The organism is Brevibacillus nigriterrae (assembly GCF_049846925.1).
GTDB lineage: Bacteria > Bacillota > Bacilli > Brevibacillales > Brevibacillaceae > Brevibacillus_H.
The window spans coordinates 99,283-214,625 of sequence record NZ_JBNCMT010000003.1 but is presented as its reverse complement, the minus strand read 5'-3'; the positions used below and the strand labels follow the sequence as shown (position 1 = coordinate 214,625).

General features: G+C 44.3%; 121 protein-coding genes, 1 tRNA gene, 1 pseudogene and 1 other annotated feature (2 of these 124 only partly in view). Of the genes and pseudogenes, 12 read left to right on the top strand and 111 right to left on the bottom strand.

The features are described 5' to 3' along the window. From ACPW7N_RS03950 to ACPW7N_RS03860, 19 genes are all read right to left on the bottom strand, one after another. A protein-coding gene (locus ACPW7N_RS03950; protein ID WP_425649713.1) for an AAA family ATPase crosses the window boundary here: on the bottom strand, positions 1-897 show its 5' portion. The gene continues 609 nt to the left of window position 1, outside the view; the window shows 897 of its 1,506 coding nt (coding positions 1-897); its start codon is at positions 895-897; its stop codon lies beyond the left edge, outside the window. Continuing rightward, positions 890-1,420: a hypothetical protein gene (locus tag ACPW7N_RS03945; RefSeq protein WP_425649711.1), complete on the bottom strand. Its 531-nt coding sequence runs from the start codon at positions 1,418-1,420 to the stop codon at positions 890-892. Before ACPW7N_RS03945 ends, ACPW7N_RS03950 begins: the two co-directional genes overlap by 8 nt. A gap of 186 nt (positions 1,421-1,606) precedes the next feature. After that, positions 1,607-2,107: a cell wall elongation regulator TseB-like domain-containing protein gene (locus ACPW7N_RS03940; RefSeq protein WP_425649709.1), complete on the bottom strand. Its 501-nt coding sequence runs from the start codon at positions 2,105-2,107 to the stop codon at positions 1,607-1,609. Positions 2,108-2,147: 40 nt separating this feature from the next. Further along, a complete protein-coding gene (locus tag ACPW7N_RS03935) occupies positions 2,148-2,852 on the bottom strand; it encodes a hypothetical protein (protein ID WP_425649708.1) in 705 nt (234 codons plus the stop codon). Positions 2,853-3,270: 418 nt separating this feature from the next. Continuing rightward, the gene (locus tag ACPW7N_RS03930) at positions 3,271-4,569 is read right to left on the bottom strand and encodes an amidohydrolase (RefSeq protein ID WP_425649707.1); all 1,299 of its coding nucleotides are present in this window, start codon (positions 4,567-4,569) and stop codon (positions 3,271-3,273) included. A gap of 17 nt (positions 4,570-4,586) precedes the next feature. After that, entirely contained in the window at positions 4,587-5,210 is a 624-nt protein-coding gene (locus ACPW7N_RS03925; protein WP_425649705.1) for a redox-sensing transcriptional repressor Rex, read from the bottom strand. Positions 5,211-5,224: 14 nt separating this feature from the next. Next, a complete protein-coding gene (locus tag ACPW7N_RS03920; protein ID WP_425649704.1) occupies positions 5,225-6,112 on the bottom strand; it encodes a ComEC/Rec2 family competence protein in 888 nt (295 codons plus the stop codon). Between the two features lie 35 nt (positions 6,113-6,147). Then, the gene (dinG, locus tag ACPW7N_RS03915; protein ID WP_425649703.1) at positions 6,148-9,045 is read right to left on the bottom strand and encodes an ATP-dependent DNA helicase DinG; all 2,898 of its coding nucleotides are present in this window, start codon (positions 9,043-9,045) and stop codon (positions 6,148-6,150) included. 81 nt (positions 9,046-9,126) lie between these two features. Continuing rightward, on the bottom strand, positions 9,127-10,593 hold the full coding sequence (locus ACPW7N_RS03910) for a tetratricopeptide repeat protein (protein ID WP_425649702.1): 1,467 nt from the start codon (positions 10,591-10,593) through the stop codon (positions 9,127-9,129). 76 nt (positions 10,594-10,669) lie between these two features. Continuing rightward, a complete protein-coding gene (gene panD / locus ACPW7N_RS03905) occupies positions 10,670-11,053 on the bottom strand; it encodes an aspartate 1-decarboxylase (protein ID WP_425649701.1) in 384 nt (127 codons plus the stop codon). 21 nt (positions 11,054-11,074) lie between these two features. Further along, complete coding sequence (gene panC, locus ACPW7N_RS03900; RefSeq protein WP_425649700.1) at positions 11,075-11,926, bottom strand: pantoate--beta-alanine ligase; 852 nt, start codon at positions 11,924-11,926, stop codon at positions 11,075-11,077. After that, positions 11,923-12,783 (bottom strand): 3-methyl-2-oxobutanoate hydroxymethyltransferase, encoded by an 861-nt coding sequence (gene panB, locus ACPW7N_RS03895; RefSeq protein ID WP_425649699.1) that lies wholly within the window; start codon positions 12,781-12,783, stop codon positions 11,923-11,925. Before panB ends, panC begins: the two co-directional genes overlap by 4 nt. Before the next feature lie 286 nt (positions 12,784-13,069). Then, positions 13,070-14,053, bottom strand: a complete 984-nt coding sequence (locus ACPW7N_RS03890) for a biotin--[acetyl-CoA-carboxylase] ligase (RefSeq protein ID WP_425649698.1) — start codon at positions 14,051-14,053, stop codon at positions 13,070-13,072. Next, positions 14,016-15,266 (bottom strand): CCA tRNA nucleotidyltransferase, encoded by a 1,251-nt coding sequence (locus ACPW7N_RS03885; RefSeq protein WP_425649697.1) that lies wholly within the window; start codon positions 15,264-15,266, stop codon positions 14,016-14,018. Before ACPW7N_RS03885 ends, ACPW7N_RS03890 begins: the two co-directional genes overlap by 38 nt. 156 nt (positions 15,267-15,422) lie before the next feature. Next, complete coding sequence (bshA, locus tag ACPW7N_RS03880; RefSeq protein ID WP_425649695.1) at positions 15,423-16,580, bottom strand: N-acetyl-alpha-D-glucosaminyl L-malate synthase BshA; 1,158 nt, start codon at positions 16,578-16,580, stop codon at positions 15,423-15,425. Positions 16,581-16,610: 30 nt separating this feature from the next. After that, positions 16,611-17,309, bottom strand: a complete 699-nt coding sequence (gene bshB1, locus ACPW7N_RS03875; protein WP_425649694.1) for a bacillithiol biosynthesis deacetylase BshB1 — start codon at positions 17,307-17,309, stop codon at positions 16,611-16,613. 27 nt (positions 17,310-17,336) lie between these two features. Further along, a complete protein-coding gene (locus ACPW7N_RS03870) occupies positions 17,337-17,741 on the bottom strand; it encodes a methylglyoxal synthase (RefSeq protein ID WP_425649693.1) in 405 nt (134 codons plus the stop codon). Between the two features lie 47 nt (positions 17,742-17,788). Then, positions 17,789-18,595 carry a 4-hydroxy-tetrahydrodipicolinate reductase gene (gene dapB / locus ACPW7N_RS03865; RefSeq protein ID WP_425649692.1) on the bottom strand — a complete coding sequence of 269 codons (807 nt, stop codon included), beginning with the start codon at positions 18,593-18,595 and terminating at the stop codon, positions 17,789-17,791. 6 nt (positions 18,596-18,601) lie between these two features. Then, positions 18,602-18,934: a nucleotide pyrophosphohydrolase gene (locus ACPW7N_RS03860; RefSeq protein WP_425649691.1), complete on the bottom strand. Its 333-nt coding sequence runs from the start codon at positions 18,932-18,934 to the stop codon at positions 18,602-18,604. Between the two features lie 207 nt (positions 18,935-19,141). Between ACPW7N_RS03860 and ACPW7N_RS03855 the strand changes: the two genes are divergently transcribed. After that, the gene (locus tag ACPW7N_RS03855; RefSeq protein WP_425649690.1) at positions 19,142-20,002 is read left to right on the top strand and encodes a YitT family protein; all 861 of its coding nucleotides are present in this window, start codon (positions 19,142-19,144) and stop codon (positions 20,000-20,002) included. 83 nt (positions 20,003-20,085) lie between these two features. Here the strand turns inward: ACPW7N_RS03855 and ACPW7N_RS03850 are convergent, their stop codons facing one another. From ACPW7N_RS03850 to ACPW7N_RS03620, 47 genes are all read right to left on the bottom strand, one after another. Then, positions 20,086-20,901, bottom strand: a complete 816-nt coding sequence (locus ACPW7N_RS03850) for a sporulation protein YpjB (protein WP_425649689.1) — start codon at positions 20,899-20,901, stop codon at positions 20,086-20,088. A 48-nt stretch (positions 20,902-20,949) separates the two neighbouring features. Further along, positions 20,950-21,549 (bottom strand): DUF1405 domain-containing protein, encoded by a 600-nt coding sequence (locus ACPW7N_RS03845; RefSeq protein ID WP_425649688.1) that lies wholly within the window; start codon positions 21,547-21,549, stop codon positions 20,950-20,952. A gap of 154 nt (positions 21,550-21,703) precedes the next feature. After that, entirely contained in the window at positions 21,704-22,480 is a 777-nt protein-coding gene (locus tag ACPW7N_RS03840) for a c-type cytochrome (protein ID WP_425649687.1), read from the bottom strand. A 31-nt stretch (positions 22,481-22,511) separates the two neighbouring features. Next, positions 22,512-23,183: a menaquinol-cytochrome c reductase cytochrome b subunit gene (qcrB, locus tag ACPW7N_RS03835; protein WP_425649686.1), complete on the bottom strand. Its 672-nt coding sequence runs from the start codon at positions 23,181-23,183 to the stop codon at positions 22,512-22,514. Further along, positions 23,184-23,699, bottom strand: a complete 516-nt coding sequence (locus ACPW7N_RS03830) for a QcrA and Rieske domain-containing protein (RefSeq protein WP_425649685.1) — start codon at positions 23,697-23,699, stop codon at positions 23,184-23,186. A gap of 213 nt (positions 23,700-23,912) precedes the next feature. After that, positions 23,913-24,371, bottom strand: a complete 459-nt coding sequence (locus ACPW7N_RS03825) for a DUF2487 family protein (protein ID WP_425649684.1) — start codon at positions 24,369-24,371, stop codon at positions 23,913-23,915. A gap of 68 nt (positions 24,372-24,439) precedes the next feature. Further along, positions 24,440-24,643: an IDEAL domain-containing protein gene (locus ACPW7N_RS03820; RefSeq protein ID WP_425649683.1), complete on the bottom strand. Its 204-nt coding sequence runs from the start codon at positions 24,641-24,643 to the stop codon at positions 24,440-24,442. A 10-nt stretch (positions 24,644-24,653) separates the two neighbouring features. Continuing rightward, positions 24,654-25,781 (bottom strand): hypothetical protein, encoded by a 1,128-nt coding sequence (locus ACPW7N_RS03815; protein WP_425649682.1) that lies wholly within the window; start codon positions 25,779-25,781, stop codon positions 24,654-24,656. A 135-nt stretch (positions 25,782-25,916) separates the two neighbouring features. After that, on the bottom strand, positions 25,917-26,858 hold the full coding sequence (locus tag ACPW7N_RS03810) for a tetratricopeptide repeat protein (RefSeq protein ID WP_425649681.1): 942 nt from the start codon (positions 26,856-26,858) through the stop codon (positions 25,917-25,919). Positions 26,859-26,978: 120 nt separating this feature from the next. Further along, complete coding sequence (locus ACPW7N_RS03805) at positions 26,979-27,605, bottom strand: zf-HC2 domain-containing protein (protein WP_425649680.1); 627 nt, start codon at positions 27,603-27,605, stop codon at positions 26,979-26,981. Beyond that, positions 27,602-28,195 carry an RNA polymerase sigma factor gene (locus ACPW7N_RS03800; RefSeq protein WP_425649679.1) on the bottom strand — a complete coding sequence of 198 codons (594 nt, stop codon included), beginning with the start codon at positions 28,193-28,195 and terminating at the stop codon, positions 27,602-27,604. The genes ACPW7N_RS03805 and ACPW7N_RS03800 overlap by 4 nt, the downstream gene beginning before the upstream one ends. 152 nt (positions 28,196-28,347) lie before the next feature. Then, positions 28,348-29,469, bottom strand: coding sequence for a hypothetical protein (locus tag ACPW7N_RS03795; protein WP_425649678.1), 1,122 nt, complete (start codon positions 29,467-29,469; stop codon positions 28,348-28,350). Positions 29,470-29,815: 346 nt separating this feature from the next. After that, the gene (gene aroA, locus ACPW7N_RS03790) at positions 29,816-31,108 is read right to left on the bottom strand and encodes a 3-phosphoshikimate 1-carboxyvinyltransferase (protein WP_425649677.1); all 1,293 of its coding nucleotides are present in this window, start codon (positions 31,106-31,108) and stop codon (positions 29,816-29,818) included. 21 nt (positions 31,109-31,129) lie between these two features. Continuing rightward, entirely contained in the window at positions 31,130-32,230 is a 1,101-nt protein-coding gene (locus ACPW7N_RS03785; protein WP_425649676.1) for a prephenate dehydrogenase, read from the bottom strand. A 125-nt stretch (positions 32,231-32,355) separates the two neighbouring features. Continuing rightward, entirely contained in the window at positions 32,356-33,453 is a 1,098-nt protein-coding gene (gene hisC / locus ACPW7N_RS03780) for a histidinol-phosphate transaminase (protein ID WP_425649675.1), read from the bottom strand. A gap of 31 nt (positions 33,454-33,484) precedes the next feature. Then, complete coding sequence (gene trpA / locus ACPW7N_RS03775; protein ID WP_425649674.1) at positions 33,485-34,303, bottom strand: tryptophan synthase subunit alpha; 819 nt, start codon at positions 34,301-34,303, stop codon at positions 33,485-33,487. Continuing rightward, positions 34,293-35,534: a tryptophan synthase subunit beta gene (gene trpB, locus ACPW7N_RS03770; protein WP_425649673.1), complete on the bottom strand. Its 1,242-nt coding sequence runs from the start codon at positions 35,532-35,534 to the stop codon at positions 34,293-34,295. The genes trpA and trpB overlap by 11 nt, the downstream gene beginning before the upstream one ends. Further along, complete coding sequence (locus ACPW7N_RS03765; RefSeq protein ID WP_425649672.1) at positions 35,515-36,165, bottom strand: phosphoribosylanthranilate isomerase; 651 nt, start codon at positions 36,163-36,165, stop codon at positions 35,515-35,517. Before ACPW7N_RS03765 ends, trpB begins: the two co-directional genes overlap by 20 nt. Beyond that, positions 36,162-36,956: an indole-3-glycerol phosphate synthase TrpC gene (gene trpC, locus ACPW7N_RS03760; protein ID WP_425649671.1), complete on the bottom strand. Its 795-nt coding sequence runs from the start codon at positions 36,954-36,956 to the stop codon at positions 36,162-36,164. The genes ACPW7N_RS03765 and trpC overlap by 4 nt, the downstream gene beginning before the upstream one ends. Continuing rightward, complete coding sequence (trpD, locus tag ACPW7N_RS03755; protein WP_425649670.1) at positions 36,946-37,971, bottom strand: anthranilate phosphoribosyltransferase; 1,026 nt, start codon at positions 37,969-37,971, stop codon at positions 36,946-36,948. Before trpD ends, trpC begins: the two co-directional genes overlap by 11 nt. Next, positions 37,953-39,488, bottom strand: coding sequence for an anthranilate synthase component I (gene trpE / locus ACPW7N_RS03750; RefSeq protein ID WP_425649669.1), 1,536 nt, complete (start codon positions 39,486-39,488; stop codon positions 37,953-37,955). Before trpE ends, trpD begins: the two co-directional genes overlap by 19 nt. 312 nt (positions 39,489-39,800) lie before the next feature. Further along, a complete protein-coding gene (gene aroH, locus ACPW7N_RS03745) occupies positions 39,801-40,172 on the bottom strand; it encodes a chorismate mutase (RefSeq protein ID WP_425649724.1) in 372 nt (123 codons plus the stop codon). A gap of 3 nt (positions 40,173-40,175) precedes the next feature. Continuing rightward, positions 40,176-41,279, bottom strand: a complete 1,104-nt coding sequence (gene aroB, locus ACPW7N_RS03740) for a 3-dehydroquinate synthase (RefSeq protein ID WP_425649723.1) — start codon at positions 41,277-41,279, stop codon at positions 40,176-40,178. Beyond that, entirely contained in the window at positions 41,279-42,439 is a 1,161-nt protein-coding gene (gene aroC, locus ACPW7N_RS03735) for a chorismate synthase (protein ID WP_425649668.1), read from the bottom strand. Before aroC ends, aroB begins: the two co-directional genes overlap by 1 nt. 158 nt (positions 42,440-42,597) lie before the next feature. Next, on the bottom strand, positions 42,598-42,765 hold the full coding sequence (locus ACPW7N_RS03730; RefSeq protein ID WP_425649667.1) for a hypothetical protein: 168 nt from the start codon (positions 42,763-42,765) through the stop codon (positions 42,598-42,600). A 74-nt stretch (positions 42,766-42,839) separates the two neighbouring features. Continuing rightward, positions 42,840-43,619, bottom strand: coding sequence for a CheR family methyltransferase (locus ACPW7N_RS03725; RefSeq protein ID WP_425649666.1), 780 nt, complete (start codon positions 43,617-43,619; stop codon positions 42,840-42,842). 127 nt (positions 43,620-43,746) lie between these two features. Beyond that, entirely contained in the window at positions 43,747-44,190 is a 444-nt protein-coding gene (gene ndk / locus ACPW7N_RS03720) for a nucleoside-diphosphate kinase (protein WP_425649665.1), read from the bottom strand. A gap of 97 nt (positions 44,191-44,287) precedes the next feature. Further along, the gene (locus ACPW7N_RS03715; protein ID WP_425649664.1) at positions 44,288-45,253 is read right to left on the bottom strand and encodes a polyprenyl synthetase family protein; all 966 of its coding nucleotides are present in this window, start codon (positions 45,251-45,253) and stop codon (positions 44,288-44,290) included. Positions 45,254-45,271: 18 nt separating this feature from the next. Next, entirely contained in the window at positions 45,272-46,126 is an 855-nt protein-coding gene (locus tag ACPW7N_RS03710; RefSeq protein WP_425649663.1) for a menaquinone biosynthesis protein, read from the bottom strand. Positions 46,127-46,130: 4 nt separating this feature from the next. After that, the gene (locus ACPW7N_RS03705; RefSeq protein ID WP_425649662.1) at positions 46,131-46,730 is read right to left on the bottom strand and encodes a UbiX family flavin prenyltransferase; all 600 of its coding nucleotides are present in this window, start codon (positions 46,728-46,730) and stop codon (positions 46,131-46,133) included. Continuing rightward, positions 46,721-47,596: a UbiA-like polyprenyltransferase gene (locus ACPW7N_RS03700; protein ID WP_425649661.1), complete on the bottom strand. Its 876-nt coding sequence runs from the start codon at positions 47,594-47,596 to the stop codon at positions 46,721-46,723. The genes ACPW7N_RS03705 and ACPW7N_RS03700 overlap by 10 nt, the downstream gene beginning before the upstream one ends. 43 nt (positions 47,597-47,639) lie before the next feature. Then, positions 47,640-48,344, bottom strand: coding sequence for a demethylmenaquinone methyltransferase (locus ACPW7N_RS03695; RefSeq protein WP_425649722.1), 705 nt, complete (start codon positions 48,342-48,344; stop codon positions 47,640-47,642). Between the two features lie 21 nt (positions 48,345-48,365). Further along, the gene (locus ACPW7N_RS03690) at positions 48,366-49,199 is read right to left on the bottom strand and encodes a heptaprenyl diphosphate synthase component 1 (protein WP_425649660.1); all 834 of its coding nucleotides are present in this window, start codon (positions 49,197-49,199) and stop codon (positions 48,366-48,368) included. Positions 49,200-49,270: 71 nt separating this feature from the next. Further along, complete coding sequence (locus tag ACPW7N_RS03685; protein WP_425649659.1) at positions 49,271-49,792, bottom strand: hypothetical protein; 522 nt, start codon at positions 49,790-49,792, stop codon at positions 49,271-49,273. Between the two features lie 66 nt (positions 49,793-49,858). Beyond that, complete coding sequence (gene mtrB, locus ACPW7N_RS03680; protein ID WP_425649658.1) at positions 49,859-50,104, bottom strand: trp RNA-binding attenuation protein MtrB; 246 nt, start codon at positions 50,102-50,104, stop codon at positions 49,859-49,861. A 252-nt stretch (positions 50,105-50,356) separates the two neighbouring features. Then, a complete protein-coding gene (locus ACPW7N_RS03675) occupies positions 50,357-51,040 on the bottom strand; it encodes a lytic transglycosylase domain-containing protein (protein WP_425649657.1) in 684 nt (227 codons plus the stop codon). Positions 51,041-51,138: 98 nt separating this feature from the next. Further along, positions 51,139-51,960: a DUF1835 domain-containing protein gene (locus ACPW7N_RS03670; protein WP_425649656.1), complete on the bottom strand. Its 822-nt coding sequence runs from the start codon at positions 51,958-51,960 to the stop codon at positions 51,139-51,141. A gap of 47 nt (positions 51,961-52,007) precedes the next feature. Beyond that, positions 52,008-53,867, bottom strand: a complete 1,860-nt coding sequence (locus tag ACPW7N_RS03665; protein WP_425649655.1) for a flagellin N-terminal helical domain-containing protein — start codon at positions 53,865-53,867, stop codon at positions 52,008-52,010. A gap of 246 nt (positions 53,868-54,113) precedes the next feature. Then, positions 54,114-54,190: transfer RNA gene (locus ACPW7N_RS03660), tRNA-Pro, on the bottom strand. Between the two features lie 65 nt (positions 54,191-54,255). Further along, a complete protein-coding gene (locus ACPW7N_RS03655) occupies positions 54,256-54,909 on the bottom strand; it encodes a CBS and ACT domain-containing protein (protein WP_425649654.1) in 654 nt (217 codons plus the stop codon). A gap of 114 nt (positions 54,910-55,023) precedes the next feature. Beyond that, a complete protein-coding gene (folE, locus tag ACPW7N_RS03650; RefSeq protein ID WP_425649653.1) occupies positions 55,024-55,587 on the bottom strand; it encodes a GTP cyclohydrolase I FolE in 564 nt (187 codons plus the stop codon). Positions 55,588-55,791: 204 nt separating this feature from the next. Beyond that, positions 55,792-56,064: an HU family DNA-binding protein gene (locus ACPW7N_RS03645; protein WP_425649652.1), complete on the bottom strand. Its 273-nt coding sequence runs from the start codon at positions 56,062-56,064 to the stop codon at positions 55,792-55,794. 247 nt (positions 56,065-56,311) lie between these two features. Further along, positions 56,312-57,790, bottom strand: a complete 1,479-nt coding sequence (gene spoIVA, locus ACPW7N_RS03640; RefSeq protein ID WP_425649651.1) for a stage IV sporulation protein A — start codon at positions 57,788-57,790, stop codon at positions 56,312-56,314. A gap of 198 nt (positions 57,791-57,988) precedes the next feature. Next, complete coding sequence (locus ACPW7N_RS03635) at positions 57,989-58,708, bottom strand: hypothetical protein (RefSeq protein ID WP_425649650.1); 720 nt, start codon at positions 58,706-58,708, stop codon at positions 57,989-57,991. 4 nt (positions 58,709-58,712) lie between these two features. Beyond that, positions 58,713-59,057, bottom strand: coding sequence for a 2Fe-2S iron-sulfur cluster-binding protein (locus tag ACPW7N_RS03630; protein ID WP_425649649.1), 345 nt, complete (start codon positions 59,055-59,057; stop codon positions 58,713-58,715). Between the two features lie 75 nt (positions 59,058-59,132). Then, positions 59,133-59,429 (bottom strand): 2Fe-2S iron-sulfur cluster-binding protein, encoded by a 297-nt coding sequence (locus ACPW7N_RS03625; protein ID WP_425649648.1) that lies wholly within the window; start codon positions 59,427-59,429, stop codon positions 59,133-59,135. Between the two features lie 12 nt (positions 59,430-59,441). Continuing rightward, on the bottom strand, positions 59,442-59,624 hold the full coding sequence (locus tag ACPW7N_RS03620) for a DUF2768 family protein (protein ID WP_425649647.1): 183 nt from the start codon (positions 59,622-59,624) through the stop codon (positions 59,442-59,444). A 143-nt stretch (positions 59,625-59,767) separates the two neighbouring features. Here ACPW7N_RS03620 and ACPW7N_RS03615 point away from each other — a divergent pair, with 143 nt between their 5' ends. Beyond that, positions 59,768-60,259 (top strand): hypothetical protein, encoded by a 492-nt coding sequence (locus ACPW7N_RS03615; protein WP_425649646.1) that lies wholly within the window; start codon positions 59,768-59,770, stop codon positions 60,257-60,259. Positions 60,260-60,395: 136 nt separating this feature from the next. On the opposite strand, the gene ACPW7N_RS03610 is transcribed toward ACPW7N_RS03615, so the two are convergent. The 17 genes and pseudogenes from ACPW7N_RS03610 to prsW form a co-directional block, all read right to left on the bottom strand. Further along, positions 60,396-60,665 carry a stage VI sporulation protein F gene (locus ACPW7N_RS03610; protein WP_425649645.1) on the bottom strand — a complete coding sequence of 90 codons (270 nt, stop codon included), beginning with the start codon at positions 60,663-60,665 and terminating at the stop codon, positions 60,396-60,398. Between the two features lie 80 nt (positions 60,666-60,745). Continuing rightward, a complete protein-coding gene (locus tag ACPW7N_RS03605) occupies positions 60,746-61,771 on the bottom strand; it encodes an NAD(P)H-dependent glycerol-3-phosphate dehydrogenase (protein WP_425649644.1) in 1,026 nt (341 codons plus the stop codon). 26 nt (positions 61,772-61,797) lie between these two features. Beyond that, positions 61,798-62,406 carry a glycerol-3-phosphate 1-O-acyltransferase PlsY gene (gene plsY, locus ACPW7N_RS03600; protein ID WP_425649643.1) on the bottom strand — a complete coding sequence of 203 codons (609 nt, stop codon included), beginning with the start codon at positions 62,404-62,406 and terminating at the stop codon, positions 61,798-61,800. Positions 62,407-62,421: 15 nt separating this feature from the next. After that, the gene (gene der, locus ACPW7N_RS03595) at positions 62,422-63,735 is read right to left on the bottom strand and encodes a ribosome biogenesis GTPase Der (protein WP_425649721.1); all 1,314 of its coding nucleotides are present in this window, start codon (positions 63,733-63,735) and stop codon (positions 62,422-62,424) included. A 51-nt stretch (positions 63,736-63,786) separates the two neighbouring features. Continuing rightward, on the bottom strand, positions 63,787-63,969 hold the full coding sequence (locus ACPW7N_RS03590) for a capping complex subunit for YIEGIA (RefSeq protein WP_425649642.1): 183 nt from the start codon (positions 63,967-63,969) through the stop codon (positions 63,787-63,789). Then, on the bottom strand, positions 63,966-64,886 hold the full coding sequence (locus ACPW7N_RS03585; RefSeq protein ID WP_425649641.1) for a YIEGIA family protein: 921 nt from the start codon (positions 64,884-64,886) through the stop codon (positions 63,966-63,968). Before ACPW7N_RS03585 ends, ACPW7N_RS03590 begins: the two co-directional genes overlap by 4 nt. 14 nt (positions 64,887-64,900) lie before the next feature. Further along, positions 64,901-65,560, bottom strand: a complete 660-nt coding sequence (locus tag ACPW7N_RS03580; protein WP_425649640.1) for a YphA family membrane protein — start codon at positions 65,558-65,560, stop codon at positions 64,901-64,903. An 88-nt stretch (positions 65,561-65,648) separates the two neighbouring features. Then, positions 65,649-66,680, bottom strand: coding sequence for a type 2 isopentenyl-diphosphate Delta-isomerase (gene fni, locus ACPW7N_RS03575; protein WP_425649639.1), 1,032 nt, complete (start codon positions 66,678-66,680; stop codon positions 65,649-65,651). An 83-nt stretch (positions 66,681-66,763) separates the two neighbouring features. Next, complete coding sequence (rpsA, locus tag ACPW7N_RS03570) at positions 66,764-67,936, bottom strand: 30S ribosomal protein S1 (protein WP_425649638.1); 1,173 nt, start codon at positions 67,934-67,936, stop codon at positions 66,764-66,766. A 169-nt stretch (positions 67,937-68,105) separates the two neighbouring features. Then, complete coding sequence (locus ACPW7N_RS03565; RefSeq protein WP_425649637.1) at positions 68,106-68,705, bottom strand: lysophospholipid acyltransferase family protein; 600 nt, start codon at positions 68,703-68,705, stop codon at positions 68,106-68,108. Between the two features lie 6 nt (positions 68,706-68,711). Next, positions 68,712-69,377, bottom strand: a complete 666-nt coding sequence (gene cmk, locus ACPW7N_RS03560) for a (d)CMP kinase (RefSeq protein ID WP_425649636.1) — start codon at positions 69,375-69,377, stop codon at positions 68,712-68,714. Positions 69,378-69,536: 159 nt separating this feature from the next. After that, positions 69,537-69,728 carry a hypothetical protein gene (locus tag ACPW7N_RS03555; protein WP_425649635.1) on the bottom strand — a complete coding sequence of 64 codons (192 nt, stop codon included), beginning with the start codon at positions 69,726-69,728 and terminating at the stop codon, positions 69,537-69,539. Between the two features lie 23 nt (positions 69,729-69,751). Next, positions 69,752-70,444, bottom strand: a complete 693-nt coding sequence (locus tag ACPW7N_RS03550) for a flagellar brake protein (RefSeq protein WP_425649634.1) — start codon at positions 70,442-70,444, stop codon at positions 69,752-69,754. A 109-nt stretch (positions 70,445-70,553) separates the two neighbouring features. Next, positions 70,554-71,918, bottom strand: a complete 1,365-nt coding sequence (gene ypeB, locus ACPW7N_RS03545; RefSeq protein WP_425649633.1) for a germination protein YpeB — start codon at positions 71,916-71,918, stop codon at positions 70,554-70,556. Positions 71,919-71,942: 24 nt separating this feature from the next. Further along, positions 71,943-72,299: pseudogene (locus ACPW7N_RS03540) on the bottom strand (cell wall hydrolase); the annotation flags it as partial. A 325-nt stretch (positions 72,300-72,624) separates the two neighbouring features. Further along, positions 72,625-72,789, bottom strand: coding sequence for a hypothetical protein (locus ACPW7N_RS03535; RefSeq protein WP_425649632.1), 165 nt, complete (start codon positions 72,787-72,789; stop codon positions 72,625-72,627). Positions 72,790-72,824: 35 nt separating this feature from the next. Then, entirely contained in the window at positions 72,825-73,484 is a 660-nt protein-coding gene (gene prsW / locus ACPW7N_RS03530; RefSeq protein WP_425649720.1) for a glutamic-type intramembrane protease PrsW, read from the bottom strand. 87 nt (positions 73,485-73,571) lie between these two features. Between prsW and ACPW7N_RS03525 the strand changes: the two genes are divergently transcribed. From ACPW7N_RS03525 to ACPW7N_RS03515, 3 genes are all read left to right on the top strand, one after another. Beyond that, a complete protein-coding gene (locus tag ACPW7N_RS03525; protein ID WP_425649631.1) occupies positions 73,572-74,543 on the top strand; it encodes an asparaginase in 972 nt (323 codons plus the stop codon). Positions 74,544-74,753: 210 nt separating this feature from the next. Beyond that, entirely contained in the window at positions 74,754-76,178 is a 1,425-nt protein-coding gene (locus ACPW7N_RS03520; protein WP_425649630.1) for a tyrosine phenol-lyase, read from the top strand. Between the two features lie 112 nt (positions 76,179-76,290). Next, positions 76,291-76,896: a hypothetical protein gene (locus ACPW7N_RS03515; RefSeq protein WP_425649629.1), complete on the top strand. Its 606-nt coding sequence runs from the start codon at positions 76,291-76,293 to the stop codon at positions 76,894-76,896. On the opposite strand, the gene ACPW7N_RS03510 is transcribed toward ACPW7N_RS03515, so the two are convergent. The 4 genes from ACPW7N_RS03510 to ACPW7N_RS03495 form a co-directional block, all read right to left on the bottom strand. Continuing rightward, positions 76,856-78,016 carry an MFS transporter gene (locus tag ACPW7N_RS03510; protein ID WP_425649628.1) on the bottom strand — a complete coding sequence of 387 codons (1,161 nt, stop codon included), beginning with the start codon at positions 78,014-78,016 and terminating at the stop codon, positions 76,856-76,858. The genes ACPW7N_RS03515 and ACPW7N_RS03510 overlap by 41 nt on opposite strands. A 43-nt stretch (positions 78,017-78,059) precedes the next feature. Next, positions 78,060-78,494 (bottom strand): Lrp/AsnC family transcriptional regulator, encoded by a 435-nt coding sequence (locus ACPW7N_RS03505; RefSeq protein ID WP_425649627.1) that lies wholly within the window; start codon positions 78,492-78,494, stop codon positions 78,060-78,062. A 200-nt stretch (positions 78,495-78,694) separates the two neighbouring features. Further along, positions 78,695-79,987, bottom strand: a complete 1,293-nt coding sequence (locus tag ACPW7N_RS03500) for a Glu/Leu/Phe/Val family dehydrogenase (RefSeq protein ID WP_425649626.1) — start codon at positions 79,985-79,987, stop codon at positions 78,695-78,697. A 56-nt stretch (positions 79,988-80,043) separates the two neighbouring features. Further along, entirely contained in the window at positions 80,044-81,573 is a 1,530-nt protein-coding gene (locus ACPW7N_RS03495; protein WP_425649625.1) for a DnaB-like helicase C-terminal domain-containing protein, read from the bottom strand. A 148-nt stretch (positions 81,574-81,721) separates the two neighbouring features. Between ACPW7N_RS03495 and ACPW7N_RS03490 the strand changes: the two genes are divergently transcribed. Further along, entirely contained in the window at positions 81,722-82,462 is a 741-nt protein-coding gene (locus ACPW7N_RS03490; protein WP_425649624.1) for a PIG-L deacetylase family protein, read from the top strand. A 106-nt stretch (positions 82,463-82,568) separates the two neighbouring features. On the opposite strand, the gene ACPW7N_RS03485 is transcribed toward ACPW7N_RS03490, so the two are convergent. From ACPW7N_RS03485 to ACPW7N_RS03460, 6 genes are all read right to left on the bottom strand, one after another. Continuing rightward, positions 82,569-83,165 carry a genetic competence negative regulator gene (locus ACPW7N_RS03485; RefSeq protein ID WP_425649623.1) on the bottom strand — a complete coding sequence of 199 codons (597 nt, stop codon included), beginning with the start codon at positions 83,163-83,165 and terminating at the stop codon, positions 82,569-82,571. A 249-nt stretch (positions 83,166-83,414) separates the two neighbouring features. After that, positions 83,415-83,834 (bottom strand): hypothetical protein, encoded by a 420-nt coding sequence (locus ACPW7N_RS03480; protein ID WP_425649622.1) that lies wholly within the window; start codon positions 83,832-83,834, stop codon positions 83,415-83,417. A gap of 110 nt (positions 83,835-83,944) precedes the next feature. Further along, positions 83,945-84,643, bottom strand: coding sequence for a LysM peptidoglycan-binding domain-containing protein (locus tag ACPW7N_RS03475; RefSeq protein WP_425649621.1), 699 nt, complete (start codon positions 84,641-84,643; stop codon positions 83,945-83,947). A gap of 2 nt (positions 84,644-84,645) precedes the next feature. Then, a complete protein-coding gene (locus tag ACPW7N_RS03470; protein ID WP_425649620.1) occupies positions 84,646-85,203 on the bottom strand; it encodes a CPBP family intramembrane glutamic endopeptidase in 558 nt (185 codons plus the stop codon). Beyond that, positions 85,196-86,791 (bottom strand): RecQ family ATP-dependent DNA helicase, encoded by a 1,596-nt coding sequence (locus ACPW7N_RS03465; protein WP_425649619.1) that lies wholly within the window; start codon positions 86,789-86,791, stop codon positions 85,196-85,198. Before ACPW7N_RS03465 ends, ACPW7N_RS03470 begins: the two co-directional genes overlap by 8 nt. Next, positions 86,788-87,900: a YpbB family protein gene (locus ACPW7N_RS03460; protein ID WP_425649618.1), complete on the bottom strand. Its 1,113-nt coding sequence runs from the start codon at positions 87,898-87,900 to the stop codon at positions 86,788-86,790. The genes ACPW7N_RS03465 and ACPW7N_RS03460 overlap by 4 nt, the downstream gene beginning before the upstream one ends. Positions 87,901-88,112: 212 nt before the next feature. On the opposite strand from ACPW7N_RS03460, the gene ACPW7N_RS03455 reads away from it, so the two are divergent. Next, positions 88,113-88,940, top strand: a complete 828-nt coding sequence (locus ACPW7N_RS03455; RefSeq protein ID WP_425649617.1) for a hypothetical protein — start codon at positions 88,113-88,115, stop codon at positions 88,938-88,940. A 101-nt stretch (positions 88,941-89,041) separates the two neighbouring features. After that, entirely contained in the window at positions 89,042-89,251 is a 210-nt protein-coding gene (locus ACPW7N_RS03450) for a ferredoxin (protein ID WP_425649616.1), read from the top strand. Positions 89,252-89,308: 57 nt separating this feature from the next. Here ACPW7N_RS03450 and ACPW7N_RS03445 read toward each other — a convergent pair whose 3' ends face one another. After that, the gene (locus ACPW7N_RS03445; protein ID WP_425649614.1) at positions 89,309-91,801 is read right to left on the bottom strand and encodes a putative bifunctional diguanylate cyclase/phosphodiesterase; all 2,493 of its coding nucleotides are present in this window, start codon (positions 91,799-91,801) and stop codon (positions 89,309-89,311) included. A gap of 292 nt (positions 91,802-92,093) precedes the next feature. Next, positions 92,094-92,327 (top strand) — a binding site (T-box leader). A gap of 143 nt (positions 92,328-92,470) precedes the next feature. On the opposite strand from ACPW7N_RS03445, the gene ACPW7N_RS03440 reads away from it, so the two are divergent. The 4 genes from ACPW7N_RS03440 (at position 92,471) to ACPW7N_RS03425 (ending at position 96,948) form a co-directional block, all read left to right on the top strand. Beyond that, positions 92,471-93,625 carry a pyridoxal-phosphate-dependent aminotransferase family protein gene (locus ACPW7N_RS03440; RefSeq protein WP_425649613.1) on the top strand — a complete coding sequence of 385 codons (1,155 nt, stop codon included), beginning with the start codon at positions 92,471-92,473 and terminating at the stop codon, positions 93,623-93,625. Then, positions 93,618-95,201, top strand: a complete 1,584-nt coding sequence (serA, locus tag ACPW7N_RS03435; protein ID WP_425649612.1) for a phosphoglycerate dehydrogenase — start codon at positions 93,618-93,620, stop codon at positions 95,199-95,201. The genes ACPW7N_RS03440 and serA overlap by 8 nt, the downstream gene beginning before the upstream one ends. A gap of 179 nt (positions 95,202-95,380) precedes the next feature. Next, entirely contained in the window at positions 95,381-96,661 is a 1,281-nt protein-coding gene (locus tag ACPW7N_RS03430; protein WP_425649611.1) for an ArsB/NhaD family transporter, read from the top strand. Positions 96,662-96,672: 11 nt separating this feature from the next. Then, positions 96,673-96,948: a hypothetical protein gene (locus ACPW7N_RS03425; RefSeq protein ID WP_425649610.1), complete on the top strand. Its 276-nt coding sequence runs from the start codon at positions 96,673-96,675 to the stop codon at positions 96,946-96,948. A 61-nt stretch (positions 96,949-97,009) separates the two neighbouring features. On the opposite strand, the gene ACPW7N_RS03420 is transcribed toward ACPW7N_RS03425, so the two are convergent. From ACPW7N_RS03420 to lysA, 17 genes are all read right to left on the bottom strand, one after another. Then, positions 97,010-98,143, bottom strand: coding sequence for an HAD family hydrolase (locus tag ACPW7N_RS03420; RefSeq protein WP_425649609.1), 1,134 nt, complete (start codon positions 98,141-98,143; stop codon positions 97,010-97,012). Between the two features lie 125 nt (positions 98,144-98,268). Beyond that, positions 98,269-100,038 carry an ATP-binding protein gene (locus ACPW7N_RS03415; protein WP_425649607.1) on the bottom strand — a complete coding sequence of 590 codons (1,770 nt, stop codon included), beginning with the start codon at positions 100,036-100,038 and terminating at the stop codon, positions 98,269-98,271. Position 100,039: 1 nt separating this feature from the next. Next, a complete protein-coding gene (locus ACPW7N_RS03410; RefSeq protein WP_425649606.1) occupies positions 100,040-100,756 on the bottom strand; it encodes a response regulator in 717 nt (238 codons plus the stop codon). 64 nt (positions 100,757-100,820) lie between these two features. Beyond that, positions 100,821-102,062: a c-type cytochrome biogenesis protein CcsB gene (gene ccsB / locus ACPW7N_RS03405; RefSeq protein WP_425649719.1), complete on the bottom strand. Its 1,242-nt coding sequence runs from the start codon at positions 102,060-102,062 to the stop codon at positions 100,821-100,823. Positions 102,063-102,099: 37 nt separating this feature from the next. Then, positions 102,100-103,737 (bottom strand): cytochrome c biogenesis protein ResB, encoded by a 1,638-nt coding sequence (gene resB, locus ACPW7N_RS03400; protein WP_425649605.1) that lies wholly within the window; start codon positions 103,735-103,737, stop codon positions 102,100-102,102. A 13-nt stretch (positions 103,738-103,750) separates the two neighbouring features. After that, complete coding sequence (resA, locus tag ACPW7N_RS03395) at positions 103,751-104,275, bottom strand: thiol-disulfide oxidoreductase ResA (protein WP_425649604.1); 525 nt, start codon at positions 104,273-104,275, stop codon at positions 103,751-103,753. Between the two features lie 125 nt (positions 104,276-104,400). Then, positions 104,401-105,123 carry a pseudouridine synthase gene (locus ACPW7N_RS03390; RefSeq protein WP_425649718.1) on the bottom strand — a complete coding sequence of 241 codons (723 nt, stop codon included), beginning with the start codon at positions 105,121-105,123 and terminating at the stop codon, positions 104,401-104,403. Between the two features lie 114 nt (positions 105,124-105,237). After that, positions 105,238-105,771 carry a spore maturation protein gene (locus tag ACPW7N_RS03385; protein WP_425649603.1) on the bottom strand — a complete coding sequence of 178 codons (534 nt, stop codon included), beginning with the start codon at positions 105,769-105,771 and terminating at the stop codon, positions 105,238-105,240. An 11-nt stretch (positions 105,772-105,782) separates the two neighbouring features. After that, positions 105,783-106,373 carry a nucleoside recognition domain-containing protein gene (locus ACPW7N_RS03380; RefSeq protein WP_425649602.1) on the bottom strand — a complete coding sequence of 197 codons (591 nt, stop codon included), beginning with the start codon at positions 106,371-106,373 and terminating at the stop codon, positions 105,783-105,785. Next, on the bottom strand, positions 106,366-107,553 hold the full coding sequence (locus ACPW7N_RS03375; protein WP_425649601.1) for a D-alanyl-D-alanine carboxypeptidase family protein: 1,188 nt from the start codon (positions 107,551-107,553) through the stop codon (positions 106,366-106,368). The genes ACPW7N_RS03380 and ACPW7N_RS03375 overlap by 8 nt, the downstream gene beginning before the upstream one ends. 76 nt (positions 107,554-107,629) lie before the next feature. Beyond that, the gene (gene scpB, locus ACPW7N_RS03370; RefSeq protein ID WP_425649600.1) at positions 107,630-108,226 is read right to left on the bottom strand and encodes an SMC-Scp complex subunit ScpB; all 597 of its coding nucleotides are present in this window, start codon (positions 108,224-108,226) and stop codon (positions 107,630-107,632) included. A gap of 22 nt (positions 108,227-108,248) precedes the next feature. Continuing rightward, positions 108,249-109,007 carry a segregation/condensation protein A gene (locus tag ACPW7N_RS03365; protein WP_425649599.1) on the bottom strand — a complete coding sequence of 253 codons (759 nt, stop codon included), beginning with the start codon at positions 109,005-109,007 and terminating at the stop codon, positions 108,249-108,251. Between the two features lie 51 nt (positions 109,008-109,058). After that, on the bottom strand, positions 109,059-109,721 hold the full coding sequence (locus tag ACPW7N_RS03360; protein ID WP_425649598.1) for a site-2 protease family protein: 663 nt from the start codon (positions 109,719-109,721) through the stop codon (positions 109,059-109,061). A gap of 149 nt (positions 109,722-109,870) precedes the next feature. Continuing rightward, a complete protein-coding gene (locus tag ACPW7N_RS03355; RefSeq protein WP_425649597.1) occupies positions 109,871-111,232 on the bottom strand; it encodes a choice-of-anchor I domain-containing protein in 1,362 nt (453 codons plus the stop codon). A 159-nt stretch (positions 111,233-111,391) separates the two neighbouring features. Beyond that, positions 111,392-111,820 (bottom strand): peptidylprolyl isomerase, encoded by a 429-nt coding sequence (locus ACPW7N_RS03350; RefSeq protein ID WP_425649596.1) that lies wholly within the window; start codon positions 111,818-111,820, stop codon positions 111,392-111,394. A gap of 52 nt (positions 111,821-111,872) precedes the next feature. Continuing rightward, positions 111,873-114,140, bottom strand: coding sequence for a GGDEF domain-containing protein (locus ACPW7N_RS03345; RefSeq protein WP_425649595.1), 2,268 nt, complete (start codon positions 114,138-114,140; stop codon positions 111,873-111,875). A 175-nt stretch (positions 114,141-114,315) separates the two neighbouring features. Continuing rightward, positions 114,316-115,343: the 3' portion of a diaminopimelate decarboxylase gene (gene lysA / locus ACPW7N_RS03340; protein ID WP_425649594.1), read on the bottom strand. 298 nt of this gene lie beyond the right edge of the window; the window shows 1,028 of its 1,326 coding nt (coding positions 299-1,326); the start codon falls outside the window, past its right edge — the gene reads right to left on this strand; the stop codon is at positions 114,316-114,318.

Here is a 115,343-nt window from a genome sequence, read left to right as displayed (position 1 = left end):
TGCTTTCTCACGCATTGCATAGATGGCTGCTTCATTCGTCAAGCTCTCCAACTGAGCACCTGAGAAGCCAAACGTTTCTTGGGCGATTTGTGAGATGGATACTTCGGAAGCTAATGGTTTATTGTTCGCATGGATGTGCAAAATCTGCTCCCTAGCTTTCTTATCAGGCAAATCAACGGTGATATGACGGTCAAAACGGCCTGGACGCAACAAAGCTGAGTCCAGCATATCCTTGCGGTTGGTTGCAGCCATAATGAGAATGCGTGGTTTATCTTCTGTTTGAATCCCATCCATCTCGGTCAACAACTGGTTCAACGTCTGGTCATATTCACGTTGTTGGCTGCCTTCCCGCTTTCCACCGATGACGTCAATCTCGTCAATAAAGATAATGCCTGAATCTTGTCCGTTTTTCTCAGCAAGAGTTTTCACTTCGCGAAACAAATCACGAACACGCTGTGCACCTACACCTACATACATCTCTACAAACTGAGAACCGGAAGCTGCCACAAATGCAGAGTTGGTGTAGTTAGCTGCTGCTTTCGCCATCAAGGTTTTTCCTGTTCCCGGAGGTCCTGTCAAGAGAACCCCTTTTAACGGTCGAATCCCATAATGTTTGATCTTGTCTTTATGATTCAAAAAATCCAACGCTTCTTTTAGCTCTTGTTTTGCACGTTCTTGTCCCCCGATATCCGCAAACGAGATATCTGTCTTGGGAACGGAGTGCTTGTTACCTCGCCCGTTCTTTGCAGCAACACCAATACCACCCTGGCGGCTCACTATGAAAAACAAACCGGCTAATACAGCCGCAAACAACAAGAATGGCCCGATGTTAATTCCGAGGAATAACAAGAAGATTAGGACAGCAGGTACCACTCCAAACAATATTTCCTTACCCACGAGCATTCACCTCACTCTCTTGCTGCTCACGAGGGACGATGGTGTAGAATTCATCTGACCCACGCTTCAGAAAGATGTAAATGTTGCTCTTATCCATACTGGTAAGTGCCAAATCCAATTGATTCTTCACTTTCCACTCATTAACCAATGCCGGAAGTTTGCTGTACTGATGAAGTTCCAACGCTTCTGTCAGCGCAAAAGTTCCGTTGTTCCACACTTTTTTCAACTCTTCATTTTGATTCGTCAATTCAACGATGACTTCTTTATTTTTCACGATTCCGCTGATGTCATTCTCAAGAGACTTATACTCTTCTGGAAAATCTTCCGGCTTCGTAACTGTTAGCTTTATCAGCATTTGCTCCTTTGTAATCTGCAGGTCAGCCAATGTAGCTGACTCCATTTGAGCGATCTTCGTACGAACTGGTTCTTCTATTTCTACTTTTTGAAACAGAAACCAACCGCCAAACAGGAGAGCCAACGCGATAAGTAGCGATGAGATGATCGGTACTTTACGTACTTGCATGAGATTACTCCCCTCCTCTATTATCTACACGATTTGTATATATCGTAATCTATCAACTGGAGAACGATTTAAAGTATAGCATATTAACAAAATGAATTCCTATGTAGATGTTGGGTATTGAGGAAAAAGAAAAAGACCCCATATTAAGGGGTCTTCAAACATGTAGCATCGGTGCTTAACAGCCGTTCAACTAACCGGGTTAAGGCGATACGATTTAAGTACTTTACCCGTCTTAAAATCGTAGTACACGTAATTGTAACGTTGTTCCTGGTCAATATAGACGGCTTCCCAGAATTTTTGATTGTCATCTTTTCCAGGAACGATGTGCAGAATTCTAGCATTCTTGTCACCTTTTAACACTGCTTCCTGTACACTATTTCTCGTTACAACGCCATCCATTATTTCAAAATCAACCGAATCTGGTGTGAGCCAGGCGATTACAGGTGTGCCGAAGTGATTCTTTCCAATCACAACCGCATAGACCTTTGTCCCGCGAAATTCGCTGATTTCATCAATTTGTGCAATTCCCGTCCGATCCTTAACCCATTGCCGTACCTGATCCTCGGAAGCGTATTTCTCGCCAACTGCACTTGAAGTAAGGTGATACAAAAATCCACCCAACAAAAGCAACAAGATTCCTACAGCAATACCTACACGTACATACACAAACACTAACTCCTTTTTCATCCTCCTGACTCTTGCTTACGCTGTTGTCAGGCGGTGTCCCTTAAAAACGGAACACGAGTTGATCTCTTTGCTGATTCTGAAAGCTGGGTACTAGCAAATCAACAGTTAATTGCTTTACCTCGAATTTATCGGTATCATACCATAGCTCATAGCGAATAACCACATCTTTCAGCGTTTGTCGCATGATTTCATCTGCCTGAAATTGTGGCCCCAACCAGAGCGAAATCATGGACTCCACCTGATTGGACGGAAGAGCAAACTGAAGCCCTTTGAGCCCATCCCGATCACGCTTATGCAACTCTGTCGGTACGAGTGAATGAAGTTGTCCTTGTATGATCATGGCGTGTTCATAAGGGGTAAACAACGCATAAGGAAGAAATTCTAATGGCTGCTCTTTCCCATCCACTTGCAGTTCAACTTTGTCTGTACTGCGTTTCATCTGGATGATATGACCTGATACGTTGCCCTTGACATCGAATGATTCTCCACGATATACGCCTTGATACGTCTGGTCCCTGGTCTTTACCTGGTAGGTAACAGGTGTATCACCAGCCAGTTTTTTGACGAGACTGGCAAGCTGATCATGATGCAAGGTATCCGGGTCTCCCTGATTTTTTTCTTCCATGGATGAAGATGCAGGTGTCGTTTGAGGTGGTTTGGTTATAACAGCAAGGAGCATACCGAGCAGGAAGAGACCAAGAAAAATGGGGATCAGCCACCATAGTTGGTTCCTTCTGATGTACATAACGCTCCCCCTCCCTCGTCCCAGTTCCTAAAATTTATGAAGGACTAGAAGGTTTTAGAACGATACCGAAAACTTTCTAAACATAGCGGTAGTGTTAACGGTCATACTACAGGTACACCCCAAGGAGGTGAGCGTGTGAAGCTGCCAACGACAACCTCCGTCGAACCGAGCTGGTCGTTGCTACAGGAATACCGAGTTTCCTGGGCAGGTTTATCATCACCGCTTAGAGCCTTTTCACAACATTCACCAAATGAATACCGCCACACCTCTTTAAAAAACATTTGGCGTTACAGCCAAGATTCTAGCTAACCAAAATATTCCTACCTACACCTTTCGCTTTTCCTTTTGCTCCCATCATTCACCAGGTGTGTTGACAAGGCTGTTTGTCAAAATGCCTTTGATGGGAGACTTTTTCCATTTATCGTTTTAAAGAATCAAACATGCGGTTTGCTTCATAGATTACTTTTTCTTCATCCACCGTGAGCAATTCACGATTTCTCATAATCCATTCCCCTGCAACAATCGTATCTGTTACGTCACGGCCATTTGCCGCATACACCACATGTGAAATTGGGTTATGAGCCGGATGGAAATGCGCTTGAGCACTGTCCAGCATGATGATATCAGCTTGTTTGCCAACCTCCAGTGAACCCAGCGTCTCTTTTTGGAATACCCCGTCAGCGCCCAAAATGGTTGCCATACGCAATGCATCTTCGGCTGGTACAGCGACTGGATCATTACGTACGCCTTTGTGGAGGATCGCCGCCAATTTTAATTCCTCAAACAGATTCAGGTTGTTGTTGCTCGCAGAGCTGTCTGTACCTAAAGAGACACTAACACCCTTGGACAACATCTCAGGTACACGGGCAACTCCGCTTGCCAGCTTCAGGTTACTCACGACATTGTGCGAAACCCTTACATTATATTTTGCCAGTACATCGATTTCTTCATCCGTCAAATGTACCGCATGGGCAACAAGGGTTGGACGGGAGAATACGCCAAGGTTCTCCAAGTGAGCGACTGGTCGAACACCGTAATCCTTCACATTTTGCTCTACTTCCCACGCTGTTTCTGACATATGGATGTGCATCGGCAAATCAAGCTCATGGGCACGTTCCAAAATTTGATTGATAAAGTCTGGAGTGCAAGTGTAAGGAGCATGAGGGGACATCATCACGGTAATACGCCCGTCAGCCTGATTGTGCCAATTACGAGCAAATTGGGTAGCTTCCCGCAGTTTCGCCTGTCTTTCTTCTTCTGAACAAAAGCCAATCATCCCACGGCACAAACGAGCACGCATGCCTGAGTCTTGAACCGCTTGGGCTACTTGATCCATATGATCATACATATCAACAAACGTCGTCGTTCCAGTTCGAATCATTTCAACAATGGAAAGATAGGCGCCCCACTTCACGTGATCAGCCGTGAATTGAGCTTCAAGCGGCCACATTTTATCTTCCAGCCATTGTTGCAGCGGCAAGTCATCCGCATACCCCCGCAGAAGCGACATCCCTACGTGACCATGCGTATTGATGAGACCAGGGAGAACGAATTTGTTTTTGCCGTCGATCACTTGATCATAGCCAGTCAGGTCCTCTGGAGTTACTCCCACATAAGTTATTTTATTTCCCTCAAAGGCAATCGCACCATTTTCGATAACTTCATTTGCAGCGTTTACTGTGATCACAGTTGCATTGGTGATGATGGTTTTCTTCAATGTTGACACTCCAATCATTATGTAAGGTAATAAGCCAAGCTTTGCAAGCTCGAAGTAACATCGGCATGATGTATGCGAACATCTTTTTCTGTTCGCAGGTTCACAGGGGCAAAATTGAGGATCCCTTCAATTCCGGCTTCTACGAGCTGGTCAGCCACATCCTGCGCGGCAAATGCTGGCACAGTAATTATCGCCAAGCGAATTTGCATATCAATAATCACTTGCTTCATTTCGGACATTGGTCGAATCATCAGACCTGCTATGATTTTTCCGTGTTTGGTCTCATCAGTATCAAAAATAGCTACAATTCTCATATTATCTTTCAAATAGATATTGTAATTACTGATGGCATGTCCAAGATGACCTGCTCCGACCAAAGCAACATGGATTTCCTGGTCCAGTTTTAGTATCTGTCTGATTTTTTCGATCAGGTAATCAACGTCATAACCGATTCCCTTTTTGCCAAAATCTCCGAAAGCAGCAAGATCTTTTCTGATTTGCGCAGGATTCACATCAAGTGTTTTTCCCATCTGTTGAGAAGAGACGGTTTTCACATCCATTTGATTGAGACTGATCAAATACCTTAGGTAAATTGGTAAACGACGAACAACAGCTTCAGATATTTTCGGTGCTTTTACCATGATCTTCCTCCTCTCTATTCTCTTTTTTTCTTAATAACCTTGTAATCTTTTCCATTCGATAGGATAGAAATCGTTCCATGAATTCCGGTTATATACGTTTCCGCCCATGATTCACTCAGGCGCTCGACAATTTCCTCCTGATTCGCTTTCATTTCTTTCTCAGACAATCCTGTTTCAATAACAGCTATCTGAGCATCAACCTTGGTCAAAAACACCTGTGATGACGCCTGGTTGCTTCCTTGACTCGCTACTTTCAAGATCTCTGATCGGAGAATCTTGGTGTATCGCTGCAGCAGTCGGTCTTCTGCTTTTTCGCTGATTGCACTGGTGAAAAGAAAACGCAACTGATCCTGCTTAAGTTGAAACACCAACGAATTATCCTGCGGTGATAAAAGCAGCGGTTCGCTCGGATTCAAAACTTTCAACACAATCTTTTCGTCAAAAGTCAGTTCATCACCTTCTCCAAGCAGGATAAGTTTTTTGTTTGCAGGCAAGGGTATTACCTGTTGAATGGATCTGTGGATCGCTTCTGGCATCAGGATGGTATCGATTTGAAAATGGTTGGAAAGCTCAGGGTAGCCACCCGCATGAGTAGGCAAATCGTTGGTGATCATCACGTAGTCGATTTTGGTCACTTTGCGCTCTTCCAGCAGTTCCAAAAGCGTGGAAACATCCTTTTCACTTCCTGTATCGATCAACAACTTCTTCCCGTTTGGAAAAGTAATCAATGTACTCTCCCCGTTTTGTAGAGGGAAAAACACCGTAATCATGCCAAGAAAGTCATTTTCATTCTCGCTTAATATTGGGTCATCTACTTTTACTACGTTTTTCAAATGATCGTCAATTGAACACGCAGTCAGTAGAAAGGTGAGTACGATAACCAGCAAGCAGTTGAATCTCATAAAATGATCACCCTTCAGGAACAGCATGTTTCATTTTATGATTCTTCTTCTGCAACCATTCTTTTTTGGGGGTCGAGAAAAGGCGTGATCATTTCACGCAACGAAACCCATGGCCCTGTCTTTGTCTGGAAAGGTGGCAAGGAAGCAAGGAACGAACGTCCGTATCGTGATTCTACAATCCGGGAATCAAAGACGACAATCACCCCTTGATCCATATGATGGCGAATCAGTCGTCCCACACCTTGCTTGAATCGAATGATGGCCTGTGGCAGGGAAAGCGACATAAACGGATTTTTCTTTTCTTCCTTCAGTCTTTCCGAACGCCCCTCAAGCAACGGATGATTCGGCGGTGTAAACGGGAGACGGACGATGACAAGACAGCTTAAGTCTTTGCCAGGGATGTCTACTCCCTCCCAAAAACTGCTGGTGCCAAGCAACACGGCTTTGGATTCACGCTGGAAGTTGCGGACAAGCTTGCTGCGATTACTGCTGTCAATGCCATGTCCTAACAGTGTATACCCCTCTTCTTCTGACAACAACTGCTTCATCCCTTCATAGACTTGACGAAGCATGGAGTAAGAGGTAAAGAGGATCATGGTCCGCCCTTCTGCGGCTCGGACAACATCGACACAACCTTGTGTGACGGCATCCAGATACATTCTCTCATTCTCTGAAATAGAAGGTAAATCCGATGGCAGCAACAAGAGTCCCTGTTGTTCATAGTCAAAAGGTGAAGGCAGCGTAACCGTACGATAGTTTTGTTCCTGATTTGCGTCAAAACCCAATCGCTCCAACAAATAGTCATAGCTGTTTTTCACCGTCAATGTTGCTGATGTCAGAATCACACTCCGCTTTTCTGCAAAAAACTGTTCACGCATGGTTTGTCCAATATGCAGTGGCAAGGCGTACAGAAATAAATGCTTGCGAGAGGTGCGTGATTCAATTTCCATCCATTTCACCAGGTCGGCATCGTCTTGTATAAGCAAGGTATGAATGGTCTCGATTGTCCGCTTCACATCTTGCACGATTCCTTCCAGATCTGTCTTGCATCTTTTTACACCGAAGGAAAGTGGCTTTTCGGGCTTTTGAATCGGTGCAAGCAGTTCCTCAAGATTCGCTCCCAGTTCAGCGAGTTCTTTCTTGCATTTTTCAGACGAGGTAATGATACGAGCGTTGCGATCGCTAAAATCTCCCACCCGATAACGTACAGTCGCTCTTCCGATATCGATTGTCTCTTTGGCTCGCTTCAAAGCCCAATGATACAGAAGCTGTGACCATTGCAAGTAGGTTTCTCTTGCCTTGATGTGTGTCCGTCTGATTGTCTCCATCTGTTCTTGGACAAAGGTGGAGAGCGAGCTGTCCCACTCGTTCAATTCATTGCTGTACACGTTCAAAATGGCTTGCTCCTGATCGGTTTCCAGCCTTTCGAGCAAATACATAAGCTGAGCAGTTGAATACTCAATGCCTAAGTGTTGACTGGCTACTTCCTCTAACTGATGGGCCTCGTCGATGATCACTACCGGTGTTTTGGGAATAATCCCACCATCTGCATCCATATCCGAAACCAAAAGAGCGTGATTCACGATAATGAGATCGGCTTCACGTGCTCGTTCTTTTGCTTGATAGTAGAAACAACGAGAGAACCACGGACAGTGTCGGTGCAAGCACGAATGCGTATCACTTTTGACTTGCTGCCATAGATTGGATGCTGCGGGTGGAAGACTGATTTCCTCATAGTCTCCTGTTTCTGTCTGCGTCAGCCAGGTGACGATCTGAGCTTTAGCTAGCATGACCTCATGGGATGAATCACTTGAATCGTTCAAGGTTTGCTCAAATTTTCGCAAGCACAAATAGTTTCCTCTTCCCTTCAACTGAGCGGCTCTCATGTCAAAAGGAAGGACTTTCTGGAGAAGCGGAATGTCTTTTGCAAAAAGCTGTTCCTGCAGTTGAATCGTATGAGTGCTGATCACCACTTGTTCCTGATTCAGCTTTGCCCAGAGGATGCTCGGGATCAAATAAGCGAGCGACTTGCCGGTTCCAGTCCCCGCTTCGGCAAACAGGTGTACCTCGTCGTCCATTGCAGCATAAATAGCTCGGATCATGGCTTCCTGCTCGTCTCTTCGCTGAAATGAAGGGTTCTCCCGATGCAAAGCACCTCCCTCTCCCATCAGACTTTCGAGAAGGACATCAATTTCCATATGAGCAAATGTTTGTTTGGTTTCAATCCAATGCTTTTTTTGCTTACGTAACGCAATCTGACGATATGTATCCCAGTTTTCATCTTCGCTCTGTTCCGTTGGTGCCTCTGGATCAAACGAACAGGTCATCATTTTTTCCATCTCGACATGACGTAGCAGAGCGCCGATGTCTGAACGAAAAGTGTTCACTAGCATCTGCAAGCGTTGAATCGTGATGAGCGGCATCTCTTTTAGTATCAATAGCAAGTGCAACAATAATTCAGACGTTGCCAAAGCATCGCTATCAGCCTGATGAGGGTTTTCATGCTGAATGTCAAAGGAATCCGCTAGTTCTACCAAGCGGTAACTCTCTTGCATGGGCAAAAGAAAACGTGCCAACTCGACTGTATCCAGCACATAGCCATCAAACGGATAATAGCCCTGACCAAGCAGGGCTTCTTGAAGAAAGTTCAAATCAAACGATGCGTTGTGCGCAACAAACGTACGTCCGTCCAAATAACGCAAGAAATCTGGCAAAACCTCTTCCATGGACGGTGCATCAGCAACCATCTCATCGGTAATTCCGGTTAAGGAAGTAATAAAGGGTGGTATCGGCTGATTCGGGTTTACCAGTGTTGTATATTGATCAAGTATTTGTCCATCCTCAATGACTACCGCACCAATCTGGATGATGGTATCACCATTTTTTGGATGGGTTCCTGTTGTTTCGAAATCTACGACGATGAAACGATCCAACTATCGTCACCTCTATATGTAAGCTGCCAAACTTGATAGTCCCTTCGTAGCATTCGGCAGTCAATGACAAAATCCTGCTTTTCAGATATGGATTCTGTCTGTTTTTTCTTCCAAAACAGGGGAAGACAGGCCAAGTTTCGCATTACATAGCTTGAGATATTGGGGTACCTCACCGTAGTGCCCTGTATCATAAAGCACTTTTTTGAAGTAATGCTTGGCTACCTTCCAGCTTTCTTCCTTCACGGCAATTTTCCCAAGATGATAATACCCGAGTGATTGCACATACGGGTCTTGTTCGTCTAGAAAGGAACTAGCCAGCCGTTTTGCCTCTGTGTATTCTCCCTCGCAACAGTAGATGGTCACAAGTCCCGACAATGAAAGAATATGTCTACGATTGCGCAGGATCACAAAGCGAAAAATTTCTCTTGCCCGCTCGATGTGACCGCCACAAAGATGCATCCACCCGTAACTAAAAAGAAAGTCGTTATTTTGGGGAGCAAGCGCAATTGCCTTTTTCACTAACGGGATTGCTTTATGCTCTCCTTCAATCAACCAGGTGTTCCAGCCATGCCCATGCCATGCCCAGGCTTGACGGGGATTTTGATCAACAAGGTAACGATAACAGAGCATGGCTAGATGTATTTGTCCATTGGCTTCATACATGGTTGCCATTTCTCGTAGCAACTGCTGGTCCGTATTGCGGTCTGGCACCTGGATTTGAATTGGTGGATTCAACTGAAGACTGCTGTCTTGCTGACGGAGCAAGGATGCGATCCTGATCCACAAAACGAATGCTTCCCAATCAGTTTCGTTTTCTTCCAGATATTCATCCAACTTTTCAATGGCTTCGTGTGCCTCTCCTTGTTGGAAATGACAAAGCGCCAGATTAAACAGACTCTCCGCATGCGATGGCATTACTTCTCTTGCCGATTCAAATGACTGGGCAGCTTCCAGGTAGTGTTTTTCCTCAGCCAGAATACAGCCAATCGCATTATAACTGATAGCCGAAACCTTTGGTGAACTGGCGGTTTTGCTTAATAGACGAAACTCCCGCAAAGCAGCTTCTTTCTCATCATTAAAATACATACTGTATGCGTAATACAAGCGACCGTGTTCCCAATCGGGATTCTCTGTCAGAAGCTTGCTAAAATAATTTCGGGAATCTTCGAAAAGCCGCAGATGGTAGAAACCTTCACCCTTGCGAAAAAGATGTTCATGTATTTCGAGTTCGTCGGATGAATCTTTTCCTTTGGCGAAAATAGGTGCAGATCCCGTATTCGTTATCGATTTCTCATCCTGTGTAGGGTTTGTCGCTTTATTTGACGGATCAAACGTATGATTGTTACCACTGAGTTTTACTTTTTTTATTAAAGTAGAAAGCTTCTCTTCATATTGAATCCACTGATCTACGATTTGATCGCTTATCTCCCGGTGTTCTTTTAATTCTCCCGCCAATAACAGTCTTCGCTGGGTATCAGCTGTTTTCCACTCTGAATCAATCCGCTCCAACCCATTACACAGTGAAGTAAAATATTCATCAAGCTTCAAAAAAACACCCCCCCAATCGGACGCTGATTACTCTCATTGTCTCACTGGAAGGGTGGCTCTATTCAATTAGAACCTCTTACAAAATCGTTGCGTGAATTTCTTCGCCAATGATTTCCTTGATCTTGTTATTTTCACCCATAATCGCAACTTTTGGTTTGTATGTTTTGATCTCTTCATCAGTCATCATTGCATACGCAATAATAATGACGACATCTCCAGGTTGAACAAGGCGGGCTGCAGCACCATTCAAACAAATAACACCGCTTCCAGGTTCGCCTTCGATTACATACGTCTCTAAACGGGCTCCGTTGTTATTATTTACGATTTGCACTTTTTCGTTCGGCAACAAATCGACTGCTTCCAAAATATTTTTATCAATGGTAATACTACCCACATAGTTCAGGTTGGCTTCCGTAACCGTAGCCCGATGAATCTTGGACTTCATCATCGTGCGAAACATGAGTATTTCCCCCTCAATCGTTTAGATGGTAACCATCACATTATCGATCAGTCTGGTGCGTCCGAATTTAACCGACAGGGCAATCAGGTACGTCTCTCCCTGTCGCAGCTCAGATTCAGCTACCAGTTCTGGATATTTTAGCACTTCCACGTAATCAATCTCGGCAAGTGGCTTTTCTTTGATCTGTGTCAGGATATTTTCAAGGATTGTTGCTGCAGAACGCTCACCTTGGTGAATACGTTCTTTGGCGTTCCCCAAACTTTGTGACAGAACAAGCGCTTGCTCACGTTCTTCTGTAGACAGGTAAACATTTCGGGAGCTTTTGGCTAATCCGTCTTTTTCCCGAATAATGGGACAAGGAACAATCGTCACTGGGATCGAAAGGTCGAATACCATTTGTTCGACAACCGCCACTTGCTGCGCATCCTTTTGACCAAAAAAGGCGTAGTCTGGCTGCACTATTTGGAATAGTTTGGTTACAACTGTTGCGACTCCGTCAAAATGACCCGGGCGAGATTTCCCACAGAGTACCTCAGTGACTTGGGCAACTGAAATATTGGTAAGCATCTTCTTGGGATACATCTCTTCTACCGTCGGAGTAAACAGAATATCCACTCCGGCTGCCTCTGCCAATGCACTGTCTCGCTCGATATCTCGTGGATAGCGATCGAAGTCTTCATTTGGTCCAAATTGCAGGGGATTTACAAATATACTCATGACGACAATCTCTGTCTTTGCTTTGGCAGCTTCCACCAGACTGATATGTCCTTCATGAAGGAATCCCATCGTCGGAACGAACCCGACTTCTTTTCCACCTTGACGCATTTCTTTTATATATTTTCGTACTTCGGCAATTGAGGAAACCTGAATCATTTTTTGACTCCTTCACCATATAGTTGTGAGATGGTTTCTTCAGAAGCGGCAAATGTATGTTCTTTCGCTGGAAAGCTACGATCTTGTACTTCTGACACGTAATTTGATACGGCTTTGAAAATAGCTTCTCCCACATTCGCATATTGCTTCACGAACTTCGGTTTGAGGTTCGAAGCAAAAGTTAGTATATCGTGGAAGACAAGTACTTGTCCATCACAACCTGCACCTGCACCGATGCCAATTGTCGGGATACTGATACTCTCTGACACTTTGGCCGCTACCTCGGCTGGAACACACTCCAGTACGATGGCAAAGGCATTTGCTTCTTCGAGTGCTTTCGCTTCTTCAATCAAACGACGTGCTGCTTCTATATCTTTCCCTTGCACTTTATATCCACCCATTTGATGAACCGTCTGGGGCGTTAACCCGATATGGCCCATCACAGGGATCCCTGCTTGTGTCATTCGTTTGACGAGCGGTACAACTTCAAGCCCGCCTTCAATTTTCACCGCTTTGGCAAGCCCTTCCTGCATGAGTCGTCCAGCGTTCTTGATCGATTCCTCGATTGTTCCGTGATAACTCAGAAATGGCATATCCGCTACGACAAACGCTCGCTTGGCGCCTCGAGTTACGGCTTTAGTGTGATGCACCATATCGTCCATGGTGACAGGAATGGTTGAATCGTAGCCAAGTACGACCATTCCCAATGAATCTCCGACCAGGATTACATCGACACCTGCTTCCTCGACGATTTTCGCCGATGGATAATCGTAGGCCGTAATCATAGCAATCGGTCGTCTTTCCTGTTTGGCTTTGCGAAGATCAGATGTTGTTACTGGAGCACTTTTTGTAAACATGGCTTCCCCCACCTTTTCTCGCTACCTCGCCTTTTCCTTGAGAATTCCATCCAAATGTTCAAAAATGTTTTTCACAACTAAAAAAACCTTCTCACCCAATAGGAAAGAAGGTCGTCCATGCGAAAAAATGGAGAAACATGTTGGATTTCCTTCTGTCTCGGTCCTTATAGGCTCAGAGCAGAAATGTAATGTTCAACTGTACTTCAAAACGGTCATGGCCGTTTTGTTAGAGTGCCATTCACATCAGATGCGATACAGCCTCTTAAGGGTAAGTATAGCAAAGCTTTTACGTTTTTGCACCATATTCCACGTCGGCTGAGTAAACTTTGTGAATTTTTCCCATCTCGTCTTCAACCATCAGGACACCTTCCGAATCGAGTCCGATCGCAGTCCCGTAAATGGCCGTTTGCAATGTCCGAACATGAACTTGCTTGCCGATGGAATACGCCGAAGCTTCCCAAGCGGTTTTGATTGGTGAAAAACCGACTTGCAGATACAAATCATATAATTCCTCGAATTGACGACAAAAATCCTGGATGAAGCTTGCTCTGCGGACAGGCTTGCCTGCAGCAATTTGCAAGGAGGTACCGATTTGTTGCAACTCAGGCGGGAAATCGCTCTCGACGAGGTTCACGTTTGTACCGATCCCAATGACAAGATAATTGATCCGATCCGACTCTGCATTCAATTCGGTCAATATTCCACATACTTTTTTTCCGTCAATAAAAATATCGTTCGGCCACTTGATTTGTGCCTCGACACCTACATGCTTTTGAATCGTTCTTGCCATGGCAACCGCTGTTAACAGCGTCATTTGTGAAGCTTTGGGCAAAGGAATCTCCGGTCGCAATATCAGACTCATCCAGATTCCTGTTCCTTTTGGCGAATGCCACGGACGTCCCAATCGACCTTTGCCACCTGTCTGCTTTTCAGCAAGAATCAGCGTGCCTTCTGGTACACCGTTATTGGCCGCTTCATGGGCAAGAATTTGAGTAGACACGACCGTCTCATAGGTAATAACCTGGTGACCGATACGCTTTGTTTCTAATCCAACCTGAATTTCCTCGGAAGAAATTCGATCAGGTGCCATAACGAGCCGATACCCTGACTTGCGGACAGCCTCGATGTCGTACCCTTCCTGACGCAATTCTTCAATATGCTTCCAAATGGCTGTTCTTGTACAGGAACAGGTATGGCTCAGCTCTTCTCCAGAAATAAATTGATTGGGTCTGTCATGAAAGGCCTTCAGAATCGCTTGCTTGATGTTCATTTTTACTTACCTCTTTTCTTGCTACCCGAAGCAAATCTTCTCGATTATTCGGAAGTCCATGCAGCGCCACTTGCTCGAACAAATAGCGAAGCGTCCGCCCAATCCAATCACCAGCCTTGCGATCTATTGCGGCTTGCAAATCAAGTCCGTTGACAGCCAACTGGTTTAGGGAATGGATGGGGAGACGATTGTTCGCTTCGATCAGTGAATGAGATGACTTGCGATCTCGCTTGTTCCACCAATAAGCTTGGAGAATATTATCCAATTGTATACATAAATCCCAACCAAATTCGAGCAAAAGCGGTTCCCACCTGACCTCTTTCGGCTGATCCCAAGCTGGGTCAATCATCCGCAACATTCGCACGAATCGGTCAACGGTTTCCCGCTCCTTATTAGACATACGCAGCATGGTGCCAAGATGATTTACTCTTTGGTCATCTGCTCCCAGCGTGAAAAGCAAGAACGACCATTTCTGCGGGATCGAACCTAAATGGGTCAAGCGCCAATTCTCTTGCAAGGAAGCAGTAAACACATCAGCCAAATCCGGGAAAGCATGGAGCAAATCTGTTTCTACGATCAACTGACAGCCATTTGCTGGTTGTTCACTGTCCACTAATTTATTAAGCTCTTCACGAATTCTTTCTACAGCAACATGCTGCAAATTGGCCGCTTTCTGGCTCATGGCTTCCCGTGTATGCGGTTCGATGGAAAAGCCTAGCTGTGAGGCAAATCGAGCAGCACGTAACAGGCGTAAGGCATCCTCCTGAAATCGTACAAGCGGGTCTCCGACAGCACGAATCGTCTTGTTTTCCAAATCAATCTGACCGTAAAAAGGATCGATAAGCTTGTCAAAACGGTCCATTGCCATCGCATTCATCGTAAAATCACGTCTGGCTAAGTCTTCTCTCAAATCGGAAACGAAATTGACTTCATCGGGCCTACGGTGATCGGAATAACCGCTTTCTGTCCGAAAAGTAGTTACTTCGTAAATGAATCCACCCTGTTTGACCGAAACGGTTCCGTGCTTCAACCCGGTAGGAATGTGCTCGGGAAAAATGCTTCCGACGTCGCTTGGATGGGCATTTGTACATATATCTATATCATGAACAGGTCGATTCAGTAACCAGTCGCGGACACAACCTCCAACGAAGTACGCTTCAAATCCGTTGGCTTCCAATCGCTCAAGAATGGATATTCCATGCTGCTTTAGCAATGTATTTCCTCCTCTACTCCCACTGACTCGATCTGAACAAACAGTTAGGAGGGACTCGTTCCATGAGGACACTCATCGGCTTTTTGGTATTTCTCTCAAAATTATTGCAAACAGCCAAGCTAAAATAGCTTGTTTCATGGGTTTATTGAATTTCCTTTATACGTTCATCGATTCATGTTTGCAGTTGGAATCCTCATTCAAACCAAGCAATCTCTGATACAAATACTCATAATGGGAAGCAATTTTATCGTGGCAGAATGTATGGCAGGAGCGCTCCACTGAAACTCGGGAGAAATCCCGGTACGTCGCTTCGTTGGTTAACAACGCTACGGTACACTCCACCATTTTTTCTACGTCACCAATCTCACAGAGGTATCCCGATTGACCATCTACAACAACCTCAGGGATTCCTCCTGTCCATGTTGCAACCACAGGAACACCACAGGCCATTGCTTCAAGGGCAACCAAACCAAAGCTTTCTTTCTCAGAAGGAAGCAACATCACGTCTGCAAGTGAAATGACTTCTGCTACGTCTTCCTGTTTACCAAGGAAAACCACATCTTCACCAAGACCCGAGTCACATACCATTTTACGAATCGTTGAAAGTTCAGGACCTTCACCGATAAACAGCAATTTGACTGGCAACTGCTCACGAACCTTACGGAAAACCTCCATTACATCCGTCACACGCTTGACCGGACGGAAGTTGGAAATATGCATCAGTATCTTTTCTCCGTTCGGAGCAAACTTCTTCTTCAATTGTGCTACCTCTCTGCGGTAATACCTGCGCTTGTCGACGAAATTGTAAACAAGCTCGATATCTTTGTTCACCTGAAGCAATTCATTAGTTTCCCGAATCAAATCCTGAGAAACGGCTGTCACCATGTCACTTTGTTCAATGCCGAACCGAATCATGTCCCGCAAACTCGGATCATATCCCAAAACGGTAATGTCAGTACCGTGCAACGTAGTGACAATCTTCAACTGATCACCGACCATTTGTTTCGCCAAATACGCACACAACGCATGTGGAACCGCATAGTGAACATGGAGCACATCCAGTTTTTCATTGATCGCCACCTGAGCCATCCGGTTTGCAAGCGTCAGGTCATAAGGAGGGTATTTGAACACATCGTACTGATTGACCTCTACCTCATGGTAAAAAATATTCGGGTGAAACTGTCCCAGTCGAAATGGCATTCCTGATGTAATAAAGTGGACGTTATGTCCCCGTTCAGCAAGCAACTTGCCAAGCTCTGTTGCCACAACCCCGGAACCGCCTAATGCAGGATAACACGTAATTCCAATATTCATCGTACAAGCACTCCCTTACACTCTTTCTTCCTATGGCAGGAAATCCAATCGGAGTGGAGTTGAACTTACAAACCCTTCTGCATACATAGTTCCAGCTTGCTGTCCAAACAAACGCTCTCTGTATTCCACCAATTCAATGTACCCGTTGTTGAGTGGGGTACTGACACTCCCTTCTTCTCGCTCAAACTGACTGCGATAACAGGAGAGAATGTTCTTTTTTTCTATGTATATGTCACTGATATCTACAAAAAAGCCTGGTGCTGCTGTCGAATTGATAAAGTAATAATAGAAGGCGGCAGGACGATATGCTGGCAATTCCTGTTCACCTTGATACTTATGGATTCCAGCGTTAAAAATTGCTTCTTTCACAATGCGGCTGACACTCTCATGATCCGGGTGTCTGTCTTGCCAATAAGGGGCCAAAACAATAGTTGGACGAGTTGTTCGGATCAGGTCCACAATCTTGGCAATTGCTTCGTCCCTTACTGACTCTAGCCCTCGGTCTGGCAAAGCAAACTGATACCTTGCTGCAAGACCCAAAAGCTTGGTTGCTTCTGCTGCTTCCTGCTGCCTTCGTTCTACCGTTCCATTCGACGATAACTCTGCATAGGTCAAATCAAGAATGGCTACCCGCTGACCGTTTTTTGCTGCTTTTAACAATGTTCCGGCTGCACCGATTTCTACATCATCGGGGTGTGCGCCAATTGCCAGTATATCTAAACCATCCATTGATCAGGACTCCTTACATACAACTTCTTATGACTCTTCACTGACTACTTCTCGCCAGTCCAAATCTCCTTGTGCCAATGATTTCAACAAAACTTCTGCTGTCCCCATATTCGTAGCAAAAGGAATACGGTGAACATCACACAAGCGAAGCAAAGCGATAATATCGGGTTCGTGAGGCTGCGAAGCGAGAGGATCACGCAAAAAGATAATTAAATCCATCGCATTCTGCGCAACCATCGCACCGATCTGTTGATCGCCTCCAAGTGGTCCCGACAGAAAACAGGTGATTTGCAGTTGCGTGTTTTCCATAATTCGGGTACCTGTCGTACCGGTAGCGTATAGTTCGTGTGAAGCCAGTATTTTCTCATAGGCCACGGCCAATTGGATCATCTCTTCTTTTTTGCGATCATGAGCAATCAAAGCAATTTTCATTTTTCATTTCTCCCCAATCTCGACCCTTTATTGCTACAAACGTTGCCTTAGTCCAAAAGATGTTCCAAGCCGTATACCAGGTGATCAAGATTCATAACTGCTTTGATGGACAGGTTTACTCCTGGCATGAACGACTCTCGGTTTATGGAATCGTGACGGATCGAAAGCGTTTGGCCTGTTGCACCAAAGAGGACCTCCTGATGGGCAACCATCCCTGGCAAACGCACACTGTGAATGCGGAACCCTTGGTAGAGCGCTCCTCTTGCACCCTCCAGACTCTCTTCTTCCTCTGGATGACCCTGTTGTACTTCCGCCCTTGTTTGCGCAATCAGTTCTGCTGTCTTCAATGCTGTTCCACTTGGTGCATCCAATTTTTTATCGTGGTGCAGCTCAATAATTTCTACATGTGGCATATACTTGGCTGCCATACTGGCAAATTTCATACAAAGGATAGCACCGATCGCAAAATTCGGAGCAATGATCGCTCCGAGATCTGCTTCTTTGTATCTTGCAGTCAAATCTTCCATCTGTTCAGGAGTTAATCCCGTCGTTCCCACTACTGGACGCACTCCATAGGCAAGTGCCATTGACATATGCTCCCAGATGCTATGAGGCGTCGTGAAATCAACCAATACATCTGGTTGATACGTTTCGAAAACTTCTTTCATCGACGTATGCATGAGTACGCCAATCTCTTTACCGACAACAAATGGTCCCAGATCTAGTCCGTCATGTTTGGAATCGATGGCTGCCACCAGTTCAAAAGCTTCCTCTTGCAGCACCATTTTTACTGCTTCTTGCCCCATGCGCCCTCTTGCACCCGCGATGGCAACTTTAATTTTTGATTGTCCCATGGCTATCTACTCCTCGATCCTTGTCCATCTATCTTTATCTCTTGTATTAAACTTGTGCATAATACGATCAAATGCTTCCTGCAAGTCAATATTCAGTGAGTTGGCAAAACAGAGTACGATGAAAAACACATCGCCGAGCTCTTCATCGATTGTTTTGGCTTCTTCATCGTTCTTTTTCGGTTTTTCACCGTAGTAGTGATTAATTTCTCTTGCCAATTCGCCCACTTCTTCTGTCATTCGTGCCATCATGGCAAGTGGTGAGAAGTAGCCTTCCTTGAACTGTGATATGTATTGATCCACTTCTTTTTGGATTTCACTCAGTGATTTTCCTTGGTCCATGGTTGCCTCCTACCAATGATTGCCTAACTATTGAGTCTCCAACTATTGATTCTCTAACTTTAATCGTAACGCAATCGGTACCATTTGCCAAATCATTCTCTTGTGATAGTGTATCACAGATTGGACAAGCCGAAAAACGTGGATTATAATGGCATTTGGAGTTGATACAGACATACATACTATGCATAAAAAAGGAGAGGGGAACTCGTGCAGATCAGGCTTAAGAGCATCATTGCAATTCTCATCGGTACCATTATCATGGGTTTTGGAATCACGCAATTCAATATCCCCAACAGCTTGGCTGAAGGCGGAGTAACAGGGATAAGTATCATTATTAAAATATTGGCTCCACAATTTGACCAAGGTCTCATTTATTTCATATTGAATGTCCCTCTTTTTGTTATTGGGTGGAAAGTATTAAGCAGAACGGCATTTGCCTATACAATAATCGGTACGGTCTCCTTATCTCTATCTCTTTCCCTTTTTGATTCTATCCTCAATCCATCTGTCATGACGGATCGTCTGTTGGCAACCTTATTTGCCGGGGTTACTGTTGGAGCTGGTCTTGGAATCATCTTTCGATATGGTGGAACAACCGGTGGAGTCGATATTATTGCCCGACTTTTCCAAATGAAGTACGGCATCAGCATCGGCAGAACCTTGTTTATGGGTGATTTGGTTGTTATTGGGGCCTCTCTTGTTTATCTAAGCGTAGAGAGTGCCATGTATACACTGGTTGCGGTCTTCATCGCTGCACGTGTCATCGACTTCTTCCAGGACGGTGCGTATGCTGCCAAAGCATTAACGATAATTTCTGAACATGCGCAGGATGTTGCTGATGAATTGCTCAAATTGGGTAGAGGGGTTACTCTTCTGACTGGCAAAGGGGCTTATTCCGGAGTCGAAAAACAAGTCCTGTATTGTGTGGTTGGACGTAACGAGGTCATGCGCTATAAGCAAATTGTTCAGGAGGTTGATCCTCATGCATTTGTCGTCGTTAATGACGTTCACGAAGTGCTTGGAGAAGGATTTACACTGGATGAAAATAAAAAACCGCTGCATGATTAATTTCTCACATCTGCTACATTCTTGATTAAACAGCAAAAGCAACCGTTCCGCTGTCCTGGATGGTTGCTTTTTTTAATCCTCGTTTATGCTGCATTCCCCTGCTCTGCCACGTACTTTTTCCACGCCACGTAACTCAGAGTTAACGTGACAGCCAAGGCAATGGTTATGATCAACATAAAGGGGGAACCTGGAGCCATCAATGTGCCAATGGTGCTTTTGTCTTCCCCTGCAAACGACTCCTGAATATCTCCATGCAATTCTCTTAATGTTTCACGGATGATTTGCCAATCCAAAGATTCATTCTTTGTTTCTTTCAGCAGATGTTCATAATGTGCCGCAATTTTGGACATTTGCTGCTCTTGCAAATGAATGCTCATGGCAGGGCGAATGACAAGGTAGAGCTGATAGTTTTCTTCGAGCTGGGAGCGTAATGCGGCTGCATCCCGTGTTACGGAAACCTGCAATAACTGTTGCATCTGATTGCTAAACGATGAGTAATATTGCTTCCACATCGGTTGATGATCATGACTCAGAGCATCGATGGCAATTCTCACTCGTGTCGCATGCCAAAGATAGATATTTTCCTCTTCTTTGGAAGTAGCAAATACCTGTTTGGCTGATAGGATCGACTGGGTTACTGCATTTAAACTTTCAATCCGGATCGAAATGGGAAGCGTCTGATTCGGGAAAAGGTCTGCCAGTTGATCGATATGGTGCTTTGCCTTTTCCATATCCCCTTTTTTGGTTGCCTCCAACATTTCTTCGGCTATGTTATCCAGTGTCCGTAAGTGCTCTTGATTGGGTGGTACATCAAAGATCGGAAAGAGTTTACTGATCGGCAGAGCCAAGAGCAGTCCGGTCACAACTAAGAACAGTAGTATTATCCTGTTTTTCTTCAAAAGAAAAACCTCCTTCCCATAGTACAGACTATGGAAAGGAGGACAAGATTAGACCTCTTTTCTTGAGAGGGTAACATTCAAATACCAGATGAAACCTACTGATGCGATACTCAAAAATACGGTGCACAAACCGACGATTCCCGTGTAAGGTACCAGTTCGTCCGGTAACCAGGGATGAATATCCATCACGTAATCAAGAAAATCATTATTCAAGGTCCATAATGCTGCGAAGCCTACAGGAAGCCAGCTCAGCCGATAGAACTTTGCGTACAAAGCTGATTCAATCGCCATTCCTGCGTGCGAAACGAGTAACATCATGTCAACCCAGTTCACTTCATTACCCATCAACCAACCAAAAACAATAACGGCTACTGCCCATACTCCGTACTTGAAATTCGTAATTCCGGCTAGTGCCTCTAGTAACGGATACTGGCGGCCAATTAAGTAGGTGAACAATACAAGTGTAAAGAGACCGCTGCCTGTTGGACTATCTGGCACAAAAATACGAAGTGGAGGATAGGTATCTGCCAATTGTGCTTCGTACCATATGAAGCCATAGATTGTTCCTAATAAGTTGATGATGAGCAGTATCCAGAGAAACCACCGTCTCCCTAAAGACTCCCAAAACCACTCCCATACCCACTTCATGACTATCTCTCCTATAGGTTACCCTCATCAATGACCTTAAACCCGCCCGGTACAAGCTATCGCTGGCGCCGGGCGGGGCTCCAAACTTACACTTCCTAACTACTAAGAAAAGCTGACTGATTGCCAGCCAGCTTCTCTGTAGCTACTTCACGAACTATTTTAATGATGCCAAGTACTCAGCAACAGCTTTGATTTCAGCGTCATCTTTAATCATTCCTGGAGGCATTGCACCTTTACCATTCTTGATGATGTCTGCAATTGCAGTTGCATCAAGCTTAGAACCAACTTTTTGAAGGTTTGGTCCCATGCCGCCTTCCATGTTGCCACCGTGGCAACCTTGACAGCTTGCTTGCTTCGTCCAAACTTCAGTTGGTTTGAAATTCGGATCTGCTTCAACAGCGCCACTTGGTGCAGCAGCTTGTGATCCACCCGGAGGATGTTTCTTATGATGCTCATCCATAGCAGCCCAAGTCAAGTAAAAAATACCAACAAGAGCAAGTAACATTAATCCAGAAGCGATTGGACGGCGATATGGACGACGCTCAGGTCCATTATCCAGGAATGGAGCTAACATCAAACCACCAAAAGCAACCGCTGGGATACCAACTGTGCCTAAAAGTACCCAATCTCCTGCTGCCCAAGGGTATTTAAGAAGTTGGAACAAGAATAAGAAGTACCAGTCAGGCAATGGAATGAAGCCTGTATCATTCGGGTTTGCCTTTCCTGTTAACTCAGGTACTTCAGTTACTACAAGAACTAAAAATCCTACCAAACAAACTGCGCCAACCATCCATTCTTTCAGCAGGAAGTTAGGCCAGAACGGCTCAGACTTACCTGGAAAATCGGAGTAAGATGGAGCGATGTTCGGAATGCGCTTCGCCGATACCCGCGAGTCTCCGACGAAGGTAGCATCTTTATCGTGTTTAGACATGCTAATTCCTCCCTTATTTGTCGAAGACGGCTTATAGTGGTCCAGAAATACCTTGTTGACGAATCATCACAAAGTGAGCTGCAAGCAAGCCGAACAAACCTGCTGGCAAGAAGAACACGTGGATTGCAAAGAAACGAGCAAGTGTTTGCGCACCTACAATGTCCCCACCTGTTAACAATACTTTAGCATAAGGACCAATTAGCGGAATTGTATCCGCAATTTGCAGACCTACTTTGGTTGCAAAGTATGCTTTGTTATCCCATGGCAACAGGTACCCTGTAAAGCCAAGTCCTAACATCATGAAGAAAATCAACATACCAACAACCCAGTTTAATTCACGCGGCTTCTTATACGCACCAGTAAAGAATACACGAAGCGTATGTAAGAACATCATGACGATTACGAGACTGGCACCCCAGTGGTGCATACCACGAACGATCGTACCGAATGCTACTTCATTCTGCAGGTACTTAACAGATTCGTAAGCGTTGATAATATCTGGAACATAATACATGGTCAAGAACATCCCAGACAAAATTTGGATAACAGTAATAAAGAACGTTAATCCCCCAAAGCAGTAAACGAACGCCGAAAAATGGTGTGCCGGGTTCACGTGCTCTGGTACTTCATGGTCGGCTAAATCGCGCCACATAGGAGTTATGTTGAGGCGCTCGTCCACCCAATCATACATCTTTTGTAACATCTAAGCACTCACCCCCGGACGCGTATTCGGTTTTGTTTTACCTAAGTAAAGCTTGCCATCTTTTACTTCTTGATCATATTCATCCAGACTCTTTAACGGAGGAGTTCCAATAATGTTCTCTCCATTAATAGCATAACGTCCGAAGTGACATGGGCAGAAGTACTCATTTTTGTTCTCGCCAGTGTTCCAGTCAACTGTACAGCCTAAATGCTTACAGATTGGAGAAAGAGCCAAGATAGTACCATCTTCAAGCTTTCTTACCCAAGCAGACATTGTAGACTCTGATTCATACCATCCGTCTTTGGTATGAACTTTGTAGTCGACACGTTTAGGTTCTGGACCAAAATCATCTACGTTTCCAACCGCTACTTTATCTCCACCGGCAGATGTTTTGAGAACTGGATCAATTGCAAAACGAATCATTGGTGTGATCATGCCAGCAGCTAGGAACCCGCCCGTACCCATCAAAGCATAGTTCAAAAAGGTACGTCTGGAAATTTCCTGTTTTCCACTCATTTCTTTTTTCCCCTCCTTATCTTGTAAATTACGTAACAAGGAATTTGTCATACAAAAAAAGCAACACTAGGTCAAGACCAATAATAGCTAACCCCTATTTAGATGTCAAGAATGTCGCGTGATAGTATGACAAAAATGGACGTCAAATGTTCCTTAAATGTTAACAATTTGTCAAAAAAATCAGGGGTTTCCCGTATTGACAACGCTTGCATTTTATTGTTTTTGATCTGTCCCTGATTTATTCGTTATTGCTACTGATTCTCTCCAAATTTTCAAGATTTGTTGATAGCAAACATCTGCTGTAATTTCAAATCGAACCTGTGAATCCAAATCTTCATCACCTACCGTCAAATAGTGCACGGTTTCAGCAGAAGCTTCTGTTTTGAGCAACCAGTTGTCACCTGAGAAGCGCAAGACAAAAGTAAAAGGAAACGACTCAGGAATGGCGCTCTCAACCCAAGCTCCCCCTCCCTGGTAAGCCAGCGGAAACAACAGAACTCTGCCTTTCAACTTCTGTTCAATCAAGCTTGCCAACGCCATTAAATATTGCATTCGTTTGACGTGCTCGGGAATAGCAAAATCCTTTCGATACAAATAAAGAGGGAGCAGTGCGGTATCTACAAACTCTCGCAACTCCTCCCAGTTCTCCAGCTCAGTTAATGTCCATTGCATATCGATACCCTCTTCAATCTGGAATCTAGTCAAACCTTAAGATACCACGATTGGAAGTGGATTTTCAATCAACCAGTCTCTTTTTCGAATGCAAGAATTTCTCGAAGTTCGCTTGTTAGCACGTAGAACTGTTCTTTATTCCCTACAGCCAAAGCTTCATCGATCAGCTCATATAGCGTTCGCTTTCGAAACTTCCTGACCTGTTCATCAATAACGATTTCGGATAATAAACCAGCAACCATATTTTGCGTAAAAAAATTGGGTCGATCCATTCCATATCCCTCACTTCAACAAAATCGTTGATTCGGTGAAGCCATTGTATTGTTTTAACCAGGTGTGACATGCATTTGTACTGGCGTAAACCCAGTCAGATGAACCGTACTCCCCCACCTTTAGCAACCCTAGGTGAACCATCATTTTCAGGATTCGATTCGTCAGGATGTTTTGGGAATCATCGTAGTAGAACGATTTCAACCAGGGCAAGAGCGTATATTGCAAATCTTCTTGTGCGATCCACTCTCCTTTAGACATGAACGGGATTAATTGTACAAGCATGGGTAAATTGGGTATCGCGCGCTTGTATAATCGCAGCCAGAAGCGGATCAAATCGTAATGCGTATGCTCTTGAAATGGCTTCATTAGCTGCTCCAGACCACGTTCTGTTACTTCTACATGTCCGTCAGATTCCCGGAGCCATCTTTGGTAGTAGCAGTAGTCATATAAGAGACTGAATCGGTCAGGATACAGATCGAAATGTAACCCGTAGCCAAACCTCCATTTTTGTGGAGAAAGCGGCTCTTCGGGAACTGACATGAATTTGAGCAATTGAAGCTGGTACCGTTTATACATCCCGCCCTCTGCTGTCAAAGGTACTGGTTCGCTTTCGAGAAACCGCAACAGTTGATACATGTCATCACACATCGCTGAACCTTCATCACGATACGCCGGTATGTCTCGTCGGTCTGTGGCCACACGATTCTCCTGCTTCTTCCACATATCCAGCCATGCCTGTACGTAAGGCTCTCTTAGATCAACAGGAACCTGAAACTGACCTTGTACATTTCCTTTCGCCGGGAAAATCCAGCCTCTTTTCAATGCACTCGTGATGACTTTGCGCATTTCATCTTTTCGTTCTGCTCCTGTCTGATAAAGGGCAACCCCAGCTTTGGCAAGCAAATCCTCGAGTGAATACTGATTGCGTTTATCCAAAAACAGCAGGAGCAAAAAATGCACTTCATCCGTAGAAAGACTGGATACCTCCTGCTGGATCGTCCCTCTCTGCTTCACATTCATCAGTAGAGTCGTAATCAACTCGTTTTTGGAATGGGGGTCACAACTAAGAGAGTAGTGTCTGGCGATTTGGTTGAGCTGTCTGATGTCCGTGAAGACCATAATCTCTGCCAAATTCATTGGAATCCCTTCTATCTTATCGATTCTTGCTAACCATTGTAGCCAAAATATACTTCGGTCAAACTTACGATAAGACACTGACAGATAAAAAAAGAAGTTGCCCAAAATAGGCAACTCCTTCGTCAAAACAACGACTTACATCTCTTCATCAATATCCCATTGATCCAACAGCGTCTGATATTCTTTTGCTTCCTCATACCGTCCTGCCTGAGTCAACAAGGCAACTAAACGGCGAATCTGATCAAGGTCAAAACCGGATAACTCCACATATTTCTGTAAAGCGGTTATGGCTTTGGCCGACTCCCCCATGGACAGGTATACATCGGAGAGCGCCGGGTATGCAGTTATGTATTCTTCATCTAGAACGATTAGCATTTCGAGTAGTTTTTGTGCCTCCTCTAATTTGCCGGTATGGAAAGCCATCAATCCAAAGCCAAACAAAATTTCTGGTGCCTGTTCTATCGCAAACGCTTGCTTGTATGCCTGGTAGGCCTCTTCAAAGCTACCTTGCTGAGCCATCATTCTGCCTCGAAGCAATAACGTACTAAGCGTATGCTCATTGCCTTCGCCAAGCAGTTCGACCGTCTTCTCTACATTCCCAAGACGAGCGTACATTTCGCCGAGAGCGGCACAAATATCTTCATTGTCTGGTTCCTTCTCCCGTGCGAGCTCCAGATACTTGATCGCCACTTCTTCCAAATCCTGCATCGAATAAAGGTCAGCTAGCAACAGATATAATTGCAGTTCTTCACAACCCTCTTCCTTTAGCTTGTAAAGGACTGACTGTGCCTGCTCATAATCCCCATCCTCTAGAAAGATCTCTGCCAGCATCAATTCTCCGTCTTGACGCAACTCAGGTTCAATCTGTGCTGGAGAGGACAAGACTTCCTGCAATAACTGTGATGCTTTGTCATAATGCCCTAACTGATACCAAATCTCGGCAAGATAAAGCATCACTTCCGGCAATTCTTTCCCGTGCTCCTGTACCTTTTGCAATACTTGTATTCCGAGATCAACTTCATTATTTTCAATTTTGTTAATCGCTTCATGTATAACTTGTATCCATTTTTTCGGCATAAGTGCACCTCTTCTATTCTAGTCACCCTATCATAATACAAATAGTAGTGGAAAGAAAACAGAATGAAATAAAAAAGAACTGCCAACTGACAGTTCTTCTTTGTATATTATTTGGGGAAATTATCGCTTCTCTACTCTCATCAACCAGCTCGAACCGATTACTGTTATCAGGATACCAAAGAAACCGATAATTAACGTGTAATTCGGACCTGTAGGAACAGACTGATTATTATCAATGATAACGGGTGGTGATGCTATCTCGGTAACCTCAGTAGTTGGTAAATCGGAAACAACTTCTACGATCCCCTCAGAGGTTGAGATTTCCGATGACACAACCTGTGTTTTCGAGGTTGTTGTACCTACATCGACACCAGCCACATATGTTTCTTGCGTTGAGTTAGAAAACACCGCAAAGGCACTAAGCATGAGTAAAATGACGGCAGCACTCGCACCAAATTGACGCATACGGGCAGTGAGAGTGAATACTTTTCTTCCAATCGGTATAGCCCACTTCTCTTCAGAAAGAATTCGAGCCATAACAGAATCAACGATCGATTTCGAAGATGCTACCTGAGCAGTAAGATCTTTTTCGACCGGAAGCCAAGTGCTGCTCTCCATCCAAACCTCATAGTCTGCACTGCATGACTCACAGGTATCCAGATGTTGATCTACCCTTCGCTTCGTCAACTCAGGCAGTTTTTGATCGGTATATTCGATTATAAGGTCTTGGACTTCTTCACATTTCATCGCTTGTTCATCCCTTCGGCTTCTTCAAGGTAAGGGTCCACGATATAGGACTCTAATTGGTTTTTAATACTTTGCCGAGCCCGGAAAAGCAAAGATTTGACTGAACTCACAGTTAAATCAAGAATGGTAGCAATTTCGGTATAATCCATCTGCTCATACTCTCGCAGGATTAGCGCAGAACGCTGCTTCTCTGGCAAACTGTTAATTGCCTGACGTACCAAAACTTCTCGCTCGGTCTGGAGTAATTGCTGCTCAGGAAGTCGCTCAAATGAAGAAATTGGCTCTTGAAGCGTGTCCTCGAGATACACGTCAGAGTTTCGACTTTTGCGCAGTTCACTCAAAACCGTATTGCGAGCGATTGTGTACAGCCACGTAGAAAAAGTAGCTTCTACATCTCGAAACGAGTGAATGCTTTTGTACGCTTTATAAAAGGTTTCCTGACAAATGTCTTCTGCCATATGCTCTAAATGAGATTGGCGCAACATGTGCAGGACAAAGAGAAGAATCTTCTTCTCATACCTTGTTATCAGCTCTGCATAGCATTCGACATTACCTTCTTTGATTTCACGAATTAATCGGGAATCGGTCATTCGTAGGTTACCTCCCAAGCGATGCCGATCCCCCATCGGCTCTTACTACATTAGACCGATGGAGGCGTCAAAAGTTGCGCACTTCTTTACATACTTTTTTCTTTCTGCATGTTTCGACAGAATCCTTTACGAAAAAACCCCCAATTGCGGGGTTAAATGGTATAATTGTACGGTTTTAATTGTTGCAAGTATTCACCATTGGTACTTTGAAGAACTTGCTTGCCAAAAACATACTGCCACTGACCTTTCGTCATGACATAAGTTGGAAGACATATTTCGCTAATTTTGAGCATAGTGGATCGATCAAAATTTGTCAACCATTCAGATTTCTCTAACAAAACGAGGTCTGCATCGGCTCCAGGAGCAAGACAACCCTTGTAAGGAAAGAGTCCGACTGTCTTTGCCACATTGGCACTTGCAAGGCGTACAAGGACTGCCAAAAGATCTTCACCTGTCCAGCCTTTTGTTGCTATTGGTTCCACCCAATCTTCAAATGATGCAACGATCGGCTCAAGTGCTAACCAGTTATTCTCACGAATCGCAGAAAGATGTTCAGGGATTTCAGTCGGAGATAATTGCTGGATCAGATAATAATCATCGTTTAGTCTATGTTTTCGTTTTCCTTGCACCAACGATCGGATATTTCCATATCTACATAACTCATACCACTCATATTTTATTTGCTCTCGCTCTGATTGTGAAAGGTTACCATCGCCCGGAATCACAAGCGACAAGAAAATGTGATGTTGAGCCAAAAGCGGATACAGTTTGTCCCATTCAATCTCATTTAATTGTTCCTTCGAATGGACCATTACATCGATCCAACGATGTCCTAATGAACGAAGGATACGAACATGCGCATAGGTGAACTTTTCAACGGGCAATTGGATGCGCACGGCATAATCCATTTCGCTTGATTGAAATGGATTCAGTAAATAGGCAAGACGATCCTTTCCCTCCCAAATATGTAATGGAAGAATATCAACAAAGCTGGTAATGCCTCGTGCAAGAAAAGATTGTATCTGACCATTCATCTTGTCAGCGGATTGTGCGATTCGATTCCCTGGATGAAGAGAGATAAAACCTGGCAATACAAAGAAACTGCTTATATCAATAATTTCTGGCAAGTTATTCGAGTCAACTTTTTGTTTGGAAAGCAATCGGTAATCAGGCAAAACGCACTGAATTTTCCCATTCTTAATCGCAATATCTGCTGTTTGCAGCCCAGATCCTGTAACAACGGTTCCTCCCCGCAGAATCAACGATTGATTCATTGGTACTCTCCCCCTGTCCACCTCAACATGCACACTACTAGGAGAATATGACCAATTCACTAAAAAATTCCTGACACTCATCCTACAACAAAAAAAGGGCAAAAAAAAGACCACCGTCGCTAACTATGTAAGCGCATTCAAAACGGTGGGTAGCACAATCGTGCTTAACATTTATTGGATAGGAGTGGAGAGAAACCATACTGTATTTTTAATTATATTCAAATGTAAGCGCTTGTCAAACATTTTTTTCTAATTTGATTTAACATTCTCTCATTTCTTACTTTCTTGTAACATAACAAAAGGTACCGGAATGTTTCACTCCAGTACCTTCTGGTTCAAAAATCAATTAGCTGTGAACAGCAGTTGTGATCTCTGTCAGTAATTCTGCAAATCCCGGGAAGGAGACATGGATCGCTTCCGCATTGGTGACAACTGTTTCCCCTTCTGCTGCAAGTCCAGCGATTGCCATTGCCATCCCAATCCGATGGTCTCCCATGCTGTCGATGGTTGCACCTTGTAACTTTTGTTCACCGTTAATAATCATTCCATCATCTGTAGGTTGTACACTTGCCTGCAGTTTTCCGAGTTGAGCTACAACGGAATCAATGCGATTCGTCTCTTTTACTTTCAATTCTTCCGCATCTCGAATCGTTGTTGTCCCTACCGCTTGTGTCGCCATCACCGCTATGACAGGGATTTCATCGATCAGCCTCGGAATCAAATCTCCTTCTATGGTGATTCCCCGCAACTTCGAGTGATACACATGGAGATCAGCAACTGGTTCTTCGTTTACGACTCTTTCATTGACGATATCGATTCGTCCGCCCATTGCCTTCACGACATCAATGATTCCCGTTCGACTCGGGTTAATTCCAACATTTTCGATAACAAGCGAACTTCCAGGGATCATCATGACCGCAGCAATAAGGAATGCCGCAGAAGAAATATCACCAGGTACGACAATATCTCGTCCTTTTAATGATTGGCCACCTTCAACTGATACACGTAATCCGTCTTGCTTGACTTCTACACCGAAAGCACGGAGCATTCGCTCTGTATGGTCTCTTGAGAGCATTGGTTCTTCCACAACAGTGGTTCCCTTTGCTTGCAAGCCAGCCAGTAAAATGGCTGACTTCACTTGGGCACTGGCTACAGGAGACTGATAGTGAATTCCCTGTAGCTCGGTACCACGAATTGTGAGTGGTGTGAATTCTCCATTTTTGCGTCCATCAATCTTGGCACCCATCTCACGTAGCGGATTTACCACTCGACGCATCGGGCGTTTACCAATGGATTCGTCCCCGATTAAAACAGAATGAAACGCTTGAGTTGAAAGAACACCAGATATCAGGCGAATCGTCGTACCGGAGTTGCCCACATCGAGAATTTCGTGTGGCTCCGTCAAGCCATGCCAACCTCTCCCATGCACGGTAACCTTGTCTCCATCCTGCTCGATCTCGATGCCCAGTTTTCGAAAACAACTGATCGTACTCAAGCAGTCTGCTCCAGGCAGAAAACCGGTAATATGGGTTGTCCCTTCTGCCAACGACCCGAACATTACCGCACGATGGGATATGGATTTGTCACCAGGAACCTTTACTTTACCCTCTATCTTTTGAGCTTTTCTAACAGTTAGCACAGTAACTCTCCTCTCTATTGATTAATCCCTGCGGTAAACGTTGTATTCAAAGAATCGCAAAAGCTCTTCACCCTTCTCCAGCTCGGTTTCGCTTCGGAAGGTAATGCGCAAGGCACCATAAATGTCTTCCCGATTCTCGATAATTCGCAGATTGGTGATGCTGATTTCCTTTGCACCCAAGAGTGTAGTTATTCTTCCAATCTCACCAGGATGGTCAGGGATATCAATGTACAAGTCATACAATGCTGGCAAGGCGCCTTTTCGCTTTTCAGGAAGGCTCTCCCTAAACTCTCGTGCAGAGACAAAAAACTGCTCGATCTCATTTCGATTTCCTTCTTGCACCAACTGCATGATCTCGTCTAGTTCCCTGCGCCAGTCACTCGCAATTTGCAACAAAAAGTCCCGGTTATTCAGCAATACATCCCGCCACATCCGTGGATTGCTGGATGCGATTCTAGTAATATCACGGAACCCTCCCGCAGCAAGGCGATGATGCCATTCACTTTCATTGTTGTATTTGGCAACTTGATTGACGAGAACAGCTGCCAAAATATGTGGAAAATGACTGACGGCTCCTACTACCCGATCATGTTCAGCAGGATCCATTACGACGAGTTTGGCTTTTGTGTACGACAAAATATTTTTTAATTTTTCAATCTGCTCTTCGGACGCATTTTCATTTGGCGTAAGCACATAATAGGCGTTCTCAAATAAACGATCAGTAGCAGCGTCTACCCCTGATTTGTGAGAACCTGCCATCGGATGCCCACCTATGAAGGTAACGCCTTTGGAGGCAAGTCTCATTGCGTACTCCATTATTTGAAGTTTTGTGCTGCCTACATCGGTTACGATCGCACCCGGTTTCAGGTCCAGGTCAGCCAGCTGTTGTAACAGATCGTTGATTTGTTCTACCGGAGTAGAAAGGATGATTACATCAGCATCTTGTACAACTACTTTCAAATTCGTCGATCCTGAGTGTAATACGCCATTCGTTAATGCTTTATCAACAAAATCTTCCCGCACATCGAAGCCAATCAGCCGATGGTCAGGATTTTGCCGCAGCGACAAGGCGATTGAGCCTCCAATTAACCCTACGCCAAGTACAGCTATGGTTGTTTTCATCTCCACATCCCTCTTTCTATTTACCAGGGCATTTACTTTTGCTGCATCTTGCAACTTGCAGCAATGAATAGATATACAAAGATGTCGGCACGCACATTACGTTACCGACATCAACATCACGCTCATTATTTTTGCAAGGTACTTGCGAGAACTGACTCAACAGCCGCCAACAGTTTCTCATTCTGCTCTGGTGTTCCTACCGTGATTCGCTGATAACCAGGGAATCCGAGTGCATTTCCGGAACGTACGATGAATCCTTGTTCCAGCAATTTGCGGAATACGACATCTGAATCCAATTTGAGATTAACTAGGATAAAATTCGCTTGTGACGGGTAATAGTCGAGTCCTAGAGCATCAAATTTGTCTGTTAATTGTTTCATCCCAGTGCGGTTCTGCTCTTTGCAATTATGTACGAAACCTGTATCTGCAAGAGATGCACGCGCTGCTGCTTGAGCCAAACTGCTTGTATTAAAAGGTTCACGAACTCGATTCAGATTATTGATAATCTCTTCTGAAGCTACACCATAGCCAATGCGAAGAGCAGCCAATCCGTGAATTTTGGAGAATGTACGAAGCACGATCATATTCGGGTACTGATCAAGCATAGGAATCGTCTCAGGATACTGCTCATCCACAACGTATTCGTAGTATGCCTCATCGAGTACGACCATTACGTCAGCAGGAACCTTTGCCATGAAGTCAGTCAGTTCCTTGGTCGTAACGATAGTTCCAGATGGGTTGTTCGGGTTACATACCCAAACCACTCTCGTTTCTGAAGTAATAGCAGCAGCCATTGCCTCCAGATCGTGGACTCCCTCTTTCAAAGGCACTTCCACGAGAGCAGCCCCGTCAATGGTTGCATTGGAGCGATATTGCGGGAATGTCGGTGTTGCCATGACTGTGTTCGTACCTTGCTCCAGATAAGCACGAGTGATCAGTTGTACGATTTCGTCGGACCCGTTGCCAAAGATGAGCTGATTCGGATTAACTTGCAAGAAATCAGCCAGTTCCCAACGAAGCAACATGCTACCACCATCAGGATAAATCGCTAATGAATCCAATTGACCCAGGATCGCTTCTTTAGCTTTCGGCGAACAGCCATATGGATTTTCATTCGAGGCAAGCTTGATAACTTCTGTTAATCCCAATTCACGCTTTACCTCATCGATGGGTTTACCTGGTTGGTAGACAGGCACGCTCAAGATTTGTTTCTTAGGACGCATTCCAGTATCACTCCAAACAGATTTTTTCCTGTTATTTTAACGCACCTGCCAAGTTTTGTACAAAGGTTTTTATCTTGCCTAGCCCTTCCTCACGTGTTGCCTTGTCTAACAGCAACGGGAGATTCGCCTCGACTTGTTGTACAATCGCACTTCCCACAATCACCCCATCAGCATATCCAGCAAACTCACGCACCTGTTCTGGTGTCGATATTCCAAACCCTACCGCAACAGGCACTTCTGAATGGGAACGAACCTGATTGATAAATGGTAGCACGTTATTGTGGAATTCTGAACGAACCCCAGTTACACCAAGCGAAGAGACGCAATAAATAAATCCGCTTGCTTTGCTGCTGATCTTGGCTACCCGTGTTTCAGACGTCGGGGCAACGAGTGAAATGAGATGCGCGCCATATCGTTTGGCTGCTGCTAGTGCTTCTTCGTTTTCTTCATAAGGCAAATCAGGAATCACGGCTCCATCTGCACCCGCTTCAGCTAAATCAGCGAACAGTCTTTCAACGCCATACTGCAAAATCGGATTGTAATAAGAAAAGAGAACGAATGGCGTTGTTATTCCCTTGTTCCGCAGATTTTTGATAAACGCCAAAACCTTCGGCAATGTCACCTGAGCGGCAAGCGCGCGACCGGAAGCCCGTTGGATCACTGGACCATCTGCAAGTGGATCGGAGTATGGAATACCCAACTCAATCAGGTCTGCTCCCGCTTCTACGAGTGCTTCCACAATTCGTTCCGAGATTTCCAACGTAGGGTCACCGACTGTAATGAACGGAATAAATCGTTTCTTTGTGCGGTCGAGAAATAGCTGATCAATACGATTTTGACTAGCGATCATTACTTACCCCTCCATTCCCACTACTGGTGTTGATATGGGTTTGCAATGTGGCCACGTCTTTATCGCCACGTCCTGATAAGCAAACCACGAGGATCTTGTCTTTCGATAACTGCGGAGCAAGCTTCACCACTTCAGCCAGTGCATGTGCACTCTCCAAGGCAGGGATGATCCCTTCTGTCTGACAAAGGATTTGCAGCGCATCTAGCGCTTCCTGATCGGTAACTGCCGTATAAGTCACACGACCCGAATCTTTTAAGTAGGCATGCTCGGGACCAACGCCCGGATAATCAAGACCGGCCGAGATCGAATGTGCTTCCTGAATCTGACCGTATTCATCCTGCAACAGATACGTAAGGGCGCCATGTACCACTCCTGGCTTTCCTAGTGTCAAGGTTGCAGCGTGTTTGTCTGTATTTGTTCCATGTCCTGCTGCCTCTACACCACGAAGCTTCACTTGTTCATCCTGAATAAACGGGTAGAACATTCCCATTGCGTTACTTCCTCCGCCAACACACGCTATGACTTCATCCGGGAGTCTTCCTACCTGCAAAAGGATCTGTGATCTCGTCTCTTCGCCAATAATCTTCTGGAATTCTCGAACCATATAAGGGTACGGGTGTGGCCCCACTACGGAGCCGATCACGTAAAACGTATCCTCTACATGGCTGACCCAATAGCGAATCGCCTCGTTTGTAGCGTCTTTCAATGTCCGTGTACCGCTTGTTGCGGGAATCACTTCTGCACCTAGCAGCTTCATGCGAAACACGTTCAGCTCCTGGCGTTTGATGTCTTCCTCTCCCATGAATACCTTGCAAGAAAGTCCCAATTTAGCCGCAACCGTGGCACTTGCAACCCCGTGTTGACCTGCTCCTGTCTCGGCAATAATCGACTTTTTGCCCATCCGTTTGGCTAGCAGGCCTTGACCGATGGCATTGTTGAGCTTATGTGCTCCTGTATGGTTGAGATCTTCCCGTTTCAAATAGATTTGCGCTCCACCCAGATGCTCTGTCAGACGTTCGGCAAAATACAGGGGAGTTGGTCGACCTGCATAGTCACTTAGCAAATGATTCAATTCATTCAGGAAAGCTGTATCCTTTCTAGCTTCTGCAAAGGCTTCTTCCAATTCTGACAAAGCGTTCATCAATGTTTCCGGGACATACTTTCCACCAAATTTTCCAAATCGTCCATGCTCATCTGGTACAACGATTGATTTATCTTCTACTTGCTTCACACGCTCTCACCCTCTCCACAAAGCTCCTGATCTTCACAGGGTCTTTCACCTGATCAGTCTCTACCCCGCTTGATATATCAACGCATGACACTGCATACCTGGTTAGCAGTTCATCCACATTTTCCAGTGATATTCCACCTGCAACAAAGAACGGTTTATCACCAAAACTCTCGCTCACTTCTGAAATTTGTTCCCAGCTAAACCGCTCACCTGTTCCACCAGCCTGCGTGGGATGGTAGGCATCCAGCAGGAATGCATCTACAAGCAGAGCATATCGTCCTATTGCCTCTAGTACCTGTTGGCAATTTTGCACTCGAATGGCCTTCCAAATCTGGCAGTTAGTCTTATTTTTCAGCGCTTCAATGAATTCTGTACTTTCGTCCCCGTGAAGCTGAACAACATCGAGAGAAACTGCCTCCAGCACATCGCTCACTTCTTGCAATGCGGGATTTACGAACACACCTGCCAATCGTGGATATCTGCTAGCTTGTTCAACCAGTTGGCGAGCGTGCTCACCTGTTACCTGACGTTTACTGGGAGCAAAGACAAAGCCTGCATAATCAACTTGCAAATCCGATAACAGCTCCAGCGTCTTTGCATCTTTTATCCCGCATATTTTGATCACTGTCATATCCGAACCACTCTCTCGCCTACCAAATCCGTTACTGCTTTTTCTACAGAAGACTGCCTCATGAAGTGTTCGCCAACCAGTACAGCCCGAGCTCCCAGGTTGTACAGATACGTGATGTCTTCCTTGGTGGCAATACCGCTTTCACTGACAACGGGTATATCCGAAGGAACCATTTTGATTAATTCCTCTGTCGTTTGCAGAGACGTTGTAAAAGTGCGCAAATTCCGATTGTTTATTCCTAAAAGAGTCGGTCCGGCATGAGTCAATGCTGTCTCCATTTCCACTGCATCATGCACTTCAAGCAATACATCCATTCCTAACTCTTCAGCTACCTGTGAAAAATGCTGGAGTTGATAGGGATCTAATATGGCTGCGATCAACAAAATACAATCTGCTCCCAGTGAACGGGATTCAAGAATTTGCAGCTCGTCGATTAGAAAGTCTTTTCGCAAAATAGGGAGTTGTACCTGCTGGCGAATTTGCCTAAGATACTCCGCATGACCTTGAAAATATTGCTGATCGGTTAAAACGGAAATTGCCTCAACGTTTGCTTGCTTATATGATCGGGCAATCGCCAGCGGATCAAAATCCGGTCGGATCAATCCTTTGGAAGGGGATGCCTTTTTCACCTCAGCGATCACACTAACCGGGCGAGAGCTATTTACCAGAGCCGATCGAAAGCCCATTGGCGTCGGCGCAGACTGACAAAGAGAGATTAGTTCCTGTTCGGTTGTTGTGGCTTTGAGTCGCTCGACTTCTTGTTTTTTCGTATCGACAATGTTATGAAGCATTGGTAAGTCCCCCTGCCACCTGACGAATCTGTTCCAATTTGCTAAGCACTTGCCCGGACTCGATCAATGAGGCAGCCTGTATTACGCCCAAATCAATCGAAGGTGCTTTGCCAGCGAGATAGAGAATAGCACCTGCATTGAGCAGTGTAATATCCCTCGGTGCTCCTTTTTTCCCTTTGAAAATGTCCATGATCATTCGGGCATTCTCGACTGCGCCTCCGCCCTTCAACTCCGCAAGTGAGTGCCTTGAAAGCCCACATTCTTCAGGAGTTATCGTGTATGTTGCGATTTGACCGTTATTTAACTCGGCCACTCTGCTTTTCCCCGTGACTGTCAATTCATCCAGACCGTCTTCCCCCGCAACAACCAGTGCACGCTTGACTCCCAGTTCACGTAATGCCTGTGCGATTGTTTCAATCAAGGAAGCATCGTATACGCCGAGCAATTGAAAATCTGCTTTGGCAGGGTTGGTAAGCGGTCCTAACAGATTAAACACCGTTCGGACCCCCAGTTCTTTACGTGGTCCTGCCGCGTGCTTCATTGCCTGATGATACAAAGGTGCGAATAAGAAGCAGAGATTGGTTCGCTCCAAACAATCGGCTGCATTCTCCGGTGTTAAAGTAATCGGAACGCCCAACGCCTCGAGTACATCTGCGCTTCCACTCCGGGAGGACACGGCACGATTTCCGTGTTTGGCGATTTTAACTCCGCCACTTGCTGCAAGTATTGCTGCCGCAGTAGAAATATTAAATGTCTCACTCCCGTCACCTCCTGTACCACATGTATCTACCAGCCCGTTCAATCGAATAGGCAACTGCACCGAACGCGCACGCATCGCCTGTGCAAAACCAATAATCTCATCAACATGCTCGCCTTTTACTCGCAAACCAGCTAAGAAAGCACCAATTTGCGCAGGTGTCGCCTTGCCATCCATAATCTCTCCCATCGCAAGACAAGCTGACGTGCGATCCAGGTGTTCCCGTTTCATGATTTTGTCTAGCGTTCCTGATAGCATGCTTTCGCCTCCTTGCGAGCAAACAGTTGTTGTGCCGTATCAAGTGCTCGAATCAGTGCAGCCGCTTTGTTGATTGTTTCTTGATACTCGAGCTGTGGAACGGAATCTGCTACAATCCCTGCTCCAGCCTGTACGTGCGCCTGATTGTCCTTGAACAACAGTGTCCGAATGGTAATGCACGTATCCATATTTCCCGTAAAACTGAGATAGCCGATTGCTCCGGCATAGGTATGTCTTGCATCACGTTCTAACTCTGCGATAATTTCCATCGCTCGAAGTTTTGGCGCTCCCGAGACTGTACCCGCAGGGAATGCAGAGAGCAAGGCATCAAATGGATGCAGATCCTCCCGTAATTGACCAGTAACATGGGAAACCATGTGCATCACATGTGAGTAATGCTCGATTACCATTTGCTCCTCTACAACAACTGAGCCGTATTCTGATACCCGACCGACATCATTTCGGCCCAGATCAAGGAGCATGTAGTGTTCAGCTCTCTCCTTTGGATCTGACAGCAATTCAGCTCCAAGATTCTCATCCTCTTCCGGGGTGGCTCCACGCTTTCTCGTACCTGCGATTGGCCTCATCTCGACTTTGCGATCCTCCACACGAACCAATAGTTCAGGCGAGGTTCCTACTAATGTCTCATCTTCAAACTGCAGGTAATACATATAAGGAGATGGATTTAGCGTCCGCAAAACTCGATAAACCGAAAATGGATCGATTTGCGTCTCTACTGTGAACCGTTGAGAAAGCACGACCTGAAAAATATCACCTGCGGCAATGTACTCTTTGGCTCGCTCAACGATCCGTTCGAATTCCTGTTGCTCCATATTCGGAATGACTTTCAGGTTGCTAGCGGATGGGACTGCTGATGGAATCGGAACATTCGCAATCATTGATGGAAGATCTGCAAACACTCGATCTGCCAGTTTGCTTAATCTTTTACAGACAAGGTCGTAATTTACCCTGATCTCATCTTCTGTATCTGTTGGATTGATTCTGAGGTGGATGAGTAACTGAATTTCCTGTTTTAAATGATCAAAAGCTATACACTCATCCACAAATAAAAACCGGATGTCAGGAACCTCCTGGGTTTCGTTTTGATGGAGTGGCAACCGTTCGAAATAATTAAGGGTATTGTATCCGAAAAATCCAACCGCTCCCCCTGTAAATCTAGGAAAGCCTGATAATTGCGGACTGTTGTACTCTTTCATCAATTCTTGCAACAAGAGAACGGGATTTCCTGTAACGATCTGTTCTTGCTCGCCTCTTCTTTTGATCGCTGCCTGCTCGCCTTTGGCTTCCAACGTTAGAAAAGGATGCAAGCCAATAAACGAATATCTGGCCCAGCGAGAACCCCCTTCTACACTTTCCAGCAAAAATGAATCTGTAGAACGAAGCTTCTGATAAATGCGAATCGGTGTTTCCTGATCAGCCAAAATGCTGAGTCGAATGGGAATAAAATTGTACTGGGTGGATAGAGACAATACCTCTGAAATGGATGGGGAAAACACAAAATCACCTCTTCTTTCGGAAAAGAGGGGAGGAAGGAGAATAGCAAAAAAATCCAGAGACCAAGTCCCTGGATTTATAGACGTATCCTATAAACCGAGTCTCAGCTCAACTCTCCTCAACCTATCTCTTCTCTGCTCTACTCAACTAACTGCCTGCTCTTGAAACTCTGGTTTTACCTAATTCAAACTTGACTTACTACTCTAAAACTCGCTCTGCACTTCATCTGTTCAACTTACATTCTCAGCTATACTCATACTGTGCGAAACTCATTCGCAACTTGCTACTTACTTTAAAACAGCATATCTGAAATGTCAACTATGCATTGCCAAATCAGGTCGTAATTTTACTGCGTCCCGTAGGAAGACATGCTGGATGTCCTTCTGACTCTTGTCCGTATTTACGTGCATCATGACACGAATACAGCGTGGCAAGCTGCCGACTACAGGTATTTCTCTGGCACACATCAGTGGAACATAATCCCAGTTGACCAGATTCCTCGCAGCTCGTGCAGGAAATGCAGCGTCCAGATCCTCTGTCGTCGTGATTAATACACTTGCTATGTCTTCTGCAGCAACATCGTTTCTCTCTACCATTTCTCTTAGTACATATTCTGTGGCAGAGACAATCTCATCAACCGTATTGTTTTCGACGGTAATGGCTCCTCGTATCCCCCGAACTCCCATCAATTACAATCCCCCTTGAGCTTCTCGCATCACCTGAAGGATGATATCTGCGTCTATATTTTTAATTATTTCAGCATTTCCGATACTAGTTGGCAACACTAACACCAATTTTCCACTAACATTCTTTTTATCTCTACGCATGACTTCGAGAACTTCCTCCGTTGAAAAGCCTTGTGGCCAATCAACAGGCAGGTTAAACGCCTGTAATATCTCTCTTGTCCGATGAGCAGTACCAATGGGAGCAATTTCAATTTGCTCAGCCACCTTTGCTGCCAAAACCATGCCAATCGAGATCGCCTCACCGTGATTGAGTTGAGCATACTCGCTTAGTGACTCGAAGGCATGCCCAAATGTATGGCCCAGATTCAGTAAAGCTCGCTTGCCTTGTTCGGTTTCATCGGCAGATACAACTGCCGTTTTGACAGCGCATCCCCGATAGATGGCTTCGGCAACCAAATCTGGTTTTAGCTGATTGAGCTCCTCGGCGTTAGCCTCTAGCCAGTTAACGAACTCTTCGTCTGATAATAAGGCGTGCTTTACCACTTCCGCAAAGCCTGCCGCCACTTCACGTTTAGGCAAGCTGTTTAAGGCATCGGTATCATACACCACCATGATCGGCTGATGGAAAGCTCCAATCAGATTTTTTCCTAAGGGATGATTGATCGCAACCTTTCCTCCGACCGAGCTGTCATGTGCCAAAAGTGTAGTCGGGAGCTGAACGAAGCGTATCCCTCTCATATAGGTTGCTGCCACGAAACCAGCCAAGTCGCCAACTACACCGCCACCAAGGGCTAAAATAACTGATTTCCGGTCAAGTCCCGCATTAATCACTTCGGTCATGATCTGCTCATAGACCGCCAACTGCTTTGCCTTTTCGCCCGCTTCTACTACGTGAGAGAAAACTTGATATTCTTGATCAAGCAACTGTCTAGTCAGTTTTTCAAGGTATAAAGGGGCTACGTTGCTATCCGTCACGATAAACAGCTTGTTCTCTTGCTTGATTCCCTTGTCTGCAAGCAATTTGGCAGCCTGATCAAGCAAACCTGCTCCAATGATAATGGGATAAGAACGCTCTTCTAATTCAACATTCAGTGTCTTGCTCATGATTAAAAGCTCTCCAAGTACGTACGGTATTCCTCGATGTCTTTTTTCAGATCATCCATGGAGTCTGAGTGGAAATTATCACAGATTGCATTCGCAATCTCCCAGGCGATTACCGCTTCTGCAACTACTGATGCAGCAGGAACGGCGCAACTATCAGAACGCTCAATGCTTGCCTCGAACGGCTCTCTTGTATCGATATCCACACTCATTAACGGTTTATATAAAGTCGGGATCGGCTTCATCACGCCACGCACAACGATTGGCATGCCGTTTGTCATACCGCCTTCCAACCCGCCTGCCCGGTTGGTTTTGCGTGTATAGCCTACTCCTTCTTTCCACTCGATCTCATCATGTACTCTTGAACCAGGAGTACCCGCTGCTTCAAAACCGATGCCAATTTCTACTCCCTTGAAGGCTTGAATGCTCATTACCGCTTGTGCAAGTTTTCCGTCAAGCTTCCGGTCCCACTGGACGTGGCTGCCGAGTCCAACCGGAACTCCTTCCACGATGACCTCCACGATTCCGCCTAAAGAATCACCGTCTTCTTTGGCCTTGTCAATGGCTTGCATCATGAGCGGCTCAGCGTGGGTGTCCAGGCAACGGACAGGGGAGGCTTCCGTTTTTTCAATTAACTCAGCAAGGGGCAGCTCGACTCGCTCTGCTTTGATTTCTCCGATTTGCAGCACTTGACCGCCAACCAGAATGCCAAGCTGTTCTAACAGTTGTCTTGCAATCGCACCGACAGCCACTCTCACGGTCGTTTCACGAGCACTGGATCTTTCCAGAATATTGCGCATATCACGTTGGTGGTATTTAATCGCACCATTCAGATCGGCGTGACCTGGACGAGGGCGGGCAATTCTTCTGCGATCTGCATTCTCAGCTACTGGCTCCACACTCATGATTTCTTTCCAGTGCGTCCAGTCATTGTTCTCAACAACGAGGGTTATGGGTGCACCAGTTGTGTAGCCGTGTCTGACACCGGAAAGAATTTTTACCTGATCCTTTTCAATTTGCATACGACGTCCACGGCCATGGCCTTTTTGTCGACGCTGCAATTGCTCGTTCACCTTTTCCAGTGAAATAGCCAAATTACTTGGTATCCCTTCAATGATTGCCGTTAGTTGCGGACCATGGGATTCTCCCGCTGTCAAATATCTCATCTCTATTTCTCCTCCTACCCTTTACCGCTTTTAAGCGATATAATATCACACCAACCAATCGAAGGAAAGGCTGGAAAGCATTGAATCTCTCAAATGATCGAATATAGGTAAAACAAAATGCTTCTCTCGAGGGAGAAGCACCATAGTCTAGTCTCAACTTACAAATGATCGGCAATATACAACTTGTTGGATGAAACATGGTGACGAAACCGATCGGATGAGACAAGATCATCAAGTTGCGATTTGTCGGCACCTAGAATCTGGCCACATTCCTGCAGTGTAATTAAACCACGACGGTACGCTTCAATTACTTTTTGCTTGTCCATGTACGTCCTCCCAAGAGTGGTAGTAGTCTTATTTTTGGAAAATTCAAGGAAGGATATACGCTTATACTTGCAATTTATTTCATTTTACGGTAAAAAAATGTATCTTCTGATTCAAAGTTGTATTGCTGTGGTTGAAAAATCTGCTCGGTACTGCCAACGAACAGCACACCACCCGGACGAAGGGCACGACTGAACTTGTGATACAGCTCATGCTTCGCTTCCTCAGTAAAGTAGATCATTACGTTACGGCAGATGATCAAGTCAAAACCAGTATCAAAGGTATCAGCAAGCAGATTGTGCTTCTTGAAAGTAACCATACGCTTTACCTCAGGACTGATCTGATAAGTTAACGAATCCTTGGAGAAATATTTTGCTAACAGATCTTTCGGGCAGTCCTGCAAGGAACGGTCAGAATACACTCCCTGTTTTGCCTTGGCAATGGCCCCTTCATCGATGTCAGAGGCAAGAATCGTTGCGTCTTTATGGAATTGCTTCGCCAAGAGCACAAGAGAGAGCGTGTATGGCTCTTCACCAGTCGAACAAGCAGCACTCCACAGCTTTAGTTTTCTGGACTCCTGGTGCAAGCGAGGCAAAATCTTATTCTGTAATACATCCCAGCGACTTGGATTGCGATAAAATTCTGACACGTTTATGGTCATCCGGTCAAGAAACTCGTAAAACATCTCTTGATCCTTGGCAAGTGCATCAAAATAGGTAGCGAAGTTATTGTGCCCACGCTTCTGACGTAAGGAAGTCAAGCGCCTTTTCATTTGCGCTTCTTTATACAATGCCAGATCAATACCCGTTTTTCGTTTGATATTAGCTATAAATTGTAGAAAATCTTGATCTTCCATGATCCATTGATCCCCCTTCATCTGCTGTTAGATGCGATTCGACTTGATCCGGCTTTTTTCCTGCTAAAAAAAATAGATTTCAACAAAAAAAGACCCCCTAAGGAGTCTTTTCCCGTTTTAGATTGAATTAAATCCAGCGTTGGATCGTTTTGTCAAAAGAAAGGATTTCGTTTTTGTTGAACCAAAGGTTGATTTCACGCTCAGCGCTCTCAGCAGAGTCAGAACCGTGGATAATGTTCATTCCAACAGAAACTGCGAAATCGCCACGGATTGTTCCAGGAGCAGCATCAACTGGGTTTGTTTTGCCCATCATGTTGCGAGCAGTTGTGATTACGTTGTTACCTTGCCATACCATTGCGAAAACTGGACCAGACGTGATGAAGTCAACCAATTCGCCGAAGAAAGGGCGCTCTTTGTGCTCAGCATAGTGTTGCTCTGCCAATTCACGAGATACGATCATCAACTTTCCACCAACAAGTGTGAAACCTTTACGCTCGAAACGAGCAACGATTTCTCCGATTAAATTGCGTTGTACGCCGTCAGGCTTGATCATTACAAAAGTTTTTTCCATTGTGTGTTGCCTCCATAGAACTATGTATTTAATAGTCAACCAACGAAATTTTATCAAAAGTAAGCAAAGCATTCAACCTTATCCATGTAAAAAGTGCTTAAAAATTGCGATCACCAATAAAATCCGCTATGCCCAATAATGATTTTTTCGTTGAATTATTCTCCAAATCAGCAATTGCTTCTCTCGCCCGGTTCAAATATCGGTCGGCCAATTTACGAGAGAACTCAATCCCTTTGCCTGTACGAATCAGTTGAATGGCCTGATCCACATTGTTTTGCAATGTTCCTTCAGTAATCCACTGCTGGAATAACGCTTTGTGTTCACTGCAGTACGCACTATAAAGCGCAGGCAACGTAATATTGCCCTGACGCAGATCACTTCCTGCCGGTTTGCCAAGCTGTTTTTCAGTACCCGTAAAATCAAGAATATCATCAGTTATCTGAAAAGCCATTCCCACATGGTAGCCATAACGGAACATGCGATTGACATACTCAGGACGTGCATCACTGGCGATTGCACCCAATTGACAGCTAATTGCAATGAGTAACGCCGTCTTGCGCTTGATTCTTCGAAAATATTGCTTTAACCCTTGATTCCAGTTGTTGAGATCCTGTACCTGCTCAATCTCACCCTTGGTCATTTCCACAATCGCTTTCGCCAAAATCTGATGGATTTTTGGATTGGTCAACTCGGTCACAACCATGAGTGCACGAGCAAAAATATAATCTCCGGTGTACATTGCTACCCGGTTATCCCATTTTGATTTGACCGTGTCTTTGCCACGTCTTGTGTCAGCATTATCGATGACATCATCATGAACGAGTGATGCCATGTGGATTAATTCCAGTGCTACTGCTACATTTTTAAGCTTGGTGACGTCATAGTTCCCCCATTTTCCCCCGAGCAGAACAAAGACGGGTCGGATTCGCTTTCCTCCCGCTTTGAGCAGATGGGTGGAAGACAAATACAGATCGCGAGACTTGGCATCGATGGCCTTGTCCAGTTCACGTTCTATATATTGCACATCACCTTTTAATTGAAAATAAGTATCGACAAGGTTCATTCTTTCCACCTAATTCATTCACGTAGTCTTGATCCGTTTTGCTGAGTCCTCCCATAGAGAAACTGTCACTGGTTTCGCAAGCAAGCCAATGTCGGCCGTGCAGGCAAAATAGTACTCCAGTCCACGACGCTGTTCTGGCCCAAATTCATAGGTTAATCCACGGAAATACTCTAACCAGGAGGCAGCATCGCCGCCAAAATGAGTAAGTACATAGTCAACCATTTTATCCAGATTTTGCAAACTTTTTTCCTTGCTATCAAGAAAAGCCTCATGAACTTCTCGAAGCAGCGAAGCGTGTTGACGTATCGCTTCCTTGCGTACCGTCCATAAAGCAAACGTCATGGAGTATCCTGTATAACGATACCACAATTCTGCCAAATCATATACCAAATATCGTGTATTTGTGCGATAAGCAAGCAACGCTTCATCACCGATCAACAGTGCTGCATCTGCTTTAATCATCATTTCATCCAGTACAGGCTGAGACATTTCATATGAAACAGAGAGGTTCAAAAACTTTTGCAAGACCACTTTCAAAAGATTGATTGAGGTGGCAGACGTATTAGTCAAAGCGATCTTTGCTTCCTGCAATTCTTCAATCGGCTTTTTACTAAATAAGTAGATGGATCGTACGCGACCTTTTGCACTGACCGACAGATCTGGCAAAACGAGGTACTGGTCTTCGTGCTCAGCATAGCTGAAGGAAGAGATAGGACCTACATCGATCTCACCTTTTGCCATCGCTTGATTCAATTGAGCTGGTACCTGCTGGGTAAAGTCAATCTTGTCTTCAAAACGCTGCTGATCAAAATAGTAATAGACCGGGAGTGTATTCGTGTATTTGATTTGTCCAATGCGGAGTATCTTATTCATCTTCTTACTCTCCTCCCCAACGCGTAAATAGCGAATGTGGTATATCAAGAGCATCCATTACTTTTCCAACGACAAAATTAATCAGGTCATCCATTGACTGCGGTTTTTGATAAAAGCCGGGCATCGCTGGAAGAATTTTTGCTCCTGCTTGAGACAAAGTCAGCATATTTTGCAAGTGAATCGCATTCAAGGGTGTTTCACGCGGGACTACAATCAGCTTACGCCCTTCTTTCAAGGCAACATCTGCTGCTCTTTCCAATAGATTTCCGGATGCTCCATGAGCAATCCCTGAAAGCGTCCCCATCGAGCAAGGGACAACAACCATCCCATCCATTCGGGCTGAGCCACTCGCTGATGGAGAGTAGAAATCTCTCAGCGTCCAGTAGTGCAGCTTTCCTGCGTGATGTTGTTGAAACTTTTCACGAAGGATATGTTCACGATCGGTTGTATCCCAATCCAGTTCATCATGGAACACTTGCCAGCCCGCTTCCGTAACGATGAGATGAACCGTATGACCCGCACGAAGCAGCTCTTGCACGAGTCTTACGCCATAAATCGATCCACTCGCACCTGTGATACCGACAGTGAATTTTTTTATATCCATGTGATCACCAGATCAATCATCGTAAAGGCAAACATGACGCAGCTCAAGATGCCGTTCATCGTAAAGAAAGCCATATCCAGCTTGGATAAATCAGTCGGTTTGACCAAACTGTGTTCGTAAATAAGCAGTGCAGCAGAAATCAATACGCCGATCAAGAACCAGCCAGACAGTTGGGCATTCAAAAACAATAAGGCAAGACCAACAATAGTCAACACATGACAAATGCGGGCCATATACAGCGCACGTGCGATCCCGAAGCGGCTAGGAACCGAATGAAGACCCTCTTTTGCGTCAAAGTCTGCATCCTGACAAGCATAAATGATATCAAACCCTGCTGTCCAGAGAACGACAGAGACAAACAACAGAATAGCGGTCAGGTTCACGCTTCCCGTTGTTGCAATCCATCCACCCAATGGCCCGAACCCGATGGCAATCCCAAGCACAAAGTGGCAAGCCCAAGTAAATCGTTTCGTATAAGAGTACAAAACCAGTACAAACACAGCAAGCGGCAACAAGGTAACAGCTAGCATGTTTAACTGGAACGCTGCAAAAAACAGCGCAGCAAATGAGATTACAATAAAGAACAATACTTCAGCTACGGAAAGCAAGCCTGCCGGAATAGCACGTGTCACCGTTCGGGGGTTTTTGGCATCGATGAATCGGTCAATCAATCGATTCAAGGACATCGCAGCACTTCTTGCCCCCACCATTGCGATGGTGACCCACAAAATCTCACTCCAGGTGGGCCATGTGTTTTCAACGACGATATTCCCTAAAACTGCTCCCATGAATGCAAAAGGCAAAGCAAAGATGGTATGTTCAAATTTAATCATTTCCAGAATGACTTTGAATTTATGAAAAGACATACGTTCGCACTTCCGATCTGTTTTTGCACATTTTCTGACTGGTTTATTTTTTGATGCCGATATGAAGGGCTGAGACGCCACCCATAAACAGCTTGACTTGAACTGGGTCTAAACCAGCCTTTTGGAACATTACTGCTAGTTCTTTGCTGTCTGGAAAATTGGTAAGTGATTGCGGCAACCAGGCGTACTCCTCGTATTTGTTAACGACCAGTTTTGCAATAAAAGGCAGGATCTTGTAAAAGTATAAATAAAATAATTGCCGATAAGGTAAGAAAGGCGGTTTGGATACTTCCAATGAAACCACTTTGCCTCCTGGCTTGACGACTCTCGTCATCTCGTTTAAAACTGTCTGGATATCTGGTACGTTGCGCAGGGCGAATCCGATGGTCGCATAATCAAACGTGTTGTCGTCATAGGGAAGCTTCATGGCATCTCCATTGACAAGCTCTACCGTTTTTCCGTGACCTTCATTACCCACTTTGTAAGCTCCGACATCAAGCATATTTTGGCTGAAATCAAGACCGACAACTCGTCCATTTTCACCCACTGCTTTTGCCATGGTGATGGTCCAGTCGCATGTGCCGCAAGCCACATCAATTGCTGACTGCCCCGGCTTCACTTGCATTTGGCGCATGGTATAATTCCGCCATGCCACATGACTTCCAAAACTGATCACATTGTTCATCCGATCGTACTCGGCGGCAATGCTTTCGAATACGTTATGAACAAAATGTGCTTTTTCATTCATCTGTTCTTTATTCACGTCGGCCTACATCTCCTCAACTACACGTTTTAAGCGGTTCACCCGATGCGAATAGCGAGAAGTTACCCATGTGAGAGCCGACTGCTTGTCGGAAGGATAAAGACTTCTTACTAGTTGCTCACATATCCCCATCAACTCGAACACTTTTGCCTCAACGAAATCAATCACTGTGCTTACCGTCGTACCGGATTTTTGCATCATGTGACGTGAAAATCCCGTTGGCAAGTGATCTTGCCATTTTAATAGTTCCCATTCGTGGATCATTTGCTCAACAGCAGACGTCTCTTCAAAAAGTGTCGTCCAGCATTGTTGCTCTGCTTCTGACTTTGCATAACGCCGAACGAAACCGATATAAAGCTCTGTATCAATGATCTTGCGAAGGGAAAAATACTTGTCCCAAGATAATGCTTTTTCTTTCTCTGTCAGGTAAAGCGTCATTTTGGCTTCGTTCACTTCCTGTATCGCATCAGCCAACAGTCGCACTGCCTCAACTTCCCCGGATTCCGCAAGCAAATGATAATAGTAGCTGCTGTAGTAATCTCCAGCTAAGACTGTTAGTTGGCGATTGCGCTCTGATACAAGCGACGAATCATATCCATTTTTCACGGTTTCATGCGTATCCAAGGCAAGCTGTACCAGCCCTGTTGTTGTGCACAATACCTTTGCACGCTCGCGCTCAACACCATTTTCGCATAAAAAAACATAGAGAAGGACAAGTCGGCTTTCAGCCATTGCCGGAACGTCGACATACTGCTCTACATACGATTGAGAAATAAGCGTTCTGATCCGCTCCTTGATTTCGATCAGATCATCGCCTAATAGAACTTCATAATTACTCATTTTGTTTCCTCCAATAAAGAAAACTTAGGACGAACTAGCCAATAATAATCATCCCACAGTATACCACAATTTCAATCATAGGGACTAATTCTATCACTCAAAGCAGGCTCAATTCTTACTTGAAATGTTTTTTCAACAAACAATTTCGTATCTTTGACTCGATCAGGTGCTGGAAGATCGCGTAACGATTGTGGTCGATTGGCTTGAAGCGCAATCAGTAGTCGAGAGGTTTGATTGTCATCATCCAACAGTCGAATGTATAAGTGATCGACATTATTCGTCCACCGAAACGTCTTGTGAATTAGTGCATACACATCGAAATAGTATAAAGAGAGATCGACCTTTTCGGCGGGAGTAACTGAAAAATCCACATAAATTGCCCGATTCTCCCACTTTACACGCTTAATATTATAATGAGTTGGCGTCAAAGTAAATAAATCGACAAGATTTTCTTGCGTCAGGGTTGTTTGTCGAAACTCATGAAATGCAGGCAAGTCACCATTCACCCGCTCCGCTGACAAAGTTGGTATCAGTGACAAGGCAAAGGCGAGAAAAGTTGAAAAGATGATTACCACTAGTAATTTGCGGGGCATAGACATCCCTCCTCACCTTCATTGTACAAATAAAAAAAGCAGGCTATTCCTGCTTTTTCCCTTTTCCTATTCTTCTGAGGTGTCAATTACGCCGTGTCTCGTCATGATCACTGCTTTACCTCGTACTTTGATTGCTGAAGTATGCTCTGTAAATTGAGCCAACATGACCTCGTTTTTATCAAGCTTCTCCGTATGATGAAAACGAGTATCGGTCCCTCGGGTTAAGCCAATTACATGAACCCCATTCTCTTTTGCTTTAATTACAAAAAAATCTTGATTTGATACGCTTCCGTTATTAGTCCGTTGATCCAAAGACGGTTCCCCCTCAACATTCCTTACACTCTAACTATGGCTTATCAGAGGACATTTCGTCAATGGACTTAAAGATAATTCAAATAGATGAAGTACACAGCTGCAATCAGAACGGCGAGTGGAAGTATCCAGAGAAAGATTAAATACTTGGATTTATTCATGTCAAATCACCTCAAAATTAGCCTGTGCCTCTTCTGAATATTTTAGTCGAAAGAACAACAAAAAAAGTGCTCCAAGAGAGTGAGCACTCGTTTATTCGCCATGTAGACGACCCATAATTTTTTTCACATAGTTTTGTGTTTCACTAGGCAGAGAGTGGACTTTTTGCTCCAGCTCTGCATCAGTGTCGATGTCTAAGCGGTCAATTCGGCCAGGGCCTGCATTGTAGGCTGCTAAAGCCACTTTGACATTGCCGTCATAGCGATTTAACAATTGACTTAAGTATTTCGTACCACCTGTCAGATTCTGCACCGGATCATACGAGTTGGTAACTTGCAGTCCACGAGCCGTGCGATCCATAAGCTGCATCAGACCCTTGGCACCCGCATGTGATGTCGCATTCGGATTAAAGTTGGATTCTGCTCGCACAACTTCCCGAACGAGATCAGAATCTACGCCAAACCTGTTAGCTATTCGATTAATCGCAGACAAAATCTCTTGACGATTTACCGGAGTTTTGCCAGATGTCATATCTCTGGACTCTATGTACATGGGAATCGAAGCAGAATCATCCAGGTCAGAAGTATAGTCTCCTTTGGGCGTACCGTCCAGATCAGCCAGAATCTCTTCTGCAGAAACAACACGACGATATTTGCTTGTTTCAGCTTCCAGCAGTTGGTCAAACATTTCCTCGCTGTTGTTTGGAATCGACAATTGTTCCGTGTTTTGGCCGTATCTGCTTTGCAACATGACTAACGTGCGTGGATCAATGTTCATGACACACCTACTTTCGTTCAACCACATACTATGAAACATTATACGGCACGTCTTCCCTGTGTGCCAACCCTAAAATTTGAAAGAAAGGAACAGATAAACTATTTATTGAGTCGGACACTGTAATATCGCATGGCATAAAGAGGACCCTCAGCCTGGAATACACCTTTTTCGATCAGGCAACGCAGTCGATACTCCAGAAACTCATCCCCGACGTAATGAGGAATGGTGGAACCCATTACCTCTCCAATCAATCGGGCTGCTTTGATAAATGTACCTCGAAACTTTTTAGATGCAACACGAATGAAAACATCATCAAAGGTATCTTCTGGCACGCTAACCAGTTGCCCGTTCTGCCAAACTCGAAGCAAGGAAGTGGATTGTGACAGTTCATCCCACTCGGCTAACAGTTGATCTCTCCGATCGTCTCTTACCGGTTCAGGGGTTATTGACTCGAGCAATTCAGCCAGCCTTTCACAAGAAAACTCTCCCAGATGGAGGAATGTCTGTGTGGTTCTCTCTTTGTGAAACGTGCTCGGGATATTCATCAATTGTACAGGCTTGCTGCGTTTTCTCAACAGCTTCAAAACAAACCTTGTTCCCGTTTGCTCATGCGCATTCTCGAAATTCCAAATAGAGACCTCAGCCTCATCTGGTATGTTTATTACCCGCTGCACGGATTGGTAAAACGCCTTTTTATAATCCTCATGTTCGCCTCGCTGACGAGCTTCTTCACTGATTCGTTGCGAGAGCCACTCAACCCGATGTTCCATGCCGCTTTCTTCATGTAAGTGCCAAATGGGCCCAACCGAAAATCTGTCAGAAAACGAAATTAGGTCCCATTCCCTCTGAGCCAATGCACTTCTCAATGCGATTCGAAGGGAACCTGCTGCGGAATCCCCAAAAACGATATGAATGTTCAAAAGAATCCCACCTTATGTGAAAAAACTGCCACAAAGGGCAGTAAAATTTACTTCAACATTTGTAATACTACTTCAGGCAGTGTATTGGCTTGCGCCAACATTGCCTGGGATGTTTGCGCTAAAATATTATGTTTTGTTAATTCCATCATTTCCTTAGCAATATCAGCATCTCTAATTCGAGATTCTGCTGCAGTTATGTTCTCTGATGATGTACCCAAGTTATTCATTGTACTTTCCATTCGGTTTTGTATGGCGCCATAGACCGATCTGTAGTTCGTAACTTTTGTTAATGCACTATCCGCCAAAGCTAAGGAATGCTCGGGTACGGCTGGAGGAAGTATACCAATATTTGAAATACCCAAACCATTCACATTCACGTTGAACAAAGGTATATAAATAGTTTGGTTTGCTGCAGCCCCTGCTTGAATACGAATATTGGGAGGGATAAAGTCTATGTCCTTTATGTCTGTTGTTACAGTTTGAATAATTGAATCAATTTCCTTTGTATATTCATTAGTGACTAAGAAAACATCTTTTTTAAAATTAAAATTATCTAACGATATGCCAAATTCTAATACAGCTCCACTATCAAAATCAGTGTTTTCCCACGAAGGAATAATTTCATCACCCGATTGCAATGTTGCACTATCGGTAGTTACTGAATCCGGCTTAACGTAACTTCCTCCGCTTAGAAAAGAAAAATCATACTCTACCAGAGCGTTTGAAAGTTCAAAAGCTGTGCCTGAATCAGGTATTTGTATGCCTGTAGCAGTGCCGCTTACGGGTACTCCATTGGAGGATGATATTGAGTACTTTGCGTCGTATTCAGGCTGAAAAGCAGCACTAACTTTGATTTGTTTATTATCAATCCCAGAATTGTTTCTAATTTTAAACTCTACTTTAAAAGAACTTCCAGTGGTTGAAAAAACCTTCTCTATCTCTATACCATCTTTTTCATAAATGGCCGAGACGTTGCCTGCAGTTATACTTGAGCTTTTTAAAGAAAAATCACTAAGGGTAGCCGGAACTCCATCAATTTCAACAGTAATAAACCTATCCTCAAATCCACCAAAATCAGGATATTGTCCTGCAATAATTCCAGAAGGTATAAGGTTTGTCTGAAAATACACATTCTTAATTGTATTATACTTAACATCAAGTTCTTTGTATCTTGGGTCGCTAACTAATACTCTTCCGTATGAATATTCATCTGTGGCTGTTGTCTCTGTATGGATAAGCTCATTTTTTTCATATTCATTGTAGCCCTGCCGTCCATCAGGAGATGTAATAGGCAAGATGTGAGAGTCATGATTATTGACGTCATTTATCGTAGTAGCTGTTGTAGACGATTGCACAGCAAGAGGTACTTCTGCAGTACCAATCGGTAAGAAGGATGTAGACTGGTCAAAAGAAGTAGTCGTCTTAGGAAACGGCCCTGATGTGGTTACATTAACCGTATGACTGGACCTGTCATTCAATATCTGATAGTCTGCTCTTGCCAATAAGTTAATTGTATTAAATTCCGTCCTATTCGTAATGCTGTTTATTTCTTCTGTAAGCTGATGTATTTCATCGTCTATATTCTGCCTGTCTTCAGCGGTATAAGTATCATTCAAGCCCTGTATAATCAGCTCTCTTTGTCTTTGAATGATTTCTGTTATCTCATTTAATCCGCCCTCTGCTGTTTGTACTAGAGAAATGCCGTCCTGAACATTCCTTGATGCTTGATCCAGCCCTCTAATTAGCGCCCTCATCCTTTCAGAAATAGCCAATCCAGCGGCATCATCAGCAGCCCTATTAATCCTGAATCCAGATGATAATTTCTCAGTTGATTTCGCACGTTTTTCATTATTCAATTGGTGTTTGTTTGAAGTGTTTAGTGCAGATAAGTTATGAGCAATTCGCATATAATCCACCTAACAACTGAAAAATTGGTTACAATAGTAAACTCCCCAATAATAGTACCATTTCTAGGAATTTTTTTGGGACTTTTACCCAATATTTTTTTATGTATTTTTTTGAGATACTTCAGTGCATTTTATCCAAATGTTAAAAACAAAAAGACCACTTCTTCAGATGTATTATCTACATTTGAAGTAAGTGGTCCTGTTGACCATTTAGGCTATCAAAATCATATTGTAATGTAACGGTGATGGTCGGAATGCAGGGATTTGAACCCTGGACCTCACCCACCCCAAGGGTGCGCGCTACCGAGCTGCGCCACATCCCGACTCCAAAATGTTACAGTGAAAAATATACCATAGATCAGCCTAATGGTCAATAAACCGGCTCATTTTAGTCTACGACGTGAACCGACACGATTTGATGACCATGCCCCTGTAATTCAGTAGAGACTTGCTCTGCTTGCGCTCTGTCGCCACTGAAACGAAGGAGCAAATATACCTTGCCATTTTGATTATTATGGAATTCCGCGATACTCGTGATGTTACCCATCAAATTCGAAACAGTGGTTGCCACCTCAGCCAATACACCGGAACGGTCTTCCAGCTCAAGGAGCATGCGAACCCCAGGTTGTCCAGCTCCGAGAATATCAGTGAATGCATCGAACACGTCTGCTTGCGTAATAATTCCGACGAGTTTGCCGTTATCAACAACAGGCACACCACTGATGCTGTTTTGGCGCATGATGAGAATCGCTTCCTCCACCAACATATCAGGTGATACGGAGATGATCTTTTTGGACATGATGTCCTTCACTTTTACTTGTTCTAAAAGGTAAGCAATCTCATGTTTTGATAATGAAGTAGCATCTGATGGACTAGCTTTAAGACAATCGCCGTCAGTAATGAACCCTACAACAACCTGGTCGGCATTCACAACAGGGAAACGTCTGACTTTCCACTCTTTCATTTTGTTAATTGCAGTCGATAATGAGGTTTCTGGCATAACTGTCTTCGGATTGGTTTTCATCCACTGGCGTACAAACATGAGCTTACCTCCTATGTCTCAGGAACATATATTACCAATTACATGTTCATTGTAATACAGATAATTCATAAAGAAAAGTAAAACCCGCCAACAGAAATTGACGGGTTCCTGACATTAATTTTTAATGAGACTGAAAACTTCCGCTCTTGCTGCACTGTCCTTTTCGAAAATTCCACGTACAGCCGAAGTAACTGTTTTGGAGCCAGGCTTCTTCACTCCACGCATGGTCATGCACATATGCTCTGCTTCCACTACGACAACGACACCGTGTGGCCCCAGTTTTTTCATGATGGCATTAGCAACAGTTGAAGTGATGCGCTCCTGAAGCTGTGGACGGCGTGCAACTGCTTCAACTGCTCTAGCAAGTTTGCTTAAGCCTACGACACGGCCGCCTTTTGGTATGTATGCTACGTGTGCTTTTCCAAAGAAAGGCACCAGATGATGCTCACACATGGAGTAAAAAGGAATATCTTTGACGAGAACCAATTCCTCGTGATCTTCGCTAAAAATGGTTTCGAAGTACTCTTCTTCATTGATGGACAAGCCTTCAAAAACTTCCGCATACATTTTCGCTACACGTTTGGGAGTATCCAACAACCCTTCACGATCCGGATTCTCTCCAACCGCTTCAAGTATCATTCGAACACCTTGTTTAATTTTTTCATGATCTACATTCATTGACTTACCCTCCTCAAACCCTTAAACACCCCATCTGACAGACACTTGTCCTTGCATCAGGAGGGGCCCTAACTAATAAGTTACGCAGAACAAGCCAATCGTATCATATTCCCCTTGAGAAAAGCAAAAATGAGTGTGCTGTAAAAACAAAAAAATCCACATATAAATATGTGGATTTCTTATGTAAGTTCTTGTAAAACAAAATTACTTAATGGAGTCCTTAAGTTGTTTACCAGGTTTGAAAGCTGGGATCTTGCTAGAAGCGATCTCGATTTCTTCACCTGTTTGTGGGTTGCGGCCTTTACGAGCAGCACGCTCACGCACTTCGAAGTTACCAAAGCCAATCAATTGAACTTTGTCACCATCTTTAAGAGCTTCAGCGATTGCATCAAGAACTGCATCTACAGCCTTGGTAGCATCTTTTTTAGTGAGTTCGGTGGTTTCAGCCACTTTTGCGATCAATTCTGTTTTGTTCATTTCATCTTCACCTCCCCTCAAGGAAGTTTTATGTACTTGGTTATTACCTGTATTAACCCAAAAAGCCAATTCTTATACGCTTTTTTGGAGGTTTTTACCTAACTGACAAGCTTATAGTAATACAGGGCTTTTTGAAATTCAAGCCTTTTTGACACGAAAGAACAGCGAAAAATGTAAAAAGGGCTTCCAGATTTACTGGAACCCCCCAAAAGCATGCATGTATATAGGTCTTAACTCACATTTTCTATTACAAAATAATGGCAATCAATCCACCTGAGCCTTCGTTGATAATGCGGCCCAATGTCTCTTGAAGCTTGTAACGAGCGTTGTCTGGCATCATGGTAATCTTCGCTTGAATGCCCTCACGCACTATGGAGTGGAGTGAACGGCCAAATATGTCGGAATTCCAAATGGCGAGCGGATCTTTGTCGAAATCCTGCATGAGGTAGCGAACCAATTCCTCGCTTTGCTTTTCCGTTCCGATGATCGGAGCAAATTCTGATTCGACATCTACCCGAATCATGTGGATAGACGGAGCTGTAGCCTTGAGACGCACGCCGAAACGCGGGCCCTGCCGAATCATCTCTGGCTCGTCTAAACTCATCTCATGCAGCGATGGAGCCGCTATGCCGTAACCTGTGGATCTGACCATATGCAGTGCTTCTGCAACCTGATCGTATTCACGCTTGGCATGTGCGAATTCTTGCATGACTTTGAGCAGTTGATCTTTTCCGCGAATTTCAACGCCTACTACTTCCATCAGAATTTGATCATACAGTTCGTCTGGTGCATACAGATCAATTTCTGCCACACCTTGGCCCATATTCATGCCGGCAAGCGCTGCCCGATCAACGAAATCATACTCGTTGAAGAAGCCAACCACTCGGTCAACATCACGGAGTCGACGAATATCTTTTACCGTTTCTCGAACGGCATCTTCGTAATTTTGACGGAGCCAGTGTCCGTTTTCGAGAACCATTACCCAGCTTGGCAAGTTCACGTTTACTTCATGAACAGGGAATTCAAAGAGCACTTCACGTAATAGAGCAAGGATTTCGCCTTCAGATACCTGGTCAGCAGACAGGGCGAGTGTCGGCACATCGTACTTCTCCTGCAGTTCAGCACGCAGACTCTGTGCCTCTTCTGAGCGTGGTCTTGTCGAGTTTACAAGGATGACAAATGGTTTGCCAACCTCCTTCAATTCATTCACGACACGCTCTTCTGCTTCGAGATAGGAATGACGTGGAATATCCGAGATACTGCCGTCTGTGGTTACCACAATGCCGATGGTTGAGTGTTCCTGAATGACTTTGCGAGTTCCTACCTCTGCTGCTTCTTCAAATGGAACCGGCTCTTCATACCAGGGTGTATTCACCATACGCGGTCCGTTCTCATCCTCAAAACCTTTCGCACCAACAACCGTATATCCAACGCAGTCAACGAGGCGAACGTTAATGCTTAGTCCTTCCACTACATTGATCTGGACGGCTTGGTTCGGTACAAATTTTGGTTCTGTCGTCATGATGGTTTTGCCAGACGCGCTTTGCGGCAACTCATCCGTTGCTCGAATGCGATCTGATTCGGATTGGATGTTGGGAATGACGACTTGTTCCATGAACCGTTTGATGAAGGTTGATTTACCTGTGCGTACCGGACCCACTACTCCGATGTAGATATCACCGCCAGTACGTTCAGCTATGTCCTTAAAGATATCAATTCGTTCCACCTTCGATGACCTCCTTGTGTTTGTCTATTTTTACTCTATGACGGAAATTCTGAATTATCCCTCGCAATTCATGTTTTTGAGAGAATCTCGTACACCAGTCTTGGACAATATCAATATATGTGTGCATGTCTCTAATAGAACTCCTAAACGAAAAAAAGTGGCTATTCTTCTAAAAGAATAACCACAGAGAAACACTCTTTATTTGAGCTCTAACAGCTTGGGGTCACCATTTTGGATCGTATAGGGAAAAGATTTGATCGGTACATACATCGACTCTCTCGCCATCAGATAACGAGGGTCTGTATTGGGGTGCACTTTTGCTTTTGTGTTCCGCAAAAAAGCAGCAATATCTGGCCCGTAATCCACGCCAACCTCACCTTTTTGGTTCATGATCAAAGTGAGCAGACTGTTGCTTACCATACTAGGGATTTCCGGTTCTTTTAACCCGATAAGTGCGTAATCAATGGTGAAATATCCTCCATTGAGTTTGTCCTTCATTGGCAGAGTACCCTTTCGATAAAGATAGCTGTTCACTGCTTGTTGTGTATCAGCTACTTTACTAACCACGCCCAAATGAATCAAACGGACCGTAGGCTTTGTCTCCACATCAATCAGAGTATATTTATATATCCCTCCCTTTTCGAAGGAATTGGCAGGTGCATCCGGCAAATACTTCGGCATCAGTTTCGTAAAAGTGATCTCGTATTTTTCAAAAATAGGAGTATCGGCGGACTTGGTTTCTATCGGTAATATTCCTGTATCCTTTTGAAATTGCTCTACTGCTTTTTGAGTGGATTCCAGATAAAAAGAGCTTGGCACCTGATTTTCAAGCCTGCGTTCTTTTGGGTACATACACCCTGTTGCAAGTAATCCTACACACAACAGAAGCGCTATTGAAATAAGTATATTTGCCTTCATCTGATTAAAACTCCTCTTCCTGCTCTTGCTGGGCTTTCAAGGCTGCTGCAACAATTGATTTCAGTTTGGGTTCGGGTATTCGGACCGTACAGTCTTCACGGGTCACATGAGCCTGACAGGAGAGCCTGATTCCTGCTTGTAAGTCAGACTCTGGCAGTTTTCTAACTTCCAGAGCAGAGGGTGGTGAAAGATGGCCATTTTCTACTACGACTTTGCACATCATGCATGAAGCATGTCCCCCACAGCGTTGGGGAATCACAACCCGAGCAGTGCGTGCCGCATGAATGACATTCTGACCAACCCGAGCCGATACGGACTTGCCACTTGGTAGAAACGTTAACTTTGGCATAAAATCAATCCTTGTTTTTTTATGTATGGACTTTCGTGGCCCCTATGACGTCAGGGATAGCTGCTGTTGGAGGGATTAGTATGGCTGATGAGCCAACTCAATCTCACCAGGTTGCTTCACCTTGATTTGACATCCCAAGCGATACCCCTCACTGCGCTCTGCTTTTCGCAAGCGCAATTTTTCTTCAGGTGTTATTTCATTCAGGAATTCTGCGCCTTTCAATACCTTCGTACGGCATTGGGCACAGTTCCCACGCTCACAAGCATAGCCCCAGGTGATCTTATGATCCTTAGCCAGGGAAACAATCGTTTTATCGAGCTCCAGTGGTACGGTGTTAGTACCTTTTCGCGTTATTAGTGTCAAATTCTCCATTGGCTATTCCTCCTAGAACATCAAGACGACCACGATCAAGAAAAACGTAACGAGCAGCATTAAAAATGCGACGATTTTCATCGTGATGGAGAAAAATGAGTTCGCTATCTTTCTTGACTTTACCATTAAATAATTGCAAGCAAACATAAGACCAATTGCTACAAAGGAGACGTACATTTTTGTCATTGGATCCATAACTGGCTACTTTCCTTTTCACTTAGTTTTTATTCAACCCATATCCAGGTTATTATAACACAAACCAACTTCCGTGGAACGTGAACCCAGAACCGGGCATTCGCATAGACTATCGTAATGATGCGCCTATGGAGGGGATATACATGAGTACGCGTAAATGGCGTAATCCGTACACACCGATCAATAAAAAAGTAGATCGCACGGTTATCGGTCAAGCCAAATCATCGATCGCTATCACACCACACAGGGAAGCACCACAAGATCTGCGGGCTTCTGTGTTGAAGATGAGAGATAATATTAAAGGGATCAGCAGCACGATCCGGCAAATGGAAGAAACGATGGACACGATCTACGGTGCGATTGAGATGCTTGATACACTTGGCAAACGCACGTCAAAAGCAAGCCCAAGCCCAAATCCCGGAAAACAGAAATCACAAAAGGCATTTTTCGAAGATGAAGTTGCACCAGAATCGTCCGCTCAGGCTAACACATCGGGCCTAGGAGCAGGGTCTGGACTCGGAAACGCTCTTAGCAACATCGATATCGGCCAGTTGATCAGCATCCTGCAGTCTCCGCTGGTTCAAAATCTTCTGTCTCAACCCAGTACGACTTCAAAAAGGAAAAAAGAGGGGTAAAAACCCCTCTTTTTTGAGCTGCAGACCAGCCATGCCCCTGTAGAGCCATGATTGTTCCTAGTCTTACATTATGTTCGAAGATCACCTTGGTAACAGGCGTATCCGCCCATTTCACATACAATTTGGTTGAAAAATATTACTTAATGAGTTTTCGCAGAGAACCCAGGTTATTCGGGTCAATCTGCTTTTCGCGAAACATTTGAATGATCTTTTCTTCCTTCTCAGGAGTCATTTTGTTTCCGCTAACGGTAGCAAGTGTACGAAGAAGTTGACGAAGCTTGGTTTCATCCTGAAAATCGCTTTTATTTACGTTTTCAGCAATCGAACGAAGCTTACCTTCGTCGATTTGTTTCGGACTTGCACCTTTTAATTTATCCAGCAAACGTTTTTGAAATCCGTTGTTCACCTATACCCCTCCCATACGCCTATCGGTTTCTCCCTATCGTATGAAAAAGGGCAGGAAATGGTGAGATGTCTCACCTGATCCTATAATTTATAGCTGATTATATCTTCCGTCTCTAATCGGCGGCCTCTGCCCATCAACTCTTCTACGCCTTTTCGCGGTTCCAGACCCTCGAACAATATTTTGTACATGACCTGAGTAATCGGCATTTCCATCTCTTCACGCATAGAAAGGGCATAAGCGGCTTTGGTCGTACGCACACCTTCTACAACCATCCCCATTTGTTCCAAAACGTTATCGAGGGCATATCCCTGCCCCAGCATGTAACCAGCACGCCAGTTGCGGCTGTGCTTGCTTGTACACGTTACAACCAGGTCACCTACCCCAGCAAGGCCGGCAAATGTTAGCGGATCTGCTCCCATTTTAACGCCCAATCGTCCGATTTCAGCCAAACCTCTGGTCAACAGGGCCGCTTTGGCATTATCCCCATAACCCAGCCCGTCTGACATTCCTGCTCCCAATGCGATAATATTCTTCAGAGCACCTGCGATCTCAGCTCCGACCATGTCCGGGTTGGCATAGACACGAAAATAGGGTGACATGAATAAATCTTGTGCCAAAGCCGCAGATTCTTCCGAATGGGATGCTACGACAACCGTTGTCGGTGATTTGCGAACCACCTCTTCTGCATGACTCGGTCCCGTCAAGACGACCAATCGATCCGCAACATGAGGAAGCTCTTCCTCAATGACCTCCGACATACGCTTTAAAGTGTCAAGCTCAAATCCTTTGGTCGCATGGATAACAAGAGCATCCTTTTCAAGATAAGGTGCTGTTTCACGAACGACTTCTCGCATCACATGAGATGGGACAACAAAAAGAATATTCTTTTTACCGCTGACTGCTTTTTTTATATCCGTTTCAGCAACGATGCTTTCTGGCAGTTGCACAGATGGCAGGTATTTCTCATTGGTATGTCTAGTGTTTATCTCTTCTGCGAGTTGAGGATTGCGTACCCAAACAGTAACTTGATGCTGATTATGTGCAAGGACTGATGCTAGAGCAGTACCCCAGCTTCCCGCACCTACGACTACAACCTCTTGGGACAATCTGGATCCCCCTCCGTTTCTAGATATTACTGCAGCTTTTTCTGTGCTTTTTCACCGATTTTCCGTTCATTTCCACGCATGAGATTTTTAATATTAGAATAATGTCGAATGAATGCAAATGCGGTAATACATAAGCTCACCCACCCGTACGCCTGTTCATCTGCAAAGATAAACAAGAGGATCGGCAATAGAGCAGCATACACCAATGATCCAAGCGAAACGTAGCGAGTCAATGCGATGATTAAGATCGTAATAATGGCATCAATCAAAAAGGCAACCGGTGACAACCCGATGGAAACCCCCACGGTGGTTGCAATTCCTTTTCCTCCACGGAAACCAAAAAAGATCGGCCAATTGTGCCCGATTATGGCGAAAATTCCAGCGAATGCATAGGCAATAGGGTCCCCACCAGTAATAAAGTGGGTGACTCCTAATGCTGATAACCCTTTTAATGCATCGAGAACCAAAACTAAAACAGCCGGACCTTTCCCCAGAACACGCAACGTATTGGTAGCACCCGCATTACCGCTTCCGTGCATGCGGATATCAATATTTGCCATCTTTTTCGCTATAAAGTAACTGAAACTAATTGATCCAAGAAGGTAACTAATCACGAAGGACAAGATCCAGCTCATCTTACTTCCCTCTCCCTATGTTTTTTTGCGCGTCAGTATACGGATAGGCGTTCCTTCAAATACAAACGCTTCTCGGATTTTGTTTTCTATGTAGCGCTCATAAGAGAAATGCATGATTTCAGGTTCATTGACGAACAAAATAAAGGTTGGTGGCTTAACAGCGACTTGTGTAGTGTAGCTGATTTTCAAACGTTTCCCTTTATCTGTCGGTGGTGGTGTCATAATGGTTGCATCTGTAACAAGATCATTAAGTGTCGACGTAGGTACACGCATGGTGTGAGCTTCTGCCACTTGATTCACTTTTGGCAGGATCGTATGAACCCGTTGTTTGGATTTCGCTGAAACGTAGAGAATCGGTGCGTAGCTGAGATACTTGAATTCTTCACGGATTAATTCAGTGAAGCGAATCATGGTTTTGTCGTCCTTCTCTACAGCGTCCCATTTATTTACGATTATTATGATGGCTTTTCCTGCTTCATGAGCATATCCGGCAATTTTTTTGTCCTGCTCGATAATGCCCTCTTCCCCATTCAAAACAACGAGTACGACATCGGAGTCCTCAATGGCTTTAAGTGCTCGCATGACACTGTACTTTTCAGTGGCTTCATATACTTTGCCACGTTTGCGCATGCCAGCGGTATCTACCAGTACATACTCCTGCCCTTCCCGCTCAAAAGGGGTATCAATGGCATCACGAGTCGTACCTGCGATGTCACTCACGATTACACGCTCTTCACCCAAAATGGCGTTGGTAAGAGACGATTTCCCTACGTTTGGTCGACCAATAATCGATACACGGATAACATCATCCGGTCTCTCCTCTTGTCCACGGTCCTTGAAGTGCTTGATTACATCATCTAGCGCATCGCCCAGCCCAAGTCCATGGCTACCCGATACAGGGAAAGGATCGCCTACACCCAGTTGATAAAATTCATACACTTCATTACGCATCTCCGGATTGTCTGCCTTGTTTACCATCAGTACAATCGGCTTTTTCGTGCGGTTCAACATACGAGCAACTTCCATATCGGCTTCCGTAACACCAGAACGCAAATCACAAACAAATATGATAACATCAGCCTCATCAATCGCTAATTCAGCCTGATGACGCATTTGCACAAGAATCTGATCGGTATCGCCAACTTCAATTCCACCTGTATCGATGACATGAAAGTATTGATCGAGCCATTCACCTTTGCCGTACAGACGGTCACGGGTAACCCCTGGCTTGTCCTCAACAATGGCGATTCGCTCCCCTACAAGCCGATTAAAAATAGTGGATTTCCCTACGTTTGGTCTACCCACAATTGCTACAACTGGTAATCCCATGATCTTCAACACTCTCTCTCTTCTAATTTCACCTGCTAATAATACCATAATTTAACGATGGCGAACAATGATCAGGGTGTCATCCGTTACTTTATGCACCATGGCGTCCAAAATCTTTTCCAATGTAAAAGCCGTCTTTTGTACTTCTTCTTCTGTGTTCATAATGAAAATGGGTGCACCTCCACCGATCTGCTCACGTTTGGTCGTGATTACAGCAAGAATTGATTTGCTCATCCCTTGATCCCTCCCTCTTTATACACGGGAGCCTCCTGCGGCATACGAATGGCACTTTCAATAATTGGTGTATTGCCGATGACCAGTCGAGCTTTTTCCCTGTCTTTGACCAAGGGAAGAAGGAAAACCCCGATTCTGCCTGTCTTCATATCCCGTTTGGCAAGCGGGGTTAATGAAGGTTCTCCTTCATCCGTATATACCCCGAGAATCGTTGATGCATCATGCAAAATGGCTTGTCTCTGCCCGGGATGAGAGATGGTTACATTGCTGTTCTGATTCCGAGGGACGAGTACCAGCCCGATGCCATTCTCTCGAATCTGATGTTGTGCATCTGTGGAACCGACGTTCATGATGTAGATATCATCCACATACAAATTATGACCATCTACACGCACGTCAGCAATTTGAATCTCTGCAATGTGAGAGATGGTCTTGCCTGATTTCAGCATTCGTGACAAGAACAGGGCAAGAAAGCCAGCAATCACTCCACCCCACCAGGAACAATAGACAGTGGCGAGTGTCGTCACAAGCGAGGTGAATATTACGAGGTAATTGCGCCCCTCAAAAACCATCGCTATTCCTTCGATATAAGCCCCACCTCTGGGAACTAATTCATTTTTATCGATTTCGGTTAAAGTCGTGCGCTCCATATTTCTCACATCACGAAACTGCTGTGCAGCCAGAGCCAAAAAAGTGACCGCCGTGTAATCTTCTTTTATCAAAGACGGGATCGCTACCGCACCAAGCCCAGATGCGATGACGCCTAGCGCCAGGTGGATGATCTTCCCATGTGGATAAGTAGGGTACTGCCGATAGTCCGTTCGCAGCAAATAAATTCTACACATAATACCGAAGAAAAAACCGAGTAACAACGGGATGACATATTCATTTTGACTGGAAAATAATTGTTGTAACAATACAACATCACCTGTCAGATTCGATTTTTAGTCTTTGATTTACGTAACGTCTGAAGTGGTTTCATTGTTATTTTCCCTGTAACCTTGCTAGCTTCCCAAACGGCTTTGGCAATGACCCAGACTCCTATACTTACCCAAAAAATATCCTGCGCTTCGAGGCTTCCAGCAACGCTGGACTCTACCTGGGGAATCAGAGCGACATTGCTTCCGACATACAACAAATCAGATAGCGGAAGTGCTAAAAGCAGAACAAACAACTGATGCATGAAATTGCGTGCAATCAAATTTATCAAGATGATACAAAGTAACGGAACGAGCAGAATCTCTTCGACCACAAGTAAGATCGGATCCCAAAAAAGAAGTTTTCGCATAAACAAAATAACACAAGCACAGAGGATTCCTGCAGCGAGGATATACTCTTTGTTACTCACGGTAAGACGGACATACATCCAGCCGGCAAGAAGAAATGGAAGGATTACGCCACTAACATTCACTGCAAGAGGCATAAAATACAATTCCCAATTGGCAAACGAACAACATAAAAATGCAGTGAGGGTGGCTAACAATTTTGCTCTTGAAAAACCAGACTTTTGAATGGCAGAATCAAACAAACCCATCCATGCACAGATCAATAGCGTCCATTGCACTAGTAATGCCATTATTCCTTCATTCATAAAAGCTGATATGACTCCCCTTATCGAATAACCGTTTAAAGGGCTTGTGCACCCTCTTCTAGGTAAGTATTCCTCGTTCTGCCTCTTTTCATAAGTTTAATCCTCGTTGCACAGCCCAATTGTAGATGTCGCTAGAAAATGTATAGCTCGCTTCTCTCAAATCTTGCAGGCTCACTGCACCAAGCGCAACCATTGCTACGCGGATCTGATGGTGTAACTGATCAACCGCATCAAGACATTCTTCCACTGATTTTGTCTGGACTAGCTGCAAGAAATAACCCGCCATACCTGCAGCATCAGCACCGAGTGCAATCACCTTGGCAATATCAAGACCATGCCTGATTCCACCTGTTGCAATGATTGATGTTTTTGCAGTATCGGCAGTTTTTGCTTCGAGCAAGCTTTGCAACGTAGAGAAGCCCCAGTCGTTAAACATTTCAAGAGGGTTCTCACTGCGGCGATTCTCCACACGCGCAAAGTTCGTACCACCAGCTCCGCCAACATCAATCACTGCAACGCCTATAGAAGCCAATTGATTAATCGTTTGTCGGGACATGCCAAATCCAACTTCCTTGACAATGACGGGGACTGAGATGCTTGAAATGATCTTTTCTATGTTCGAAAGGTACCCGCTAAAATACCGGTCGCCTTCAGGCATCAGCAACTCTTGCATGACGTTCAGGTGGATTTGCAAGGCATTTGCCTCAATCATCTCAACCGCTTCCTTTGCCTGATCTGTCGTTGCTTCAGCCCCCAGATTAGCAAAGAGTATACCTTCTGGATTCTCATCTCTCACAACCGAAAAAGTAGACCGAACCGTCTTGTCTCGAATCGCAGCCATTTGTGACCCGACAGCCATCGCTAGTTGTTTTTCTCTTGAGATGATTGCCAGTTTTCGATTAATCTCACTTGTAGCCTCTGCTCCCCCGGTCATGGCATTAATGATGATAGGAGAGTTTAATTTGAATTTGTGAATTTCTGTATTGATCATTGAGTTTACATAAGATATATTAGGTAAACTATTCGGAACGAATTTCATTGCTTCCAAACTGGAATCAGATGCGATTCTTGTTTCCATCGCATATTGAATGTGTTGCAATTTACGACTTGAACGACTCACAGCAGCCACTTCCCGTTAATAAAAATTCAATCACCAGATATAGAAAAGGATACGCTCCAGCAAGCGTACCCCTTTCTCATTTCTTATTTGAACTTGTCTTTTAGATCGCCAAACAAGTCGCCAAGGGTAACACCTAGCCCTTGATTGTTTTCCTGTTGAAATGCTTGCGTTTCGCGCTTGTTTTCACGCTCTTGTTTCTCGATTTTTTCTTCATCAAGAGCACGAATGCTTAGACTGATACGCTGTTCTGCTGTATTCACGTCCAAGACCTTCACTTGCACTTCTTGACCTTCTTTCAAAACTTCGCCTGGAGTTGAAATATGGCGATTCGCAATTTGCGAGATATGAACAAGCCCTTCAATTCCCGGAGCCAACTCAACGAAAGCACCAAAACCAGCAAGTCTTTTCACTGTTCCAGTTACGATAGATCCTGCCTTGAACTGCTGAGCCGCTTGATCCCACGGTCCTGGTTGCGCTTCTTTCATGCTCAAGCTGATTCGATCGTTTTCTTTGTCGAGTTTGAGTACTTTCACTTTGACGCGATCGCCTTCTTTGACGGCATCTGATGGCTTATCTACACGGTGCCACGCAATCTCAGACACGTGTACCAATCCGTCTACGCCGCCGATGTCAACAAATACTCCAAAATCAGTTAGTCGTTGAACTGTACCTTCGAGCACTTGGCCTACTTGAAGCTTTTCGAATACAGTTTTCTTCTGCAGGTTTACTTCCGCTTCCAGTACTGCCTTATGGGAGAGGATGACTTTATTTTTTTCACGATCCATTTCGACTACTTTTAGCGTGAGTGTTTTTCCTTTGTAATCAGAAAAATCTTCTACAAAATGGCGTTCAACCATCGAAGCAGGGATAAAGCCACGTAGTCCGATGTCAACAACCAGACCACCTTTCACGACTTCTTTTACTTCCGCTTCAATAATTTCGCCAGATTCCATTTTTTTGCTCAGGTCATCCCATGCTTGCTCACTCGTTACTGCTTTTTTTGATACGACGAGTTCTTCTTTCTCGTCATTTATTTTGGTCACTTTTACTTCGAATTCATCGCCTACATTGACTACATCAGAAACCTTCTCCACATGAAGACTGGATAACTCGCTAATCGGAATCAGTCCGTCGTATTTGTACCCGACATCAACCAAAGCTTGCTTGTCTTCAACCTTGGTTACCTTGGCTTTGACTACATCTCCAACAGACAAACCCTTTACATCTGTTAGGCTATTGTTCATATCTTCCACCATTGACTAAACCTCCTTGAGCACCATCCATAACTCATGACGCTTATATATATTCATTAACCACTGCCAAGAGCAGTTGGTTGAACGTCTTCTTTGGGAAACAATTGAATCGACTTTTTGAACATCCTTTGATAGTATTCTTCTAATTCCTGTATTCAATACCAATAACCAACTATTTTACGTTTTTGTGTTGAGCGATTAGCTCGGCAATGTTTTTCATAATCAAGTCAGTTACTTCTTTCAACAATTCACCTGATGATTTCATTTCCTTGTAAGCCGAAAGATCAAGTGGCTTACCGTATACGATCTTTATTGGGCGAAACAAGCGGTATGGGCCAATGATCGCAACAGGAATGACTGCTGCATTCGATTTTAATGCAAACATGGCTGTGCCAGCGAGTCCTTGCCCCAACTCTCCTGTTTTGCTGCGGGTTCCTTCAGGAAAGATCCCCAGCACTTTGCCTTCTTCTAAAATTTGCAGAGTTGCTCGAATCGCTGCACGATCACCTGCGCCTCGTTTTATGGGAAACGCACCAAATTTGGTGATCAAAAACGAAATGACAGGGATTTTAAATAGCTCTTCTTTTGCCATGAAGTGAACTTTCCGCTCAATTCCACACCCAAGCAAAGGGGGGTCCAAATTATCAATGTGATTCGAGCAGAGAATTACTGCACCATTTTCAGGAATGTTCTCTTGTCCTCTAACTTCCCAACGATAAAATATTGCATAGAAACAACGAAATAAAAAACGAAAAAACGAATAATAGCTCACGTGACTCTATTCCCCTATTCGCTTGCAAATTTCAAGAATATGCTGAACAACTTCTTCGATGGATTGCCCTGTTGTATCGACTAGGATCGCATCTTCTGCTTGACGCAACGGCGCAACCTCTCGCTCCATGTCTCGTTTATCTCTCTCAGCAATCTCCTGTTTTAACTGTTCCAGATTTGCATCGAATCCTTTGGACAAAAGCTCTTTATACCGTCTCTGTGCCCTCTCCTGAATAGACGCAGTCAGAAACACCTTAATCTCTGCATCTGGCAAGACATGTGTACCAATGTCTCTTCCATCCATGACCACAGATCCTTGCGTTGCCATATTTCGTTGAAGCGTCAGCATCTGTTGTCTTACTTTTCCGTGACTCGCAACAATGGAAGCGTAGTTGCTCACTTCTGGCGTGCGAATGTTGGTCGTGATGTCTTCCTGATTCCAGATAACATGCTGATTGCCATCGCTGGTTCGTTGCAACTGTATGTGTGAATCCTGCAATAGTGCAGCTACACTTTCTTCGTTATGTACGGATAAACCGGATTGCAAAACGGCCCAGGCTAACGCTCGGTACATTGCTCCTGTGTCAATATAAACAAATCCCAATTTGGCGGCAACTTGCCCAGCTACCGTACTTTTACCCGCTCCCGCTGGTCCATCAATAGCAATATTCATATGCAGCATTCACCTTCTAAGTTGAAAATAAAGAAAGCTTCTATGCGAAGCCCTTCTAAAGAAAATTATGTGATAGAAACACACGCAGGGCTTAACTACCAAAGTTACCCAACTGTTGTCATGCCCTATCGTACCATAAAACTGAGGGAGGCGCAAACCTCATGGCATCTGCGGTTTCCCTTCCCACTTCTCTGTTTCAACCATAATTTGTCGAAATGTATCAAAAGAATACAGCGCCTGACCCAAAAATAACGCAATAATTGAGGCGAGAATAATCGACAACAAGAATCGTTCGACACGATTAGCTACCCTGGTAAATCGGACATCGTACTCATTGGGATCATATCTCATGGCTGTTCGCTCCCTGGAATCAGTTATTCTGCCATTCCCTTATTGCGCAATTCCAACTGTCGTTCAAAGCAAGCACGAATGATTTTTGCACGCTCACTTTCACTAACCTCGGTAAATTTAACAGATACCCACTGATTTGCTCCCTTTTCATCTGGAGCCTTCACACGAATGATCTCACCTACTGCGTAAGCATGAACTACCTTGTTGCTTTTCGTCGGCAGGGAAAACCACATCTTCAATTGATCTTTTTCCTGTAGCAGATACCGTTCAGGACAGGAAAATGCCAATCCGCCGCCACTTAAATCAATTGTTCTCGCCAAAAAATGATAGTTCCTCACTCGTTCGTCTGTCTTTACCGCTATTTCGACATGCGCAGGCACACGCACAAAATGTCTTCTTTGTGTGCGAGTAAAGCTACTTTTCGGTGGCACACTCAATTCCAAAAGAGGTATGTTTTCACGGCGCTTGCCTATGATTTCAGTTGTAAATTCGAAACGGGAACCATCAGCGCCAACATACCAGCAGTGCCATTTGGAACCTACTACGTACTCACTGATACCGCCATTCGGTTGATGTTCATTAATTGGCAATTCAATCGTAAGCATTTCTTCCTTCAGGTCGGCGACTCGAGATTTGTAGACGAGCTTACTTTTTTCTTGTGAAGTAGTATATGGACTCATCCAAATGACCTGTCCAACTTGCGGCAGTACTATCAACTAGTGTTCCCCCTTCACTCCCAATACCAAATATTATACACGTCTTTTTGAAAAAACAGCAAATGGAGAAAACGCATTTGACCACGTCTTCTCCATCGATGTTCACTTGCTATGTTTGATCTTCTCCAGGTAACGTGTCCATTTTGACGATATCTTCCTCATCCCCATTGTTTGCATTGATATAAATCATGTATGTGTCTTCTCCCAGATTTCCTGAAAACTCGTAGCAAAGCTTTTCAGTGCCATCTTTACCTTCAATGATAGCCAGTCGTTGCTCGGTTACCTTTACATTGGGATTCACCATGGAACGTGCTTTCTGTACAGATATTTTGGGTTTGGGAATCATCCGTTGTTTATGATTAAACAAATATTCTTCTGCCTGGAATCCATTCACTTCGCCATTATCCAGGGCAATACTGATTTCCACAGCATCAGGATAGATTCGCACGCCGTTTTGCTCAGGAACGAATGTAAATACGCCTAATCCCCCATAGCTGTCGCTCTCAACGGCAATCATATTCTTGAAATCCCGGCTTTGCAGGAATTGTTTTCCTTTACGTTCAGCTTCCTCCAGCGAAATTTGCTCATTTTGCACTTCTCGTTCATTCAACAACCAGACAACTTGACCGCCTCGTTTGCTGATATCGAGGTTAATCGGATTTTGACCGTCACTTTTTTTAACGATCCGCACGCTGTATGCAGAATACGCTTCTGCTTTCCCATTTTCTTCTACGTCTACACTGACATCGTCACGATTGATGCCCAGGAACTGAAGGGCAATCTTTCCTGCTTCTTCTTTGGTAATTTGCTTGCCGTCCAGACCTTTGATGCGCTGCTGTTTCTTTTTGTCGAGACTTTGCACCGTTACGCCCCAATCGAGATCATCGTATTCCTGAACTTTTTTATCTACAGTGCGAAATCCATCGATAATGGTGTTATCGGATTTTTTATCATCAGAAGCAAGTGCAGTCTCCACATCCATCCAGCGCAGCTTATTACTCAACACTTTCGTTTGTACCTTGGCCAAATCGTTTTGAATCTCAGTGGAATGTTTATATAACGATTGCAATGTTTGATATTCTTTCTGGGAGAGCGGCTGCTGATTCAGATCCCGAATTGCAACATCATACGAGAAATCTGCAACTTTGGCCAAAAACTCTTCGGTGTTGTTAAACGGAATCAATGTGAGTGGCAACTGTCCCACATCGGATTGTGCCGCATAAGCTAGTCTCCAAACATTTGTCAAACACGGAGTAGCTTGTTTACGGGAATTGATGGCAATCGATTTTCCTAATTCATCATGCAGCTTGTCCAGGTGATAGTTCAGCTCGTGGAATGCCCTCTGGTACTGGTTTTCCGCTTTGATCAGGATCGAGTTCTTCTCGTTGTGTTCCTGATAACCCCACATTCCTGCTCCGACCAATGCAATAGCAGCGACAGGAAACAATACTCGTGACATCGCTCCGTACACCATAGTTCGACTGCTCCTTCCAAAAAATTATCTGCAAAAAATGTGTTTACCGATCCGTTTTACCTGAGGTCTGCTCCAAATCCACTTCGAGGTAGCAGTCGCTGGATTGAAATAATAGGTGCAGCCACCGCTAGGGTCCCACCCTTTCATGGCATCCTGTACTGCTTTTTTGGCTTTCTCATTTGGCGTTAAGTAGATTTGGCCATCTGCAACGGCGGTAAATGCTCTCGGTTCAAAGATAACTCCAGCAACTGTGTCGGGAAATGAAGGGCTTTTGAGCCGATTAAAAATAACGGCTGCAATCGCAACCTGACCGTTGTAGGGTTCACCTCTTGCTTCTCCATACACGGCATTGGCTAGTAATTTGACATCATTGGCAGACAAGCGAGAGGGATGAAATGTTTTTCTTGTTTTTGCTGCTTTTTGGGGCTTTTTCGGTGCACTCCATTCCATTTCTTCGGCTTGCACGGTTGCTTCATCATGGACAAGACTACTGAATAACGGCGTATATGTAAGACCAACCAGACTCCCGATACCAAGGATGATCGCAATTGACCAGATGACAAAGCGCCGTTTGTGCAACATCATGTATTACTCCTCCTTACAGGATTGCTCGCCTCATGAGGATAGTGTGGGTGCCAGTTTAAGCAAATATGCACAAAAAAAAACGGCATTCGCCGTTTTTTTGTCTGCTTGTTAATTTGTACCATTAAAGTTCTGTTTCAATTACGTCAAAATGACGATCATTATTGCACAAACATTGCTTGAAGCCAGTTTCTACTTTGCCCTCATGGCCTCGTTTTCCTCGAAGGATATAGCGTTCACCACATACATTGCAACGTATCATCACTTTTGTTCGTTCGTTTCTTGCCACGTAGAATCTCCTCCTTATACCTAGTTTGGACGAGTCTACTCTGTTTTAGAACCAAATTCGTGTGCCCATTCCACTTTTCTAAGTCCAATCCACCACAGAACAAGCATAAATGGAATAATAAACCAAAGCCAGTACTGTGACGAAAGCAAAATCAGGTTGTAAAAACCATGCAGCAGAATCGGAATAAGTACGGATATCGTTAAAATAAACGCCTTTTTACCCGGCTGTTTCGTAAACTTGCCGATCCCCAAATAAAAGCCCATCCAGACCCCGAATAACGCATGACTGGACACAGGCAGCAAGGCCCGCCACAAGGCTACATCCATACCATTCAAATAAAGATAAAAGACATTTTCCAACGTTGCAAAACCTAATGAGACAGCTACACCATAGACAATACCATCGTAAGGTTCATCAAACTCTACATGACGATACGCCGTATGGTAAACAACAAGCCACTTGAAGAATTCTTCTATGAATCCGGAAGAAACAATGGCTTCAAACCAGGGGTGATTCAACTCCCACTCGTTGTGAATGACGTATTGCAGCATCATGATGGGAAAAACAAGCAGAATACCGAAGATAAACGAACGAACAACCATAGAAATCGGTTCCGGTTGCAAATTGTCTCGTAAATAAAAGTAGCTGAGTAAAGCAATACCCGGTGCCAATGCTGCACCAATCAAGGCAATCATCTTTGTGTATTGCTCCTTTACATAGATTAACAATAATCGTAACATGAAAGATGTCCAATGAAAACCCGCAACAAGTGAGGTTACGATATGCCAAAAATACTGGTTATAAATACAGGTGGAACAATTGCAATGTCGGTTGATGAAGCTTCTGATCATGTAAAACCTCTAGACGATCAGGCATTGAGCAGAATTTTGCCACACGTCCAACGCTACGCAGATATTACCATGATGAATTTCATTAATCTTCCAAGCCCGCATATCACTCCTGTGATCATGAATCAATTACGACTTCTGATCAAACAAGAGGTTGACAATCATCAATATGACGGTGTTGTTATTACACACGGTACGGACACACTGGAAGAAACAGCATTCTTTCTGGATTTGACCCTTCCACTTGCCATTCCCGTTGTGGTTACGGGCGCCATGCGTTCCAGCAACGAGTTAGGTGCAGATGGTCCCGTGAATCTGATTTCATCGGTTCGCACAGCTTCTGAGGCAAACAGTCATAATAAAGGGGTTCTCGTCGTGTTTAACGATGAAATTCATGCAGCTCGTCATGTAACCAAGACACATACAAGCAATGTAGCCACCTTTCAATCTCCACAGTTCGGTCCGATCGGTACAATCAGCAAGAAATCTGTTCACTACCACCATGCTCCACTCTTGCGTGAATTTTATCAGGTGACCCATGCGGATGCGAATGTCCCTTTAATCAAAGCAGTTGCCGGAATGGACCCTGCCTGGCTGTCATTCCTCAGTACCCAGCAAGTAGATGGCCTAGTAATCGAAGCTTTTGGAGCAGGCAATGTGCCTCCATCCATTCTCCCGATTATCCAGGAACTGTTAGATAAGAATATACCAGTCATCATCGTCTCTCGTTGCTTTAATGGAAAAGTTCAAGAAATATACGATTATGAAGGCGGAGGCAAACAACTGAAAGAAATGGGTGCCATTTTTTCAAATGGATTAAATGGTCAGAAAGCACGTCTCAAACTGATGGTTGCCCTGCAACAAACTCAAGATTTTACGGAGTTGCAGAAAATATTTGAATACTAATTGATTGATAAAGCGCTTTTCCACGAATTCTTTTCTGTGGATTGCGCTTTTTTCTGTGAAAAACAGTTATGACCGTTTTGTGACAAAAATCCTTTATTCGCCAAACGGTTTAAAGCTTTGTAACATTAATCGGTATTCTTGCTGGAAATATTTCGAATTCGTATACTTCTTTACAGAATCATTCGAAAATATTGTAGGAGGTTAACCAGCATGAATCGTAGAACTGCCGAGCCATACAAAATCAAATCAGTTGAAATGTTAAAAATGCTTTCGTATGAGGAACGGGAAAAGGCATTGTCGGAAGCAGGCTTTAATACGTTTTTGATCGATTCGGAGGATGTTTATATCGATCTGCTCACGGATAGCGGCACAACCGCCATGAGTGACCGTCAATGGGGAGCCCTGATGGTCGGTGACGAAGCATACGCAGGCAGCAAAAGCTGGCATAGACTAGAACAGGCAGTTAAAGAAGTTTATGGATACAAGTATGTAATCCCGACTCACCAAGGGCGAGGCGCTGAAAATCTCCTCTCTCAAATCAAAATCAAACCAGGTGATTATGTTCCAGGAAACATGTACTTTACAACTACCCGTGCCCACCAGGAGTTAAATGGCGCTACTTTCGTCGATATCATTATAGATGAAGCACATGATTCCATGGTTGAGCATCCATTCAAAGGAAATGTCGATTTGCAAAAATTGAACGATCTGATACAAAAAGTTGGTCCTGAAAAAATCCCTTATGTGTGTGTGGCAGTAACGGTTAACCTTGCTGGTGGCCAACCAGTCAGTATGCAAAACTTGCGTGACGTTTATACATTATGTAAGGCACACGGCATTCCGGTGATGTTTGATGCAACCAGATGTGTGGAGAACGCCTTCTTTATCAAGGAAAGAGAAGCTGGCTATGCGGATAAATCAGTAAAAGAGATTCTGAAAGAAATGATGATGTACTCCGATGGCTGCACTATGAGCGGCAAAAAGGACTGCCTGGTTAATATCGGTGGATTTTTGGCAATGAACGACGAAGAGTTGTATATGCGCTCAAGAGAGCTGGTCGTTCTCTATGAGGGAATGCCTTCTTACGGAGGTATGGCAGGTCGTGACATGGAAGCGATGGCACAAGGGATTTATGAATCTGTGGAAGATCATTATATCTCCCACCGAATCAATCAGGTTCGTTATCTTGGTCAACAGCTCATTGATGCAGGCATTCCGGTTGTTCGCCCAATTGGTGGTCATGCCGTATTTTTGGATGCCCGTGCTTTCTTGCCGCATCTGACACAAGATGAATTCCCTGCGCAAGCATTGGCTGCTGCTTTGTATCTGGATTCAGGCGTACGCTCCATGGAAAGAGGAATCGTCTCCGCTGGTCGCAACAAAGACACCAAGGAGCATAACCGTCCGAAGCTGGAGTTGGTTCGCCTCACCATTCCAAGACGTGTGTACACCAATAATCACATGGATGTCGTTGCTGATTCTGTCATCTCCTTATACGAAAAGAGAGACCTGATCAGCGGACTGAAAATGACTTATGAACCACCTACTCTGCGATTCTTCAACGCAAGGTTCGAACCGTTATCGGGAACAGGACGTATTATGCAGGAAGCGAAATCAACTGTGACAGCACCATAACGAAATGACAAACTTACCCTCTCCATTGAAAGTGGAGAGGGTTGTTTTTTTGAAACTTTTTTAGCTTTAATCCGTCTTTACTACAAGAATTCCAGATTGGAGGTGATTACCATTGAAGTTGAGCTTTCGACTGCTGCTCTGTCTCATCGTTGCTTTCGTTTTCGGCAACAGTGACCCGTCTTTCTCACTGGCATCCCCGCCACCATCAGAAATCAGCAAAATAAAAAACGAAGCACCCCTTCATTTGATTGGGGCAATCCAGCATGATCAGTTATTGGCTGATTTGACAACCGATCCAGATCAACCGAAGCAGTATCGTACGATTCAACTGCTTGTTACCAAAGTAGTAAAAACACCTAATGAACTTACCTTGCAAGAAGGCGACTTGGTTTCCTTCAACTATCACTATATCCCCAGTTGGTCTGCCATTGATTATGTTGGTGCGAGCCCAATTCTCGTTTCGCAGGGTGATATGATAGAGGTATGGCTAACCTCACGAAATTCGAGCTTTGAGCCTGCTCTCTCGGGTTATACACTGCGTATGATAACTTCCTCAGTAAAACACACAGACTATGTACAAGAACCAATTTTACATAAAATCAAGCGACTGGAGCGAGACTATCCACTCGAACTTTTGATTCCGATGTCTATCCTTTTTTCTCTCGTAATCTGGTATTTTATCCGTTTATGGAGGTTGTACAAGCTGGTTTCTTATTGAGATTCATGAAAAGATATCCTAAAACCAGTGCAGCTCCCGAAAAAATGATGATAGACGTAAAGAGCAGGTGTTTACCAAGTCCAACCCAGTCGAACATAATTCCGGTGTATACCAGCGCCAATTGCTGCATGATTCTGTTCCACATTTCCTGGAAAGCAAAAAATCGACCACGAATACTCTCAGGCACTGTCAATTGACTTAACGTTGAATAAGAGGGAAACCAACAACCAGCGATAAAACCGTACATCGCGTAACCAGCAAAGGCAATCCACAGCCATTTGGTACCTCCGTATATACAGAAAACAGCAATCGCACTTCCCAACACAAATAACGTGTTTCGTTTCAGCGTATTGGATTTGCCAAAGGATCGTCTAACTACTACCCCCGCAATCAGTAACGCTACACCTTCCACCCCATACAAAAACCCTTGCACCGCATGATTGTCATACAACAGGCTAAACTCAAGAATAATCAGATTGGAACCACCTAAGAAAAGATAGATCAACGCGATATTGATCAAGAGGATAATGAGACTTCGTTCAGTTCGCAACAATTGAAATACTTCTAGGAAGGATACTTTCTTATGCTTGTGGATTGGTGTTGATCGCTCCCCGATTTTTATAAAGTAGCGAATGCCATTCATCACGAGATAACATCCAATCATAGAGAGATAAATGCCCCATAATGGAACGAAGGCCAGAGCAATCCCTGTGATCCCCGTAATTGTAATTCGTGCCATTGTGGTCGTATTTAAGTACATCGAATTAGCGGCAAGCAACTGCTCTTTTGGCACGATTGACGGGATGACACTTTTGATTGCTGGAGTATAAAACGCATTCGAAACATGCAGCACAACCAAGCCAGCGATAATTAGGATGACAGATTGCATCAGAAAAGCTGCCAATAAAACAAGTGAACAGATGAGTTGTGCATGCCCGCTCCATGTCAAAATCTTCTGATGTGAAGAACGGTCAATTACTTTGCCTGCATAAGGGCTGATCAAGATCAAGCAAACAGGACCGACCAGCAAAACCAGCGATTTACCAAAATCGGAAGGTACCAGTGTGGTCAATAGCTGAAGATTGGCAAAGATTCCGAACCATAGGCCAGCAATCGCCAAAAAATCAGCCAGCAAAATAAGTGTAAAGTATTTGTTTTGAATCTTAGACTTCCTCCTTTAAAGTCGATAAGGCGATAATGGTGTTTGTTTTTGCGACGCCTTTGATTGCTTTCAACGAATTTGAGATAAATGCTTCCAGCCCCTTCGTTCCCTCTACGGCTACTTTCAGCAAATAATCATACTCCCCAGCCAAATGGTGACATTCCAGTACTTCTGGAACTTGAATAATCTTGTCCCGAAACACGGAGATATCTTCTGTTCGCTCCAAAATGACAAAGATAAAAGCGAGCATTGTCTGCCCCATCTCTTCACGATTAAGCTTCACGGTAAACCGTTCAATCACTCCCCTATCCTCGAGCTTACGAACTCTCTCTGCAACCGCAGGGATAGACAAATGAGTATGCTTGCTCATTTCAGAGCTAGTCATTCTTCCGTTTTGCTTGAGTAATTGAATAATTTTGGTATCGACTAAATCCATCGGAATCCTCCTTTATTTCTTACTGTTGAAAAAATCAGTCCGCTGATTTTTAATTATATTCTTTATTTTACATAATTTATTTATGCATTTACATATTTATCATTAATTTTTCTTCCATGCAAATGATTTGTCTTACATTTTTAAAACAAAAAAACTGACGTCTGAAAAGACGTCAGCTTGCACATTCCATTGAATATGAATTAAACCCAGCCACGGAAACGGGATGCTTCCGCCATTTTGCGAACACCAACCATGTAAGCAGAGAGGCGCATGTCAACTCGACGAGTCTGAGCAGTTGTGTAGACTGCCTCGAACGATTTAACCATGACTTTCTCCAGCTTTTCTTCTACTTCTTCTTCAGACCAGTAGTAACCTTGGTTGTTTTGTACCCACTCGAAGTAAGATACGGTTACGCCACCCGCACTTGCCAATACGTCAGGAACCAAAAGAATTCCGCGCTCAGTCAAGATTTTGGTTGCTTCCAATGTTGTTGGTCCGTTTGCCGCTTCCACTACGATACTTGCTTTGATATTGTGTGCGTTAGCTGCAGTAATCTGATTTTCGATAGCCGCAGGAACAAGGATATCGCACTCCAGTTCAAGCAGTTCTTTGTTGGAAATCGTGTTTGTAAACAATTTCGTAACAGTACCAAATGAATCACGACGATCCAACAGATAGTCAATATCCAGACCGTTCGGATCATAAAGTGCACCGTATGCGTCTGAAATACCTACTACTTTGGCACCCATGTCGTGCATGAATTTAGACAGGTAGCTTCCTGCATTACCGAAACCTTGAACGACTACGCGTGCACCTTCCAGTTGGATGCCACGGCGTTTCAGTGCTTCACGGATACAAATCGTTACCCCTTTTGCAGTGGCGGTTTCACGGCCGTGAGATCCTCCAAGTGCAATCGGTTTTCCAGTAATAAATCCAGGAGAGTCGAATTCGCGAATTCTGCTGTATTCATCCATCATCCATGCCATAATCTGCGAGTTCGTAAATACGTCTGGAGCAGGGATGTCTTTGGATGGACCAACCAATTGGCTCACCGCACGTACATATCCACGGCTAAGACGCTCTAGTTCTCGGAAAGACATTTCACGAGGATCGCAAATGATTCCACCTTTTCCTCCGCCATACGGAAGGTCAACGATACCAGCTTTCAAGCTCATCCAAATCGAAAGCGCTTTCACTTCATCCTCAGTAACCTCAGGATGAAAACGAATTCCACCTTTTGTTGGACCTACTGCATCGTTGTGTTGTGCTCTGTAACCTGTAAATACTTTTACTTCACCATTGTCCATACGAACTGGAATACGTACTGTCAGGACTCTCAAAGGTTCTTTGAGCAGTTCGTACATTGCTTCCTGGTAACCTAGTTTTTCTAGTGCTTCCTTGATCACCGTTTGGGTTGATGTAAGAAGATTTAAGCTTTCTTGTTGCTTCTCTGTCCCTTGGGTGTTGCCGGTTACCACATCTTGATTACCCATTCTTTACCACCTCAAAAAGTTGTCGGTAAATCCATCGTTAAGTATACACGCTTGGCTCACAGAAGAGAAGAAGAAAATTGCGCTTTTTCTTTTTCAAAGCGTAAATGAACGGTTCCACCCGTACCGTTTCTGTTTTTTAGGAGGTGAAGTGAAATGTCATCCACCTCGGATTGATCAGCGTTGGTGCAAGGTGTTGCCTCATAATGGATCAATGTATCTACGGACGCTTCCACTAAAGGATGGACTTCTAATGTATTGTTTTTATTAAGCGGAGCAGAAATAATAATAGCTGTATCCCACTGACGTGACCACTGATGCAATAAATAAGCGATCATTGCCTGATTGTTGTGTACTACTGTACCGTTGGCATCTCGGTAAGTGATACGGAACAGATTATCGATAATGATAACAGGCGGCTTCCCAATCGACTGAATAATTCGATTGATCATTTCCTCCATCTCATCGAGCGTGGTTGCCAAATTGCCTTCAATGGTCCACATGTTTTTGGCCGTTTGGGCGTACTTATGTGACGCTTGGAGGATTCTTTCCGGTTCTATTTTCCCTGCTAAAATATCCTGTGATGGGATTTGCAGGATGCGAGCCATACTCATGCACCACAGTTCATAAGCCGTCATTTCCCAGGATACGTAAGCAATCGGCGTCTGCTTCTGTGCGATCTGATCTGCAAGCTGGCGCAAAAAAGTCGATTTCCCTGAAGACACGTTCCCTACTACAAGATATAATCCCGTGCGAAGTCCGCCAATCAGCTTTTGGTCCAAATTTGCGAAACCGGTTGAAATTCCGCTAACAATCCCTTTTTGACGTTTCGTATACTCTTCTGTAAATACTGTAAGACTTCGAACATCAGGAAAAACGGGTAATTTTAGGTTTTCCGAAACAGCGACGTTTAATAACTCCATAAACACTTCTGTCGCTTGCGGGTGACGGCAGAATAGATCGTTTACATCTCGTAGCCCCTCGGGAAGGTGGACAATATATACTTCTGTAGCAATATTCTCTAAAAGTGTGGCAATCCGAATGCTTTCTCTGCGTCCTGATTCATCATTCGGATAGCAAATAAATACACGCTTGTCTTTTAGCCATGTGGCATGTTGTTCTTTAAACAACGACATGTCCGGAATCGAAACTGCCGGCAACTGTTGTTGCGCCAGCGACAGTACGTCAAACAGATTTCGAACCAAAATGACATCTTCTGCTATATCCAAGACCGGATGATTAAAGAACAAATCATTTCTGCCCAGTAGACTACGGTACTTTGGCTCTTTGTTATCGATAGCTCGTCCAACCAAATCCATTACTTTTCCATGCAGGTCAACAATGGGGAACACAATGCAATTACTGAAATACCCTGTTAACATACCCGCATTGGCAGCATGAAACCCGATTTTGGCAGGTTCAAAACCAATCTGGTATCCTTCTACCGTTTTCTCTTCAATCCCCCGTGAGGTTAGGTACTCTGTTGCTTCTGGTGTTAGTTGCTTGGTGTAGGTATTAACCAGATCGTCCAGGTCTTCCCACGAAAATCGTTTGGTCACAACTTTTACTTCCGGTGTGATATCTCCCATTCCAATCCACTCCTCTAATCCCCAGTTATAGGCTGCTTCCTGATCGTCAACCCTTTGTACATGTGTGATAATATATAATAAAACGGTTCATCCGTTTTATCAGCATTGATAGGTGCTCTGATACGCATTATTTCTAGGAGGAACTGGTATGTCTTTACACAAAATTTTGCTTGTTTTTGCTCACCCAGACGACGAGAGCTTCACGTCGGGAGTGACAATCACGAAATATGCAAATAGACCAGATACTGAAGTGCTTCTGCTCTGCGCAACACGGGGGCAAGCTGGTAAACCCGGAAATCCACCACTTTGCACACAGGAAGAGCTTCCTGCCGTGCGTGAACAAGAGTTACGAGAAGCCTGTGAGATTCTTGGTATCACGCAACTGGATTTGCTTGACTACATGGATGGAAAACTGGATACAGTTCCTTTGCAGGAGCTAACCGCTCACATCGTTGAAGCGATTGAAAAATACACACCAGAAATTGTCATTACTTTCGCACCGCATGGCATTTCAGGACATCAGGATCATCGCATTATTTCACGAGCGACGTCTGTTGCAGTAACTTCTCAGGAAAACAGCAGTGTCAAAAAGCTTTATCATTGCACACTGCCTTCAGTTGAGCCATTCGTGGGTGTCAAAAACATATTTACAGACTCGCCTGAAGTAATTACCACCGCAATCAAGGGAGAAAACTATGTAGATCATGCAGCAAAAGCCTTGCTGGCACATCGAACACAGCATATGTCCGTTGATCGAGTGTTCCCTGGTATCCGCCAAGGTGATTACAGCCACGTACGAAGCATCAACCACTTTATTTTAGTTTGGCATAATATTCCGAACTACACCATACAAGAAAAAGAAGATGATTTGTTCGCCGGTTTGCTGTAGGTTACATATACCCGTTACTATGTAAGTCAAAACAAAATGTAAGTCAAATCAAAACAGCATGTAAAAAAGCACCCCCGATGAATATTCAACGGCGGGTGCTTCTCGATTATGGGAACCTTCTGCAGATTTCTTTTACGGCATCGTCTTCAATCACGATTTTCCCATACTCTTCAATTACGTATATGGTCGTGGGCGTTACTTCACCATACTCAGAGAGGATCGCAATTAGTTTGTGGTAACGTTCTTGATCCAAATCAAGTTCTTCGATAACAAGATAGTATCTATTTTGATAATAATAGATGCTTCCACCGTTGGTTAATATTGAATTAATCCGATGGGAAGCCTCCACTAAATGTTCGAAGTCTCGGAAAGAATAGATGATCAGGTCGCTCTCTTCCAGAGTTACCTCCATCTCGTAGACAGCCTCGTCCTCGTCCTCTTCCTTCTCAACGGTTGATCCGGTTTTTCCACGAGTTACTATAACGACCATTCCCTGAGCTGGCAAGGCAAAGATTTCAACGGCTACTGGACCAGACACTTCAAAACCAAGCTCTTCATATGCCTGTTCCATCATGTCGTTGAACAGTTCGTGCACTTTAGGAATGTCACGCCACATATCCTCTTTTTCGATGCCCCGTTCCGTTAGATCGTCAAACGTTAGAAAGATCCGTATCTTGTCTTGACCAAGGCGTTCTACACGCATGACTGTCCCTCCTCGCCATCCAGTCGTATTACAGGGTATGTTAAAGAGCCTGTAATAGTTCTCAGCATGATACTCGTTTTTTCTCAATTTCCGCATGTTTTCTAAGTGCTTTCCGAGTATCTGCCAGTTATCTTGTTTGCCCTGCATGAGGCTTGGCAATCAAAAGTTTTTATCTATCATACCATAATATTAAATCAAGAACAAAGCTTTCTGCCCCACATGATGTGCTTGATCGAGGGATTGGTTGGACTAGTAGAGTCCGTCATCGATATTTTTGGAGCGTGCGGGAAGGAATTGAATAATCTCATAAAGAACAAGCAAACACAAAATACCACTTCCAAATAGCGGAAATTTTATTACGGTAATAACTGTCAAAAAAGAACCGTATAAAATCAGGACGATATGCAGCAGCCGCTCCAACCCTGGAAAAATTCTCCGATACGTTACTTTCACGATATGTCTTCTGATCATTCGATAAAAGGTATACAGCGTAATCCCAATCAAACTGATGGTAATCAATAGTGAAACCGGATTAAACATGAGCAGCATCAACCAGTCTGACGTGTTTCGAGGCTCAATAAAAAGAGCAGTGGTCATTCTCTTTTCGGCATAAATCGTGCCGCACCACGCAAGAAAGCCGATGATAATATCACGCCAAAAAATCATCATCTCCCCCGCCTCTCCCATTCTTTCTTTCCACATCATATGTATCTGGATTGCGCACATGCTACCCATCTGCATATACAAAAAAAAGACCCTTCGAAAAAGGTCCAAAAAAGTTAACGAACGGGAATATAGATGACTTTACCCACAGGCAAAGGATTGTTTTGATTCAAGCCATTGTATCTCGCAATCCGTTCAACACCCATTCCATTTCCATAGTATTTTCTTGACAGCTTGAACAACGTGTCACCGCTGACCACCCGATGTTTGATTGCTTTTGGCTCTGCCGGTTTTACCGGAGTGGGAGTTTGCTTTGCCTGCGAGACTTCTTTCATTTGCGGAGCTTGTTTTGTTTGAGATGGTACATTCGGTTGCGGAGTCTGCTTCGGATCTGATCCCTTACTTATTTGCGGCGTTTCTTTCGTCCCGGCTACAGAGCTTGTTGGCGATTTCTCGGGAGTAGCTGCTTTCGCAGGATTCGCACCTTCAGATTCTGTATTATTCTTTGATGGCAATGCATTCGTAACTGATGGTGTCCCTTGCACTTCTGTTGCTGGAACTTCCACAGGCGATGATGTTGCCACAGGCTCCGTATATGTTACGGCGATATTCGATTTGGTGCTTGCTTGAATCAGTTCAAAAACAATCAGCCCGACAGCAATCGTACCAAATACAAGCAAACCTATTTGAAAATATTTGGCAATCTTACGTTTTGGCTTGGAGCTGTGTCGCTGACTTCGCGGGGGTAACCCTTCCAATTGCTGTTCGGTTTCTTGAACAACCTGAACCTTTCGATGGGAACGATTCTGTTTCATGATTACCTCCTTCTTTGGATAATGAGCGCTGAAAGAAAATCCAGAAGACTATGAGCGATTATCGGCACAAGTAAACTATGCTGAGCTTCAAACAAACTGCCTAACCCATAACTCGTCCCAAATACCATGACGAGCAGCAGGGGTTTGGCTAAATAGCGTATATGAATCAGTGTAAACAGTACACTGGTCCATCCATTCCCAATCCAATATTGCACCACACCACGGAACAGGAATTCTTCTGCGATACCTACAATCATACATAGCAATGCTGTTCGCGTGAATGATAAATTGCGAAATATTCGTTGGTTGATTTCTCCATCATCAACCCAACTCTTGGGGAAGATTTTTTCTGAACCTACACTGATGAGAACGATAACCAGAGCAAACAATACTGCATATCCGATTGGCTGCCATCCCGGAAAGTGAAATAGCTGTGTAAAGCTGACCCATGAATGGATAAACCAGCTTCCGACCAGAGCAAAAACCACGATAATCCCTTGTGTTAACAGAAGGTTGTATCGTAAAAACTTGTCGTCCATACTGTCAAGGGGATTACTCAACTTCTATGCCAGCCTCCTCCATGTCAAACAATAAGCCAGGAAACAACTTTTGCAAAGAGGATTTTAAATTCCAAGGTTCTTGATCCATCTTCACATCTGCCTCTTCCAGAAATTCAAATTTTGATCGATCGATCCCGCAGTTTGCACAACACACCTCTGGTTGAACGGTTTCACTTCCACCGAAGTAATTGCTCAAGGAATACCGTAAACAGCTATTGCCTTCCAACCATTGTTGCATGTTCCGCAGTTTCTCCACCTTCGCCTGTTTAATTGCTTCTAGCCTGCTTCCAATCTCTGTAGCAATACGAGCGGATGGTTGAACTGCCCAGTCAAACTGATATCCTCGTACGGTCTGGTTCACCTGTTGAATGGAGCCCGCTTTCTCGGCGTAGTAGAAAAGCATGCGCAGTGTTTGCTCCGATACACCCAGCCATGCCTGCAACTCAACAATCGTGAGCTCTGCGCGTCCCTGTTGTTTGCCCGTTTGAGAGAGCAATTGAAAAAAACTGTTTATCTCCTGTGCAGTTGGAAACTCATTCTGGATGAGGCGGTTATGTATGTGCCAGTCGTTCTGATCGTAGTACACGCAGGCATATCCTGGCCCGCCATCCCGGCCCATTCTGCCTACTTCCTGGACATATGCCTCAATGCTGGCTGGAAAGTGATAATGCAACACATAACGAATGTTCGATTTGTCGATTCCCATTCCGAATGCATTCGTCGCAATGATAACAGAAATCTCACCACGCAAAAACTGCTCCTGAATCAAGACCCGATCCATTGCATTCATCCCGCCGTGATATCCAAATACAGTAGTAAGTCCTGCTTGGTGACAGAAAGAGACAAGCTGTTCAACAGACTGACGGGAGCTACAATAAACTATTCCCGGCCCGCCTAGCCTTTGTATCGCTTCAAGCAGGTGCTTCACTTTTTCCTGCTCAGTCTCAACCTTTTTCAGATCATAAGCAATGTTTGAGCGATCAAGTGATAGAATTATTTTATCATTTACGTCAATAGAAAAAAGCTCGCACAATTCCTCTTGCACGGCTTGTGTTGCCGTAGCAGTCACAGCTAACACAGGTGGCTTCCCAAGGTCATTCACTATTTGTGGCAGACGCAAATAGTCCGTTCTAAAGTCATGCCCCCACTGTGAGATGCAATGCGCCTCATCGACAGCACAAAGGGAAACTCCACGCCTTTTTAACAATTGAATCACATAAGGCTGTGACAGTTTTTCAGGTGAGATGTAGATGAGCCTGTAGCGCCCTTTAGCAACATCCTGCAAGACTCTATTCATCTCATCCGAAGTCAAAGAGCTGTTGATATACGCGGCATCCATTCTCCCTCTGGAACGCAATTGCTGCACTTGATCGATCATAAGAGAGATCAATGGGGTGATGACCAGCGTGACGCCTGACAGAACGAGAGAAGGCAATTGATATGTAATGGACTTCCCGCCGCCTGTAGCCATAATTCCCAGTACATTCCTACCAGCCAACACCCGCTCAATCATCTCACGCTGCCCGCTGCGAAACGCAGAAAATCCCCAATTTTCTTGTAAAATCTCTTCAAGACCTACATTCCTCAATTTTTGTTCTCCTTTTTCAGCGCCAATGCTAGACGAATTTGCAAATAACTGTACTGATTGCGCAAATACTCCCGTATCAAACGAAGTCGTTTCGTACCGTACTGTTCACTGGTTGCTACGATTTCTTCTTTTGCCGCCTGCGATAAAAAAGATGAATGGTCCCACTGTGGGACATTGAGTGAAATCTCAATCAGATGGTCTTCGATGGTTCCCCTGCGCAGGTTTCTACGTTTGGCGATCGTATCTATATCCTTTTCTTTTACCAGCAATTGATAAGTCTGAAACGCACTGTCACTAATCGGCATACGCTGCTGTTTTCCTGTGTCAACAAGGCTATACAAATGCGGCAAACTCACCCCGAGATCTTGTTGAACCATCTGATACAGCCTGCAAAGAGCATGACGGAACTTCACTATTGTATAGGAGTGCGGTTCTTTTTCTCTCCAGGAAATTTGATCCAGTGTAAGTCCTGCCTGTGATATTCCCGAAAATTGATCAACTACCAATCGTTGCTGCTGGGAAGGAAGGTAACGCAGCAGTTGATAGAGTTCATTTGCCAGATGGGTTAGCCATTCTTCTCTTTTAGAAGGCATGCTGAGTTGCTGTTTGACCCACAATTGAACTTCTTTGTTAGAAACAACTGGGAAAAAGGAGTTTTTGTTGCCACTAAGCTGTGAAATCGTCTGAACCATCAAGTGGAGCTTCATCCAGAACCGTTCTGTCTCGGTCACTTGTGAAACCGATTGAAACGACGAATCCAACCATTTTTGCAATTGGTACTTCTCTTCCGTTTCTGCTTGCCATTGCATCCCTGACATTGTAATAGCGAAAGATTGTTTGGTGTTCCCTTTGTCAAACGATACAAGCTCAATATACTGGGCTTTTTGCAATGCTTGAACAATTTCTTGCCAATCCTCTTTCGAAAGACGAGGAAAAAGCCGATAATAAGAAAAAAGAGAGTACATATGTACATCCTGATAGGTTTGATTAGATTTTCTCCCTTTCAGAACGTAATAGAGAGATTGCAATGTACGTTCTCTTGCCAGAGGAATGAGCCCTTTAACGGTGATCGCCATCAAAAAGCTTTTATCTTCCGCCTGTAGGTCCATTTGTTTTGCTCCTTTTTTTATTCACCCAGAAGTAAGTTATACGTTATACTAGTTTTGCTATTGAAAGTTTTACAAAGATTATTTAAGATACACTCCATAGACGGAGGATGGTCATGGGAAAACGATTGAACAGATCTGAATACTTTTTTACCTACATGATAATCATATCACTTGCTTGCTTCATTGGCGGATTTTTTTTAGGAGCCGAAGTCATGAAAGCAAGGTCTGAAAGTGAGATTGATGCGATCACGAAAGACTTCACCTTGAAGATGAATAAGGACCAAATGGAGAAAGAAAAGAAATTGTACAAGGAAATGGATTTTGTGCAATACTATCACAATGTGATGACTCCACTGGAAAAATTCAAAAAAGCTCATTTCGAATTTGTTGAGCAACTGAATACTTCATCTTCAGGAAATTTGAAATCAATCAGTACAGATGCATTTGATCAGGCGGATGATGCGTTAAAAGAAATTGAGGAAGTGAGTGTTCCGAATTCTTCACCTCTTCTCCAAAAAGCAAAACAGGGCTACGTCGAAAGTCTGCGAGCATACATGGACGGTATGAATCAGTTGATTGAAGGCAACACTAGTGAGATGACAAAGCAAGAACTGATCGAAATGCGCCACCTTGAGGACTTCAAACGTAAATGGCTCCGAGCACAAGCCGATTGGTACAAGGCAGTTGCCTTCTGGGAAGAGATGTATGTCACGAACAAACCTCTCGTGGAAAAGGTTTCTCAACAATCCATCTCATTAGCACAGTGGAAAAGCTATCCGTTTCACTTGAGAGATTATCTTTCTGCGGAACAGCTGTATCGCTCGAATAAAATGGTTGAATTTAATCCGGAAGATTTAACGGCTCGAGTAGATTCTGTCATTCACTCGAATCAGGCTCAAGCATTAGGATGGAAGGACATTCCTTTTGCCTATCGAGTGTTGGATACGACTGACGCCGTACGTAAGGGAGACTTCTATTCTTTGAAAATGAAGCTCTATCCTAATTTAAAATCACCTGAAATGCCGGTCTTCACAGAATAAGTTCAATTTTAGATGGGATTCATTCTTGAAATATTTGCGAACAAGGAATAAAATGATAAATGGGTATGGACGTACCATTATTTACGGGAGGTGAATCAACAATGACTACATGGGTAGATAAAGAAACCTGTATCGCTTGTGGCGCGTGCGGAGCTACTGCTCCTGACGTATTCGATTATGATGATGAAGGCATCGCTTTCAACAAACTCGATGACAATTCTAACTCTGCTGAAATCCCAGACATCCTTTTCGACGATGTTCGTGATGCTGCAGACGGTTGCCCAACCGATTCTATTAAAGTTGAAGAGTAATTATTAGAAAAACCTCTCAGCGCTTCTGCGTAGAGAGGTTTTTTTCGGGATTGTCGATTAGGCTTTCGCAGCAATGTCATGGAGCGTTCTCCCCTGCTTTAATAACTCTTCTAATGCTTCCACAGGTAACGGTCTGCTGAAATAATACCCCTGCATTTCATCACAATTTTTCTCTTGGAGGAAAGACAATTGCTCTTCTGTCTCAACACCTTCTGCAATTACGTTGAGCCCCAGGCTGTGAGCCATTGCAATAATAGAAGTCGCAATTGCTGCATCCAATGGGTCAAAATTGATATCATGTACAAACGATTGGTCGATTTTCAGGCGATGAATAGGAAAATGTTTTAAATAGTTCAATGACGAATAGCCTGTCCCAAAATCGTCCATGGAGATCTCAATCCCTAGTTGCGTAAGCTGCTGCAAGGTATTTATGACGTGCTCCACATTTTGCATGGCAATGCTCTCGGTAATTTCCAACTCCAGATACTTCGGCTCCAATTGTGTTTCTTCCAGTACATTGGCGACAACCTCCACCAGGTTCGTCTGCTGGAATTGATTTGCTGACAGATTGACAGCGACACGCTTCGGTGGATAACCTGCTTCCTGCCATTGCTTATTCTGTCTGCACGCCGTTCTAAGAACCCACTCACCAATCGGAATGATCAACTGTGTGTCTTCTGCCAGAGGAATAAATTTTGCTGGAGAAACCATTCCATGTACTGGATGCGTCCATCGTAGCAAAGCCTCCACACCGACAATTTGACCTGTTTGAATATTGACTTGCGGCTGATAATGCAGAACAAGCTCATTTCGTTCAATTGCCTTACGCAGGTCTTGTTCCATCGCCAATCGTTCAAATGCCTGTGCGTCCATGGCAGTCGTATAAAACTGGTAGTTATTTCGTCCCGTATCCTTTGCTCGATACATCGCAGTATCTGCATTCTTCACGAGTGTCTCCACATCATACCCGCCTTCAGGATACGTGCTGATTCCGATACTGGCGCTAATGGCGAGCTCTCTGCCTGCAATCTCAAAAGGCTGCCCAATGACATCCAGGATCTGTTTGGCAGTATTTTCTGCATGTTCCTCATTTTGAATATTGAGAAGCATAAGTGTGAATTCATCCCCACCAAGGCGAGCAATCGTAGCATCATCAGGCAACGTATAGACCAAACGACTAGCAACGATTTTCAGCAATTGATCACCGGAAGAATGCCCAAAAATATCATTGATCACTTTAAAACGATCCAGATCAAGAAACATTACGGCAAATTTGCTCGTCTGATCTTTTGAAGACTGAATGGTTTGTGCCAATTTCTCCAAAAACAGCTTCCGATTCGCCAGACCAGTCAGATCATCATGATACGCCATAAAATGAATCTGTTTTTCTGCCTGTTTGCGTGCAGTTATATCACGAATGGCTGATACTCGTGCTGGTCCACCTTCGTATTCGATTATTTTCGCGTACAGTTCAGCATCAAACGTTGTATTGTCCTTGCGAAGCCCAATTGCTTCGTACACGGATTCACTATTCGATAGAATTGCCTGTTTGATTACATCCCGATCTTCAACAGTAGCGAGTTGGAACACTTCCTTGCCAATTATCTCTTCTCGTGTATAGCCGAGAAGTCTTGAGAACGCTTCGTTTATTTCCAGTGCGATGCCATCTCGATGGATAATGATCCCTTCAAAAGTAACCTCTGAAAGCTTTCGAAACCGTTCTTCACTCTGTTCAAGGCGCTTTTGATGTGAACCGAGCAAGATTTTTTCCATGCGAAAGCGAAAGATCAGTATGTAGATCATGTTGATCAATCCGAATGGCACCAGTAAAAAACCCATTACACTGAGTCGGGAGATCTGAATTTGCTTCTCCCACTCTCTCCCATCACTGTCTAACCCAAGGACAGCCTCTACATTCCCCTTGTCATCGTAAATGGGCGAAAATACGGATATAGTGTAGCCGTACTTATCGTATGTCGGATTGGGTTGAATCGCAGTGACCCCATGAAAAGCCATTTCCATCTCAGGCCAGGAGTAGTCATACTCTTCTCCGATAAAACGGCGTTCTTCTGTAATCCCTTTGATTTCTCCATCGTGATTCGTATCCGTCTCTGGATCAACGACGAAATATATCGTGCCATCGTTTGATTTTCGCATGGTATACAGGTCGGTAAATTGTGAATTGTACATTAACCAATTCCGGATGCTTTCGGAAGCGACACGTAAAATCGGGTCCTCCGGTTTTGTGAACAGACCGATATCAGAATGCCCTAATTTTTGCAAGCCAAACGCAAAAGTAGGGGCTAGTCCGCCAACGAGTTTGGCAAATTCATTTCGTTTTTCTTGTTCAGCATGTTTGACAAGAAACCAACCGGAAACAAATGTGATGATGATTGACAAACCTACAAATAAGGGGACGAATCCCATAACTGACACTTTTCGAAAAGCAAAGCGCATCCCCAAATTGATATTATGTATTTGATGGTGCATCCATGCGCCTAACAGAAAAAAGATCCAGGAAAGAAGCATGACAAAAAGTAAATAATCCATCTGCATCTCTTTTCATCTACCCCTATGATAAGAATCAATAAATTAATTATTTTTTATATTAAAATCAATATTACAACAATAGCTGGTAATTCGGTAGCATAATTTCCTAATAAAAGACAAGTTTCAACACGATGGTCAAATAACGAATATAATTAGTGTTCTTCTCATGAAAGCGTTATTAATTCCGAACAATAAATATTATTTTACTGATAATGTTCTTATTTTTCTCATTCACCCTATTGACGCTCTGTTTTTGCCGTGATAAAGTACAACGTAAGAAAACCAAATAGCCAAAGCAACAATGATGAAGAGATGCTATATAGAGGAAACCCTCAGAGAGCCGATGGTCGCTGCGAATCGGTGGTTCCCAGTATAGATGAGCACTTCGGAGTTACAAACTGAAATCATAGTAGGTTTGATCGGTTGATCCGTTATCTCTCCAGGTCTTGAGACCTGTTAAGATTCTCTTTTGTGAAGAAGAGAATAAATGAGGGTGGTACCGCGTAGTTTACCTCTCGCCCCTCACTACGATCGTAGTGGGAGTCGAGAGGTTTTTTTATTCCCAAAAACGATATCCCGTTTTTGGGTGACCGAAATCGGTCAAATTTTAGTCTTATGAAAAACGTCGATACGTTTTTCACAAAAGAAAAAATTGGAGGATGAGAAACCATGTTTGAAGACAAATTGATTCTGAGAATTCCAGGCCCTACCCCTATCCCCCCTCGTGTGCAGCAAGCGATGAATCGTCCGATGATTGGACATCGCAGCGGTCAGTTCTCCAAGTTGTTCGCCGAAACAGCAACCAAGTTGAAGCCGTATTTTGGTACAACTCAAGATGTGCTGATCGTGACGGGAAGTGGAACTAGTGCTTTGGAAATGGCGGTTGTCAATACCGTTCAGCCTGGAGAAGAAGTAGCTGTGCTCGTAAGTGGTGCTTTCGGCGAGCGTTTCGCTAAAATATGCGAAAGATACGGAATCTTCGTACATCGGCTCGATGTAGCTTGGGGAGAAGCAATTACATCAGAGATACTTACTCCCTTTCTTGCAGATAAAAAACAGGTTAAGGCTGTTTTTGCAACCTATTGTGAAACATCAACGGGTGTGCTAAATCCGATCAAGGAATTGGCAGAGGTTGTCCGCCAGCAAACAGATGCGTTGTTCATTGTCGATGCGGTTAGTTGCCTGGGTGCAGTGCCTTGTGAAATGGACGCTTGGGGCGTTGACATTGTTGTAACAGGCTCACAAAAAGCGTTTATGCTTCCAACAGGCTTGGCCTTTATCGCAGCAAGCGAGCGAGCATGGCAAGTAATTGAATCGATCAAGCCACAAGCCTTTTATCTTGACTTGAAAGCCTATCGTAAAAGCTTTGCCGAAAAGACAACACCTTACACTCCTGCTGTCTCCCTTGTTTTCGGCCTGGAGGAAGTTACGGCTGTCCTGGAAGAAGAGGGCTTGGAAAATGTAATCAAGCGTCATGAGCTACTCCGTGACATGACACGAGCGGCGATGAAAGCACTCGGCATCCCGCTGATGACCAAGGATGAGTATGGCTCACCAACTGTAACATCCCTTGATCCGCAAGGTCTTTTCGATGCAGAGGAGTTGCGTAAAGTTCTTCGTACCAAACACAACATGATTGTTGCTGGCGGTCAGCAGCATCTGAAAGGCAAGATCTTCCGCATTGGTCATATGGGCTACTGCGATGCACTTGACGTCATTCAGGTTATCGCTGCAATTGAAATGTCTCTCATTCAAATCGGCTTTGAAATCCAGCTCGGCGCTGGCGTAAAAGCAGCACAGGAGGTATTAATCAACCATGTATAAAGTACTTATCAGTGATCCATTAAGCGAATACGGTATTCAAAAACTATTAGATGCTCCAGACGTCGAAGTGGTGCAAAAACCAGGCCTCTCCCCTTCCGATTTACTCGCAGAAATTGGTGAATACGATGCCTTGCTCGTTCGAAGCCAAACGCAAGTAACTCAAGAGGTATTGGTTGCAGCCAAAAAACTGAAGGCAGTTGGCCGTGCAGGTGTTGGTGTAGACAATATCAATCTGAACGCTGCAACCGAAGCCGGTATCGTGGTCATCAATGCACCGGATGGAAATACGATTTCTACTGCTGAGCACTCCTTTGCGATGCTGATGTCACTTGCCCGCAACATCCCACAGGCACACAAGAAATTGACAGATGGCACATGGGACCGTAAAAGCTTCCAAGGTGTTGAATTAAACAACAAAACACTCGGTGTCATCGGAATGGGCCGCATCGGTTCAGAGGTTGCAAAGCGTGCAAAAGCATTCAACATGAAAGTAATTGGCTTCGATCCCTTCCTGACAGAAGAACGTGCCAAAAAACTCGGCATTGTTAGCGGCTCAGTTGAAGATATTGTTCGTGAAGCTGATTTTATTACCGTCCACACTCCTTTAACTAAAGAAACCCGCTACATTCTCAGCACAAATGAATTTGCAAAAATGAAAGATGGTGTTCGGGTGATTAACTGCGCCCGTGGTGGCATCATCGATGAGAAGGCGCTTTATGAGGCGATTCTGACTGGAAAAGTTGCCGGTGCCGCTCTCGATGTGTTTGAGCAGGAACCGCCTGTTGACAATCCGTTGATCGGTCTCCCGCAAGTCGTTGTTACCCCTCACCTTGGTGCTTCTACCGTGGAAGCACAGGAAAATGTGGCAATAGACGTGTCGGAAGAGTTGCTGAAAATCCTGCGTGGCGAAGCATTCAAAAATGCCGTGAACCTGCCGTCTATTCCTGCTCATATTCTCGAAAAAGTGCAGCCGTATTTTGAGTTGGGAGAAAAATTGGGCAACTTCCTCGCACAGGCTACCGTTGGTGCATTACAGGAAGTCACCATCACGTATAGTGGTGAACTGACAGAAGTAGATACTTCTCCGCTGACTCGTACGATTTTGAAAGGTGTGCTTGCCTTCCGTTTGGGTGAAGAGGTCAACTATGTAAATGCTCCCCATTTAGCCAAGGTTAGAGATATCACGGTAAATGAACAGAAATCTTCTCACAACCGCGGATTTACCAACCTGATTACACTGGAATTAAAAACGAATCTGCAAACACGTACGGTTGCAGGTACAAGATTAAATGGCTATGGTGCCCGCATCGTAAAAATCGATGGTTACGGCATCGATGTCGCCGCAGAAGGTCAATTGCTGTATATCCACCACAATGACCGTCCAGGTGTCATCGGCCGTGTTGGTACGATCCTCGGAACAAATGAAGTAAACATCGCAACGATGCAGGTAGGACGTCGAGATATCGGTGGAGACGCAATCATGCTGCTCACCGTAGATAAACCATTGTCTGCTGAGTTGCTTGATACCCTGGGCGAACTGGGCGAAATCAAAAGCGTTAGACAAATTGAAATTTAATCAGCCTGCAAAGAAAATAATCCGAAACTTTTTCACAATCCCCAAACCAATGAGTTTGGGGTGTTTTTTTGCGGCAAACTAGTAAAGGATGTAAAGCTCTGCAATGAAACCAAACGGAGCGATATTCGTATACAATAATATCCTCAAACATATAATGACCTCTTTGGAAAGGAGCTACTATGACGAATCAAGCAATTTGGGCAATCGGAATTTTCCTGCTTACATACGGTTTTATCATTAGTGAAAAAATCAATCGGACGATCGTAGCAATGATTGGCGGTATCCTGATGATCCTGGCAGGTATTGTCACTCAAGAACAAGCCATCCATCACATTGATTTCAATACCATTGGACTGTTGATTGGTATGATGATCCTCGTTGTGATCACCGCCCAGACGGGTATTTTTAAATACATGGCGATTCGAGCAGCAAAGGTGGCAAAAGGCAATCCACTGGTCCTTCTTGTGTATTTGAGCATCATCACAGCACTGGCATCTGCCTTGCTGGATAATGTTACAACCGTTCTTTTGATGGTTCCCGTTACCTTCAGCATTGCAAGACAGCTACAAGTTAATCCGCTGCCCTATTTAATCAGTGAAATCATTGCATCCAATGTGGGGGGTACAGCTACTTTAATTGGTGATCCACCCAACATCATGATCGGAAGTTCTGTACCTGAGCTAGATTTTATGGCATTTGTTATCAATCTTGGTCCAATTGCCCTGCTGGTGCTTATTGTCACCGTATTTCTGCTCTATCTGATTTATCGCAAAGATCTCAAGACATCACCTGAACTGCAGGCAAACATCATGAGCTTGAACGAACAAGACGAGATTACTGATACTTCTCTGCTCAAAAAATCATTAGCTGTGCTTGGTTTAACTATCGTTGGGTTTACCTTGCACGGAGTCCTGCATCTTGAATCCGCGACCGTGGCTTTAACGGGGGCATTTCTTCTGTTGCTATTGACGGGAGAGCATTACCTCGAAGACGCATTGGTTAAAGTCGAGTGGAATACGATCTTTTTCTTTGTGGGGCTGTTTGTCCTGGTATCCGGCTTGGTAGAAACAGGTGTCATCGCACAACTGGCACAACTTGCTATCGATTGGACTGCAGGTAATCCATTGCATACCTCACTGTTGATTCTGTGGTTGAGCGCCATCGCCTCAGCCTTCGTAGATAACATTCCGTTCGTTGCCACCATGATCCCGATGATTAAGGAGATGGGGAACCTTGGGATCGCGAATCTGGAGCCTTTATGGTGGAGCCTTGCATTAGGAGCTTGCCTGGGTGGAAATGGTACCTTAATTGGTGCGAGTGCGAACGTCATTGTCGCTGGTTTGGCAGCTAAGGAAGGACATCCAATCAGTTTTGTGAAGTTTATGCTGGTTGCCTTCCCTCTGATGATCTTGTCAATTGTGATGTCACATGCGTACATTTATTTCCGCTATTTTAGTTAGGAGGCGCCAAAATGGTTCGCTATTCGTTAGACGATACACGGATTGAAGTACAAGAAATTGAAAATGCTTCTGACTATACGTTTCGAATTAAAGTTAAATCAGAAGAAATGCGTAAGAGAATCAAACAAGTGAGGTCTTTTTTTGAGGATAATAAAGATTATACGGACGCCATGTTTTATTCTCATCACGATGGTGTGTATGAAGTAATTGTACGCAAGGATATGTACATTCCTTTTCTGTTGATTGCCTTTAAGTATCGCTGTATTGAAGCCCTTGCCTGGGAATAGCGCGAGACAGCAGGAAATGCAAAATGCCGACTACATGACGTAGCCGGCATTTTTGTTGTCGTTATTGAAAGATCGAAAGAATTTGGCTGACATCATCCAAAATGTAGTCAGCTTTTTCCTGTTCAAACTTGGCTCTCGCTTCTTGCCCGGACAAACCGGTTAGCGTAGCCGCAAACAGACAGCCAATGGAACGTGCTGCCAAGTAATCAGCGAGTGAGTCACCAACGATCAGAACTTCTTTCGGATTGGTTATCGGCAAAGAGTAGTTCATCACATCTGCGATCGGCTTGTCGAGGCCAAGCAACCCTCTCACATAACAGTGCGGATGAGGCTTGGCAAGAGGAGCTTCCTCTGGAAACTCGTTTTCTGCATCCAATACGTGGCTAGCTGTAACAATCCGATTGGCATCAAACAACTCGAGTAACCCAAGTTCCTCTAACGGGACATGTGTCTCAATAGTCGGTCTTCCTGTACCAATCCCCAGCGTAATCCCCTTACCTTTTAATTCTACCAACAGCTCTCGTACTTTGGCTGGTTCAACGATCGGAATCTCATCGGTCAGGAAGCCTTTCTTTCCGGCTTGGGAAGTTGGGCGGCCAATGGACTGTTCGACCAGTTGATCACCGAGATACCACTCCTGGAATGTCTCTTGACACAGCTTCCATAAATCACTGTTGCGGGAAAACATCTCTGTCTTCACACCACAATGCTCTTCTGCAAGGGTGTTGAGATATAACAGCATTTCTGCTTTTTGTGCAGCACCTTTGGCAAAGTCAGGTGTGAACGCAGCATAATCAATTTCAAAACCGCTCAGTTCCTCATTCCAGCTTGCAAGCGTTGCAAGTTCCTTGCGATCAATTTGATTTGCCAGAATCTCTTTTATCTCCACTGGATGCTTCTGTTGAAGGTGCTTGCACAGTCTGATCAATTGGTAGCCGAAAGCGAGAAATACCATGTCCCAGTTCGAATTGATACCACGAGATTTGATAAAATTGAGTACTTCATCCTGGGCAAAAACTGTTGTACGGACGTCACGAATTGTATTTTCTACTGGTTGAGGTGTAAACGTATCGCCTGACAGGCCCAGATACGCTTTGCTGTGCAACATCTCCCAAACGGTCAATGCAGATGCATCAAAATAACGCTCTTCACTTAAAAAAACGCCGTCTACGTCAAATAATATGGTCTTGATCATGCTGTCACTCCTATCCAGGTTTCTTTATCTATATTTTTAAATCGAAAAATAAAAATTTTCTGATTACCTTCTATGACCGATAATACGCCATATTTACTATCATGGCGTACTCGGATCTTTCCTATTTAATTCGGCAGTGAAATCGTGAAGGTTGTACCTTCTCCCAGCTTGCTATGAACGGAGATCGTTCCTTCATGGGCTTCCACAATATTTTTGGCGATGGCGAGTCCTAAGCCAGTACCTGCTCTCCCTCTGGTTCTTGCCTTGTCTGCTTTATAAAAACGTTCGAAAACAAATGGCAAGTCTTCCTGAGGAATACCGCTGCCTGTATCACTGATTTCCAATACCACCGGGTTCTCTCCTTTTACCCGAATGGTAACAGTACCTCCAGAAGGTGTGTGACGCAGAGCGTTATCGATCAGATTGGTCAAAACCTGCTCGATTCGATCACTATCCATCGGGAAATGTTCTGCATTTGATTCGTGATGCAATTCGAGGGCGATGCCACGCTCTTTTGCGATCCCTGTAAATTTGCGGTGAATTCGCTCTACATACGTGCGCAACGGAATCGGATCTTTATAAAGTTCGATATGACCGGCCTCCATACGAGCCAAATCAAGCAGTTCATTCACCAGTTTGGTCATTCGTACGGACTCATCATAGATAATCTTGGCCAGTTCTTTATGTTCTTCTGGATCAGCCGCAATATCGTCGACGATCGCTTCACTATATCCTTGCAGCATGGACAAAGGCGTGCGCAATTCGTGGGACACATTAGCAACGAAATCTTTACGTAATTTATCCAGTTTGTGCTCTTTCGTCATGTCACGTACGATTGCCAGGCCTCCGCTTACTTTCCCTCGATCATGCAAGGGAACCATCACTGCGGCCCATACTCTGCCCTGTACAGGAATACTTTCGTGAACCTCTTCTTCATATTGCAGTACACGCTGATACATATCATGAATCGGTGCAGGCAGTTCATCCTGATTTTCGTATTCCCAGTCCTGCAGGAAGTGTTCTGCCTGAGGGTTGGTCACGACAATTTTTCCATTGGCATCGATCATGATTACGCCATTCACCATGTTTTTCAGTACGCTTGAGAGCTGCTCTTTCTCTTTTGAAAGGGCATGTATCACTTCGTTCAAACGTCCAGCCATTCGATTGAAGGTTGCCGCCAAGTCCCCGATCTCATCGGTTGACCGTATCGAGACCTTAGCCTGGAAATCGCCTTCTGCAATGCTCTGCGCTGTCTGTTTCATTTGACGTAGTGGGAACGTAATTCTTGAAGACAGGAAGAATGCAAATACCGTGGTTAGTATAAATCCGATAACGCCAACGATAAATATCAACTTGCGAACTTCAGCAACCGTTCCGTTAAAATCTTCAATAGGCTGAAATAAGATGACAGCACCCTTTTGTCCTTGATCCAGTGTAAGTGGAGCCGAAACTGCTAAAATCTGAATGCGATCAGAAAACTCTTCTGATTCTTTGTTGAAGACAATTCTTGCTGCATGTGGTTTCTTGCCGCCAATGATGTTGCTTAGGTCTAACTCCTTGCGTTCGATTAACTCTTCCACTGTAATTTGAGGTAAAAAAGGTGTTTCTGTCGTTGTATTGAGTGCGTGAAGTTCATCATCAACTACAACCAATCCTGTCCGATACGTTGCCCAGAGATTGGCTGAGTACTCCATCAGCTTACGATTGTTTGGGACTTTTTCTATTGTTTTTGCCAGGCGTTGAGATAAGCCTACCAAGTCTTCCGTCTGTTTATGAAAATAGTAGCTGTCGAAGGACTGAACCAACAGCAGACTAAAAATCGTTAACACGACGGCAAACAAGGCGATGATCGTCATCCACAGTTTGCCAACCACACTTCGAAAGATAACATCCACTTTATTTCGGCACCTCTAACTTGTAGCCAACACCCCAGACAGTAGCAATCATTTGCGCTGCTTCTGGTGAAACCTTGTTCAGTTTCTCACGAAGGCGTTTAATGTGCGTGTCTACTGTACGTAAATCTCCAAAGAAATCATAGTGCCATACATCTTTCAACAGCTCTTCACGAGTAAACACTTTATCAGGTGACAAAGCCAAATAATGCAGAAGTTCATACTCTTTCGGAGTCAAGTTCACTTCCTGGCTGCTCGCCAATACTTTATGAGCATCATGATCAATCGTCAGCTCAGGGAATACAAGAATAGAATGACTGCTTGTGCTGTCCGTTTTGAGATAAGCTGTAGCAGAAGCACGTCTCAGAATCGCTTTAACACGGTAAACTACTTCCCTAGGGCTAAACGGCTTAACGACATAGTCATCCGCACCCGCTTCAAATCCATGAACACGGTTGGTCTCTTCACCCTTCGCTGTGAGCATGATAACCGGAGTAGCCTTGTACTCACGAATGCGTTGACATACTTCAATTCCATCAATTCCTGGAAGCATCAAATCGAGAAGAATAATATCATAATCAGTTTTCACTGCCATTTCTACTGCTTCTTCCCCGTGTTCTGCTTCATCAATAATGAAGTTTTCTCGCTCCAAATACATCTTTAATAATCGGCGGATTCTTTCTTCATCGTCTACCACTAATACTTTTGCAATTTTTTCCATACAGTTCACCTCAATTAGAGAAATAGGAGGAAAAGGCTGGGTTACTTCCAGCCTATCCTGTTTGTTAGACTCCTGCGTAGGAATGCAAGCCTGCAATAACCAGGTTTACGAAGACGAGAGTAATAAGCACTATGACGAATCCGGCTACTGCCATCCAGGCAGATTTAGTTCCAATCCATCCACGTGATAGACGCAGATGGAGATACGCACTGTAGAATAACCAAACAATTAATGCCCAAACTTCTTTCGGGTCCCAGCCCCAGAATCTTCCCCAGGCTTCAGCTGCCCAGATCATGGCAAAAATCAATGCACCTAATGTAAACACCGGATAACCGATTGCGATCGCCCGGTAGCTGATTTCATCAAGTAATTCAGGATCGATATCCTCGACTGTCGATTGGAGTGCTGCTCCCAGTCTTTTGCGGGTAATCAAGCGTAAGCCGCCGTACAGAATTAGCCCCGAAAGAACAGACCAGATCATCGTGTTCAATTTTCTGGCAGCGTCTTTTCCTTCCATCCAGGTTGGTGCTTCAAACAATGGATTCATTGGACCTTCTTTTACGATTTTCGACTGGTTCGGTGCAACAATCGCAGGCAGTACATAATCTACCTTATGCATTTGCTCAACCGTTCCATCTTCTTTCAGCTGTGGGAATTCGAAGGTTGTCTGTCTATCGATGCTGGCAAAAATCGTTACCGCTAAAATAAAGCCGATCAGCATCAACACGACACTGATGACAACTTCCAGCCAAAACGTGCTTTTACTTCGAACCGACTGATTTACTGTTCGGACGAGGTACATCAGACCTCCGGCAAAACCAACGGCGAGAATACCTTCTCCCAATGCAGCGGTCGTCACATGAATTTGCAACCAGTAGCTCTGCAAAGCCGGAATTAACGGGGTCACTTCTCTAGGGAACACGCTGGCGTAAGCAAGAATAATGACACCTAACGGCATAACAAACGCACCCAAAACAGAAACGGAATAGATGCGGTCAATGATCAGGAAAGCCAAAATGATACAGAAAGCCAGAAACGCCATAAACTCAAACATATTACTCGTCGGGCTATGACCTCCAGCTACCCAGCGGGCGATAACAAATCCACCCTGGGCCAAAAATCCGACGACGGCAACAAAATATCCAATCCGACTATATCTGTTTTGATGTGACTGCGGGTCACTGTTCGCCCATTTCTTGCCCGTTACAGCCACTGCGTAAAAAAGAGTGGAAAGCAGGTAAAGGATAAACGCAGTTAGCAGAAGGTTTTCGCTCAAAATTATCAAAACCTGGTACCTCCCTATCATCTGTGCATTCATGACGAGTTACGTCAATCACATGTTTTTATTTGTTGGTACGCGAAGTGTCTACCAGAGTTAATGATGGTTCTGCCTGTTCACGAACATAGTCCATTTCACGGCGCAGTCCAAACCAGTTTTTGTTGGTATGACCAGCAAGATATACTGATCCATTTTCCAGGTGAACCCAAATTCTGCGATGCTGCCAGTAAAAGCCCATGACCAAACCGACCATCACGATAAAACATCCAAAGTAAATCAAAGGCAACATTTTATCTTTTCGAACCATAATTCCGGTGATGTCCATGATGTCAGGCTTTTGCAGTTCAAGGATGAACCTGGGTTTGTCATCCTGTGAAATGAATCCACCTGATAGATATACCAGTTTTTCCGATTCCTTATCTTCCGCAGATATTACCTCGAGAGCAAACATCGGATTTGTCGGAGCGTTCGACTTGGTTGCTGGCTTTTTATTTTCGTCCATATAAAAGTCAGGGAAATAATCGAGTACACGTACTGTGAAGCCATTTCCTACCTGCTGATCTCTTTCTGGTGAATACAGATCAAGCTTGACTGGTCCAACTGGCTTCGAGCCATTTTTGGTGTCGACCAAAGTGAAGTTAAGCGCACCCAGTTGAGATTCTTGTTTTCCCGATTGATAGAGAAGAATATCCCCTACGCTCATGGGATGATTGACGACAATGGATCCCTTTTGGATCTCCTTCAATTGGGGAGGTGCTCCAGGCAAGCTATCGTTCTCGTTAATATAGATAACCGCATCTGTCTGGAAATTTTTCGGAACCACTTTTCCATCCAGATCAATTGCTTCCGGGAACTCGTCTTCCGAATAATATTCTGTCTTGTACGCCTCATTTTTGATGTAGTATGGCGTATTGGGAATCGAGACGGTTTGACCCTCACGTACCCAGACGAAATCGTCCATATAAAAACTGGGAACACCACGCAAAAGTACACCCAACAAGAAAAGAATCAGACCAATATGATTAATATATGGGCCCCATCTGCTGAATCGTGCTTTTTCGCCAAGAAGAGAAGACCCTTCCTGATAGACGCGATACCCCTTTTTTTGCAAGGCAGCCTTCGCTTTGGCTAGCATCTCATCACTTGTTTTTTCCTCGCTTACGCCAGCCTCACCAAACAGCTTTTGCCCGCGCAAAAAGGATAAGTGTGGATTTACCCGTGGCTTGTTCAAGGCTTTGTAAAGCGGGATGACACGGTCAAGACTACAAATTACCAGTGACATACCGATCATCACAAGTAACAGAACATACCACCAGGAAGAATACATGTTATGGAAACCTAGTACATAGTAGATTTTGCCCAATATACCGTACGTCTTCTCATAGAACTCTGCAATAGCCAGTTCAGTAGGTACTGGAACCGGAATATACCTCTCTTGCGGGAATACAGTTCCCAGTGCAGAAGCTACTAAGGTAATAATGATAAGGATAATGGCAATTTTCACTGACGAGAAAAAATTCCAAGTCATATCGATCACACTAGATTTAAATGTTTGTGATCTCCGTGCCATTCCTTCGTATCGCATATCTGGAAACGCTGCCACTTCTTGCTCTTGGACATGGTCGAGTGGCTTTCCACAGGACTCACAAAGCAAGGTTCCGACAGGGTTCGTGTGTCCGCATTCACATTTACGTTGATCCATTTGTGTTCCTCACTTACTGCAGTATTTTAGCTACCTTTTCTTGCAAGATCTGTTCATTCATCTGCCCAATAAATACGTCTTTGACAATCCCGTTCTTATCGATAAAGAAGGTGGTCGGTATGGGACCAATATTGTAAAGACGAGTAATCTCACGCTGCTGATCAAGCCAGATCGGGAATGTCACTCCCACTTGAGAGATAAATTGCTTTGCAGTGATTGGGGATTCTCCGATGTTGACACCAGTGAATACGACACCATCATTTTTATGTAATTGATACTGTTTTTCCAAATCAGGCATTTCTGTTTTACAAGGCACACACCAACTGCCCCAGAAGTTCAGGACGACTGCTTTTCCCCGCAAATCTGACAGTTTAACCTGTGCACCATCAAGCTGCTGTAAACTGAAATTAGGTGCTGTATCTCCAACCTGTACTGTACCAGTTTCTTTTTTGAAACTCGAATAAACGGCAAACACGAGCGCAGCCAATAACACAGCGAGAATTGCCACGCGGAGCCAGGTTCGATTCTGTTTACCCATTCTACTAATTCCCCTGTCCGATTAGTTTGTCTTTACTAATTATAGCTTCCCTAAAATTGTCACCGAACCGTTAGATGTGAACGATTTATGAACGATCGCACTTTTCCATTTGGTTTCGACAAAGTTCACTTGATTAATACTTTATTCATGTGATCGACCTCACTTTGGGATAGGTAGCGAAACTCTCCCTTTTTTAGTCCGGCCAGCGTCAGAAAGCCAAGTTTGACTCGTTCGAGAGTGAGTACCGGATGACCGATCGCATCACACATTCGACGAACTTGTCGATTTCTACCTTCATGAATTGTCAACTCGATGTGAGCTCTCTTCCGCACTTGATCAGTTTCCAAAATGGCTGCTTGACCCGGTGATGTCATCCCATCTTCTAGCATAATCCCCGTAGCTAACTTGTTAATTTGAGCTGAAGAAGGGATACCCTTTACCCAAGCACGGTATACCTTATCCAATTCAAATGAAGGATGGGCAATGCGATTAGCCCACTCTCCGTCATTCGTTAACAATAACAAGCCAGACGTATCGTAATCTAACCTTCCTACCGGATATACCCGCTCGTTTACACCCTTCAGCAAGTCAGTTACAACCGTTCGACCTTGTGGATCATGCAAACTTGTAATTACGCCAGTTGGTTTATAGAGAAGAATATATACGAATTTTTCTCTTTTGATTGGCTTTCCGTCTACAAGTATTTGGGCATTCATGGGGTCAACTTTGGTGCCTAGTTCTGTAATGACGACACCATCAACCATAACCCGACCAGATGTGATAATTTCTTCACAATTGCGGCGAGAGGCCACTCCAGCTTGTGCCAGCACTTTTTGCAAGCGTTCCATCTTGTAAATCACCTCTTCACTCATCATACCAATCATACTCATTTCTACCATTGTGGACAAGAAAAACAAAAAAACTTCCTCCTGAAACGAGGAAGTTGCAGTTCTTGTGACTCTTTACAAAAAAACTAGGCTCACAACAACGATTGAAGCAATCACACTGATGAAGTCGGACCATAATCCAACTTTTAACGCATAAGCGCCGTTCCGTATCCCGACTGCTCCGAAATAGACGGTAAGGACGTACAACGTAGTATCTGAGCTGCCTTGCATCGTTGAAGCCAGTCGCCCCAATAGCGAATCAGGTCCGTACTGGGCGATTAAATCTGTGGCGATGGCCAGAGAACCAACTCCTGAGAGTGGTCGGAGTAAGCCAAGCGGCACAACTTCTGCCGGCACGTGCATAACATCAAGTACTGGTCTGATTCCTGCTAGGACAAGATCCAGTGCTCCAGATTCACGAAACAAGGTGATAGCTACCATCATCGCCACTAGATGCGGGAGAATTTTGATCGTGGTCACCAAGCCACCTCTGGCACCCTCGACGAAGGTTTCGTAAACGGGCACCTTCTTATACCAACCGTGAACCAGGATAAGGGAAATCATAACGGGTATCGCCCAAACGGAGATGAGTGAGATCCACTGATACAAACGACCCCCTCCTATCGGTTGCGCCCCAAGTATCGTCTGCGATAAAATCGATCCGCCAATAAGGCTGCAATGGTTGCGATAAACGAAGCTAGAATGGTTGTTCCGACGATCTCAAAAGGATTGACTGAACCGTACTGCATTCTGATCGCTATCATAGTTGTTGGAATCAGCGTAATACTCGCTGTGTTGATCGCAAGCAAGGTACACATCGCAGGGGATGCAACATGTTTGTTCGGATTCAGCTTCTGCAGTTCCTCCATCGCTTTCAATCCCATTGGTGTCGCTGCATTCCCAAGCCCTAACAAATTCGCGCTCATATTGGAAATAATATAGCCGATTGCCGGATGATCCTTTGGTACGTCGGGAAACAGCCTGCTGACAAGTGGTGAAAGAATTCGGGCAACGACAGACAAAAGCCCTGACTTTTCGGCGATTCGCATGATTCCCATCCAGAAAATCAATACGCTAAGCAGTCCAAAGCAGACGGTAATTCCTGTCTTGGCTCCTTCGAAGGAGGCTTGGCTGATTACTTCAATTTTCCCGTTCACAGCTGCAACCACAACGCTGATCAGAATGAGCCCCAGCCAGATCATGTTAAGCATGATAGAACCCTCCCAGCAGTACCTCCAAGACAATCGCCCAAAACGTATCTTTGCTGGTCGCTATTTCTAGCGGCTGGAATGTGGTTTGATCATCCTGGACGATCAATGGAATTTTGCCTATCAGCTGTTTGTCGAGATACACCTGGACGTAACCAACATGTTCACCGATCCAGTTCTTATCCAAGGGCACATTTTTATTCAGAAGCTGTACGTTCGTATGAATTTGACTCTTTTCACCGGCTTTGAGCGGATAGAAAAAGTCGTTTAGTGTCACAAGATTGAGACCCTCTTTGATGGGAGCAATATTCAAATCGCCACCAATTGCTGCCCCTTTACTGATAATTTTCTCCTGCTGGAACTGCTGAAATCCCCAATCCATCAACTCGGACGAATCGTTCCAATCATCTGGAGCGTTCAAAGTAATTACTGCTAACTGACGTCCATCTCGTGTCGCAGAAGAGGCGAGGCAACGTTTTGCTAATTTGGTGTAGCCGGTTTTCACTCCGTCTGCCCCTTTGTACAAGTAGAGCATTTTGTTTTTATTCTGCAAACGACGATCCCAATTCTCGCCTTCCCATGAGATATTGGTTACTTTGGTTGAAACAATTTTACGGAAAGTCGGATTCTTCAACGCATAGGCACTAAGCTTTACCATATCATTTGCTGTGGAATAATGCATATTGCTATCGTCCAAGCCATGTGGATTATTGAAATTCGTGTGAGTCATCCCGATCATGGCTGCTTTTTCATTCATTAAATGGACGAACCCCGGAACCGATCCACCTACGTGATGAGAAATGGCAACAGCAGCATCATTGCCTGAACGAAGCATGAGCCCGTACAGCAACTCTTCCAGTTTGAGCTGCTCGCCTTTTTTCAAATAAATGGATGACCCTTCCACTCCCACTGCTTCATTCGGGACTTTCACAACATCTTGCAAGTTCGCTTCCTCAATTGCCACAATTGCTGTCATCGTTTTGGTCAGACTGGCGATTCGCATCTTTTTGTCGCCTTCTTTTTGATATAAAATCCGGCCCGATTGCACATCAATCAAAGCAGCACTCTCTGCGGAAATCGAAGGCGGTTTGACAGCAGCAGATGCAGATGATGGCGGAGTCAAAAGCCAATGGCAAAAAAGAAAAACGACGAGTACGCCGGAAATGCGATTCAGGTATTTCATAACGTCCTCCCCACTACTTGGATAAGCTCAGTTTGTACCAAGTATATGGAGACAGGTCGTCGGATAGTACCGAAATCTATTCAGCGGACTTGTCGTCTGATGTGTGTGGTGTATGGGAGAATAGTGCGGAAACTTCCTCTCGAGCTTCCTCAACAGAAAGATTGACAGGCGGCTCCGGCAAATCCTGTAGCTGACGAAGCCCAAAATGCTCCAGAAATTCTTTGGTCGTACCATAAAGAATAGGACGACCGATCCCTTCTGCACGACCAACCTCTCGAATCAATTGTTTGCTGATCAAGGTATTCAATGCCTTTTCACACTTTACCCCACGGATTTCTTCAATCTCCGAGCGGGTAATCGGCTGTTTATAGGCAACAATGGCGAGGGTCTCCAATGCCGCCTGAGAAAGTGTGGAATTCGTAGGTGAGCTGGCCAGCTTTTCGAAGTACACGGCGTGATCGGGAAGCGTTGTAAATTGAAACGCCTTTGCTACCTCCACAATCTGTACTCCTCTGTTCGTCCGGCGAAAGTCAGCCTTCATGTCTTCGATGAGATCAATTACTTCTTCTTCGGACAGTTCCACAATTTCTGCCAACTGTTTCGCTTCGATTCCTTCGTCGCCTGAAATAAAAATAAGTCCTTCAATTACTCCTTTAATTCGATCATAGTCCATCCTAACTCTATTCCCTCACTTCCTATGACCGCTCTTGCGTCGGGCTGTCACAAATCAAAATTTCCTGAAACAACTGATTTTGAACACAAGTAATCCGCTTTGCCTTCATCAATTCGAGAATGGCTAAAAAGGTAGTTACAATTTCTGTCCGTGATGCCACTTCTGCAAACAGTTGAGAGAATCGGACCATACCGCCGCCAACCTTCAGCAATTGGCGAATTTCTTTCATTCGGTCTTTGATCGAGATTTCATCTCGGGATACTTTGGCAAGTGGCTCTCTGGCTTTGTTTTTCTTTTCGAACAGCTTCTCCAGCGCAGATACCAAATCGTAGATCGTTACGTTGGACACGGTTGGTTCTTCGGCTCGTATATAGGGCGTCAAATCTTCAGCAGGACGTGTGAATACCTTGCTCCGCCCGATTTCCATCTCACGCAGGTTTTCTGCAATGATCTTGTAACGCTTGTACTCCAATAATCGCTGTACAAGCTCGTCCCTTGGATCGACTTCTTCTACATCCATATCAAAAAGCGGCTGAAACACGGTCTCTTCTTTCTTTGGCAACAGCATTTTGCTTTTAATCGACAAAAGGGTTGCGGCCATGACGACGAATTCGCTTGCCACCTCAAGGTGAAGCTCCTGCATGGTATGGATCGTCTGCAAATACTGTTCAGTTATTTCAGCAATGGGAATATCGTAAATATCCACCTCTGCTTTATCGATCAAATGAAGAAGCAAATCAAGTGGCCCTTCAAAAGAATCCAGTTTGATGCTGTATGACACACTCATCCGCCTACCTTATATCTTCATGAACTCCGTTGTTGCAGGGATATTTTACATAAACAGAAGTGCAGTCTGCATCACACCATCAACAACCCATTTAATTGGTAAAAGTAGAAAGATACTTAACCCTGGGATAAAAACCAGTAAGAGCAACAACCACGGACCGTATAAATCAAGCTTGTGGAAAAAACCATCCATGCTTCTAGGAGTAAGGTAACGCAAGATTTTATTGCCATCAAGTGGGTTGATTGGCAGTAGATTAAAGACAAACAGACCGCAGTTAATTCCAATAGAAAACTCGAGGGTGTATTTTAATGCTAATGTATATTTATCCATTGGTTCTACAAAGATTCCAGATCGATAAGAGTAAATATATGCTATTGCGAATAAAAACGCCAACACAAGGTTAATCAATGGCCCTGCAGCCGAGACGTATACCATCCCCAGACGGCGATTTCCACGAAACCGAGACGGATTGACAGGAACCGGCTTTGCCCAACCGAAAGGACCGAACAAAATTAGTATCAATCCAAAAGGATCAATATGCGGTATCGGATTGATCGTTAATCTGCCTTCCTGCTTCGCTGTGTTATCCCCCAGACGCCATGCAACAAAGGCATGCGCCCATTCATGAAGAGAGAAAGCGATCACAAAAGCAATCAGACGAAACGGTACTGTTTCCCATTCAAAGTGAAATATATTTCCAAAATCCATGTAAACCTCCTGAATTTCAATCATTCCGTTCAACTCGAAATGCTACCTTCTAGAATAACAGCACAAGCCACGTGAGACAAGGGAGAGAATTCAAAACCCGCATGACGATAGCATTTGCTACTGCCCTGCGGGTCTCTTGATTTTATTAATTATTTGATTCCATAGAAGCTCAGCGTACCTGTTTCCTCATCAGCACTGACGAACAAATCCCTGCCGTGAATTTTATGGATTCCTTCAGGTCCCTCCCCACCGGATGGAAGCAATCCCAGGTACTCTGGTTGTTCAGTTTTCGTAAGATCAAAGAAAAGAATCGAATTGCCACGCTCTGAAGCTACGGCAAGGATTGACTTTGTACCGATTTCGCCAATCGTCAAGTTTTCCACTTCGCTTCCCCGATTCGGGCTTCTCTTGTCAGGATACAGGTTTGATTTTGCATTCGCCTGATCGATCAACTCTTTGCTATCGTAGACCAACCTTCCCGTTTGATCCCAAACCGAGATATTTCGTCCACCTGACATCACACCGTCTTTGAATTCATTTTTTCCGAGATCGCCTTCGTTTGCAGTAACCATGTATTTGCCGTCCCATGTCCACGTAATTCCATCTGATTCAGGTCGGGCTACGAGATCGTTTTGAAATGAAACGACTCCGTCATTTTTCAGATCTGCTTTATGCTTTGTTACGCCAAGGCCAAATATTTTGGTTATGCGTTGCTGTTTTAGATCAATCAATGCGATCGCATTATTTTCTTGCAGGGTAACAGCAGCTTGCGTATCATTTGGGCTGATCGCTACGTATTCGGGTTGAGGATCATTCGGATACACGACATGATTTCCAAGCCCATCAAGTCGTATAGACAGCTCCTTGTGTGTTCCCCTCAGCACATCCCCATCCGGGAAGGACAGGATCGAGATTGTTCCTGGACGCTTTACTTTGGAATAATCAATTTCATTTTCTTGTGCAGGATCAAGTTCCTCGTCTTCGTTACAGATGACGGCTGTCTTACCATCATGTGAAATGGCGATCGAATCTGGCCCGATGCCTACCTGATAGGTTTTTACCGTTTGATAGGTTTGGAGGTCTACTACTGCTACCAATCCTTTATTTGGAGTATTTACATCGTCTCCTGTCCGTACTGTAACTAACGCATATTTGCCATCTGGAGTGACAGCAGTACTAGTAACCTCTGCCCGTGGTGAAAGCTGTTGAAAACGAATGGTTTGTTTCTCCACAATATGCTCCAGATCTGCGATAGAAACGATGGAGATGCTCCCTTGCGCTGCTTGCGTAACAATCAACTGTTTTCCATCGGGTGTCGATGCTGCAATTTCTGCCTTTTTGTCTTTCATCTGGTATTTCGTTATGTACTGTATTTCGGTCTGGCTAACTTTCTGAACTTTGGCAGGAGGTTGTGGTGAATTTGCCATCACAGTGGGAACAGTGGCACCCCAGCCTCCAAGCCCGATCAGCAATGCGAGTCCATGAACAAATGACTTGTGACATGTCTTCAAACGAAACACTCCCTACTTTATGATAGTTGCGACATATTTTTACAAAATCATAAAATAGCAATATTAAGGAAATACCTGTCCCATATGAAAATTGTGTAAAAGCAGTGTGAAGAAAAAAAAAGAGCCCTATCACAGGCTCTTTTTTGCTATAGTCCAAACTTACAAAATCTCTACCTTCGCCATTTTTTCGCCTTGACGAATTTTATCTACGTGCTCCATGCCTTCTGTCACTTGACCAAACACTGTATGTACGCCATTCAAGTGAGGTTGTGGTTCATACACAATGAAGAATTGGCTTCCACCTGTGTCTTTTCCTGCATGAGCCATTGATAAAGCGCCTCTTTGGTGCTTGTGTGGATTGCCCGCAGTCTCACATTTTATTGTGTAGCCAGGTCCACCCATTCCATTGCCATAAGGGCATCCGCCTTGTGCCACGAAACCAGGGATGACACGGTGGAATGACAGGTTATTATAGAATCCTTCATTTACTAATTTTTCGAAGTTTGCTACTGTCCCTGGAGCTTCTTCATCAAAAAGATCCAAAAGTACTTCTTGACCATTTTCTAACGTGATTTTTGCTTTTTTCATTGTTGCGCCTCCTTACATAAATATCCTCTCTATCTTATCCGTTCTGTCGTCTTCAATCAAGCGCAATCAGGCGAGGTGATTCATCATGGTCGGTGACGTATACATTTCCTGGTTGTTGCTTTGCTCTTCTTTTCAGCTTAGCAGCTTGTTCTGAAATTTCTATCACACTCTGATAACGTTGTTTGGAACAGATCAGCCCTGCAAGCGAGATTGATAATTGAGGCTCATCCAGCGTTTTTCTGTATTTTGTTTCGATATCTTTAAAATACGTAGGAAAACTAGTTATGATATACGCAGCGATTTCCTTTGCAGCATACACGTTCGTCACAATAATAAAGTCATCTCCGCCTATATGCCCGACAAAGTCATTCGAATTGCCGTTATGTACCACACTTTCTCTCAGCAACTGTGCCGTGTGCTGGATGATTTTGTCCCCAATTTCAAAGCCATACTGATCGTTAAACCATTTAAAACGATCCAAATCACAATAAATGACCATAAATTCATGCTGTGTTTGAAGGCGCTTGAACAATTCCCGTTCGATGCGCAGATTTCCCGGTAAGCCTGTCAGCGGATTCGCAAAAGTAGCCAATTCCAATTTGATGGTCGTCATTTTATCCAGCAGACTTTGTACTGTTACAATGCCCACATAATGGTTATCAGCGTCCACAATAATGATGACATCGTACAAATGAAAAGCATCCCGTGCCATTGCTCGGCGTGCCACATCTTCTATCTTGTCCTTTTTGTTGACGATGAGCGGATTCACATTCATGATGTGTGAGACTGACCGTTCGTAATAGAGTGAAATTCCGTACTGGCCGCCAAGCACCTGATAAAGCTGGAATCTCATGATAAGCCCTACTGGCGTCTGCTGGTCCAGAATGACGATGCTGTCAATTCTTCTATTCTGCTCAAAAATTTGATGAATCTTGCGAACCTTGGTATCCCGATCGACAAAGATGGTTTTTGTAACGATATCTCCGATGTCAGAGGTATCTACCCGATATGACTGATTTTCTTTTCGCTTTTCTTGTGTCTCCCGGATGAAGTTCATTGCATTGCCAGGGATCTGTGTCAGCCCTTTCGCCGGCTTGCCCAAATAGAATCCTTGTCCGTATGGTACACCCAGCTCAATTAACGTCTGCAGTTCTCCTTCTGTTTCGATTCCTTCTGCAATAATCTTGCACTTGACCTTTTCGGCAAATTGGACAAATGTCTCAAGCAATGCCTGTTTGATTGTATCTATATCAATATTTCTGATTAGAGACATATCGAGTTTAATAAAATCAGGATAAATTTCTGCAATGGACTCCAGGCTGGAATAGCCCGCTCCTGCATCATCTACGGCAATGAGATAGCCCTTTTTCCGATACTCTTCGATAATTTTACGGAACACACGGTAGTTCGTGATCGCATGCCTCTCCGTAATTTCCAGCACAATGTTACTTGGATGAAGCTGCAATGCCTCCAATTCTTTAAACAATGTCCCTCGAAGTAAATAAGGATCGTCAATGGCACGAGGGTCCAAGTTGATGAATATTTTTTCATTTTTTCCTACATAGCGCAGCTTCTCAAGTGCTCGTCTGCGGCAAATGCTTTCCAATCGAAACACGTTATCCGTTTCATCTGCATAGGAAAAGAGAGTGGCCGGAGAGAAAAAATGAGAATTTTCTGGTCCTCTGGCAAGTGCTTCCCAACCCAAAGGCTCACCATCTCGCAAGGAGACGATCGGCATATACAGCATGTGTACAGCTTCTTCCTGGAGCAAACGATGAAATTGGGTGACAAGGTTGTATTTTTCGGACGTTAGTCCGTATTTCGCCATATGAACAGCATGCTTCACGCATGTATACATTTCTTTCACAATGTCATTGCCAGGTAATTCCGCATATCCAATATGAACTTTGATATGTTCTCTATTCACAAATTCAACCTGTTCACTTAACAAGGATTCCACCAGTTGCTGAAAGCTGATTGACAGCATACGGAAATCCTCTTCAATTGACCCTCTGGGAAAGGATGCGTAAATGGCAAAATCATCGCCAAATAACTTTTGGATTCCCAACAGTTTCCCTTTTATACCAAATATTCGCTTGGCCGCACTCATGACGATTCGTTCAAAACGTTGGATGATCCGCTTGGTTACCATATCACCGTATCGATGTTCAATGTCAGTCAGTTTGACAATGTCCACGTAAAATAAAACCACCGTTGAACCAGTTGCAAACGTTTGACTGATCACCGTCTGTAGTCTGTACTTTTTTTCGGAGAGTACAATCGGAGTCTTGTTGAATAGATGAAATAACGATCGCAGCATGAAGAAACAGTCCCCCTTCATTTCACTTGTTCATTATGACAAGGATCTGTAAAGGAATTATGAATCGGTTGTTAACATTCGATAAAATCAGTACTTTTCTGACAAAAAGAGAAATAAAAAAGAGTTACTTTCCAAATAGAAAGTAACTCTTTTTTCACTCAAGCAAGCAGATGAATTACCGTTTTTGCAGTTCTGCTGAGGAGAGCAAGCGGTCATGCTTGACCAAATCGGCCAGCGTTTCTCGCTCAACAACGACCTGTGCATTCCCCTGCTTGACGAAAACTACTGCCGGACGTGCAATCCGATTGTAATTGTTAGCCATGGAGTACCCGTATGCTCCTGTACAAGCAACAGCCAAAATATCTCCGGTCTGAACAGGCGGCAACGCTGCATCCCAAATCAGCATGTCACCCGATTCGCAACATTTTCCAGCAATAGATACAGTTTCGGTTGTTGCTTCGTTCATCCGATTGGCGAGTGCTGCTTCATATTGTGCCTGATACAATGCCGGGCGCAGGTTATCGGTCATTCCGCCGTTAACAGAGACGTATTTGCGCACGCCTGGAATATGCTTGCTCGAACCGACATGGTACAAGGTTGTTCCAGCATCGCCAACAATACTGCGGCCTGGCTCAATCCATAATTCAGGAATGGCAAGTTTATAATCATCGAATGACTTGCGAACGGTTGTGACAATCGCCTGCACATAATCTTTTGGTTCAAGCGGCGTGTCTCCATCCACGTAGCGAATGCCGAATCCGCCACCGACATTTAACACAGTAGATTCAAAATTGTATTGTTCTTTGGCACTGGCAAGCAACTCGGTAATGCGCTCGATCGCCTTGATAAAACCATCTGTCTCAAAAATTTGCGAGCCAATATGGGAATGTACACCTAACAAATCAAGGAAATTGCTCTGCTGACAATACTGAATGGCTTCCAATGCCTGGCCACTGATTACATCGAATCCGAATTTCGAGTCTTGTTGACCAGTCGAAATATATTCATGTGTATGCGCCTCGACCCCAGGAGCGATACGCAATAATACAGATACAGGCTGATTGCGCAATTCCGCTTGTTCTGCAAGAATAGCCAGTTCATAAAAATTGTCGGCAACGAAGCATCCGATTCCCGCTTCAAGTCCCATGATGATCTCATCGAGTGATTTATTGTTGCCATGAAAGTGAATCCGATCAGCAGGAA

Coding starts and splice junctions, on each gene's coding strand:
- ACPW7N_RS03935 (WP_425649708.1), bottom strand. CDS start 2,852: ATGTACATCAGAAGGAACCAACTATGGTGGCTGATCCCCATTTTTCTT.
- ACPW7N_RS03665 (WP_425649655.1), bottom strand. CDS start 53,867: ATGCGAATTGCTCATAACTTATCTGCACTAAACACTTCAAACAAACAC.
- ACPW7N_RS03715 (WP_425649664.1), bottom strand. CDS start 45,253: ATGAACCTTGTCGATACTTATTTTCAATTAAAAGGTGATGTGCAATAT.
- ACPW7N_RS03350 (WP_425649596.1), bottom strand. CDS start 111,820: ATGAAAAAAGCAAAAATCACGTTAGAAAATGGTCAAGAAGTACTTTTG.
- ypeB (WP_425649633.1), bottom strand. CDS start 71,918: ATGGTGTACGGAGCGATGTCACGAGTATTGTTTCCTGTCGCTGCTATT.
- ACPW7N_RS03830 (WP_425649685.1), bottom strand. CDS start 23,699: ATGAGTGGAAAACAGGAAATTTCCAGACGTACCTTTTTGAACTATGCT.
- ACPW7N_RS03580 (WP_425649640.1), bottom strand. CDS start 65,560: ATGAATGAAGGAATAATGGCATTACTAGTGCAATGGACGCTATTGATC.
- ACPW7N_RS03480 (WP_425649622.1), bottom strand. CDS start 83,834: ATGATGATTTTTTGGCGTGATATTATCATCGGCTTTCTTGCGTGGTGC.
- ACPW7N_RS03460 (WP_425649618.1), bottom strand. CDS start 87,900: ATGGACCTACAGGCGGAAGATAAAAGCTTTTTGATGGCGATCACCGTT.
- plsY (WP_425649643.1), bottom strand. CDS start 62,406: ATGAGCTGGATCTTGTCCTTCGTGATTAGTTACCTTCTTGGATCAATT.
- rpsA (WP_425649638.1), bottom strand. CDS start 67,936: ATGGTGGAAGATATGAACAATAGCCTAACAGATGTAAAGGGTTTGTCT.
- ACPW7N_RS03920 (WP_425649704.1), bottom strand. CDS start 6,112: ATGAGATTCAACTGCTTGCTGGTTATCGTACTCACCTTTCTACTGACT.
- ACPW7N_RS03445 (WP_425649614.1), bottom strand. CDS start 91,801: ATGGATTATTTACTTTTTGTCATGCTTCTTTCCTGGATCTTTTTTCTG.
- ACPW7N_RS03625 (WP_425649648.1), bottom strand. CDS start 59,429: ATGGAGAATTTGACACTAATAACGCGAAAAGGTACTAACACCGTACCA.
- ACPW7N_RS03925 (WP_425649705.1), bottom strand. CDS start 5,210: ATGGTAAAAGCACCGAAAATATCTGAAGCTGTTGTTCGTCGTTTACCA.
- ACPW7N_RS03630 (WP_425649649.1), bottom strand. CDS start 59,057: ATGCCAAAGTTAACGTTTCTACCAAGTGGCAAGTCCGTATCGGCTCGG.
- panC (WP_425649700.1), bottom strand. CDS start 11,926: ATGATTCAGGTTTCCTCAATTGCCGAAGTACGAAAATATATAAAAGAA.
- ACPW7N_RS03690 (WP_425649660.1), bottom strand. CDS start 49,199: ATGAGTAATTATGAAGTTCTATTAGGCGATGATCTGATCGAAATCAAG.
- ACPW7N_RS03635 (WP_425649650.1), bottom strand. CDS start 58,708: ATGAAGGCAAATATACTTATTTCAATAGCGCTTCTGTTGTGTGTAGGA.
- ACPW7N_RS03440 (WP_425649613.1), top strand. CDS start 92,471: ATGTTTGAAGACAAATTGATTCTGAGAATTCCAGGCCCTACCCCTATC.
- ACPW7N_RS03785 (WP_425649676.1), bottom strand. CDS start 32,230: ATGAAAACAACCATAGCTGTACTTGGCGTAGGGTTAATTGGAGGCTCA.
- trpC (WP_425649671.1), bottom strand. CDS start 36,956: ATGCTTCATAACATTGTCGATACGAAAAAACAAGAAGTCGAGCGACTC.
- scpB (WP_425649600.1), bottom strand. CDS start 108,226: ATGGACTATGATCGAATTAAAGGAGTAATTGAAGGACTTATTTTTATT.
- ACPW7N_RS03810 (WP_425649681.1), bottom strand. CDS start 26,858: ATGCCGAAAAAATGGATACAAGTTATACATGAAGCGATTAACAAAATT.
- ACPW7N_RS03525 (WP_425649631.1), top strand. CDS start 73,572: ATGCCAAAAATACTGGTTATAAATACAGGTGGAACAATTGCAATGTCG.
- bshB1 (WP_425649694.1), bottom strand. CDS start 17,309: ATGGATGGTTTAGATATACTGGCAATTGGCGCACACCCCGATGATGTA.
- ACPW7N_RS03375 (WP_425649601.1), bottom strand. CDS start 107,553: ATGAAATACCTGAATCGCATTTCCGGCGTACTCGTCGTTTTTCTTTTT.
- ACPW7N_RS03495 (WP_425649625.1), bottom strand. CDS start 81,573: ATGGGAGATATCACACCGGAAGTAAAAGTTGTGACCAAACGATTTTCG.
- ACPW7N_RS03500 (WP_425649626.1), bottom strand. CDS start 79,987: ATGGGTAATCAAGATGTGGTAACCGGCAACACCCAAGGGACAGAGAAG.
- ACPW7N_RS03705 (WP_425649662.1), bottom strand. CDS start 46,730: ATGGATATAAAAAAATTCACTGTCGGTATCACAGGTGCGAGTGGATCG.
- ACPW7N_RS03730 (WP_425649667.1), bottom strand. CDS start 42,765: ATGGACAAGCAAAAAGTAATTGAAGCGTACCGTCGTGGTTTAATTACA.
- bshA (WP_425649695.1), bottom strand. CDS start 16,580: ATGAATATTGGAATTACGTGTTATCCTGCATTAGGCGGTTCCGGGGTT.
- ACPW7N_RS03615 (WP_425649646.1), top strand. CDS start 59,768: ATGAGTACGCGTAAATGGCGTAATCCGTACACACCGATCAATAAAAAA.
- ACPW7N_RS03490 (WP_425649624.1), top strand. CDS start 81,722: ATGTCTTTACACAAAATTTTGCTTGTTTTTGCTCACCCAGACGACGAG.
- ACPW7N_RS03945 (WP_425649711.1), bottom strand. CDS start 1,420: ATGCAAGTACGTAAAGTACCGATCATCTCATCGCTACTTATCGCGTTG.
- trpD (WP_425649670.1), bottom strand. CDS start 37,971: ATGCTATCAGGAACGCTAGACAAAATCATGAAACGGGAACACCTGGAT.
- ACPW7N_RS03685 (WP_425649659.1), bottom strand. CDS start 49,792: ATGCCCCGCAAATTACTAGTGGTAATCATCTTTTCAACTTTTCTCGCC.
- aroC (WP_425649668.1), bottom strand. CDS start 42,439: ATGAGATATTTGACAGCGGGAGAATCCCATGGTCCGCAACTAACGGCA.
- ACPW7N_RS03890 (WP_425649698.1), bottom strand. CDS start 14,053: ATGAACATCAAGCAAGCGATTCTGAAGGCCTTTCATGACAGACCCAAT.
- folE (WP_425649653.1), bottom strand. CDS start 55,587: ATGAATGTAGATCATGAAAAAATTAAACAAGGTGTTCGAATGATACTT.
- serA (WP_425649612.1), top strand. CDS start 93,618: ATGTATAAAGTACTTATCAGTGATCCATTAAGCGAATACGGTATTCAA.
- ACPW7N_RS03590 (WP_425649642.1), bottom strand. CDS start 63,969: ATGAGCAAATCAATTCTTGCTGTAATCACGACCAAACGTGAGCAGATC.
- ACPW7N_RS03860 (WP_425649691.1), bottom strand. CDS start 18,934: ATGGACCAAGGAAAATCACTGAGTGAAATCCAAAAAGAAGTGGATCAA.
- hisC (WP_425649675.1), bottom strand. CDS start 33,453: ATGCGTCCTAAGAAACAAATCTTGAGCGTGCCTGTCTACCAACCAGGT.
- ACPW7N_RS03450 (WP_425649616.1), top strand. CDS start 89,042: ATGACTACATGGGTAGATAAAGAAACCTGTATCGCTTGTGGCGCGTGC.
- ACPW7N_RS03655 (WP_425649654.1), bottom strand. CDS start 54,909: ATGTTTGTACGCCAGTGGATGAAAACCAATCCGAAGACAGTTATGCCA.
- ACPW7N_RS03620 (WP_425649647.1), bottom strand. CDS start 59,624: ATGGATCCAATGACAAAAATGTACGTCTCCTTTGTAGCAATTGGTCTT.
- ACPW7N_RS03360 (WP_425649598.1), bottom strand. CDS start 109,721: ATGGATTTTGGAAATATATTTCACTTTGAATGGGAAACAGTACCGTTT.
- panD (WP_425649701.1), bottom strand. CDS start 11,053: ATGTTTCGCACGATGATGAAGTCCAAGATTCATCGGGCTACGGTTACG.
- ACPW7N_RS03380 (WP_425649602.1), bottom strand. CDS start 106,373: ATGCTTAACATGATCTGGCTGGGGCTCATTCTGATCAGCGTTGTGGTT.
- ACPW7N_RS03845 (WP_425649688.1), bottom strand. CDS start 21,549: ATGAAGTGGGTATGGGAGTGGTTTTGGGAGTCTTTAGGGAGACGGTGG.
- ACPW7N_RS03870 (WP_425649693.1), bottom strand. CDS start 17,741: ATGAAAATTGCTTTGATTGCTCATGATCGCAAAAAAGAAGAGATGATC.
- ACPW7N_RS03410 (WP_425649606.1), bottom strand. CDS start 100,756: ATGGAAAAAATTGCAAAAGTATTAGTGGTAGACGATGAAGAAAGAATC.
- resB (WP_425649605.1), bottom strand. CDS start 103,737: ATGGATCAACGTAAATGTGAATGCGGACACACGAACCCTGTCGGAACC.
- prsW (WP_425649720.1), bottom strand. CDS start 73,484: ATGATTGCCTTGATTGGTGCAGCATTGGCACCGGGTATTGCTTTACTC.
- resA (WP_425649604.1), bottom strand. CDS start 104,275: ATGGGTAAACAGAATCGAACCTGGCTCCGCGTGGCAATTCTCGCTGTG.
- ACPW7N_RS03800 (WP_425649679.1), bottom strand. CDS start 28,195: ATGACCGATTCCCGATTAATTCGTGAAATCAAAGAAGGTAATGTCGAA.
- ACPW7N_RS03700 (WP_425649661.1), bottom strand. CDS start 47,596: ATGTCTTTTCATAAATTCAAAGTCATTCTGGAAATGATTAAATTTGAA.
- trpA (WP_425649674.1), bottom strand. CDS start 34,303: ATGATCGCTAGTCAAAATCGTATTGATCAGCTATTTCTCGACCGCACA.
- ACPW7N_RS03710 (WP_425649663.1), bottom strand. CDS start 46,126: ATGAATAAGATACTCCGCATTGGACAAATCAAATACACGAATACACTC.
- ACPW7N_RS03795 (WP_425649678.1), bottom strand. CDS start 29,469: ATGAATCAATCGTTGATTCTGCGGGGAGGAACCGTTGTTACAGGATCT.
- ACPW7N_RS03675 (WP_425649657.1), bottom strand. CDS start 51,040: ATGAACATTGATCCACGCACGTTAGTCATGTTGCAAAGCAGATACGGC.
- der (WP_425649721.1), bottom strand. CDS start 63,735: ATGGGATTACCAGTTGTAGCAATTGTGGGTAGACCAAACGTAGGGAAA.
- ACPW7N_RS03505 (WP_425649627.1), bottom strand. CDS start 78,494: ATGGATTTAGTCGATACCAAAATTATTCAATTACTCAAGCAAAACGGA.
- ACPW7N_RS03420 (WP_425649609.1), bottom strand. CDS start 98,143: ATGATCAAGACCATATTATTTGACGTAGACGGCGTTTTTTTAAGTGAA.
- ACPW7N_RS03425 (WP_425649610.1), top strand. CDS start 96,673: ATGGTTCGCTATTCGTTAGACGATACACGGATTGAAGTACAAGAAATT.
- ACPW7N_RS03485 (WP_425649623.1), bottom strand. CDS start 83,165: ATGCGTGTAGAACGCCTTGGTCAAGACAAGATACGGATCTTTCTAACG.
- ACPW7N_RS03645 (WP_425649652.1), bottom strand. CDS start 56,064: ATGAACAAAACAGAATTGATCGCAAAAGTGGCTGAAACCACCGAACTC.
- ACPW7N_RS03390 (WP_425649718.1), bottom strand. CDS start 105,123: ATGGAACGCTTGCAAAAAGTGCTGGCACAAGCTGGAGTGGCCTCTCGC.
- cmk (WP_425649636.1), bottom strand. CDS start 69,377: ATGAATATTGCTATTGATGGACCAGCGGGAGCGGGTAAAAGTACGGTA.
- ACPW7N_RS03430 (WP_425649611.1), top strand. CDS start 95,381: ATGACGAATCAAGCAATTTGGGCAATCGGAATTTTCCTGCTTACATAC.
- ACPW7N_RS03940 (WP_425649709.1), bottom strand. CDS start 2,107: ATGAAAAAGGAGTTAGTGTTTGTGTATGTACGTGTAGGTATTGCTGTA.
- ACPW7N_RS03555 (WP_425649635.1), bottom strand. CDS start 69,728: ATGAGATATGATCCCAATGAGTACGATGTCCGATTTACCAGGGTAGCT.
- ccsB (WP_425649719.1), bottom strand. CDS start 102,062: ATGATAGGGAGGTACCAGGTTTTGATAATTTTGAGCGAAAACCTTCTG.
- ACPW7N_RS03825 (WP_425649684.1), bottom strand. CDS start 24,371: ATGCAATGGACATTAACTGAGCTGGAGAACTGGGAGGAGTTGCGAGAG.
- ACPW7N_RS03455 (WP_425649617.1), top strand. CDS start 88,113: ATGAAAGCAAGGTCTGAAAGTGAGATTGATGCGATCACGAAAGACTTC.
- panB (WP_425649699.1), bottom strand. CDS start 12,783: ATGTTTACAAAAAGTGCTCCAGTAACAACATCTGATCTTCGCAAAGCC.
- ACPW7N_RS03805 (WP_425649680.1), bottom strand. CDS start 27,605: ATGAAATGTGAAGAAGTCCAAGACCTTATAATCGAATATACCGATCAA.
- ACPW7N_RS03820 (WP_425649683.1), bottom strand. CDS start 24,643: ATGGATCGACCCAATTTTTTTACGCAAAATATGGTTGCTGGTTTATTA.
- ACPW7N_RS03695 (WP_425649722.1), bottom strand. CDS start 48,344: ATGAATGAAAAAGCACATTTTGTTCATAACGTATTCGAAAGCATTGCC.
- ACPW7N_RS03475 (WP_425649621.1), bottom strand. CDS start 84,643: ATGAAACAGAATCGTTCCCATCGAAAGGTTCAGGTTGTTCAAGAAACC.
- qcrB (WP_425649686.1), bottom strand. CDS start 23,183: ATGTTACAAAAGATGTATGATTGGGTGGACGAGCGCCTCAACATAACT.
- ACPW7N_RS03725 (WP_425649666.1), bottom strand. CDS start 43,619: ATGGAAGATCAAGATTTTCTACAATTTATAGCTAATATCAAACGAAAA.
- ndk (WP_425649665.1), bottom strand. CDS start 44,190: ATGGAAAAAACTTTTGTAATGATCAAGCCTGACGGCGTACAACGCAAT.
- ACPW7N_RS03765 (WP_425649672.1), bottom strand. CDS start 36,165: ATGACAGTGATCAAAATATGCGGGATAAAAGATGCAAAGACGCTGGAG.
- ACPW7N_RS03520 (WP_425649630.1), top strand. CDS start 74,754: ATGAATCGTAGAACTGCCGAGCCATACAAAATCAAATCAGTTGAAATG.
- aroH (WP_425649724.1), bottom strand. CDS start 40,172: ATGGGAGTTCGGGGGATACGAGGAGCCATTACCGTCGAAAACAATACG.
- ACPW7N_RS03345 (WP_425649595.1), bottom strand. CDS start 114,140: ATGCTGCGATCGTTATTTCATCTATTCAACAAGACTCCGATTGTACTC.
- ACPW7N_RS03815 (WP_425649682.1), bottom strand. CDS start 25,781: ATGAATTTGGCAGAGATTATGGTCTTCACGGACATCAGACAGCTCAAC.
- dapB (WP_425649692.1), bottom strand. CDS start 18,595: ATGGGACAATCAAAAATTAAAGTTGCCATCGCGGGTGCAAGAGGGCGC.
- ACPW7N_RS03840 (WP_425649687.1), bottom strand. CDS start 22,480: ATGTCTAAACACGATAAAGATGCTACCTTCGTCGGAGACTCGCGGGTA.